Consider the following 99,561-nt stretch of genomic DNA (forward strand, 5'->3'; position numbering starts at 1 on the left):
GTCACCGGTTGAATACCGGATCAATTCCTCCCAGAAAATAGCATAACCATCTTCCAATTTTAGGGGTTCAGGTCACAGTCCTTTTTATTTATTTAGTAGTGTTGGTATTATTAGTTGTTTGGCTTGTGTTAGTAGTTGTGTTTTGCTTTGGTGTAAATGTTTGGCGGAAAATCCAACCGTTTAGTGCTGGTGCGTAGTCGTAAACCTTGTAGTTGCCAAGTTTTGGATTGTATTCGTACCATATTAACCGCAAATTAGATGTTTTTCTACTTCTTCATGAAAATGTCATTTTTTTAATTTTTCGGGTTACATTTGTAGACAAAGGTGAACAGTTTTGATATATTTTATATCAAGCAAGATTAATTAATGTAAAACACATTTTATAAGGGGTGCCAACAATGAAGAAAAGAAACATTATTACTTCTCTTTCTGTAGCTGCATTATCACTATCATTATTATCTGGTGTAGCAGCTAATGCTGATTCAATGAGTAACATGCACGACATGTCATCAATGAAGATGGCGAAGAAGTCTACCAAGAAAACTACTAAGAAGAGTTCAAAGAAGTCTTCAATGAAAATGACTAAGAAGTCATCAAAGAAGAAGGCTGCAAGCAAGAAGTCAACTATGAAGATGAGCAAAAAATCTTCAAAGAAAATGAGCATGAAACACTCAATGAAGAGTGGCATGATGATGGACGGCTTAGAAATGAACATGAATTCTAAGCTACCAAAGGGCTTGAAGAAAGCTACACATACTAAATTCCATGTCGGCCAAAAAGTTACACTTAAGGCTAAGCATATGGAAGGTATGTACAATGCTAAGGCTACTGTAGCTGGTGTATACAAGACTAACTTATACGAAATTGATTTCATGCCAACTAATGGTGGCAAGATGGTTAAGAACCACAAATGGGTAGTATCAAGCGAATTAAAAGCTAAGGGTGCCCTAAAAGCTGGTAAAAAAGTAACTGTTTTAGCAGATCACATGTACGACATGAAGGGTGCTAAGGGTAAAATTGTTAAGGTTCACAAAGGACCTGCTTACGTAGTTACTTTCAAGGATACTAAGACTCACATGGTTATGAAGAACCACAAGTGGTTAACTCAACAAGAACTAAAAGCAATTAAGTAATAACAAAAAGGCCTGACGAATGTCAGGTCTTTTTGTTTTATAGTAATGATTTAATTCCAAGTAGAAGTGCTAGTAGTCCAATGAATGGTTTTATATACTTACTAGCTGAGCTTTTAGCAAGACTACCGGATAGCATGGTTGCGATGATTGCCCCAATAATGGCCCCAATCGTTAGTGGTAATCCAGCAGCCCAATCAATTGAACCACCAGCTAAATGAAGCAACATACCAATTGTTGACATGAATGCTAGTACATAAGTTGATGTAGCTGTAGCGTTGAAAGTTTCCAATCCTAAAATAAATAATCCGGTGGTGATTGCTGCCCCACCGCTCATTCCAGCGACTCCAACTAAAAGGCCGGCTAAACATCCATATAGGGATGCTTTTAAGCGATCATTGTTATTGTTATCAATTTGGATTTCAGATTTTGGTTTACTCTTTGTGAACATTTTGGCTCCTAAAGCAATCATAATTAATCCAATAATCCATTTGTAGAAAGAATCGGGGATGAAACGTGATATAATTGAACCAACAATCACTGAGGGAATGGCAGCGAACAACATTTGATTCCCAATTTTGACATCAATTTTCCCCTGACGGTAGTAGGTGATTGCCCCAATGATTAGTGGTGGTAAACTGATGACAAGAGATGTTGAAGCAGCGCTGGCAGCGTTGATGCCGATTACTCCGGTTAAAATACCTAGGTAAATGGCACCACCTCCTCCGCCTAGTAGGATGGTTATGATTCCAACGATAATTCCAAATATGGCTAATAAAATAATAGTAGACATGTTCATAATCCTTTCTAATTTTAGTTGTTTGATTTTTCTTTTTTTATTAATTACAATATGTAATTATATCATTCAATATGTAACTATCAATTTTTATGCTCGGAGGCATTCATATGAGAACAGCCACAATTTCAAAACAAGAAATAATTAAAACCGCAATTATAATGATCGAAAATGGCGATAAACTAACCTTTTCAACAATTTCTCGAAAAATGAAGATTACATCTCAATCTTTATATAACTACTTTAAAAATCAAGAGGAATTAGAGTATGTCATTGTAGGAACGGTCGTTTCTTTAGCTTGTAAAATGGCATTCACTAAAAATTTTGGCAAGAGTGGACGTGAAGGAGTCATCTCGTTATCCCTTACGTTTAGAAAAATGGGAGTAAGACATATCAATTTAGCTCAATTTGTTATCTCACATCATCGTACGAATCAATATCAAATAGTCACGGATGCATTTAATGAATTAAAGAGCTTGCTAGAGAGAATGCTCGAAAATTATTTGGATAATGAGAAGATAATCAAAGCCAGTCGTTTAATTAGAAATTTAGTCGTTGGCGATATTTTAAACGTAGGAACTGGATGGTTTAAGAGTCCAGAGGTAACAGCAGAATCGAGTTTTATTGAAATGCTTGATCTTAGCCTAACGGCTTTAAGAAATTCATAAATCGCTTATTTTATTTAAAAAATCAATTTATTTTTTAAGTAATTTGGATTATATTTGTTATTATATATTCAGAGTGTTTTTTAGAAAGGATACATAATAATGAAAAAATTTACCGCTTGGGTAAAACATTGGTACAGATACAAGACTGATGAACCATATATCATTGCTGCAGCAATCATTGGTGCGCTTAGTCTATTGGGATCAATTGCTTTAGACCACAAAAAGAGATTTTACGTGTACGTTTTAATTCTAATTTTAATTGCTATTTGGGCACTATTCAGAAGTGTTACCTTTAAGAAGAACTATGTTCGTCAATTTGTTGATGAAAATAAGTTTGAGGGCAAGAACAAGGGATTAGATGTAGGTACTGGTACAGGATACGCTTTAATTAAGCTAGCCCGTGACACTAAACTAAATAGAGTTTACGGTGTTGAAGACAAGTACCAATACACTATCAATCGCCTTGAAAAGAATGCTTACTTGGAAAACGTTAAAGATCGTATTGAAATCACTACTGCTGATATCGAGAACTTACCATTTGATGACAAGGAATTTGATGTTATCACTGCTGTTTCAGCCAACGGTAACCAATTAAGTACTCCTAAAAAGTCAGTATATGCAGATATCGCTTTCGAGATTGCTCGTGTAATTTCTGACAACGGAACAATCTTTATGGTGAACACTCCTCGTATGACCAAGAAATATGCTATTGAATTTGAAAATAGAGGATTGAAAGTTGAATACATGCACAGAAGATTCGAACGTTTCTTCTTCCTACGTGCAATTAAAGTAACCAACAAATAAAAAAAGCCGACCTAGTTAAGGTCGACTTTTTATTTTGTTTAGAAATGGTGAACACGGTTGAAGAAGTCAACGAATAGTTGGTTTTCTTCATCGTATTGATCCCACATGTTTTCTGGGTGCCATTGGACACATTGAATGGATTGGTCATCATTTTCTAGACCTTCAATCATTCCATCATCTGCACGAGCAACGACGTGTAGTCCTTCGGCAACATCCTTAGCAGCTTCATGGTGGAATGAGTTAACGAAAGCTCGCTTACCAAAAGTCTTTGCTAATAATGAATCTTCATCAATGTTGATGTGGTGCACTGGTGAATATCCAATCGCTTTTTGTTCGTGTTGTAATTGAGGTAATCCGTTTTGTGGGGTGAATTGAGCGCCAATGTCTTGGTATAAGCTTCCACCCATTGCAACGTTTACGATTTGTAATCCACGGCAAATTGCTAAGATTGGCTTGTGCATTCTAATTGCTTGTTTTACTAATGCTAGTTCAAATTCATCTCTGGCTTCAAATGTACGACCAATTTGAGCAATTGGTTCTTCGCCATAATACTTAGGCAATACATCTGGACCACCGGTGAAGATAACTCCATCGACAGTTTCTAATAATTCGGCAGCCATGCTTGGCTTTCCAACTGGAAAGATAACTGGAGTGATGTTGTTTTCTAGTAAACAGTTCATCAAAGTCCTTTGGGCAAAATGACCTTCTCTTTGACGGAAGGGTTCATCTTGGCTAAAGATGATGTCTGATGTAACTCCAATACGCATATGAATCATTCCCTTTTTAAAATATAGTGATAATATAGCTATTCTATCATTTTATTTTATAATTGCCACTTATAATCATTAGTGCACGATATTTTCAATTGCGTTGGCTTTTTAGATGTGCTATGTTTGATAACATATTGTGGAAAATTATGTTGGATAGTTTTCAAACGAGGGGATGAATTTTTATGAAGTTCAAGTCAATTGTAAAACTAGGTGTAGTCGCTTTTGCTGCGACAATGGTGCTTGCCGCTTGCGGTAAAACATCAGATAAGACATCTAGAACAGATTCATTGAATTGGATGAGTAATACAACATTAACCACCTTGGATCCATCTAAGGCCGTTGATGTTACAAGTGATCAAGTTTTATATAACGCAATGCGTGGTCTAGTAACTCCTGACAAGGGAAATAAGATTGACCTAGCAATTGCTAAGGACTACAAGATTACTAATGGTGGAAAGACTTACACTTTCACCTTAAGAAACACTAAGTGGAGCAATGGTAAGAAGGTTACTGCCGGTGATTTTGAATACGGAATCAAACGTAGTGCTGATCCTAAGACTGCTTCACAAATGGCATACTACATGGCCAATATTATGAACTACGATAAGGTGAAGACTGGTGCAATGTCAGCTGATAAGTTGGGTGTTAAGGCAATTGGCGACAACAAGTTGCAAATTACGTTGACTAAGCCCCAAGCTGATTTTCTAAATGTCTTAGCATTACCTGTCTTTTACCCACAACAAAAGTCATTCGTTGAAAAGTATGGTACTGCCTACGGAACAACTTCTGACAAGATGGTATACGACGGACCATTTGCCGTTACCAACTGGAAAGGTAGTAATGACGCTTGGACTCTATCTAAGAACAAAGATTACTACGACAATAAAAATGTGAAATTAAAGACAATTAACTATTCAGTGATTAAGGACCCACAAACAGCATTGGATGAATACCAATCAGGCAAGTTGGATCAAACACTATTAGCTGGCAAACAACAAGTTAACAGTTACAAGAACAACAAAGACTTTGTGAACCACAAGCAATTCATGGTTCAATACCTTTCAATTAACCAAAAGAATGTTCCAGCTCTAAAGAACAAGAACCTAAGAAAGGCATTATCATTAGCAATTAATAGAGAAGAACTAACTCAAAACGTCCTAGGTGACGGTTCATTTGCTGCTAGGGGATTGGTTCCAGATACTTTAGCATACATGAACGGTAAAGACTTCAACGACTATGCGACTGTTAAGGATGCTACCACTGGTGACATGGCCAAAGCTAAGCAACTATGGGCTAAGGGACTAAAGGAAATTGGCAAGAGTTCAGTATCAATTTCAATCATGAACAACAACGACCAAACTAGTCGTGCTGTAACTGAATTTTTACAAACTGAATTAGATAAACTTCCAGGATTGAAGGTAAGCGCACAAATCTTACCTAACAACGTTGCTTCTGGTCGTTCACTAAAATCAGACTATGAACTTTCAGTTTCAGGTTGGGATCCATCAATTAGTGACCCAATCTCACCACTACAAACTAAGGTATCAACTAGTCCAATTAACACTTCTAAATGGGGGAACTCAATGTATGATATGTACATTGATCGTTCCAACAACGAAGATGCTAATAACAAGGACAAACGTTTCTTTGATTTAGTTAACGCGCAAAGAGTAATTCTAAATGATCAAGGTATTATTCCATTGATTCAAAAGGCTCAACCAGAATTAATGAAGACCAATATTCATGGTGTTAAGTACCTAGGAAATGGACCAGTTTGGGACTTTTCTCACGCTTACATCAAATAAATCACGAAAACCACCAATTTTTTTGGTGGTTTTTATTTTGGCTAAAATCCCGGCGTGACTTACTTTTTGATAGTTTTTAAAACTAAAGTACGGGTTTGAAATAAAAAATCCTGAGTATTTGGGGTTGCTAAAAATTTCATTCGGATGTATTATTCTTATAAATTATAAGGAGGGGTTCATGATGAAGATGTTTAACAAAGAACAAATGTGTTGTTGTCATTATCGAAGCATGAACTCTATTCTTATTTTCTAATCAAGAAAACGTTTTTTAATTAGATTATAACAGGGTGTCATGGTTCGGCTTTTTAGCGTAGAATCATGACACCCTTTTTCTTTTTTTAGATGGCCATCTATATAAAGAGTACTTATTAAATAAAGGAGTATGGATATGAAGAAGTCACGGATATTATCAATTGTTTTAACCACAGCGTTATTAGGTTTGGTATTAACCGCTTGTGGTAAGAGTCAATCAAGCAACAAGAAAAATCTAAACTGGACTACAAACGCTTCAATTGCTTCACTTGATCCATCAAAGGCTGTTGATACTAACACTCAACAAGCCGTTTATAATGCTTTTTCTGGTTTAGTATCACCAGATGGTAGCAACAAGGTTCGTCTAGCAACTGCCAAGAGTTACCACGTTTCAAAGGATGGAAAGACATACACATTTGAATTGAAACACACTAAATGGAGTAACGGACAAGAATTAACCGCTAAGGATTTTGAATACGGAATCAAGCGTAGTGCTGATCCAAAGACTGCCTCACAACAAGCTTACTACATGGCTAATATTGAAAACTATACTGCCATTTCTAAATCACAACTATCACCAGATAAGTTAGGGGTAAAGGCAATTGGTAAGTACAAACTACAAATCAAGTTAATTAAGCCACAACCATACTTCTTGAACTTATTAGTATTACCAATATTCTACCCACAATCAGAAAGTACTGTTAAGAAATACGGTAAGAGCTACGGAACTACAAGTAGCAAAATGCTATACAACGGTGCATTCAAGATTACCAACTGGACCGGTACTAATGATTCGTGGACTTTAACTAAGAACAAGGAATACTACAATGCTGACAAGACAAAATTAGACAGCATCAAGTACACGGTTATTAAGGACCCACAAACTGCTTTGAATGAATACCAAAGTGGTAAGTTAGATCAAACTACTTTAGTTGGTAAACAACAATACAACAGCTACAAGAACTCAAAGGACTTCCATTTGAGAAAGATTTACAGTGTAAGATACCTATCACTAAGTGATAAAAATGAACCAGCATTTAGAAATGTTAACATCAGAAAAGCTCTATCATTAATCATCGATAGAAAAGAACTATTAAACGATGTTTTAGGTAACGGTTCAACTCAAGCGCGTGGAATTGTGCCAGATACTTTGGCATCACGTAACGGTAAGGACTTTAATGACTACGCTAGCGTTTCTGATGCAGTTAACGGTAACGTTGAACAAGCTAAGAAGCTATGGAAGAAGGGGCTAAGTGAAATCGGCAAGAAGAACTTAACCATCTCCATCAACAGTAACAATGGTGAAGATGCTAAGCCAATCGTTGAATTCATTCAAAACCGATTCTCCAAGCTACCAGGCCTAAAGGTTAACCTAACATTACTTCCAAACACAGTTGCGACTGCTCGTTTCCTAAGCGGTCAATATCAAATTGCTGTGACAGGTTGGAGCCCATCAATCAGTGATCCAATCTCACCTCTAAACATTAGATACTCAAATAATGCTATGAACACAGCTAAGTGGAGTAACTCTGAATACGACAAGTTAATTGATAAATCCAACGATGATGACGCTTTGAATCCAGCAAAACGTTGGAATGATTTAGTAGATGCACAAAAGGTGTTACTAAATGATCAAGGTTTAATTCCGCTATTCCAACCAGCACAAGCTGAATTAATTAAGAGCGACATCCACGGTGTTCGTTTCTACGGAAATGGTCCAATTTGGGACTTCTCTGAAACATACGTAAAATAAAAACTAAAAAAGAGACATCCAAAATGGATGTCTTTTTTGTTTAAAAAAATTTTTATTAATAATGGTATAATTATTAAGATTAAAGAACGATTAGGGGAATTAAATTATAATGAGTACGAAGAATAAACTGCATGACTTCTACCGTAATCATGCGATCTACATATTAATATTTTTGATTATGTCATTACTTAGCGTAGCGGTTATGTGGCATTCTCATTTCATCACTGTCGGATATGATATTCATTTCCACTGGCAACGAATTTGGGATATGCGAGAATCACTTGTACATCGAAATCTTTTTCCATTGGTTGCGCTAAACCAATTTAACCAGACTGGTTCAGCCGTAATGGCGTTATACCCACAATTAGGGATGATGCCAATAGTGCTATTATCTTTAGTAATTAAATCGTTTATACCATTAGTATATATCGTGATATTATTACGTAATTTTTTTGCACTATTAGTCGCTTACTTCGCCAGTTACAGCTATAACAAAAACCGTAAAATTAGTTTTATCTTCGCGTCAGGATATACATTAGCGGCAACAATGTTATTTCACGAGGTACTAAGCTATGATATCGGTAGATCATCATCAATGATTTATCTACCAATGATTATGTTTGGCTTTTTGAATCTGATAGAGAAAAATGATTGGATCGAGTTAACACTTGGAATGAGTGCGATTATCATGTGCCACGTTGTTAATACCGCTATTGCTATTTTATTTTTAGCGATTATGTTCTTAATCAACATTAATAAGTTTTTTGATAAGAATAAAATCTTTGCACTTGGAAAAGCAATTGTACTAACGGTACTATTAACAACGCTATACTGGATTCCATTTGTTATCATTGTTGGTAATAATGCGATTGATTTTCCACCTCCTTATTGGAAGGTGGCGGGAACTGACCTTAATACTTGGTATACTGCAATTATTCAAAACAGCGTCGGACCTTATTTTAACTTCATTAATTTATTGGGATTGGTATTGGGAATTGTCTTCTTTATGAAACTTTCTAAATACTCAAAGCAACTAGTGTTGGTGGGAATAGCATTTCTATTCCTATGTAGTAATTTATTTCCATGGAACTTGTTAGCCAATACCGGGATTAACGACTCGCTTCAATTCACATGGCGTTTAAATATAATTCCACAAGTTATTTTTTGTTATATCTTTGCCGAAGTGATTGTTAAACTATTTAAGAAACCAGTTATGGCAGTCGTATCAATTGCGGTATCAACTATTGTTATTGTGCTTCTACAGTTAAATGCGCAGCAATCTTTGGTACAAAGTACTAAGAATAACCTGGAATTGACTCATGCTTTTTCAAAAGATCGGAAAGAATATCGTTTAAATAATAATGATGATTTTAGACATTTGATATTTACTAGCGCCGGAGAAATTGATTACTACCCAAGTGCGGCTGTGAAACAATATGGTAATACCAATAGGCATATCGCCACATATGATGGCCATAAAAAGTTAAAGGTGAAGTTGTTGGGCAACGGACAATTTACTTTTAAGAACTCTGTTCATATTAATAAAATGGCGCTACCATTCTTGCACTATAAAGGGATTGCATATGAAGTTAAGTTGGATGGTAAGACTGTTAAGACAACTCACAATAAGTATGCTTTGATTACTTTGAAGAATGTTTCGGCTGGAAAACATCGTGTTCAAATCATCGTTCATAGAACTAAAAAAGAATTATTGTCATACTTTGCAACTTTGATAGGGTTAATTGTATTAGGATGGGCATTAATTAAGAAATATGGAACGAAAACAAAAAATGAACCCAAAAAATAATTAAGAAGAGCTTAAAAAAGCAGCCAATAATGGCTGCTTTTATTTTGTTTGAACTTAGTGTGATAGAATGAACCTATAATTAATTTAATGGATGTGATGAAATGTTAAACCAAAAGATTAAGGATAATTGGAAATGGATATTAATTCCAATCATCTTGATTGCTGAATTATTAATTGACGATTATGTAATGCCACACGTTTATAAATTTGTGTTTCATTTAGTCGCCTTTAACCCAGTCGAACATTTTTATACCTACTTAAACATATACAAGATTGTTTCAATCATAGTTATTTGTTTGTTGAACTATTGGATTATCAAGCAAAAGATATTCTTTAAACCAAGTGAAACTAAAATGGGATGGTTAGTATTCCTAGTCGTTTGCTTTACCATCGTGATGGCAACTATTGAGCACAAAAACTTCTTCATAGCTTTGGATGTTGGCGCAATTGCCGCTTTACCTGAAGAAATCATGTTTAGGGGAATCATCTTAGCGTTTGTCTTAAAACTAATGACGAGAAAATCCACTGATCAATGGCGAATTATCTTGAGCCTAGTTATCTCGGCATTGATTTTCGGGGGATTTCACTACATCAATCTTTCAAGTCAGTCGTTTAGTTTTACCTCACTCCAAGTGGTGAATGCGGCTGCGTTAGGAATGATCCTGGGGGCTGTGTACATTAAGAGTGGAACAATCATTGTTCCCATGGCATTACATTTTATCTATGATTTCTTGGTGACATTAGTAAAAGGGATGTCGGCCACTAATTATACAAGTGTCCAAAGCATGCAATGGGTTGGACTATCTGTATATGTAGTAATATATTCTGCTGTGGCCTTGTCGATCATTAACTACAAGCCATCGGACAACAAAATTTTACCAAAACTTAAGAATTTATAGCGCCTTTCAATGATAAAATACATCTTGAGTATTATATAAGAGTATAAAAAATATTTTACATTGATAACATCTAGAAAGAAGGATGAACGGTGCGTAATAGTGACACTTGGAGATCGGACCACCTCTTAAAACGTGGTTTCGTTGGTTTTTGCCTAATCTGCATGGTTGCTAGTTCGATTCAGTTTATTCCCGTTCAATATATTAAATCTAACCAGTTCAGCATTAATAATGTGGCGATGACAATTGAGTTCTTTGGTGCCTACATAATTATGTTAAATTTCGCTGTCTATGCGTACAGAAGATATGGTAACGGGAACCTATTTAAGGTGCTAAGTCTAAAGGATTATCAACTAACAGCTTTCGCAACTGTAATGGCATTTTTAATTGCCCAAGCCTATATATTCATGTTTGATATTTTCTTCCAAAACCGATTTCAGATTGAAGCAATCCATTTCTCAAAAGACCTGTACAATAATACGTGGTCATTGTCATTATTGATAATTGGGTTCGTCTTCTTGTCGCCAATCCTTGAAGAATTGGTATTTCGAGCCTACATCCTAGACGTAGCGTTCTCCGACAAGTGGCGATGGGTAGGCGAAATTATTTCTGCTTTCTTCTATGGATTATTCCATATGAGATATCATAATTTATTTTCGTTTATCTTCTTTGCCCAATATGGTTTTTGGATGGCCTGGTTATATAACCAAACTAGAAACGTTAGGGCCGCTATTTTGATGCACATGGTATTGAATGCAGTGACAATATCAATTGTTGGTTATTATTATTATCACTAAAAAAGCAATGTCTGATTCAGACATTGCTTTTTGAGTATTTAGAGCTATTTATTTGGATGGGTCATATTTTGAACGTTTACCCATTTATTGAAATCCGATTCTGAAATATCGAAATGTTTTGCAGATTCTTTTAGTGTGGTGTTGTTTTGTTCTGCCCATTGCGCGATTTTCGCACTCTTTTCATAACCAATATGAGGGCTTAACGCTGTTACTAACATTAATGAATTGTTTAAAAGCTCATTGATACGATCAACGTTAACAGTTAAACCATCAACAAGCTTTTCGGTAAATGATTTGATGGATTCGTTTAGCAATTCAGTACTTTCAAGAAAACTGTCGATGATGATAGGCTTGTAGACATTCATTTCGAAGTTCCCTTGACTGTTAGCAAATGTAATTGTTGCATCGTTTCCAAACACCTTAGCGGAAACCATAGTTAAAGCTTCGATTTGAGTAGGGTTGACCTTACCAGGCATGATTGATGACCCTGGTTCGTTGCTTGGAATTGATAGTTCATTGTATCCAGCACGTGGTCCAGATGAAAGAAAACGAATATCGTTTCCAATTTTGATTAAATCAGATGCCAATGTTTTAAAAATACCATGAACTGACGTGATTTCAGAATGGTCTGCTAGACCATGGAATTTGTTTTCGGCCACTTTATAGTTGGTGTGTTCATTTTGATTAATTGTGTTGACCACGTCTTGATCGAAACCGCTCTTTGTATTTAATCCGGTTCCTACAGCGGTTCCACCAATTGGTAATTCAAGTAGGGATTGCTTGATGGCGTTTAGAGTAACCACGTCATGTTCAAGCGTTGACTTCCATCCGCTGATTTCTTGGCCAACAGTGATTGGTGTTGCATCTTGTAAATGAGTACGACCAATCTTAATGATTGATGCGAATTCGTTTTCTTTTTTATCGAAAGATGCGATTAAACTTTCCACAGTTTCAATGACACTGTTTGTGGCTTGATATGCTGCCATCATCATAGCAGTAGGGAAAGTGTCGTTTGAGCTTTGTGATTGATTGACGTGATCATTTGGGTGAACCTGGGCGTTTGGATATAGCTTGTTAGCTAGGTTGGCAACCACTTCATTTACGTTCATGTTGGTTTGGGTTCCACTACCGGTTTGATATACATGAAGTGGGAAGGCATCCTTATAGTCGCCAGCCATTAATTTATCAATGGCTTCATTAATTGCTTTATATTTGTCGTCATCTAGTGTTTTGTTATTGTGATTAACGAAAGCAACGGCTTTTTTAATCTTTAAAAGAGCATAGATGACTTCCATTGGCATAGTTCTGCCAATGTTAAAGTTATGTAGACTACGTTGAGTTTGAGGGCCAAATAAGGCATCTTTTGGCACCTTGACCGCACCTAATGAATCGTGTTCAATGCGAAATTCCATCATATCAAGTCCTTTTATTAGAATATAATTTAATTATAGCCATTTTAATTACCTCTTACTACCGAAAACATTGGCCAAATGATACAATAGAACATACATATCTTGTAGGAGTGGCAATATATTATGCATATTGACTTAAAATTTTTTATCGCAGAACTACTTGTCTTATGGGTGCCACTATCCCTTGTAGTTTTGATATCAGAAATACTGAACTTTAACTGGTTGCTAACGGGATTATTACTATTGATTGTTTACTTATTGTTAGTCCTATTTAACAGGACTAACGAGGTAATTTACTTTCTTTTCCATGTTGAAAAGAGATCTAATAACCAATTGTTAGAGTCACTTGTTTTCTTCTTAGTACTGTTAGTTTCAGTGATTTTGTCAGTTAAACTGTTTGATGATTCAGCAGTTGGAATTATTGTATTTATGCTAATTAGCATTTTAGCTGGTTCTGTCGTAATTGACGAAAAATAACCACAGATAGTTTCGAAAATAAAAAAATTGAATATTTAATTATTACCGTAATTTCGGTAATTAGACCCTTATCTCTAGTTTTGAGACCCTTGCAAAAAATATTGAACATGGTAGTATATATAGTGTTGTTTTTAAGAAAGAACACTATATATTGTATGCATACATATTTTAGGTTCCAAATATAGAGATAGGGGTTTTTCATTTTGTCAGCTTATTTTAAATTTTTGGCCCACCAACTAAAGGGTTGGCCACAACAAAATTACTACTTATTCTTCTTTAGTTTAGGTGCTCAAGTTATGACATTGGTAAATGCACCAATTACATGGCTTTCAATCCTAACATTCATCGGTACAACCTTAGGTGTACTATGTGTTCTAGCTATTAACGCTGCTAAGTCAGTTAATGGTGTATTAGGGATTCTATCTGCAATCTGTTTCATTATTGTAGGTTTCTCAGCAAAGAACTACTTAAGTATCGGTGAACAATTAGCATACGTTATTACACTAGATATTCCAGTTCTACTAAGTACTGACTGGAACGTTAACATGGTTTCAAAGATCAGAAAGTTTACTGCTAAGAGTTGGGCAATTTCAATTATCTTCACTCTTGCTGTTTACCTAATTTCTGGTTTCGCAATCAAAGCACTTACAAACGAACCACGTCCATTCTACGACGCATTTAGTTTTGCCGTTTGTTTAACTGCCGGAATCATTTGTTTCCTACGTTACAACAACCAATACTTCTGGTGGTTAGCTTCTGGACTAGCCCAAGTTGTTCTATGGTTCATTACTTTCAGAGAAGGTTCAGCAACCCTTGCTATGTTCGTTAACTCAGCAATCTACGTTGCCAATGATATCTTAGCATTCACTGTTTCACCATGGTTCAACGAACGTGAAAAGAAACGTTTAATGAAGGAAGAACAAGCTTACGCTGATAAGGTGGAAAGTTAAATGAAAAAGCACTTTTGATGAAAATCAAGAGTGCTTTTTTAATATATATTTTAATTATTTCTCATTTTTAGGATAGAAAATACTATTATTACTAATCCTATGAATGATAATAAGTATGATACTATTTCAAACTTATTTTTCTTAACTTTAATTTTAATTTTGTGATGCCCTTTAGAAATGTGTTTAATTGACATTAGGGAGTTTGAATCGTGGAAGAATTTTACCTTTTTATTATCTAAATATACTTGATAATATATTCCATTGTAATATACAAATGGCAATGAAAGATCATCAATCATTCTATTAGAAGTAAAGGTGAAAGATCCATTTCCTTTTAAATTAAATTTTACTTTTTTATTGTTTCTATAAACTCCTTCATGATTTTGAATGTTGTTTATAACATCTAATGATTCATTTGGATAATAATCTTTATAAATAGTTTTATCTGTCATCATTTTTTGGAAATCATTATTATTTTTTAATGTAGTATTTAAACTGCTTGTGAACGTTGATCCTATTTCTTGTTGATTCGAATAGCTGTTTAGTAATGCTTTTTGCGAGTCGAATTGTAGTAAGACTATGAAAATAATTAGTAATGACATAATAATAGAAGACTTTTTATGTTTATTTATAAATTGAGTTGCAATTATCGCGAAAAGGTAGCACAAGATCATTTGAGGAATTACGTTCAATCTGTATGGATATTGTAAGTGTGTCATAAATGTTTTGCTTAAAATATTCCAAGGGAACAAACTTGAACTCATGAATAAAAAGAAAATAGATACAAAGAATAGTTGTTTTAATCTCCGTGTGAGTGTTTTATATTTTATTGTACATAAAATGATGCCTACAAAGCTTATTAGTGTAATCGAAGTATTAATAACACTATTATCCAAGATCAAAAATATATTTTGAAAACCATCGCCATATAAATTAGATGATGGTGGGATAAATAATTTGTTTTTTAAGCTAATGTTAATGAAAGGAATCCAAAATATACTAGTTAATAGTATGCTAGTAACAACAGATTTAATGAAGGCGGCGACCGTGTAACTATTTTTAAATTTATCGGTATTCAACAATATCATTATAAATATGAATATTAAAGTAACTCCAAAACTAATGATGTGAGAAAAAAGTAACAATGACATTCCTATAGACAATTCAATCCACTTATTTTTATCTAATAATTCTAAGATACCAAAAAGAATAAGCGGTAATATCATAATTGAAAATATTGTTCCAATGCTGTAAGCAAAACCATAATAATAGCACAAAGCTCTTGTATTAATGATATATGAAATAGCAAAAAGAAAGCTGATTTTTTTATTCTTATTATGAAAGTAACTAGAAAAATAGCTGATGTTTAACCCTAGAAATATTAGTAACATAAAAACTATATGAAATAAATTAACTGATGATTTTATTAAGAACGTTAAAATAACTATGAAAATCAACATATATTGTGGATACATGCTCATTACAGCATTTCCGGATTGGTTGAAGCTGTTTAACGATATGCTACTGGGAAAATAACCATTGGATATGGAATCCCTAATTTCTGATATTCTTTCATAATGAAAAAACATATCGAGATTCACTGACACAAAATGTGAACGGTACATAAGTATACCGCTTATAACTGATATAGTGAAAAAAAGGAATATAATAAATGCGTTGCTACGAAAAAAGTTATGCAATTTATTGTTTTTAATCATGTACAATCTCCTTAAGGTGTTATTAATAAAGTATAATTTTATCACAAATTTAAATTTAATAAAAAACTCAAAAAATGCTTAGATTTTTGAGCTTTTATTTGTATCGATTAAAATTCGAACACGTGAGTCTTTAATGTTAAATTCATCGTGGATTTCTAAAAGCTGGTTAAACGTTTCATCTTTAATCCCACTAATTGATTGGTTAGTGATGTTATCTGACGAAATATTATCGTTAAAGTAGTCCTTAGAAAGTGCTAGCGTAAACTTAATCATATTATCTGAATTAAAGAAAATTTTGTTTTTGTAGACATCGAATATATGAGTATCATATTCAAAATTGTCATCGTCACTTAATTGACGATCTTTTAATTCTAACGGACTTTTACCTGCCAGTAATAGATATGAGTAGCACTTAGTTGATTGATTGATTAGTTTATAGAACGTAAAAGTTAGTTGAGACTCGATATTTAAACCACAAACATCGTATATTTCTGCTCCCATGTCAATTAGAGTATATCCATCGCCTAGCATCAATGAAAGTTGATTATGTTCTTCAAATAATGGTAGATGAGCAGGTAAGAATTCTTCAAAAGAGGATTGTTCAAAACCGTGATTTGAATTAAACTCACGAATGCGATTTAATTTTTCAGTAGTTGCATCAGTTGGAAACATTTGAACATTGTCATCGTACTTGTTTTCAATCTTATCGAAACTCATTTTCTTAAATGTCCCAATTGGACTATCGATTATGGCGTGTGACATTGATTGTCCGATTAAGTAGTCAATCGCAAAGATAGGATCCTTGCTATCAGTCATTGTTGTCATTTCTTCGATGGCTTTTTGAGATGGGCCGTAGAAACGATCACCTTCAACGCTGTTGTGCAAGGCGCGTTCCATTAGTTCATTTGCTTCAGCGATATTTTCGTTATTCATTAGGATTTTACCTAAGTAATAGTTAGCTGCGACGCACTTTTGATCGTATAAAATTGCTTGTTCAAATAGATGTACTCCGATTGGGTCTAATGTTGATCCTGATTCAGTAAAAATAATTCCTAGCTTAATTAAAATTTCAGAACGACTGGGGACTTTCCCTTCGATTTCTTCAGTAGTCATAACGCCTGCTGGATATTGTGAAATAGCAGAGCTTAGTAAAGAAATGGCGTCGTCTCGTTTATTATCATCGATACATTTAGTTGCTAATTCGATGAATTTATTTAATTGTTGGGCTTTTTCTTTACCCAATTCAATAGCGTCCATTTAAAAACTCCTGACTTGAATTTATATATCTATTATAATCATTTTTGTGAAAATAAAAAACTTTACTATTAATATGGATTTATGTAATATTGTAGCTAATTAAAATGGGGAAGTGAGGAGATAGATTGAAAAGACTGAGATGGCTGGCTTCGATTGTCTTGCCGTTGGTTGCTTTGATGTGGTTTGTGCCAATTACAACCCATGCAGAAAGTACCAATCCAACACCTACTAAAGAGTACGTTGTTGATGATTATGCCAATATATTGACTGATAAGACAAAACAATTGGTAATTAATAAAGAAAAAGAATATCAAAAAACTAAAACACAACCTCAGATTGTAGTGATGACCGTTAAAAACACTGGTAATCAAGATATCGACGGTTATTCAGACAGCTTACTAGAAAATGCTAGATGGAAGTTTGGTAAGAAGGGATTGGACAATGGGGTATTAATCCTATTTTCCCAAAATGGTGGTAAAAATAACGTCCGTATCTCCACTGGATACGGTGTGGAAGACATCCTACCAGATGCTACCACCAACCAAATCCTACAAGCTAACAAGTCGTTATTGAAATCAAGCAACAACGACGAGATTAACCAAGGATTACAAAATACCTTTAACCAAGTAGCTACTATTCTAGATAAACGCTATGCCAACAAGTCACTAAATGATGCTAAGGCTGAAGCAGAGAAAAATAATAACAATTCATTTGCTGGTATTTTATTATTAATCGTTATTATCGTTATTGTTGGAACCGCGATTTGGGTTGTAAAAAGTAATGGTAACGACGATGATGATCACCGCGGAGGCGGGGGATCAGGTCGACGTGATGCCGGGGATGCGTTCTTATTAGGAGCATTACTTGGTGGACTAGGCGGTCCTAGAGGAGGTTCATTTGGTGGTGGCTCATCAGGTGGATTCACTTCTTCTGGAGGCGGTGGAAACTTTGGGGGCGGAGGGTCCTCAATTTAAATTAAGGAGATTAATTATGATTGAAAATAAACCATTTTACAAAAAAGGCTGGTTCATATCACTAGCAGTTGTTGTCGTTTTATTGTTTGCTTTAATTGGTGGATTCATTAAGTCATCTAACAGTATGGCTACTAGCGAACAAGGCGTTGAAGAACAATTGGGACAAGTTCAAACAGTTTTGCAACGTCGTGCTGATTTAATTCCTAACTTAGTTAACGCCGTTAAGGGTCAACAAAAACAAGAAAAATCAGTATACAGTGATATTACTAAGGCACGTACTCAATACTACAATGCTAAAAATCAATACAATAATGCTAGTTCAACTTCAGATAAAGTGAACGCCTTAAACACTCAAGAACGTTCATTGAACATCTTGGTTGGATCAATTAAGGAAGCATACCCAAATCTTGCATCAAATTCAAATATGCAAACATTGATGGTTCAACTAGAAGGTAGTGAAAACCGTATCAGTGTCGAAAGAAACCGTTACAACCAAGTTGCTAGATCTTACAATGACAAGATTGTTAAGTTCCCAGGTTTAATCGTTGCTAGCATGACTGGTCACAAAAAGGTTAATTACTTTACTGCTGACTCAAATGCGCAAAATGCACCATCTGTTAATTTTTAATATGTAAAAGTAAAACCAAAAGAGTTTAGATAATTAATCTAAACTCTTTTTATACTTTGCGTACAATATACGTGGAACTTATTAATGATTTTATGATAAAATTAATTAAAAATTATTATTTTAAGGGGTTAAAAATTTTGAACTTATTTATGCTAAATGATAATAAAAAATTACGTAATTTTTTAATTAATGTCATTATCATTTTATCATTTGCTGTTTTTTCTGCTTTAAGTGTTTTTCTTATCTTTCGGTCCCATTTTGTTCCAGGAGAGTGGGATTTGGATTTTCATTGGCAAAGGATATTTGAAATGAAAAAAGATATGATTGAACATGATTTTATGTCTACGATTGCATTGACTTATTTTCATCAGTCTGGAAGTGCTGTTATGTCAATGTATCCTAAAATAAACTTATTTCCAATGGTTTTAATTTCTTTTTTTGTAAAATCACAAGTTGTATTTTTTAATTTATTATTTGCTCTAGTTAATTTTTTCAGCTTACTTATTGCTTATTTTTCTAGCTATGGATTTAATAAAAATCGTAGAGTTAGTTTTATTTTCTCTATTTCTTATGTTTTATCTGGAATATTTATATCAAATTATGCGGGGCAGAGTTCATTAGGTACACTGTCAAGTCTATCGTATTTACCTTTGGTTTTATTTGGATTCCTGTCTCTTTTGAAGAAAGATAAATTTATAGAATTAACTTTAGGTATAAGTGCCATATTTTTATCTCACGTTCTAAGTTTTGGCATAGTGATTATGTTTTTGTCGTTTTTAATATTATTCAATTTTGACTATTTCAAAAATCGTAGCAAGTTAATCTCATTGATAAAATCTATCTTAGTTTCTATTCTGATTTCCAGTGTTTTTTGGATTCCTTTTATTATGATATCTTTTTATAATAAATTAATGATCCCTAGTGTATCTAATATACAAGGGGATGATGTTTTAAGATTTTTATCTGACGGATTTTCAGATAAAGTCTCTAATTATATTGGAATTATTGCCGTAATAGGCTTTATATTAAGCATTGTTTACTATAAAGCATTATCAAAAGATTTGAAAAAAATGCTCTGGATATCACTAATTTTCATGATAATTGCTAGTAACTTGTTTCCGTGGGAACTATTGGGTAGTACTTTCATTAATCATATACAGTATCCAAGTAGATTATATATAATTCCACAAATTATTTTTTGTTATATTTTTGCTCAAATTGTTATATATAAAACAAAAGATAGTTTCTTGAAAAATAAGATTGTAGTTATATTATCGTTAGTAGTAATTTTATTACAATTAAATTTGCAAAAATCAATAATCAATTCAAATATTAATAAGCCGGAAATATCTAATCCATATAGTTTTGATATTAATTTTGTTTTAAAAAACAATAGTGATTTTAATAATATATTAAATAGTAATTTGAGTAGTTCTGACTATTATCCTAATTCGGCTATTCCTAAATATGGAGATATCATGAATCATGTTGCTACTTTTAACAAAAAACATTCTATTAAGGTTAAAGCAATAGGATATGGAAAATTTGAATTTAATATCCCAAATAAAGCTTATAATTTTACTTTACCGTTTCTTTATTATAAAAACATAAACTATTCTATTAGTCTGGATGGTAAACATACTCATGGGTATCCGAATGAAAGTAATTTAATGACTATAAACAACGTATCAAGAGGTCAACATACGGTACAAGTAATTGTCCATAAGTCTTGGTATGATTATCTATCATATGTATTAAGCTCTTTAGGAATCGTTATTTTACTATATTCTTTGATTAAAGATTATTGTCTAAAACGAAAAAATGAATAATAAAAAACGTTGAGAGGTTATCTCAACGTTTTTTTATTACTTCACAATATCAGTTGCTTTATTCACTTTCTTAACATGAATTTGTGACAATGATAGTTTATTATGTTTTTGACTAATAACGGATTTCTTAGTGTAGTTATCTTGAGTTACTACTACTAGATTTTCGCTATTACCATTATCGATTAGAGGGAAAGCATCTGGGCTTGTTACGATAATAGTTTGGTGAGGACGAATAGGTTCGTTTTCCCAACTTTGTTCGTAACGATTTAGCTTAGCCTGTTCGTTTGCATTTTTGTTTGTGTATGCGGATGAGTATGCTAATGGCTGATCTAATTTCTTTGTTTTCCCATTTTCCTTAACAGTGGCGATTAATTTAGTGTTATGAACGATTTGACCAGCTGTTAACATCTTGCTTGTATTATTGGTAGCCTTAAAGCTATACATCACCATATCGAAACGTTTCTTACCATTATTGTCGTAACTAGTACCACGATAGGTCTTGTAAAAAGTGATTTTACCTTTTTTTGTAATTAGTTTAGTTTGATTATCTTCGTTAACTAATTTGACATATTTAGTGGCCTTATTAGATCGGTCAGCTTTTTGCTTAGTCTTTGAATTGGAACATGCGCTAAGTGTCACAATTGCTAGCAAAGTAAATCCAATAATTGATAATTTTTTCATACTGCGCCTCCACGTAATTAATACAATTTTATTTTAGCACTTTTTAGTACAAAAAACGGCTATCCATGGGGGATAGTCGTTAAGATTTTATTAAGTTTTTATTTATTACGTTTTGAAACTTTGTATATAATTAGTCCGATGATTGCACCGATAAGCGCTGGGATTACCCAGTCCATTCCAATTGATGCAAATGGTAATAGATTTTGTTCAAAGTTAATTAAAGTACGGATGAATGAAATGTTAGAGATTACTGGTGGAAAACTAGCTAACATGTCAAAGAAGGCAGGAACTAAGGTAAAGATGATGGTAAATAGATAAACGTTTCGATCCTTGTTAAACAATGGTGAGCATAACGCCAATATAATTAATACAATCGCAAATGGATATAGGAACATCAATACTGGTGTAGACCATGTGATGATAAGTGATAGTCCTTCGTTTGCGATAATAAACGATACGAAACAGTTAAATGCTAACCATTGGTGGTATGAAAAACGTGGGAAGTGTTCATGAAAATCTTGTGCGAATGCAGCAACTAAACCTACGGCAGTGGTAACACATGTTAGAGTCATCAATGTTGCTAGTAATGCGTGACCGGTAATCCCTAAGTAGTGACCCATGAATTGGTTAAAGGTAGTTCCACCGTCATCAGTACTAATCTTGAATAAGTTCAATGAAGTTGCACCAATCCAGATTAAGATGATGTAGATGATTCCAACCAATGCTTCTGAGATTAGACCAGCTCTGGCAGTTACCTTTGCGTTTGATTTAGGGGATGTCTTACCCAGTTGATTAACAGCGGAAACAACGGTAACCCCAAAGGCTAGTCCGGCCAATGCATCCATGGTGTTGTAACCTTGTAGGAAACCATTGAAGAATGATTGGTGTTGATAAGCTTGAGTAATTGGTTGTGCTGATGCAGCACCCATTGGATGTAAGAATGCCAATAGGAATGCTAGGAATAATAGTGCCAAGAATAATGGGTTTAAAATCTTACCTAGGTTATCGATAATACTTGAAGTTCGATATGAAAGGTAGAATGTAGCAATGAAGAATAATGCTGTGAAGATAAACATTGCTAATTTGATGTAGTGATCAGGGATAAATGGTTGAATCCCAACGGTAAAGTTAACACTAGCAGTTCTAGGTGTTGCAAATAATGGTCCTAATGTTGAATGAACTAGTACCAAGAAAATAATTGCAAATACTGGGCCAAGCGGTTTGGCGATGTCGTATACTCCCTTTGCACGAGAGATACTAATTGATAGAACTGATAGTAATGGTAACAATACTCCAGAAGCTAGAAAACCTAGCATCGCAGGTACCCAGTTAGCACCTGATAATTGACCTAAATGAATAGGGAAGATTAAATTACCTGCACCGAAGAATAGTGCGAATAGCATTGAACCGATGATTAGATATTGTTTGATCGACAATGGCTTTGTATTAATGTCTTTGATTTCGTCTTGCATAATAAGCTCTCCTTTAATAATTGTTTTTTTGATTTGTCATTAGTGCTAACTACTCACAACGTTTTTCATAACCATCATCTCCTTTTTTTAAAGCAATAAAAAAGCACCCTTAGCTCGTATTGAACCAAGGGTGCTTTGTGCACGGTACCACCTTTAATTGCTAGACAAATAGTCTAGCCACTTCACGTACTAACATACGCTAACACTGTAATGGGTGTACCCAATATACGTTACTCTCCAATGGATTTCGGTATATAGCTCCAAAGATACTTTCGCAATTTAGTAGTTATCCCGTTTCCAGAAAGTAGGGACTCTCTTGAACTAGCTGAATTGTTACTCTGCTTTTTCATCGCTTTTTTAAACTGATTTATTGAATATAAAAAATATATCAGCAAAATTTATGAAAGTCAAATCTTATTTTAGAGAATCTAATTCATCGGTAGAAATGAATTTCTTGTCTACCAATTCAGGATGACTTTGTTTAAAGACATATTCCTTAATTGGTTTTTTAGTTGGAACAGATGTGTAAATCTTAAAATCATTGAATTTATCAGCATTACTTGTGACCATGACGTTGTAACTTTCATCACCATTGACCTTTAGTGTGGCAGGCCAGTATGTGTTAATTTCGTATAATGATCGAATGTATACAGCGTTAGTTGTACGATATCTTTCCATTACTAATGGACCAGGACCAGAGACTGGATCGGTAGGATGATCGCCTCTAAAGATGTAGTCACCCACTTGAATCTTGACTTGATTTCCGTAGTACCAGTTACCATAAAAATCGTGGGTGATTGGTTTGTAGACTGGATTAGCAGGGATTGAAATAGTATATTGCTTTGGTTGTTCTTTTTGCTTAGCAGGCTGTTTTTGGCTGCTTGAACTAGACGACATAGAAGATGTTGTACTACTGCTACTATTGGTAGAAACAGTAGTGCTTGTTGCCTTTGAACTGCTTGATTGAGCAGACTTGTGGGTACTTTGGTTGCTGTTTTGGCTAACAGATGCAAAGGCCACTGATCCTAGAATGATAACAGCAACAATTGATATAACAGAAATGATTACTTTTTTACTTTTCAAAATAGCACTTCCTCTCTTACTTAAGTATGTTATCACTCTTGAATAATAAAAAAAGAGTTGAACATTTCGCTCAACTCTGATTGTTTGTTTAAACGTTATTCCGTAACGGTTTGCAAATATTTTTTATTTTTATACCAGTGACACATTAGGCCAAGTAGTAAACCAACGACTGCAAATGGAACCCAATCCATTCCGATTGATGCCAATGGAAGATAGCTTTGTTGGAAGTTGCCGACCATCTTGGCGAATGCACTTTGAGATACAACTGGTGGGAATGATGCTAGCATGTCCATTAATGCAGGGACTGTAGTTAGTAGCACTACCCAGAAGTAGACCATAGAGTCGCGTTTGAATAGTGGCGAGAATACTGATAGCAGGATTAATACCATTGCAAATGGGTATAAAAACATTAGCATTGGAGTTGACCATTGGATGATTGTGTCTAGACCAAAGTTAGCAGTTAGAAATGATGCAACACACATTAATCCTAACCATTGAACGTAGCTTAATGCTGGGAAATGTTTGTGGAAATCTTGTGCGAATGCAGCAACTAATCCCATGGCAGTAGTTAGACATGTAAGGGTTAGTAATGTTGCTAGTAGGGCATGTCCAGTTGCACCTAAGTAGTAGGTCATTAATTGGTTAAATGCGACACCACCATCTGCTGAGGCTTTGAATTGACCTAGAGTAGTGGCACCTAACCAGATTAGGACAACGTAGATTAATCCCACTAGGGATTCAGCAAGAAAACCGGCTTTTGCCGTTACCTTGGCGTTGCTAAATGGATTTGTTTTACCAAGTTGATTAACAGCGGTTACGACGGTAACACCGAACGCAAGACCAGCTAGGGCATCCATGGTGTTATAACCTTCCAAGAAACCGTTGAAGAATGATCCGTTTTGATAAGCGGCAGTGACTGGTTGGCTACCCGCTGAGCTCATTGGATGTAGGAATGCCAAGAAGAATACAACGAATAGTAATACTAAAAAGATGGGGTTCAATAGTTTACCAACGCTAGCCATGATTGATGATTCCTTGTATGAAAGAAGGAATGCGGCTAAAAAGAATAAGAATGAGAATACTAGCAAACCATAGTGCATAAAGTTACTTGGTAGTAATGGTTGAACACCGACTGCAAAAGGAACGGTACGGTACGAGGAGTTCCGAATAGTGGTCCGATGGTAGCGTGGATTAATACCATGAATACCAATGCGAATGTTGATCCCAGTGGAGTTCCGATGTCATAGACACCCTTTGAACGAGTCACACTGATGGCTAGAACTGATAGTAAGGGTAATACAACTCCTGTACATAAGAAACCAAGCATGGCGGTGAACCAATGAGCACCAGCTAGTTGGCCTAAGTGAAGTGGGAAAATTAAGTTACCAGCACCAAAGAATAGTGCGAATAACAGTGAACTGACGACTAGATATTGTTTGACTGATAATGGCTTTTTGTTTAAGTCTTCCATAATAAAACTCCTTTAAAAAATGTATGTGTTTGAATTGAATCGCTATGTGTAAAATATTAATCGGACTATCCATGTCATCATCTCCTTTTTTATGTAGTAATTAACCGATTGCGGGGCACAAAAAAACGCCCTTAATCTAACTTTACAATTAGACTAAGGGCGTCATTCGACACGGTACCACCTTACATTCGTAGCTAAAAAAGCTACCTTGACGTACTAACATACGCTGACGCTGTAAGGGGCGCTCCCCATGCACTTTACTTTTTGTTCAGTACATCGCTCGAAAGGGATTTTCGTAACCCAATCAATGCTTCCTTTCACCAGACGAAGCTCGCTTTGGTTGATGTCAGTTATTACTCAACTTTCTCATCGCAATCGTTTATTTGTCATTATATTAAAACTGGATTAGAAAAAAGTCAAATAAAATTGGTAAAGAAGTTTAACCAATTTTATACTTTTCTTAAGAAACCTCTTGAAACGTCAGTGATATAATATTAATATACTATAAACCAAAAAATAGCTGTCAATTTTTCAGTATGCATAGAGGAGATATATACAATGAAGATTGATAATTATGTTCCAAAAAATCAACGAAGAGAAGTTTCTGACAAACGAATTCGTAATCTAAAAATTATGAGTAAAGTGGCTATCTTTACTTCATCACTAATGTACATTGCTTACATTCCAGAAATTATGCAAAACTTTTCTGGTAACCCAGTTAGCCCAATTCAACCATTTGTTGCCACTATTAACGCTACCTTGTGGACACTATATGGTTGGTTTAAGACCTACAAAGATTGGCCTTTAATTATTTCAAATGTTCCGGGAGTTATTTTTGGTTTAATAACACTTGTTACAGTGTTTATTCATTAAAAAAGGCTTATGACGACAGATCGAAAAACGGTCTGTTTTTTTGTTTGCAAAAAAGAACATTTGTTCGTATAATATATTTTACTGAAAGGAGGAACCCAAAATGGATTATTCAAAAGAACCCAAAGGGGTCTTTATGGTCATTGATAATAAGTCGTTTTATGCCAGTGTTGAGTGTGTTCAATTAGGATTGAACCCTTTAACTGCAAGTCTTGTTGTGATGTCTGATCAAGACAATACGAACGGTGGATTGATCTTAGCATCTTCTCCAACAGCTAAGAAGAGATTCCACATTACGAACGTGACTAGAAAACGGGATTTGCCTTGGGATGATTCATTAATTGTGGTTCCTCCAAGGATGAATTTGTACATTCAAAAGAATTTGGCAATCAATAAAATTTTCCACGAGTTCGCAGATGAAGAACACTGTTTTCCATACTCGATTGATGAGACCATCTTAGACTTGACTCATACGTGGCAATTGTTTGGTGATAGTCCCGCCGAAGTTGCCAGAAAAATCCAAAAGACGGTCAGACAACGACTTGGCCTATACACGACCGTAGGAATTGGTGACAATCCCGTTCAAGCTAAGTTAGCGTTGGACCTTTTTGCTAAGCACAATAAGGATTTGGTAGGACAGCTAACTTATGACACCTTCGCTAAAAACGTTTGGCCAATCGAGCCCATTGATAAGATTTGGAGTATCGGTAAACATACCGCTGAAAACCTAGCTAAACTGGGTATTCATAACCTGGGAGACTTGGCGAGAACCGACCCATATCAATTAAAGGCTCACCTAGGAGTGATGGGGTATCAACTTTTCGCGATTGCGTGGGGGATTGACCGTGCTCAATTGGACCAAAAGGTGCCAATCAAAGATAAGGGATTGTCCAATTCCCAGGTGCTACCAAGGGACTACAAGGACAAGCATGAGCTAGAGGTTGTTATTACTGAAATTGCCGAACAGGTGGCATCTCGTTTGCGCCACAGAAAGAAACAAACCAGCTGCGTTCATCTTTACCTTGGTTTTTCATACGTAGAAAGTGAAGGTAGCGATAGGACCAGTATTTCTCATGAACAAAAAATTACCACGACTTCGGATAACCGTGAATTGGTCGGAGCAGTCATGGATTTATTTCATAAATATTGGCATGGGGAACGAATTAGAAATGTTGGTGTCTCATATACCAGACTAAGCAGCAGTAATGCCCAACAATTAGACATTTTCGATGATCCAGAAGTGCAAATTAAGAAATCAAAAATTGATAAAGTAGCAGATGAAATCAGGGACAAATTTGGTTCTACCGCCATTTTTAAAGGTCATAGTCTTGAAAAGGGCGGCACAATGTTAAAACGTTCAGGATTAGTAGGCGGTCACAATGGAGGAAATGCATATGACTAATCAACAAACAGCAAAGCTAATACTAGATAGAGCAAAAACATTATTTAAACGTGAATATAACGTTCAATACAGGATTAAGGTTGTATTTGATCATTACGACCATCAATTTAATTTCTACATGATTAGATATAAACCGGGGCACATCACTAGAGTGACACCACTTCATCACGTTGAAAGTACATGGATTGCTGACCTGGAAGAAATTCTAAACTTAATTGAACAGGACTTAAAGTTAACGATTGTATTTGCTGGATTTGAAGGAATCAAATGGGATAGTCGAAATTCATACATTCAGCGTCCCAAAAGAAAGGTTGGATAAACTTGTTAAATCATCACATTGACGATAAGACTGTTCAAAACTTCTTTGATTACTATTATCACGATAGAGGAATGCTTAAGTGGCAAGGTTTTATGCTTTCTGATCACGTCAGTGCCCTTAGAAAAGAGCACAAGGAAGCCTTCGATGATAGCTTTATGTATATGGATTTTCAAAGTGTTCACGAGGAATTAGAACACAAGGGTGAAAAACACGTAAAAACAGAGATTACCTATGTTAATGATGATGGAAATAAGAGCGTAATAAACGGGATTGTAATGAACTTACAACCCAATCAAGTCACAATTATGACCGAAGACGATGAAATGGTATTAGCCATTCAACAAATTTTGATTGTGCAATAATTATGTGGCAAAAAAAGACACACCTTCTAAGCTCTGATATAATTAGTAGTAATAAATAAAGAGGTGTGATCGTCTGATGAATAAGAAGGCCAAACTTACATTGTGTCTATTTTTAATATCAATTGCATATATGTTATTTTTCATGCACCCAACGATTTGGCGTGACGAAAGTTTCACGATGGCATTGGTAGGACATAACTACGGGGATATAATCAGACTGGATTCGATGGATGTACATCCACCTTTTTACTATATAGTATTAAAATTCTTCTTGAATATCACTGCTTTTTGGACGAATTCGTTATTCACGAAGGTCATTATTGCGCGATTATTTTCATACATATTAGCAATCTTAACGTTTTTAACACTGTCCAAGACGGTGAAAAACTTGGGCGTTCCGGGGGCCAACGCCATTCAATGGGCGGGCTTTTTTCTAGCGCCAAGTATTATGAGATACTCTACGCAGATTAGGATGTACGCCTTAGCTGCACTGTTCTTAGCGTTGGTATTGAACCAATTGCAGCACTACGATAACTCGCAAAAGATTGGCCACATTTTCCTAGCGATCATCTTTGCTTCATTTGCATCGTATATCCATTACTTTGCGGCCGTTGCAGCCGGATGGATGCTGTTCTTATACTTCGTTAAATTCCAATTTAATAGATACGACGGGAACGCCATCTTACGTGGAATTATCGTCTTTTTAGTAATGTTTGTTCCGTGGGGAGTTGTCGCATTTGCACAAGCCCAACAGGTATCATCCTCCTACTGGATTCCACCAGTAAACGTCGAAAATATTATCAATAATTTCGTGAACTTATTTGCGGATGTGTTTACCGATAATGGTGGTCAATACTATGCGATTGCCTTTATAGTATTGCTAATATATCCAACTATTTGGGCATATCTAAATATGCCCAAGAAGTTCAAATCGACATTAACCATTGTATTGTTGGTCTTTGTATTAACCACTTTGACTGGGATTGCAATTTCTGTAGCGGTAAGACCAATTTACATTGCTAGATATGCTTATCCAGCATACGCAGTGGTAATCTTCTTCATGATGACGATTGTTTCTCAAATGATGAAGAAGCCACTGAGTCGTTTGTCTAATTACTTTATGACATCGATATTGGCGGTGGGACTAACCATCATTATCGGAATGAACGTTGGATTCTTAGGCAGTAATCAATTCAATAATTACATCATGCCTAGCTACAATTTAGCTGATTCGGTGGAACAATATAAGGAAAATCCAAATAACGTAATACATCTAAATCCAAGCCAAAGTCCCAACACTATTATTGAAAAGGTTGTTTATATTAAGTCGATCAATAAACGAGTTCAAATTAAGAATTTTAATGTCGCAAGAATTCTAGGAAAAGATAATCAAAAACTGTTCTATCAATTATTTGATAACGTTGATAAAATTCCAAGTAAATAGACAAAGGGGTTGTTATGAAAAAATAACAACCCCTTTGTCTATTTAAAAAATTTTTTGTACAATTGAATACCCTGATTGTAGAGAGATAAATAAAATGAAAGGACATTTATTGATGAAAGAAAGAATTGATTCAGAAATTAATAACAAATCGGGTGATCGTTTTAAACGATTTTTCCAGGAGCTAAAAAATTGGCTAATTGTAATTGGCCCAGGGCTGATTGTTATGCTTGCTGACACTGATGCAGGATGCTTAATTACAGCAGCACAGTCTGGAGCTAGTTATGGTTATTCAATGATTTTGCCGCAGCTGTTGTTAATTCCAATTCTGTTTATGGTACAAGAAATGACAGTTCGTTTGGGAATTGTGACTAAAAAAGGACATGGTGAGCTAATTAGAGAATATTTTGGTAAGTTTTGGGCATATGTGTCAGCCATTACTTTAATGATTTCAACGATTGGTGCATTGCTAACCGAGTTTATTGGTATTGCAGGTGTTGGGGAACTTTTTGGTATCTCAAGATGGATTACTGTTCCACTAAGTACAATGGTTTTAATCTTGATTGCATTCTTAGGTAGTTATCGTCGTGTTGAAAAGATTGGAATTATTTTTGGATTATTTGAATTAACATTTATTATTGGAATCTTTATGGTTCATCCAAGCATGAACTCAATTATTGATGGCATTCAATCAATTCCGTTAAATGATTCATCTTATGTATATTTGGTAGCAGCAAATGTCGGAGCTGTAATAATGCCATGGATGATCTTTTATCAACAAAGCGCAGTTGTTGATAAAGGATTGGAACCTAAAATGATAAAAAAAGAGCAAACAGATACAATAGTCGGTACTTTTATAACTCAGGGAATTATGATTGGATTCATTGTTCTGTTTGCTGCAACAGTATTTAGTAGTCATTTACATGCAAATGAGGAAACTGTAGGAGATTTAGTAACTTCAATTGGTCAATATATCGGAATGACACCAGCAAAAGCAATTATGGGATCTAGTATTCTAGGTGGAGCATTAGTTGCCGCGATTGTGGTTGTGTTGGCAGGAACTTGGGGGATGACAGAGGTATTAGATTGGAAGCACAGTCTAAATGAACGGCTTAATCGTTCTAATCTTGGTTTCTATAGTATGTATGCGTTAGTTTTAATAGTCAGTGCAGCCCTCGTACTATGGAATGAGGATTTAGTATCAATCGCAATTACCGTTGAAGTAATAAATGCCTTAATGGTACCAATTGTCTTAGGGTTTTTATTGATGCTAGAGCATAAGGCATTACCAAAAAGTTACAGAATGCACGGAATGTATAAAAAAATTGTAATATTTTTGTCATTTATTGTAATGGCCTTTGGCATATATATGATTTTTCCTGTCTTGAATTTGTAATATAAGACGATTACAATAATTTTTAGGTGCCAATGAAAAATTTTGTTGTATAATGTTTCTAACGTTATACATAAAAATATTATATGGAAAGAGTGAGAAGTGTGAATAACGACGAAAACATGAGTAGAGTTAGTAGAAAAAAGTCTCCTAAGAAACGCATGAAAACATGGAAAAAAGTAACTTTATGGATTATTGCAATTATTGTAATTTTATTCGGTGTTGGAGCATTTGCTGCATATCGAAACGTATCAAATGTAGCAAATAAGATTTATCAATCATCAGGTGCGAAATCAATGAGAAATGCTGATGATGCCTTAAATAGTAACAAGCCTATTTCACTATTATTTATGGGTACTGATACTGATTTTGGCGGTAGAAGTTATAAAGGTCGTACCGATAGTATGATGGTTGTAACTTTAAACCCTAAAACAGAAACTACCACAATGGTAAGTATTCCTCGTGATATGAAGGTTAATTTACCTGACTTTCCACAATACTCACCATCAAAGATTAATGCTGCCTATACATATGGTGGAGTTAAAGAAGCAATTAATGCTGTAGAAAGCCACTTCAGTATTCCAATTGATTACTATGTAACTTTGAGTTTAGGTGGATTAAAGAAGGCTATTGATCAAGTTGGTGGGGTTGATGTTGTTTCTCCATTAACTTTCGATTATCAAGGAGAACATTATACTAAGGGTGTCGAGGAACACATGGATGGAACTAAGGCAATGTGGTTCTCTAATATGAGATATCAAGATCCACAAGGTGACTATGGACGTCAGGCTCGTCAAAGACTTGTGCTTACAGCTTTAATTAGAAAAGCAATATCATATAAAACGGTTGTAAATACAGGTTTTTTGGATTCTATTTCTAAGAATTTGAAAACTGATTTAACAATGGGTGACATGACAAAACTAGCACTTAATTATCGTGGAACAAATAAGAACGTCAAAAATGATTATGCTCATGGAACTAATGATAATGAGTATGGAGTCTCATTCCAAGATGTTTCAGGTGCAGAACAACAAAGAATATCAAAGGTAATAAATGATAGTTTGAGATAAAAAAAGACATGAGGATGCTGTTCTCATGTCTTTTTTTGTCTTTTGTTATATTTGTGCTAATGATATAATTAAAACATTACGTAAAGTTTTAGTTCTTTTTTCTAGGGGGATAATTAATTGGAAAAAGATAGTACAGAATATAATAAGTTAAATGATAAGTGTATATATCGTTTTTTTAAGAGGCTGACTGATATAATACTAAGTTTATTTGGAATTTTATTAATTTTGCTTTTTTCTTTATTTATTTTTGTTTATTATATTTTCGACAAAAGGGATAGAGGTCCAATATTCTTCAAACAAAGTAGAATGGGATTACATGGTGAAACATTTTATATGTATAAGTTCAGATCTATGGTTGTTAATGCAGATGAAAAGCTAAAGGAAAATCCAACGCTATATAAAAAATATTTAGAAAATAACTATAAATTAGAACCTAGAGATGATGTCAGAATGACAAGAATAGGTACAATTTTGCGGAATACTTCTATTGATGAATTACCACAATTTTTGAATGTACTTAAGGGTGACATGTCTTTAGTTGGACCAAGACCAGTTGTAGCAGTTGAATTAAGAGAATATGATGCAAAAAAACTATTATCTGTAAAACCAGGTATAATGGGCTTGTGGCAGGCTCAAGGTAGAAGCAATATTGGATATCCACAAAGAGCTGATATTGAGATGGATTATGTTGATAATGCATCCTATTGGTTTGATTTAAAAGTTTTACTTAAAAATATCATTATTGTTTTAAAAAAAGATGGAGCATATTAGAGGTTTGTTAATTATGAGGAAAAGAATTGTATTTATTGCTGAATCTCTTGGTGGAGGAGTGTTGAGTTATTTGATAACTCTTGCTAATGGAATATCTGACTATTCGGATGTTACCATTTTATATGGGGTTAGAGATCAAACCCCTGTAAACGTTAAAGATCTATTTAATAATGAAATAGAATTGATTGAAATCCATAATTTTCAAAGGTCTATAAATCCAACTTCGGATATTAAAGCGTATAAAGAAGTTAAGAGGCACCTGATAACTCTAAATCCAGATATAGTTCATCTTAATTCCTCAAAGGCAGGAGCCGTAGGTAGGATTCTCAAATTTTTAAACTTCAAAAAGTTTGAAAATGTGAATTTTTTTTATACACCTCATGGCTATGCCTTTTTAATGAAAAATACAAATAAATTGAAAAGAGTTGTGTATTATTTACTAGAATATGTTTTGGGTAAACTTAATACCAAAACTATCGCTTGCGGTAAAAGCGAATTTAAATATGCTAGAATGATTAACAAAAATTCAACATATGTAAATAATGCTGTAGATTCTTCTTACTTTAAAAAATATGCAAATAGGGATACTGATGAGTTAAAAAACGTTGTCTATACAGTCGGAAGAATTAGTTATCAGAAGAATCCAACAATGTTCAACGAAATCGCATTGCATAATCCTGATGTTACATTTGTTTGGATAGGCGATGGTCCAGACAAAACAGAATTAAATGCGGATAATATTAAAATAACTGGTTGGCTATCTAGAGAAGAAATGTGTGATTTGGTTCAAAAGTATAAGTTTTTTGTTCTGTGCTCTAGATGGGAGGGCCTTCCATTATCGTTGCTGGAGGCAATGGCTTTAGGGAAATGCTGTTTAGTGTCTAATGTGATAGGTAACAGAGATACAATCATAAACTATGACAACGGAATTGTTTTTAATGATTCTAATGATTTCAATAATGCTTTTAATAGTATTGATGACAATGTTGTAAAAAAAATATCTGAGAACGCCATTGTTGACGTAGAAGAAAATTATTCAGTAGATAATTTTTTGAATGGTTATAAAGAAATATATAACCTGTGAGGAGGATCAATTTTGATAAGCTTTATAATACCTTACTATAATGCTTCTAAAACATTATCCAGATGCCTTGATAGTATTTTACAAATCAAAAACATAGAGTATGAAATTATTTTGGTTGATGATGGATCTACTGACGAAACAGAGTCTATAGTTAAAAAGTATTCTTTAGATAATAAAAATATTAAATTAATATCTATAACTCATTCTGGTGTGAGTAAATCAAGAAATGTGGGCATAATTTCATCTAGAGGGGATTATATATGTTTTGTTGATTCTGATGATACTATTGATTATAAATTTTTTGAAAACAACATTGATATAATCAATGTTGGATATGACTTGATTGTAACTAACATGTCAATAAACGCTAAAGTTGAGAGTGTTAATTTTGAAGGAAAAACATGTGTTGAAGAATTCGTTAAAAGTTATTATCCTCTATACAGGGATAGAATGATACATTTACTTCATGGAAAAATCATAAAAAGAAAAAAATTATTGGAAGATAACATTCTTTTTAGAACCAACGTTTCTATTGGAGAAGATTTAATATTTAATCTAGATTTACTTATGAATATTGATAGTGTATTTTCTATTAATGATACATTTTATAATTATGCTGTCTCTGAAAATTCTGTAACTTTAAAATATAACGATAAAGCAATCGGAGATAGTCTTAGAATGTTTTTTTCGTTGAGAAGAATTTATAAATCCTTTAATTTAAATGAGAAATATTTAAATAATATAAAAGTTAAAATGACTTATTCTATTATAGTTAATTCATTACGTCGTAATTCAAGTAATGGGCAATATAATCAAATGAAAATTATTAAATCTTGTATATTGAATTCTAAATTTCTAAAAAACTGTGAGCATTGTAAAGGCCTATCTTGTAAATTTTTATGTTTTATGCTTTTTGTAACCCCTAATATAGTTTTTTATTTATTTATGAAGGCTATTTTTTATTTGAAATCAATTCAGAGGTGATTTTTTGAGACAGGTTATTATGGTAACTGGGAATGGCGATTTTAATATCTTACAACAAACAATAGAAATTTTAGACGATGTCGACATTGATTTTTTAGTATATGTTAGTGGTAAAAGTGAACTTCCAAAATTAAAATCAAAATTTTCAAAAGTACGATTGATTGAAGGCAGCATTATTAAGTGGGGGCAATTTTCTGAAATACAAGCAGAGCTTATATTAATAAGAAAAGCATTGCAATATAATTATGATTATTTTCATCTTATTAATTTAAACGATTTTCCATTAATGGATAAAAAACATTTTAAAAAATTTTTTAGCAATAAACCTATAAAAATTGGATTTTCAGAGTATTTGGAAAAATTTGAATTTTGGCAAATTCAACATAAATATCCATTTAAATTTATTGATTTACAAAAGAATGTAATACCGGGGATATATGTTAGGCTGGTCAATGTTATCGGTCGTTTATTCAATGTTAATAAAATTAAAGATCCCCAAAAAATTGAAAAAGGATTCAAGTATTTTTCTCTACCTAGAAAATATGTTGAAAAGATTAATAGCTTTTCTGAAGTTGAATTATTTAATAATACATTAGATGGTATGTCTTTCTTTAATCAAATGGTACTAAAAGAACTTAAACCTGATGATTTTTCTGTGAATAATAGTATATATTCGAGGAAAATGAGAATTATGAAATCCGCTCAAATGGCTTCAAGGCTTGTTAATTATTTAAGGGTAGATAATTTTAACTGGTTTTATTTTCCTGAATACAAATATTCTGAAAAGGATTTTGCTTTATTGAGAAACGAAGTGAATAAAAATATAGCTTTTGTACATTCCGTGAAATCAGGTGAAAGACCAATATCAATATTTCAAAGAAAGGGTTAGATCATTATGAAACACGCCATTATGGTAATGGGATATGGCAATGGGAATATTACACAAAGGACCATAGATGTTTTGGATGATAAAGATATCGATTTTTTCATACACTGGGATAAAAAATTCGATATTCCTCATTTTAATAGCAAAAATTCAAGCATATATTTCATAAAGGATAGAAAGAATGTTCATTGGGGAACGGACATGCAAACTATTGTCGAAAGAGAGTTATTAAAATCTGTATATGATACAAATAATTATGGGTATGTTCATTTAATCTCATCTAACGATATGCCTCTAATGACACCAAATTATTTCAAAAAATATTTTTACAATAAACCATATGCCATTGGATTTTTAGATTATCTTGATAAAGCAAGATATAGAAGGATGAGTGGCTTTTATCCAATAAGGCATCTTAATCTAAAAAGTGGAATTAGATTTTTTTTGTTTATAAAAAACATAGAATATCTAAATAGAATATTTCATGTTAATCGTGTAAAAAATAAACATATTGAAAAAGGATGTAATTGGTTTTCAATGAAAATAGACTATGTAAAGAAAGTATTAGACTTTAAAGATTTTGGAATGTTTAAACATACTTTCACTGGTGATGAGTTTTATATACAGACCATTTTGCATGATTTAAAGCCAAAGGATCTTAATAAAAAATATGACTATTATTCTGATGATTATAGAATGACCCAATCTAGTTTTATGGCCGCAAGATATATTGATTGGATTAAAGGCGTTGGGAAACCATACGTATTTAAAAAGGATGATGTTGATTATTTATCATCAATTGTAAATACAAAATACGCATTTGGACGAAAATTAGATGATTATGAAATAATAGAACAAGTGTTTAAAAAGTATAATAAGTCTCAAGGAGGAATAAAATGAGGATATTAAATCCAAGGAATATTACAAATAATGGTTTATATATATTTTCTTACTGTTTGTTAATGTTTATTGCGTCAATTTATACCTATAGTGAATTTAATTCTGTTAACATGGTTTCTAAACCGCATTATATAACAATTGTATGGTATTTTTCTTTACTACTATTTTTATCTATACAAGTTTTTTTAGCTTTTCGAAATATATCAATATCAAATAACCGAAACAAAAATTATTTTTATCTATTTATTATATTTTCGACGTTACTTATAGTTTTTTTTCATTTAAAAATAATGACGTTGACAATGATATTGTTATTTTTATTAGTATGTAATTCGAATATTATAAATTTTGATTTATTTTTAAAGTATGATCTAATAACTAGATTTATTTCCTTTTTAGTTATTGTACTAATGTTTTTCTTGAACATGTTTCCAGTGGCTAATAGTACTCAAACAATTAGACGCGGTGATGTTATTAGAAATTCTTTAGGATTTAATCACCCAAATACATTAGGTGGTTATTTTCTTATAATGTTGTTTGTGTTTTTATTGTATATAAATTCTAAAACTGATATCAGTCTTCTTAGTGTAGGTAAAAAAATATCATTGTTTATTTTTGTTTTGTTAACATCGGTTTACTTTGAAGTAATATTAGCTAATTCTAGAAGTTCTGAAATTGCAATGATTATTATTATCCCAGCATTATGTGCTTATATGATATATAAATTTAAAGTTCCAAAGCAATGGATAGGAATGGCAATATTAATAGTTACAATGGTTATAGCAATTTTGCTTTCTTATTTTTACGATCCTAGCAATGACATAATAAGTAAGATGAATGTTATTTCTTCTAATAGATTGTTTTTACAGCACACTGCTTTACATCAGTATGGTTTTGGGCTGTTAGGCAATCCATTATTTACTCAAGGAAAGCCGTTTTGGATTGATAATCAGTATGTATTTAATTTACTATGTATAGGTATTTTAGGGTCAGCTATATATTTAATTTTTATGTATGTGGTATTTAAAAATTCCTTTAAAGGAAATAATTACCTATTATTTGTTATTTTAATATCAATAGTGATAAAATCTGCTTTTGAATCAACTGCAACTGATTATTATTCTTTCTTACCTTTCATATATTCATTTAAGTACTTTTACTTTAAGGATTAGTGTTAAAGATAGTTTATGTTATTAAAAATAATAAAAAAGAAGGAATAAAATGAAAATAAGCGCGATAGTTGTTACTTATAATAGATTGAAATTATTGAAAGAGTGTATCGATAGTTTATCTAAACAATCTTATAATTTAAACAATATAATAGTGGTAAATAATAATAGTGATGATGGTACTAAGGAATATCTAGAGTCTATCAAAAATGAAAACATTATTCCTATTAATTTAAATGAAAACATTGGTGGGGCAGGTGGATTCTATGAAGGCATAAAATATGCTTTTGAAAATACAACATCTGATTATTTTTGGGTAATGGATGATGATACTATTCCATCAAACTCATCTGTGAATGAAATGGTAAAAGCAGCGAGATTATTAAATTATAAATTTGGATTTCTCAATAGTTATATAAAATGGTGGAAAAACAATTTACCTTGTAATGTTCCTGGTGATTTACCTTCTAGATGGAGTGATAAAGCGCAAAGTGGAATGATAAAGTTAACCAATTGTACTTTCGTATCAGTGTTAATTCCCAAATATGTAGTTAAAGAAGTAGGACTTCCAAAAAAAGAAATGTTCATTTGGGGGGATGATTTGGAATATACTCACAGAATAAGTGAAAAGTTTGAAGACTGTTATATGATTATTAATAGCAACGTTACTCATAAATCAAACGTAAGTGGTGAAGGTGAAAGAGCTATTTACGAAGAAAATAGTTTTAGATTGCGTATGAATCATTTATGGTATAGAAACTACATCTATATTGACAAACTTTACTATTCAAATTCTAGATTCTTAAAAGATATATTCCATTATATTATTGTTACGGTGCAAATTCCGTTTAAGTCTAAAGACAAAAAAATATTCAGAATGATATCTGTTTTAAAGGGTGTCTTTTCAGGAATATTCTTTAATCCTAAAATACATTATCCTAATTCTGATGAAAGGAAACAATAAAATGAATTATTTAGTAGTTGGATCTGGTCTGTTTGGAGCGACTTTTGCACATGAAGCAGCAAAGAAAGGTAATCACGTTACAGTAATTGAAAAAAGAAATCACGTCGCTGGAAATATTTATACAAAGGAAATTGATGGTATTAATGTTCATATGTATGGTGCTCATATCTTCCATACAAGCATGAAAAATATTTGGGAATATATTAATCAATTTGCTGAATTTAATAACTATATTAATAGCCCAATTGCAAATTACAATGGCGAAATTTATAACTTACCTTTTAACATGAATACCTTCAATAAGCTATGGGGGGTTAAGACTCCGGAAGAAGCTCAACAAAAAATTGAAGAGCAAAAAAATGAGTTAGATTTACCCGAAAAGCCAAATAATTTAGAAGAGCAAGCATTGTCACTTGCTGGAACTGATATTTATGAAAAGCTAATTAAGGGATACACAGAAAAACAGTGGGGTAGATCTGCTAAGGACCTTCCTTCTTTTATTATTAGAAGGTTACCATTTAGATTTACGTATGATAATAATTATTTTAATGATCGCTATCAAGGTATTCCACATGGTGGATACACAAAAATAATCGAAAAAATGTTGGACAGTGATTTAATCGACGTTGAATTAAATACAGATTTTTTTGATAAAAAAGAAGAATATCTAAATTCTAATTACGATAAAATAATTTTCACAGGAATGATTGATCAGTTCTTTAATTACGAATTAGGAGAATTGGAATATCGTAGTTTGAGATTTGAAACGGAAGAAAAACATGTAGATAATTACCAAGGTAATGCAGTTGTAAACTATACTGATGCTAAAACTCCATATACTAGAGTGATTGAACATAAGCACTTCGAATTTGGTAGGGGAGATAAAGGCAAGACGGTTATTACCCATGAATACCCTCAAAACTGGGATCGTGATAAAGAGCCATATTATCCAATTAACAACCAAAAGAACAAATCTCTTTACAAGAAATACGTTGAATTAGCAGAAAAAAATGCTAAAAATGTTATTTTTGGTGGAAGGTTAGGTCAATATAGATACTACAATATGGATCAAACTATAATGGCCGCACTTCAATTAGTGAAAAAAGAATTTGGTGAATAATTTTGAAAATAATAAAAAACTTTTTGTATAACGCTGCATATCAAATATTTTTATTAATGGTTCCTTTACTGACTACACCATATTTGGCAAGAGTTCTTGGCCCAAATGGTGTAGGAATTAATTCTTATACCAACTCTATAATGCAATATTTTGTTTTATTTGGTTGCTTAGGTACTAATTTATATGCAAATAGAAAAATTGCATTTGTGAGAGATAATGAGGATGAGTTGTCAAAAACATTTTGGGAAATATTTATATTAAGAATACTTATGTTGAGTATGTCATTCGTTATTTTTTTATTTTTTGTATTTTCTTCTAATTCACAATATGAAGCATATTATGTTGCCCAATCTATTACTTTGGTTGCAACAATGTTCGATGTTTCCTGGTTTTTCATGGGGATAGAAAATTTTAGCGTAACTGTTGTAAGAAACTTTATAGTGAAAATTATTACACTAATTTGCATCTTTGCATTTGTAAAATCATCGTCTGATTTATTTTTATATATATTAATTATCTCTTTATCATTATTATTTGGAAATTTAACAATGATTCCAAATTTAAATAAATACGTAAAAAAAATAGATGTTAAATCAATAAATATAAAAAATCATTTGTTACCTTCATTGTTATTATTCATACCTGAAGTAGCAACTCAAATCTATCTTGTATTAAATAAAACTATGCTTGGAATAATTATTTCAGTTCAAGCAAGTGGATTCTATGATCAGTCTGATAAAATTATCAAAATTGTTCTGGCAATAGTTACAGCAACAGGTACAGTGATGTTACCACATGTAGCAAACGCTTTTATAAATGGGGATAGATCTAAAACTAAGGAATATCTTTACGATTGCTTTTCTATAGTTACAATGATTTCAGTTCCACTATTTATGGGAATAGCATCTGTATCTAGTAAATTGGTACCGTTATTCTTTTCATCAAAATTTATATCAGTTGCTCCATTATTAAGAATAGAATCTATCGTTATATTATTAATAGCATGGAGTAACGCAATTGGTGTGCAATACTTACTACCTACTAATCAAACAAAAAAGTATACAACTTCCGTTATTTTAGGATCGATAGCGAACTTACTACTTAACGTTCCGTTTATTATCTTTTTTAATACATTGGGAGCAATATTTGCAACCGTTTTATCTGAATTGGTTGTTACAATATATCAATTGTACTCAATAAAAAAACAGATATCGTTCAAATCTTTGTTTAAAGGCATTTATAAATATATGCTATCAGGGATAGTAATGTTTGTTGTCACATCTTTTCTAAATGATTTGTGGCCACTAACATGGGGATATCTTTTTATGGAAATCTTTGTTGGAGCCTTTGTTTATATTCTATTGACTATTATTTTAAAAGCCAACGTTTATGGAATTATCAATAAAATGAAGAAAGATTATTAATATTTTTTATAACAAAATCCATTTTTAGATTTTGTTATTTTTTTGTCTAAAATAATGTAATATTTAAGTATAGATGTTTTAAAGAAAGGAGATTTATCTTGGACACTAATTCATATTGGAAAAAGAATTTATGGATTTTACTTTTTGGTACTTTTTTGACAGGAATTGCCTTTAGTGAAGTAATTCCTTTTCAACCATTGTACATTTCTGAGCTTGGTGACTTTAGTAAGAGTCAATTGGCCTTATGGAGTGGAATAGTATATTCTTCCTCATTCGTTGTAGTTATTTTCACTTCAGCTATGTGGGGAAGATTTGCTGATCGTCATGGTAGAAAACGGATGGTTTTACAAACTGCATTTGGCTCAGCTATTACACTTTTTTTAATGGCTTTTTGTACAAATGTGTGGGAATTATTACTTCTAAAATGTTTACAAGGATTTTTTGATGGAGTAATTCCTAATTCTATTGCATTAGTTGCAACAAGTACACCGAGAAGCAAGACAGGGTATGCTCTTAGCTGGCTCTCTACAGGTTATACCAGTGGATTTTTAGTAGGACCTATTTTTGGTGGATTTTTGGTTAAGATTTTAAGTATTCGTGTTTCATTTATGGTCACAGGAATGTTGTTATTCTCATTCTTTTTGTTAACATATTTCTTTGTAGAAGAACATTTTAAACCAGATTCAGCTAAAGCAAAAGAAAAGAAGGAATCATTTGTTAAAATTCTACAGAGCTTTCCGAATACGCATTTTATTGTATGGATGCTAATTATTTCGATAGCTCTTCAAATTATGAATAATTCAATTAATCCTTTGATTACTTTGTATGTGAAGGAACTAATGGGTAATTCTGGCAATGTGTCTGTAGTATCTGGTATTGTGGCAGCAATGCCAGGAATTGGAATGGTTCTTGTTTCACCATGGTTTGGAAGATTTGGTGATAAATATGGGACCAATAAGATTCTTACTATAGGATTCGTTTTAGCAATTGTATTTATTTTCCCTCAAGGATTCGCACCCACAGTGTTATTCTTTGGTATATTTAGATTTTTAACAGGTGTATCTAACGCTGCTATTTTTCCATCAGTTCAGACTTTATTAGCCAAGGGAACACCTTCAGAATCAACAGGAATGGCTTTTAGTCTAAATCAAGGCGCTCAAGCAGTTGGTATATGTATTGGATCTTTGATGGGGAGTATTATCTCATCTATCTGGGATTACAATATAGTTTTCTATGTAAGTGCTTTGATAGTACTAGTAACTTTTATATTAGTAAGATTGAAGGTACCAGAACTTCGTTCTAGATAATAATTTTATAGTTGAGGTGTATATTATGATTGTGTTAAAAATAATTTTTCATGTAATTGCTGACGTTAAAAAATTATTTTTTAAAATTATTTACGGAAAGTCATTAAGTATTGGAAAAAAAGTGTCGTGGAGAAAATCATTTAGCTTGATGATTGAAAATAAAGCAACAGTAACGATTGGAGATAATTGTTTTTTTAATAATTATTGTTCGATAAATGCTAAAAACAATATCGAAATTGGAAATAATACAATTTTTGGTGAAGGTGTCAAAGTATATGATCATAATCACAGATTTAATAATAAGAATGATCCTATTTATAAACAAGGATTTAGTGAAGGTAGTGTAATAATAGGAAAAAATTGTTGGATTGGAAGTAATGTGGTCATATTAAAAAACTCAAAAATTGGTAATAATGTTGTAATAGGTGCCGGAACAATCATATCTGAAGATGTTCCTGATAATAGAATTATTACTTCTGATAGAAATAACATAATTAACAAAATTATTTACAAAAAGTAAAATATTCTAATAAAATAAAAAGACCTCTCGAGGTCTTTTTTTATTGTATCTCAACATCACTAGATAATACGTATGTGTTGTTGTTAATCTTGTAGAAATTAGTTTGTTCATCTTGAACTAACTTAGTAGAGGTTAATTTAGTTCCCTTTTCATAGGTAGAGTTCTTTTCTGCATCTAAGCGAGGAAAACTATACTGTTTAATTTGATCCTTTTTAACTACTAGTTCGTATTTACCATTGTGCTTCTTCTTTGAAACAGCAACTGTTTGATTAACTGCTTTCAATGTTGAATCTACATTACTATTTTTGGTAGCGATACTGATAGCAGCGATAACTGCGACAAATAGTAATACGATGACGATTATTACTTTTGAAAATGTACTTTTCATTTTTTTCATTCCTTCTCATGTTTACTTTGTTAATTATAGTATACGACTTTTGCTTATAGAGCAATGAAAAAGCAGAGCATCTTTTTAAATATTAAAAAATAATTAGAAAAGTGTTGACTTTTCTAATTATGGTCTTATAATGGGGTCAATTAGATAAATAAATAGCGATAATAAGAACAACTTATCAGAATCATTTCAAGAGAGTGTTGGTTTGATGTGACAGCATAATGAGCCTGATTGAAAGTTATCATTCTTTAGTTAGCCCACTGAAATTATAGTAAGTGGCGCCGGTAGCAACCGTTAAGTTGACAGCGTATCGATTTTTATCCGTACGTAGAGGATAGTCTTTTTAGGCTATTAAATTAAAGGTGGTAACACGCGGGAGCGTCCTTAAACCCATATTAAGTATGGGCTTGAGGACGCTTTTTATTTATCAATTTGAATTAGGAAAGGATGTGGTGACAATGCAATTACCGATTAGTGAATTAGATGATGGACAGATTAATATTTTATTTAGGATTGCAGCGTCACCATTGAAGGTACGCTGCTAGAAAAGGAGCGTATTATTATGACAACTACAGAATTAGAATTAACCGCAACAGAAGAAAGATTAGCCAATGCTTTATTTGAAGCCTACAAGACAAAACAACCACTTCAAATGGATGAATGGGAAGATATGGTATCTAATGAAGAGGCATCATACCGTGTTCAACGTAGATTGATGGAATTAAAGGTAGAAGATCTTGGTGGCTACAAAGTCAGTTTGACCAGTAAGCAAACTCAAGATATGTTTGACTCAAATGAACCATTATATGGTGCCCAAGTTAAATCACACTTTGTCCAATCACCAGTAACGTTATCGTTAGATACTGAATTGATGGATCCACTGGCAGAAGTGGAACTAGTCTTCAAGGCGAAAGAGAAACTTTTACCAACTGACTCTCTAGAGGACTTAGCTAATAAGACCACCGTGGCATCAGGAGTAGAGGTTCCAGACTCACGTTTCTCAGATTGGTTCCCATCACTGTCTAAATACATGGTCATGTCCGACGCCGCTGTTGGCGGATATGTAGTATATGGAGAGGAATTTGATACCAACAGTTTTTCACTGACTGATTTAGAGAATGTCACAACTAGTCTTACTCATAATGGTGAGGAAGTTGCAACAGGCGCTTCATCAGAAGTGCTAAGTAACCCATTGAATGCTTTACATTGGTTGGTGCAAAAATTAGATGAACAAGATTTGAGTCTTGATGCAGGACAACGAGTATCATCAGGAACATTCCTACTTCCTCCACATCTAACTAAGGGTGAATGGAAAGCGACATTTAACCAAGGCTTTAGTGATGTTAATCTAAACGTGAAATAGAAATGCTTCTAAAATGATTAAGTATTATATAAAAAAGGAGTGCCAGTTTGGCATTCCTTTTTTATATGTTATGATGTTTTCATCAATTAAAGCGAGGAAATAATATGAAGTTAAGAAAGATGTGGGCAATAACTTTTTGGGTATTGCTAGTCGATTTTATTGCGTTGAATCTTGTTGGTATGACATCTATGAACGTTAACATTTATACCACTGCTCATAAGGTTATAGGTCAAATGGACCCCGGAATCCTAAGAGCAGTATTCGCGATTGCTCTATTGATATATGCCAAGCGTGAGTGGAAGATTGACGTCATGCATCAAAAGGGTGGCTACATGCACATGTTTAAGGATGGATGGCTAATGATCGTGCTAACCATCATGAATATCACAGTGGCTAGTGACACAATCGTGTGGAAGAGCCTCTTATACCATATGAATACGTTCAACATTGCTCTAGCGTTTGCAATCGGACTAATTGAAGCACTATTTGTAGGGATGTTTGAAGAAATCTCCATTCGTGGTGTCATGATGGGTGCGATGTTGAAGGGCTTCAAGAAGTATCCAGTCATGAAGAGTATCTTCTTTTCAAGCATTGTTTTCGGTTCTCTTCACATGTTGAATTACTTCGTAGCACCGTTTTGGGATACTACCAACCAAGTGATATACGCAGCCGGATTAGGTTTTGTATTAGCAACGGTCTACTATATAAGTAAAAACATCTGGGTATCTATAGCCCTTCATGCTGCAATGGACTACTCTTCATTCGTATTTTCAATGAACTCAATTTATGTAAATACCGGAAGTTCCAACTCGATTGATCTATTATCAGTAGCAATTTTTGTTGTTGGACTTCTATCATCATATCTATCATTAGTTGTCTATAACCGAAAGCAAGGTAATAAAGATTTACTATTTTAAACGATTAAGCAACGGAATTATTCCGCTGCTTTTTTTATACTTTCGTGAAAATCAGTGAGATGTTACACAAAGTATAAGGACGCTATAACTACTGTTAATATATCAAATGTTAAATTTATCTTAAGGGCAAATAAAATTATTGTGTTTTTATTCACAATACATATAATTAGAGTTGTAGAGAAAATATAAATGAAATTTACAGAATAGAGAAGGTATTACAATATGAAAGTTATTGTTATTGGTTGTACACATGCAGGTACATTCGCTGTTAAACAAATTCTAAAAGAACACCCAGATGCAGAAGTTACTGTATACGAAAGAAATGACAACATTTCTTTCTTATCATGTGGTATTGCTTTATACCTAGATGGTAAGGTTAAGGATCCTCAAGGTTTGTTCTACTCCAATCCAAAGGAACTAGCCGATTTAGGTGCAAACGTTAAAATGCTACACAGTGTTAAGTCTGTAGATACTGATGCTAAGACAATTGAAGTTGAAAACTTAGACTCACACGACGTGTTTACTGATAAGTACGACAAGCTAGTTATGACAACAGGTTCACGTCCTGTTCTTCCTCCAATCGAAGGTCGCGATAACAAGAACGTATTCTTCTGCAAGAACTGGCACGATGCTCAAATTCTATTTGAAAAGGCTAAGGACCACAAACGTATCGCTGTTGTTGGTGCTGGTTACATTGGCGCTGAATTAGCAGAAGCATTCTCAAACCATGGTCACGAAACAACTTTAATCAACAGTGACAGCCATGTACTATCAAAGTACTTCGACAAGAAGTTCACTGACAAGATTGAAGAACTATACGCTGACCACAACGTTAAGCTAGAATTAGGCGTTCGTGTTCAAAAGTTCTCAGGTGAAGACGAATTAACATTATCAACTGGTGATCACGATATTAAGGCTGACATGGCTATCCTATGTGTCGGTTTCCAACCAAACACCGAACTATTAACTGGTAAGGTTGATATGATGGACAATGGTGCTATTATCACTAACGAATACATGCAATCATCAAACCCAGATATCTTTGCTGCCGGTGACAGTGCTGCAGTGCACTTTAACCCAAGTGAAACTAACGAATACATTCCACTAGCAACTAATGCTGTTCGTCAAGGTATTCTAGTTGGTCAAAATATTGAAAAACCAACAACTAAGTACATGGGTACTCAATCATCATCTGGTCTACAACTATATGATTACTCATTAGTTTCTACTGGTATGACAGTTGGTATGGCCGAAAGAAAGGGTATGAAAGCAAGCTCAGTAGTTGTAGAAGATAACTACCGTCCAGAATTCATGCCAACAACTGAAAAAGTATTAATGGAACTAGTATACGATCCAAGTACTCGTCGTATCTTAGGTGGATCATTGATGAGTCGTTACGACATTTCTCAATCAGCTAATACATTATCAGTTCTTATTCAAAACAAGAACACTATTGATGATTTAGCAATGGTGGACATGCTATTCCAACCAAATTTTGACCGTCCATTCCATTACTTAAATATTTTAGGTCAAGCTGCACAAGCACAAGAAGAAAAGTAATAATTCATTAAAAGTTAAAAAATCCCTAAAATTTTTATTTTTAGGGATTTTTTTATGGCTATTTTAATTTTAGAGGATTATTATTACAAGTTGAGGTGAGAAAATGAAAACTATTATGAATAGGTTAACCGCCAAGAACATCTTAATGCTGGTGATTAGCTTTGTTTGTATGTTCTTTTTAACAACAGCATCGCCATTCTATGAATTTAACAGATCCGTAGATGCAAATACGATGTATACGGTTGGAAAGGGATTATTACACGGATTATTACCCTATAAAGATTTATTTGATAATAGAGGACCCTTAATCTACTTAATTCATTCTTTGAATGCTGTCTTTTCATACCATTCATTTACATTTATTTATGTAATTGAATCATTGTTGTTATTTCTAGATATCGCATATATTAATAGAATTTTATCAATGAAATTAAGCGCTAGAACAGCAATGCTTTGTAGTTTATTATTCATTCCGCTAGCATTTACTAGTCGAATTTTTTACTACGGAGATTTACCAGAAGAATACGCAATGACATTTGTATTGATTCTGACTTACTCATGTATTCAATATAATTGGTTTGAAATGCCAAGACGTTATTACATAGTTAATGGATGTTTTGTTGCCATTTTATTCTGGATCAAGTATTCATTAGTAATTCCTTGGATTGTCTTCTTTGTTTATATTGGAATTGCATGTCTACTTACAAAACGATTTAAACAATTATTTATGATTATTTTAGATGCTTTAATCGGATTCTTATCCGTTACTTTACCAATAATCATTTTATACTGGTCCACAGGAGCCTTAAAATTCCTGTTTAACGATTATTTCTATCTAAACTTGACTCATTACCATGTTCAAAACGCATCGTTGTCATACACGCTATTTAAGATGGAATATCCAACATTTGGTTTTTCACATCACTTAGTAATTATTCGAACTATTTACTACCTAATGATTGCACTATTCATTTGTGCGATTGTTAGATACATGCGTGAAGCAAAGATGCACGATAGTAACAAGGTCTTACTTGTTCTAATCGTCTTCATCGATATCCTAGCAACTTATGAAGTTGGTGGCGCTAGTTTCTCATATTACTTATTTGCCTGTGAACCATTCCTACTGTTCTACCTATTTGAGTTAGGATTAGTGGTTGATAAGTACCTATACAATAAAAAATATGTTATATGGGGATTATCAGTAATCGCCTTATTGGGTATTTTTGTTACTAATAGAAACTACCGTACAAGCATGTATGTCACCAAACCAAGTCATTCATATCAATACGAATATTCAAAGATTATTAATAAATCTAAGGATAAGTCATTATTGAACTATCGTTTCCTAGATGTTGGTTTATATACTTACACTGGAACATATGCCAAGGATCGTTTCTTTATCAGAAATAATATTAGCTACAAGAAGATGGATGAATCTCAGCGTGAATACTTACATTCAATGAAATATAAGTTTGTAGTTGCCAAATACAGAAAAGGTTGGAAACTATTTAAGAAAGATCGAGAATTCCTAGCTAAACACTACAAGCGATTACGTCATATGAGATTTGATTATAAAGATCATAGCCAAGGCTGGATTGATTTATACGTAAGAAAATAACATAAAAAAAGAGGACTCAAACGAGTCCTCTTTTTATTTGTTTTAATTATTCATCATCATTTGATTTAACTTCGGCTTGGTGGTTTCTAGTTTTATGGTTCATACCATAAACAAAGTAGATAACCATACCGATGATGAACCATACAAGAGCATAAATCTTAGCGTCGTTGTCTAGTCCCCAGAATACTGCTAGTGAGGCTAGGAAACCTAAAGCAGGCATAACAGGGAAGAATGGTTCTTTGAAGCCAGGCATGTTGATATCTTTTCCTTCACGCTTTCTAAGTGGGTAAATACCAATTGAAACGAACATGAAGGCAATCAATGTACCGGCTGAAATTAGTTGTGATAGGAAAGTAAATGTTAAGAAGGCACCGATAACAACTGAGATAACAGTCATAGTGATGATTGCATTTAGTGGAAGGTGACTCTTCTTGTTAACCTTACCTAAGAATTTAGGTAGCATTCCGTCTCTACCGAATGAGTAGATCAAGCGTGAACCTGCCATCATCATTCCGATTAGGGCAGTGAACATACCAACAACAGCAATAATTTGAACTACTGAAGCAACGATTGGGTGACCGGCTTGACGTAGGGCCCAACCAACTGGTTCTGCATTACCAGCGTAGTTAGTGTATTTGAACATACCAACTAGAACTAGTGATACAGCAACGAATAGTGTAACGGCAATTACTAGAGAACCAATGATACCTCTAGGCATTGTCTTTTGAGGGTTCTTTGCTTCTGCAGAGTTTGCAGCAATTGAATCAAAACCAATGTATGATAGGAAAATTACTGAAACACCAGCGTAGATTCCGCTAAAGCCACCAAAGTTTGTGCCATCGGCATTAACATGGTGAGCAGGAATAAATGGAACGTAGTTGGCGAAGTGAATTGCAGTAGCACCGACAACGATAAATACTAATACGGCAGCTACCTTTAAAATTACTAATACATTTTCAACACGAGAAGTTTGTTTGTCACCACGTGTAATCAAGAACATAACGATTAAGATTACAACAACGGTACAAATATCAACTAATCCACCCTTGGCGCTAACGGGATTAGCTAAATATGTAGGGAAGTTAATTCCAAGTGGTGCAACTAGGCCTCGGAAGTTAGCCGATAATCCTGCTGCAACAAATGAAACAGCGATGAAGTATTCTGCTAGAAGTGCCCAACCGGCAACCCAGCCCCAGAATTCTCCGAAAACAACGTTAATCCATGAATATGCGGAACCGGCGAACGGCATGGCTGAAGCCATTTCTGCGTAAGATAAAGCAACCAACCCAGCAACAATCGCTGCAAGTAAGAAAGAAATAGTTACCGCAGGACCTGCATTGTTAGCAGCCACGATACCAGGAAGGGTGAAGATAGCAGTAGAAACAATTGTTCCAACTCCTAAAGCAAGGAAATCCTTGGTGGTCAATGATCTGACCAAGTTAGAATCCTTTTGCTCATAGACACTAGGGTCTTCTTTTCGATTCATTCGTTTGAATAGATTCGCCATAAAAATTACCTCTTTTCGTATGTATAAACGAGATGGCATCTCGTTTATTAAAAAATGATTAGAAATTGATTATATTTTAACCGTTTTTATTAATTTGTCAAATTCTGTTTGTAAATAATAAACAAACGTAACTAATATTTTAACATGAAAATAGCCACCCTTGAATAGCAAAAGGGTGGCTAAATTAGTTTTAATATGAATTATTTTGCCTTCTTATTAAATCTAACAAAGTATAGGATTGTCATTAATGCTAAGAAGACAATTCCTACAATCAATGGAATTCTTGTATCATCATTGAAGAACATGAATACTAAAGTAACAAATAGTACTAGTAATGTTAGATAGTTTGAGAAAGGAGCTAGTGGCATCTTGAAAGGATGTCCCACTAATTTTTCAGGATGTTGCTTTCTAAACTTAAGTTCTGACATGATAATTACGAACCATGGAACCATACCTGGAAGAACAGATGAACTGTATACGTATACGAATACTTGGTTTGCTCCCTTGTAGAATAGAGGAAGAATTACATTTAGAATAACTCCCAATAAAATACCGGTAGCAATTGAGATAACAGAGATGTATGGAACACCATGCTTGTTGATCTTGTTGTATCTGTCAGGTAGTTGACCTTGTTGTGCTAATAGGTATGACATACGGCTTGAACTGTAAATTGCTGAGTTAGAACCTGATAGAGCTGCTGTTAATACAACAAAGTTAATGATTGAAGCTGCAGCTGTAATACCTACTTGTGAGAATGTTTCTACGAAAGGTGAACCAATGTTTGCAATCTTGTCCCATGGATAGATTGATAACATTACGAAGATTGATCCAATGTAGAAGATTAGGATACGACCAATAGTGTCTTGGATAGCCTTAACTAGAGTCTTCTTAGGATTTTCAGCTTCACCCGCAGTAACACCAATTAATTCGATTCCTTGGTAAGAAGCAAATACGATTGATAGTGCGAAGAAGAATCCTTTAAAACCACCGGTGAAGAATCCGTGTGACCATAGGTTAGAAATACCAGTAGGTCCAACACCATTGAAACCTAAAACAATAATTACTAAACCAACAATAATCATTGCGATGATAGTAACAACCTTAATCAAAGCAAACCAGTATTCCAATTCACCAAAGGCACTAACTGAGATTAAGTTGGCAATACATAAGAATACTACCGCGATAATACCAGGTACCCAAGATGGAATTGATGGCCACCAGAATTGCATGTAAGTACCAATAGCAATCATTTCTGAAATACCAACAACAACCCATTGGAAAATGTTAGACCAAGCGGTCAAGTAACCAAAAACGGGGTGCATGTATTCAGAAGCGAAATGTGAGAATGAACCACTAATAGGGTTATCGTATAACATTTCACCTAAAGCTCTCATAATTAAATATAAGAACACACCAGCAATTGCATATGCTAGTAATACAGAAGGACCAGTCCATTCAATTGTGGACTTGGCACCCATAAATAGACCAACCCCGATTGTTCCCCCAAGGGCGATCATTTGCATCTGTCTAGAACTTAATTTACGTTCTAGCTTCTTTTCTTGCTTTTCTTCTGCCAATATATTTCACCATCCTGTAAGAAATTATGTAATAAAAAACCTAGTACTACGATATCTATTGTACTAGGGTTTTTATAAAAATGCATAACCAATACAATATATTTAAATAATCTTTAAATAATCGTTAAAATTGCTGAGATATTGTACGGGTCTGATAGCATGACGATCTTGCTGACAATCGATAAAAGGTTCCCCAGTAAGATTTTTTACTTACATAATTCTAATGTTTATTATTTAAGAAATGTTATTACATATTAAAATTAATGTCAAGGAATTTGACAATTGATGAATTTTATTCAACAAACGTCGCACTTCCTATTTGTTGTTTTGATTGAATTTCACGAAATATAGAAGTGTCATGATTAATAGGAAGAAGATTCCGATAATCAAAGGAATTCTAGTAGAAGAGTTAATGAACATGAACACCAAGGTAATTGCTAAGAAGATTAGTGTAATGTAATTACTGATTGGTGATAGTGGCATCTTGAATGGATGGTTCACTAATTCTTCTGGATGTTGCTTTCTAAATCTAATTTGTGATACCAAGATAACAACCCAAGGAACCATACCTGGTAGCACAGATGAACTGTAGACGTACACGAAGATTTGGTTTGCTGATGGGAAGAAGATTGGTAGTAGGACGTTTAAGAATAGTCCAATTAGGATACCAGCTGAGATACTGATTACTGATACATATGGGACACCGTGACGGTTTAGCTTCTTGAATACCTTTGGAAGTTGACCTTCTTCAGATAGTAAAAATTCCATACGACTAGCGCTGTAAATACCTGAGTTAGATCCAGATAGCGCAGCAGTTACCACAACGAAGTTAATGATAGAGGCAGCTGCGGTGATTCCTACTTGTGAGAATGTTTCTACGAAAGGTGATCCAATTTGGCTAATCTTGTCCCAAGGGTAAATGCTTAGGATAACGAAAATGGCACCGATGTAGAAGATTAGGATACGGCCAATGGTATCTTGGATGGCCTTCACTAGTGTTTGTTTAGGATTTTCAGCTTCACCGGCAGTCACACCAATTAATTCAATTCCTTGGTATGATGCAATTACGATTGCTAAAGCAAAGAAGAAACCTTTGAATCCGTTTGCGAAGAAACCATGACTCCAAATGTTTGAAATACCTGTAGGGTGAATACCATTAAAACCAAAGACAATGACAACTAAACCAATGATAATCATGGCGATGATGGTAACTACTTTCACTAGGGCAAACCAGTATTCTAGTTCACCAAAGGCACTGACTGATACTAAGTTGGCGATACATAGGAAGACAATGGCGATGATTCCAGGAAGCCAAGTTGGTAAATTAGGCCACCAGAATTGCATGTATGTACCAATCGCAATTACTTCTGAGATTCCAACAACGATGTATTGGAAAACATTACTCCAAGCGGTTAAATAACCGAAAACGGGGTGTAAATATTCTGAGGCGAACTGTGAAAAAGATCCAGTAACTGGATGTACATACAACATTTCACCTAGCGCACGCATGATTAGGTATAAGAATAATCCTGCGATTGCGTAGTCTAGTAATACGGAAGGACCAGTCCAACCGATTGTGGACTTGGCACCCATGAATAGACCAACCCCGATGGTTCCACCTAGCGCAATCATTTTCATATGACGAGCGCTAAGCTTTCTTTCTAACTTATCATTATTTTCTGACAATACTTCCACCTTCTTGAATTTATTTGAGGTGGGGAAACAAAAAAACGCCTCTGACACTTATGTGTCAGGGACGTTTGTATTAACGTGGTTCCACCCATCTTTAGCACTACGGTTAAGTCCATAATGCCCTCATATTAGTCATTAAAATAATATCGATTTAATAGAATAGAAAAGTGGTAACTATTTGGATGCAATAGATTACTTACAGAAAAATGTAATCCTCTCTGGAAAGCACCATCAAATAGACATGTCTTTTCTTAACAACTAATATTGTATACTGATGAAAGACAGGTGTCAATTAAATGGTGACAAATTATTTGTCGTTTTCGTTAGTTTTTTCTAGACGGTGTTGTAGGTCAATGATGGTGTCCATTGCGTCAGCAAATTCATCATCGTTGTAGTTTAGACGGTTTAGACAGCCTTGTACTGATTCCAAAATTGGTTCTTTGTTGTCCTTACCTAATTGTGTTAAGTGAATTAGGACACGACGTTCGTCAGTTTTATCACGGTTTCTGGTGATCCAGCCAGCTTTTTCAAGACGTTTTAATAGCGGAGTCAAAGTACCGTTAGAAAGACCTAGCTTTTGGCTTAGGTAATTAACAGTTACTCCATCGTTTTCCCATAATGATAGTAGGGTAATGTATTGAACGTAAGTTAAGTTGAATTTTTCTAGAGGTTCTTGATAGAACTTGTTGAATAGTTGGTGTGCACGAGAAATTTGAAAACAAATTTGATCGTTTAGAGTTACTTCTTTTGGCATAATGCAAAACTCCTTTCATTCGTTCGGTGGATTTTGTCTAGCAAGTGATTATATTGTATACAATATTAAAGAATATCACTAAATTGAAATTGGTCAACAAAATAGGCACTGTGATTTTACTCACGGTGCCTATTTGAGTGCTATATATAAGTAATATTATGCAGTTTGTAATTTTTGCTTTTTATTTTTCTTAGCTTGACGTTTTGCTACTAATTCTTCGTCAGTAGGGAACTTTCTTACGAAAACAAAGATTAAGAAAGCGATGATGAAGAATACTACAGCGTAAACAACTGAACCGGCAATGATTTGGTTCAATGTCAGTCTAGTCATCATGTGCTTCATACCATCTTGGATTTGCTTTTCAACGAAGAAGAAGTTGAATGGGTTCCAAATTAATTGACGGTTGTTGTAGATGAAGATCATGAAGATACCAGCGATTACTTCGGTGATGTAGTTTAGGGCAACACCAAAGGCAATTGCACTGTACCATGTCTTACAGAAACCAATGGTCATAATTACAAATGATTCAAAGATGAATACATAAGCAATGTTAGCTAAAGTTGACCATTGAAGTTCAAGAGCTAACTTACCAGCAAAAGTACTTTCAGGGAATACTAGGTACTTCATGAAAATGATGGTTATAACTGAAAGAGCAAGTAGGATGAAGTATCCGATCATGCAAGTAAAAATCTTCGAGAAGAAAATAGCAACTTTATTGTGCTTTTCCATGTTTTCACGAACTTGTTTATTGCTATCAACACCAGCAAATCTAGTTGCAGTAATAATAGTAGCAAGTAGTTCAATTACAGGTGTAATTCCACCAAATGTGTTCATTAGTTTGTAACCATCTAATGTTCTCGTATCTTTACCAATGACAGCCATTAAAATAGTAACAATTACTAAGAAAACTGCCATCGCAAGAAAAATAAGGCGGTTTTTCTTGTTCATTTCTTGTTTTAATAAATCAACCAATATGTTGGCCTCCAAATCTTTATTCGAAATTAATCAATAACAAGAGTTTATCACTTTTATGGTCTTCATTCCAATAAAAAAAGCGACTATACAATAATTAAGTCGCTTTTTTCTACTATATTATTAAACGTTACGACGGTTGTAAATAACGTAAGTAATTAATAGGAAGATAATTCCCCAGATGATACTACCAACTTCGATTTGAGTAAGAGTAAGTTTAGTAGTTTCCTTGATAATGCTTCCATAATAAAGTTGGTTATTAACGTTTAGGAAGTTTAATGGGTTAAATTTAATCCATGAATGGTTACCAGTGAATTGAGCAATAAGTGCATTGATTGTTCTTAGAACCAATACGAATACAATACCAACAGCTGTAGCTACAGCACTGTTCTTGAAAATATTACTAATCAAAAGAACCATTGATAAAAGCAAGAATAGGTATAGTGATGTTGCCCCGATAAGTAGGAAAGCATCATTAAAATGCCAGTGTCCCTTTACTGAGAACACTAGTGCAGAAACTTCGGTTGACACGAAGGTTACACAGATAAAGTAAATGTACATAACGGCAATTGTTACTAGTTTTGAAATTAAAATTTTACCACGTGAAAATTGACGGGCAAAAAGATATTTAACAGTGTCTTGAGAGAAATCAACAGTCAATATTGAACTAGCAAATACTACTAATGCAAGTGTAGCAAATGTAATACCATTGCTAAAAATTGTACTGATTGGATCTAAGCTATCACTATTAGATGAGTATCCATAAAGTAGACTTAACGCTAAAATGAAAATACCCCATCCAATGTAAAACTTACCGTGTAATTGTTTGTATAGTTCTTGTCTAATTAAAGTTAACATTATTTAGCCTCCTTGTTGTTATCACTTGATAGAAGCTTCAATAGTGATTCTTCTAAGTCGGTTTGGTTTCTTGAAACGTTGATGATTTCGATTCCAGCTTGGTTCAATGCTGATAGACCAGCGTTCATTGCAGTTGAATCGTCGTTGTCTTCAATTTCGACAGTCTTGTCATAAATTGTGGCAGTGAAACCGGCAGATTCAAGGGCACTCTTAGCTGCATCAGTGTCTTGAACTTCGAACTTAATAGTCTTAGGACCTTCTGATAGGAATGACTTAGCATCTGACTTCTTGATTACCTTACCGTGGTTAATGACTACATAGTAATCTGCGATACGTGATAATTCATCAAGCAAGTGACTTGAGATAAGGATACTAATGCCACGTTTTGATAATTTTACAAGTAAATCACGTAAATCATGAGTTGATTGAGGGTCTAGACCATTCATAGGTTCGTCTAGGATAAGTAGCTTAGGGTGGTTAAGCAATGAGATGGCAATTCCTAAACGTTGTTTCATACCTAATGAATACTTCTTAGCTTTACGATCGGCAAATTCAGTGATTTGAGTTTCTTCCATAATTTGTTGCATTTCTTCAGCGGTGGTAGAACCGTCATTGAAAAGCTTTAGGTTTTGACGACCAGTTAGGTTCAAGTATGGAGCAGGTGATTCAATCATTGAACCAACGTTTGCTAGACTGCTACGCTTGTTTTTAGTTAATTCTTTTCCATCAATTTTAATGCTACCTGAGTTGTAGTCGGTTAGACCAACGATACTCTTCATAATAGTAGACTTACCAGCACCGTTTGGTCCGATTAGGCCCAAAATAGTACCAGGTTCGATATCAAATGAAACATCGAATAGAGCTTGTTTTCTTCCGAAGAACTTGTTTAAACTTTGAACTTCAAGAGTTTTCATAGTGCATCTCCTTATAATAATAGTTAATTACTTATGTAACTAACTGTATACATTTTCCCTGTAAAAGTCAATTGTTTTTCATAAATCTTAAGAAAGTCTTAAGACCTTTCAGAACGGCTTTGTAATCAGTTTTATTTCATGCCTGAAATAAAATGTAACATTCCTGTAACATAACTCTAACAAGATAGTAAAACTGGTTAGTTACATTATTCAAGTAATTTTAAGGAGGGAAAACATTATATGCATTCGAATAATAAGATGATTACCTTTGCTGTATTGGTATCATTATTGATTGCGACATTGTTTTTAATACCACAAACCGCAAAAGCTGATTCAGTTGCTACACCAACTACACCAGCTCAAACAAAAACCGTTCACGGAACCGCTAAGAAAAAAGCTGCTAAACATGTAAAAAAGGTACGCAAACACAAGAAGGTATCTAAAAAAGCCAAAAAGGCTAAGAAAGTAGCAAGAACTCACAAAAGAGCTGCAAAGAAGCACACAGTAAAACGTGTTAAGAAACATGCCGCTAAAAGGATTGTTAGTTCAACTAGAATTAAGAAACACGTAACTTACAAAGTAAGAAAACATTTATCAAGAGCAAACGCTGCTGCTAGAGCATGGATTGCTAATCATGAATCAGGTGGATCATACACCGCATCAAACGGTTCATGTTACGGTAAATACCAATTATTAATTAGTTACTACAGTGGTAACTTATCTCATAAGAATCAAGAACGTACTGCTAACAACTATGTTAAGACTCGTTATGGTTCATGGGTAAAAGCCAAAGCATTTTGGTTATCACATAACTGGTACTAAAAAAGAATCCTAAAAAGAGGGTTCTTTTTTTATTGTCTTTTCCATCTAGTATTGAAAACTAGATTACATAGTTATATAATTAAATAAACATTAATTGAGGTACTTTATTTATGAACAACAACTTAAAACAAAAGACTACCGATTCAGTTAAGCAAAAGTTTAACTGGATCAAGGATAAAACATACTACCTATTAAACGAAATTTTTAGTGCAATCACCCATGGAATTGGGGAACTACTTGCAATCATCGGTGCGGTTGCTTTGATTATTCACGGTGTCCACCTTGGTGGTGCAATGAGAATCACTAGTTTTGTGATTTATTCAATTACATTAGTAACTTTCTACATTGCTTCTACCATGTTTCACAGCCTATATTTCACCCGTGTCGAAAAGTTATTCCAAATCTTTGATCACTCAGCAATCTACCTACTAATTGCTGGAAGCTACACACCATACTGCCTAATTGCAATTGGTGGCTGGCTAGGTTGGGTCATCTTAACTGTTATCTGGATTATGACTGTTCTAGGAATTATCTACAAGGCATTGTGGATGGGGAAATTAAAGACACTTTCTACTATTATTTACGTGGTAATGGGATGGATGTGTTTACTAGGTATCGTCAAACTATATGACTACTTAGGCATTCACGGATTCCTATTACTACTATTCGGTGGAATCGCATTTACTGTCGGAGCATTAATCTACAGTTTCCCAAGAATTCCATTCGGACATGTCATTTGGCATATCTTTGTAATGATTGGGACTATCTTAATGTACTTCTCAATTTATTTCTATGTATAAAAAATAACGCTAGGTTAGATATTCTAACTTAGCGTTTTTATTTTGCACTGAATAGGTTTAACAAAACGACGCCGATGATGATAAAGACGATGCCAATCATGCTCATAACGTTAATTTGTTCCTTGTACACCAAAGATGCGATTGCGGTGGTGGCAAGGATTCCCAGTGCACTCCAATTAGCGTATGCAATGTTAAGTGGAATTTTAACCATCGCAATTGATAAAAAGTAAAAACATAGTGCGAATGAAATTAGCGATCCAATTGTTGGCAGTATCTTAGTAAAACCCATCGACATCTTTAATAGGTTTGTACCGATGAGTTCACCAATAATAGCGAGCGCTAAAAATAAGTAATAAAACATATTAATTTACCTCATCGAAAAATAATATTATGCTGATACTTAAATAATATCACTTAACTTTTTATTTGTTCATTAAAAAAATTTGAGAAAAAGGTTTACTAACTAAAAGTAAGTGATATAATATAAATTAATCAATCAGATATGACAAAAGGAGAGATTTAACATGAAAACAGAACTACTAGATTTACAAAAGAACCGTCGTACTATTTACGCTTTAGGCCGTAACGTTGAACAGAGCCAAGATGAATTAGCAAATTTCATCAAAGCTTCAATCAAGGAAGCCCCATCAGCTTTCAACAGTCAATCAACTCGTGCCGTTATCCTATTTAACGACAACCAAGACAAGGTATGGGACATTACTTTAGACAACTTAAAGCCACACTTAAAGGATGAAGATGCTCTAAAGGCAACTACTGACAAGATTAACGGTTTCAAGAATGGTTACGCTACTATCCTATTCTTCACTGACATGGATGTTGTTCATGGTCTAGAAAAGAACTTCCCAGCATACGCTGATAACTTCTATGACTGGTCAGAACAAGCTCAAGGTAACGCTCAATACGCTGTATGGACTGGTTTAGCTGAAAATGGTCTAGGTGCTAACCTACAACATTACAACCCACTAATCGACGAAGATGTTGCTAAGAAATTCGACATTCCTGCTAGCTGGAGATTACGTGGTGAAATGGTATTCGGTTCAATCGAAGCACCAGCTCAATCAAAGGATTACATGGACGACGAAGATCGTTTCAAGGTATTCAAATAATAACAAACCCAATAAATAAAAATACAAATAAAAAAGATAGGTCGTTTGACCTATCTTTTTTTATTATTGTTTCGTTCCCTTTGTACCACGTTGGTTAGTAGGTTTCTTGTCTTCTTTATTTGATTTAGAACCTAAATGACGCTTCTTTGAAAGTTCCTTAAGTTGTTGTAATGCCTTAGCATTCTTAATGCTTTCAGGTGTTAGCTTGTGGTTGTGAGAGAAGTTTTCAACACGTTCACCCAATTCATAGTACCAAGGACGATACTTGTGAGTAGGATATGGGATGATTACCAAATGATCCTCAACATATTGACCTAGGTAGATTTGAGCAATTTCTTTGTGTGAATCTTTAGCTAATTGTTCAATCCAGTCCATGTCGTGGCCCATCTTTTCTAGGACTTCAGCATTAACTGTCCCATCAGTAATGATAGGGTAGCTTAGTGATTCATCACCAAAGGTAGTAACGGTAAGTTGTCCATTTTGTTCTAGGACAGCTGATTTAACATCTTGGAAGTTACTGATGCCTTTAGTTCTTAGTTTAAATGCCAAATCGGCAGCAGACATACCATTCTTTAGTGCGGTATCAACATTAACAATTCCATTAGTGATGATGTTTTGTGGTTCACCATTGAATATTCGATGGAACAACGAGAACTGACGACTAAGGATACGGCTAGTAAAGATAACCAATGACCAAATTAACAATACGATGAAGAATTGTAGAGTGCTAATTTGTTGGTTATAAATCATACCCCCGATGATACCCCCGAGAACGTAGTTTTGAATTTGATCAACTGCGTTAGAAGGTGCCAAGTTTCCTTTCCCAGAAATATTAATTTGAATTACCAATACAACGAACCCGATTAAGAACTTAAATAGAATTACCAAATATTCCTTGTTTAAGTCACCAATTTGAAGTGATGGTTTGTCGTGATAAGTAATATTAGTAGGAATTAACTGAATTGGTTGAAGTTGATAACTGTTAAAACTGGAGTTGAAAGTTGCTTGGTAGAACTTATCGCCAACTTTAACGGTCATACCATTAGTTAATTGAGGGGAGCTAACGTAAATCTTTGATGTTGAAATATGTTTGCTTCTACTAATTGCTTTAACCATTTCAGTGGTTTGAGAATTTTGCGACGAAGAGTTGCGTTGTTGCAAAATATTACTAAAGCCAATACTAATTGATAGTATGGCAATTAAAATCATGGTGATAAATATATCGCGGTATTTTAAGTTGGTTCTATCGCGCATGTATTTAAAACCATTAAAAATAATCATTAATCCAACCACTACTGCTAATGCCAATAGTAAATATGTAACAATAGTATTTGGGTGGATTAAGTAGTCATATGAATATAAATCCATAAAATCACCCTATTCTTAAAAGTTAGTAAGTATATGTCTAATTATAGGACGATTTTTATTATAAAACCATTGGGATGTAACACTTAAGTAATATTTTTTTATGTTTTTGAAATAGTTTTGTTCCTGTTATGTAGCATTTTGTAGCTATACTTAAGACATAAATTAAGAAAGTATAAAATTTTTAAAAGCAGGGGTAATAAGTGCTATGAACAAAACAAAAACGAAAAAAACAATCATGTTAATTATGTTAACTGTTTTGGCGATGGTAACGTTGTTTGCATCTGATGCTACCAACGCAAGCGCTAGTAAAGTTCATCATAAGAGAACTCACAAGGTTTACAAAAAGAAGGCTAAAAAGCGTCATGTAGCCAAAAAGCCTAAGCATAAGAAAAAAGCTAGAAGAGCTTCTTATAAGAGACCCGTTGCTAAGAAGAAAGCACGCAAAATTGTTAAAAAGGTTACACACAAAAAAGCTAGCAAGTTTAGATTCGCAAGTCTATATAGATCAGCTTCAAGTAAGTTAGGTCACCCATATAGATTGGGAGCTTCAGGTCCATATATTTTTGATTGCTCATCATTTACTCAATACGCATACCGTCATGGTGCACACAAATATTTAGCTAGAACAGCTCAAATGCAATACAACACCAACAAACATGTAAGTAGAAAACATGTTAAGAAGGGTGATTTAGTATTCTTTGGTACTAATCGCAGCAACATTTCCCACGTTGGTATTTACATTGGTCATGACAGAATGATTGATGCACAACTCCGTGGAGTTGTAACAGAAAAAATCCATACAAATTGGTGGCATGCAGTGGGCTATGCTCGAGTAGCCTAATACTTTAAAAGACACGACATTATGTCGTGTCTTTTTTGTCTAGAAGGCAATCTTAATTATGTTAATATAGTAATAATATAAGAAATAGGAAGGATACAAATGGAAACATTACACTGGGATCAAGTCGAATACCAAAAGCAAAAAATCTATTTTACCTGTACCAGAAAGGGAATTAATTTTATTAACAACCCCAATACAGGAATTTCCAATATTTATAACTTTTACCCTAAATTAGATGCAGAATTTGTGTTTAATCGAAAGGTAACTGAAGAATATAAGATTCAGCTTCGCGAATATATTGACGGGACTAGAAAATACTTTGAAGTACCTGTCGATTTATCAACTAGCGAATTAAATAAACAAATCTATCAAAAGATTAGTGATATCGATTATGGCGACACCATGGATATCAAAGAGTTCTGTGATACATATGACTTTAAGGAGTTAGACGTAAGGGATGCAGTGGTTACTAATCCATTAATTTTGATTATTCCAACTCACCGTATTGTAAACGTTGACTATTCTGAAGGCTACCGTAAGTTAGCCGACTTCAACAACTTGTTACTAGATTTAGAGAGAAAATAAAATAGCAACATTGAGGAGAGAGTATAAATGAAGAAACTACCTGAGAGCGTCAAAACAGTATGGCTATATTCAGCCATTATTACCATTATTGTCGAAATTATCATCTTTACTGCCGCCACAATTGGTGTGAAGTATTTAGATTGGAAATATGTATCATATATCCCACCTGTTTTAGGAACTCTATTAGTGTTGGTAGCACTATTTGACATGATTTCAATTCCATACCGTTATGCTTTTCATCAATATGCTATCCATGAAGATCGCGTTGAAATTAAAAATGGCTTTATTTTTAGAGAACAAGCCACTGTTCCGATTGCCCGTATACAAAACGTTGATATCGAACAAGGCCCAATTCTAAGACATAAGAATCTATATAAGATTAGCATTTATACTTCTGCTGATAGCCATGAAATTGCTGCCGTAACCAAGGAAGAATCAGAAAACATTAAGACCCAAGTGATGAGATTAGCGATGGAGGCCAGAAATGCAAGATAAACACCTAAGTCCACTATCTTTTCTACCTCATTATGCCGATATTCCTGTAGCGATGTTTTTGGCATCTTTTATCGCCGATCCTATACATCTTAATGGATATCAATTGGGGACAGTATTTGTAATCATTACCGTGATTTGGGACATCCTAGCATATCGTTGTTTTACCTACTCAATTGAAGATAAACAAATCTTAATTAAAAAGGGTGTTATCTTTAAAAAGGTCATCCACATTCCATACGCTAGAATTCAATCGATTGAACACAGTCAGTTCTTTTTATTTAAACCATTTGACGTTGAAAAATTACAAATTAACAATGCAAGCAAGAGTGGTTCTCACAATCAAGTCGTGTTGAGTGCGGTTAAGACGTACGTTGGTGCGATTTTAGAGGAAAAGCACAAAAAATACCAAAACCAAGCCGTTGTTGAAGAAGTAGTAGAACACCCTGAGGTTGAAAAGATTAATGATAAGGCCGAAGAGGAAGCGATTAAAGACAATGACTATGCTCAATACAAGATTTCAACCAAGGATATTGCACTATATACCTTTACTAGTTTTAGGGTCTTCATTAAAATGCTTTTGATTGTCCACATTACCAATGGGGCAGTCTTAGACTTCGCTATTAGCATCTACCAAAAGGCTTTTGGCTCTAACATGGTGAGCTTGATTGCCTTCTCAATCATGGTAATTATAATTGCGTTATTACTATCATTTATCTACACGATGTTTCAATTCTATGATTTTACCTTGGTAAAAGAGGGTAAGTATCTTGAATACGAAAAGGGACTATTTACCAGAAATAAGGTTCGACTATCTACCGACAGAATCCAAAGTGTTTTGGTAGAGCAAAATTTGATGGGAAAGCTGCTAAAGATTATGACCGTTAAGATTATCATGGCTTCAGACGGCAATGATGAAGAATCATCACAAGCGGTGGTCTTACCAATCCTAAATTCACATAAGTACACTGAAATGATGAATGATTTCTTCGAATGGATACCATTAAAGACGGTCGAAAAATTCAATTCACGTAAACGATCAATCTGGTTGTTCTTCAGGAATTTTGATTGGATATTGTTAATCATACCAATTGTGATTTATTTTGTTGGGTGGACAACATTATCAGATTCGTTAGTTGTTATCGGTGTTTTTACTTTCTTTTACACTCTTGGTAATGCATACTTTAAGTGCAGGGTTACTTCAATTGGATTAACGGGTGATACTAAAGATGATTACTTGGTTGTATCCAATGGATTCCTATTTAAACAAAGAACTTACTATGTTGGATGGCACGAAATTCAAAGTATGCGCTTTGAATCTAGCGTGTTCATGAAGAAAAATAACCTAGCTCACATCGTTATCCGGATTAGAAAGGGCGATTCTGCGCAAACTGCCGCGGTTCATTATATTGATTATAACGGTGCTCAAAAGATTTATGATTGGTATCGCCAATAAAAAATAGCGTAAAATTTAATTAAATCGTGTACAAACTATTGACACAAGATTTTATTCGAGTATTATAGATACTTGTAATATAAATGAAGGGGGTTCATTTTTATGAAACTAACTATTACAGATGCAGCAAAAGAAAAGATTCAAAACAAAGTTCAAGGCAACGCAAAGTTCTTCTTGAGCTTAGATGATGGTGTTGGAAACTACTCTGACGCAGGTTCATGTGCGATTGATACATCTTTTGACTTGATTGCAGTTGACCCTGATTTAGAAGACAAAGACTTTAACGCAAGTATGGATTCAGATTTAGGACCTATCTACTATAAAGACTACAGTGGATCATTCCTAGAACAAAACTTGAAATTCGACGTTATGTACAATGCATTAATCTTATCTGGTGACTCAGGTATGATTGATGGTAACGTTCCAGTTATTGACAAGAGAAAATAAAAACAATTAATTAAAGACAAAAACGCTTAATAAAAGACAATTATGGTAAAAAGACGACTATCTTAGATGGTCGTCTTTTTTTGAGCAAATCGTTTTATGAGTATTACCATTCTTGATAGAATTACTAGTAATAAGTAAGTATGGAAAGGATGAATATAATGAGTAACGTTTTAGTAATCGGGGCCCATGGTCACGTAGGTATTCATATGGTAGAAAAGTTAGGCAAAACAGGGGATAACGTTTTTGCCGGAGTTAGAAGTGACAAGCAATTTGCTGAATATAAGGATATGGAAAATGTTTCACCAGTTATCTTTGATTTAAACGGCACAATTGAAGGCATGGCTAAGGTTTACACTGACAACGCCATTGATAAGATTGTCTTCTCAGCTGGTTCAGGTGGTGCTACCGGAGATGATCAAACATTGATTATCGATTTAGACGGTGCAATCAAGTCAATGCTAGCCGCTAATCAAGCTGGCATTACTCGTTATGTCATGGTTAGCGCCATGGGTGCTGACGACAGAAGCTTCTGGGCTGATTCTGGTTTGCATGGCTACTACATCGCCAAGCACTATGCAGATGTTGAGCTAAGAAACAGTGGGCTAGAGTACACTATTGTTAGACCATCAGCTCTAACCAACGATGAAGAAACAGGTAAGGTCGATGTAATTCAACAACGAGTAGCTGGAATGAACATTCCTCGAAAAGATGTTGCTAACTTCGTTGTTGCCGTTTTACACGATGATAAGACAATTAACCACATTTATGAAATCACAAAAGGAAGTAGCGACATTAACGCCGTTCTATAATAATTAACTTGTCTAAGTAGTTTTCATATGATATGGTTATCTGAGTTATTAATAGAATCAATAAATAAAAACGCCCTTGATTCAATTGAGAAACAAGGGCCCTTTTTATCTTAATTGATTGGATGGAGGTATGAAATGATAACTGTAACTAATATGGGATTACATTTTTCAGGTAAAAAACTATATGAAGATGTAAACCTAAAATTCACACCTGGTAACTGTTATGGTGTTATCGGGGCCAATGGTGCTGGTAAATCAACTTTTCTAAAAATGCTAGAAGGAAAGATTGAACCCACTAGTGGTAGTATCTCAATCGGTAAGAATGAACGAATTTCTAGTTTAAACCAAGATCACTATGGCTTTGAAGATTGCGAAGTTCTAGATACTGTAATTCAAGGACACGAAAAGCTATACAAAATCATGAAGGAAAAAGATGCCTTATACGCTAAGGAAGACTTTTCTGATGAAGATGGTGTTAAGGCTGCTGAATTAGAAGGTGAATTCGCCGAAATGGACGGATGGAACGCCGAAGCCGATGCATCACAATTGCTACAAAGTGTGGGAATTGATGAATCACTACATTACGAAAAGATGAGTGAACTTTCCGAAGGACAAAAGGTGAAGGTCTTATTAGCTCAAGCTTTATTCGGTAACCCAGATATCCTACTTCTTGACGAACCTACCAATGGTTTGGATAACCATACCATTGAATGGCTACAAGATTTCTTGGCTGATTACGAAAACATTGCAATCGTTGTATCCCATGATAGATACTTCTTAAACCAAGTATGTACTATGATGTGTGACGTCGACTTCAAGAAGATTTCACTATACGTTGGTAACTACGACTTCTGGTTGAAATCAAGTCAACTAGCAGCTAAGATGCGCCAAGACGCTAACGCTAAGAAGGAAGACCAAATCAAAGAATTGAAAGAATTTATCGCTCGATTCTCTGCTAACGCTTCTAAGTCAAAACAAGCTACATCAAGAAAGAAACAATTAGACAAGATTACATTAGATGATATTCAACCATCATCACGTAAATACCCATTCATCAAGTTCGAAAAGGAACGTGATTTAGGAAATGACTTAGTTTCTGTTAAGGGTGTTTCAAAGACAATTGATGGTAAGAAGATCCTAGACAACATCACATTTACACTACGTCCGGGTGAAAAGACTGCTATCATCAGTAGAAGTGACGTTGCTACTACTGTTTTAATGCAAATTCTTGCTGGTAAGATGGAACCTGATGAAGGTGAAGTAGTATGGGGTCAAACTACTCGTACTAGTTACATGCCAAAGAACATTAACTCTGATTTCGAAGACGATTCATTGACTATCATTGATTGGTTAAGACAATTCGCTTCTAAAGAAGAAAGTGATGATCCATTCCTACGTAGTTTCCTAGGTAGAATGTTATTCTCTGGTGATAATATCCAAAAACAAATTAAGGTATTATCTGGGGGAGAAAAGGTTCGTTGTATGCTATCTAAGATGATGTTACAAAAGGGTAACGTATTGATGCTAGATGACCCTACTAACCATTTGGACATGGAATCAATCACAGCATTAAATGATGCTTTAATTCCTTTCGATGGATCACTTATCTTTACTTCTCACGATAGAGAATTTGTTCAAACTATCGCTGATCACATTATTGAAGTATCTGATAAAGGGATGGTTCAAAGAGCTGATACCCACTATGATGACTTCGTAAATCATCCAGATGTACAAAAACAAGTTGAAGAATTATACTAATATACTAAAAAAGACATGGTTATTTTACTAATCATGTCTTTTTTTAATAAAATATCAAAAATGTTACCAAAATGTTAAAACTTATTTACAGAACAGCTTATTCTAAGTATTTAAATTTTGTTTGTATTATATTATTAATATAAATAATATTAATTTATGGATGGGGTGGACACATAATGAAGAAAATATTATCTGCACTTGGTGTAGTAATGTTTTTAGGTGTAGTTATCGTCGCTTTGGGCGTAGCTCATTCTGATACATCAAACGCAGAAAGTCAAAGCTATACAATTAGCTCAGCGCGGAAACAAAATGCAAGAATCGTTAATAAAAATAACGTAGATACCTACGTTGCCCCTTACAAAGAAGGGGTTAAGGTTAAGAAGAAGATTAACCTTCAAAACCAACTTGTTCAATTAACTGAAGTAGCTAAATTAAATAAGTCAGTCTACTACAAGATTAGTTACCAAGGAATTAACCAAGGATGGGTTAGCTCAAGAGATTTGAGTAAAACTAGTGTCTACGAAATTCCATTCGTATATACCAGTCAACACTTTCCATTCGATGCTCCAAATGGATGTGAAGGGACTGCCTTAAAGATGGCACTTTCAACTAGAAGCATTGGCCTAGACAAAGGAATCAAGTACTTCTTAGATAGAATGCCAAGATCTACTAACCAAAACTATGGATTCGTTGGTAATCCATTCGCTAAGAACTATACTAGTCAAGACTGGACAATTTTCCCAAGAGCCTTAGCTAAGTACGGTCGAACTTACAGAAAGACTGTTTACAATATCAGTGGTTATTCAAAGAACCGAATCATTAATGAAATTAAACATGGTAACCCAGTGATTGCATATACTGGATACCGTATGAAGAAACCTACTGGACACACTCTAGTAGTTGTTGGATACAAGAACGGTTTCTTCAAGATGGCAGATCCATCATCATGGAGATACCAATTCAAACCTGGTAAGAGTAACCCTGTATTTTGGGTTTCTACTTCACAATTCATGGGTCTATACAACTACGAAGGTAAAATGGCCGTTGTAGTTCGTTAATAAAAAAGAAGCACTCGTTATGAGCGCTTCTTTTTTTATACATATTTTTCAGTTAGTTTGATGAATTCATCAACGTCTTTTTCGATTAATTTAACTCCTGCTTCCCAGAAATCTGGTTTGGTCAAATCAACACCTAGGTGTTTGCTTGCTAACTCTTCTGTAGTCATGTTAGCAGTATCTCTTAGTAATGAGATGTATTGATCTTCGAAGTCATCGGTAGTTTGTGCTTTGGCATAGATTCCTAGACTGAATAGGTAACCGAATGTGTATGGAAAGTTGTAGAAAGGAATGTCGTCGATGTAGAAATGCATCTTGCTTGCCCAGAAGTGAGGTGAGTAGGTAGATATCGACTCGCCGTAAGCATCCTTTTGAGCTTGTAACATTAATTCATTAATTTCGTTAGCAGTTAGAATGCCTTCTTGTCTTTTTTCATAGAAACGAGTTTCAAATAAGAATCGAGCGCGAATGTTTAAAAACATTGCGACAGGGTTGTCCATCTTAGCATTTAGTAAGCTGATTTTTTCTTCGTCGGTCTTTGCTTCTTTGACGTTAGCATCTGAAACGATTAGCTCACCGAATGTTGATGCGGTTTCTGCAACGTTCATTGCGTAGTCTTGGCGGAAGTATGGTAGATCGTTCATCACGCTACTGTGGAAGGCATGACCTAGTTCGTGGGCGATGGTTGATGCATCGTTTGGTGAACCTGTGAAGGTTAAGAAAATTCTTGCTTCGCCAGTTTCTGGTAGGTCTTGCATGTATCCGCCTGGTTCTTTACCTGGACGGTTTTCAGCTTCAATCCATCTATTTTCAAATGCCTTTTGGGCTAGGTTAGCCATCTTGGGTGAGAAACTGTTGAATTGTTTAATGATGAATTCGGCAGCTTCGTCATATGTGAATGTCTTTGATTTTTCGTTGCCGATGTTGATTGGGGCAGCGACATCTTCCCAACCAATCTTATCCTTACCAATCAGTTGAGCCTTGCGGTTTAAGAACTTTATCAAGACATCCTTATTGTCATCAACGACCTTCCACATGGTATCAAGAGTTTCTTTTGACATGCGGTTAAGTTCTAATGGGTACTTCAAGAAATCGTTAGTACCATGGAACTTGTAGTCTAGAAGACGACTACCTGATAGGTGATTTAGGGTGTCGGCAAATAGGTTTTGTTGGTCTTCAAAGGCAGCTTCCCATTTTGGCATCAAGTCTTGGCGATACTTGGCATCTGCATTTCCCAAGATTTCGTTATCAGCTTGACCGGCTGATAATGTTTTAGGATTACCATCTTTGTCTCTAAACGCGACGTTAACACCAGCAATTAATGTGCTGTAATGATTTGACCATGAGCTTAGACCTTCTAAGTTCATTTCTGAAATGATGGTTTCTTGAGTGTCGTCTAATAGCTCTTTTCCAAAATGTCTGTTTTCTTTTAAAGAAAACGCAATGGTATCTAGACCAGGTTGTTTGATTAGTTTACTAAAACGATCATCTGATAAATCGGCCAACTTCTTTTGAAGCAGTTGGGCAATTTGGGCAGCTTTAACGTCTAGTGATTGAACCTTATCAATCATTGGTGGCACTTCTTCATTATTAACGTCGTCGGAATGCTTACCATTTATGTACATTGAAGCTTGAATAATTCCGGCCTGAATTTTTTGTAAGAAGTCGGTTAGTTCTGAAAATCTAGAAAATTGAGCGTCATCATTATCGAATTCGTAGTCGTTAATAGCTTGGCGAAAAGTTTCGATTGATTCGCTGATGACAGCTAATTTATCAGTTAATTCTTTACCATGTAATCCCCCGGCAAAGATTGAATCTAAATCCCAGTTAAGCGAGTATTTCATATTTTCCCCTCCAAAAAACTTAATTGAAACAATTATATCAGTTTATTAAAAAAAGCCACCTAGAAATGTTTATCTGGGTGGCATTTTTTATAATTTTTTGTAGTCGTCTAAGAGACGTTGACGTAAATCTTGGTTATGAACAAAGATGTATAAACCTTTGACACCACGTTTTAGTAAGACATTGGCTGAGTTTAATACGAGTTGTTCCTTAATCTTTTCAAATTCGACAGGATTATCCATATCCTTACGTTTCTTGAGTGATTCAACATCGGTGAACTTACTCATTTCAACGTGGACGTCGTCACCATCTAGATAGATAGGTGGTCCTAAGATGACTCCAACGTAGTTTAAGTCAAATCCTTGGCATGTAAACATAGAACCGACTTCGTTAACGGTTTCTGGAATTTCTGCCCATGGAGTTTGTGTATAGTTGTATTGATCCCATGGCATCTTGAAGTCTGGTTCTGTTACGTAGTGTTTGCCACCATCTAGTGTTGATGGATATCCAGAAGTTGAAACGATTCTAGAAAGACCCACTTCTTTGTTTCTAGCAAAGATGGCCTTACGCATTTCCTCAGCATTATCAAAGATACGAAAATCGTAGTCTTTCTTTGCGTCATCGGGAAGAGGGGTTAGCTTACCATCTGTAAAGGTGTTAATCCATTTTACTAATGAGTCACTGGCAGTCATTCTGAATTGATGAGTTAGGTGATATTCTCCATTAGTGTATGGATCAATGATGTGGTGTAATCTTTCCAAATTCCAGAATGATTTGGTTCTAAGAACCTGGCGATGGTCAAATACCAGGATGGTAATTTGAGAACGTTTGATGATTTCTGATAGTTGATTATCGTAATAGAAATTATTGTAGTGATCCCCACGTGATAGTAATAGGTGGGCTTCATCAATAATTGTGATATCTACATCTTGATGGTTCTTATCGTTTTGGTTAATGAAGGAAGTGGGGCGATTAAAGTTCTTCTTCAATACATTATCCTGACTTCCAGCCATCTTTTTATAAACCTTTAGGATTTCAGGATGGTTAACCAGAAAATAATTATTAGTTTGATATAACGGACTGCTTTTTTCATGCGCCATTTGTTGGATGTCGTAGAATAGCTTACTTAAAATGACGGACTTACCAGTTCCGGCATCACCATAAATGGTGAAGACAGCATGGGTATCGTCATTTAAGTGATCGATTGCAAATTGTTTGATTTGTTCGACTAGGCGAGATTGTTCGTCAGTAAGTTGCTTGGTTGGTGCAAGCTTGTTGTCAGCAGCATTACTGTTGTCCATTGGATGATGCTCCTTTATAGGTTTTGCTTAATGTTTTCAAATACTTGATCGGATACCATCCAATCATTGTGAGTATATAGATGAATACCGTTAACGTTGTGTTCATACAAGTCATTGATTTGGTTAACGGCATAGTTGATTCCATCTTCAAGAAGATTGTCATCTCCTTTGGAAAATTCGGGCATTGTTACATCATTATGTGCTAGGTAATGTTTCTTAAACGGATCGGTAATTGGCATAATCCCAATGCGAATAGGGACATTAATACCATATTCACGTGATTTATCAAGAAATTTATAAATTCTATCATTATCAAAGCACATTAAAGATATTAGACTGTCAACTCCAGAATTTACTTTTTGCTTTAGGTACTCGATGTCTTCTGTAAGTGAGTCAGCGAGCACGTGAATGTCTGGATAACATCCGGCAACTACATTTATTTTTGAATCCTTATCTAGTTGATTTACGTATTGAATCAAATCACTAGCATAATTGAAATCATCTTCGATATGCATATTGTGATGGATGTTTCCACGAACTAATAAGAAGTTACGGATGTTTAAACCCATCAATTGATTAAAAGCTTTTTTTACTTGTTCTTTTGTATGCGTTAATCCAGTTAAGTGGATGACAACAGGGATTTTTAAATCCGTCTGAATGTATCTGGCACATTGGACCATTTCTTCATATGAGTAGCGACTAAGATTGCTAATTGAAACAAAATCTGGTTGCCATTTATGCAAATAGTGCTTCATTTGTAGCAAATCGCCTGGATTGGCCTCAATTTCAACAGAGAATGTTTGCTTTCTCATGGAAATTTCCTTTCAACTTGAATTTATATTAACATTCTATCACGAAACATAAAAAAAGCGTTATTAACATTATGTTAATAACGCTTTTGATTTAGATAAGTTGTTCAATTAATTGATCAACTGCATCTTCATATGTTTTTAGTTTGTTGTTAACAGCTTCAGCTGAATCATCAACAGTACCTAAGTAGAACTTAATCTTTGGTTCTGTTCCTGAAGGACGAATTGCAAACCATGTGCCATCATCTAGCCAGTATTTTAATACGTTAGCTTCAGGTAATGCGATTGTTTCAGTTGAACCGTCAGCATTTGTTTTAGTAGATGTTTGGAAGTCTTCAAGTGATTCGACTTTTTGATTATTGAATTCGTTTAATGGGTTTGAACGTAGTTCGTTCATGATATTTGCCATTTTTGTCTTACCTTCGATACCGCTGAAGGTCTTTGAAATGGTCTTTTCTTCATGATAACCATATTTCTTGTAAATGGATTGAAGACCATCGTATAGGGTTTGGCCTTTTTGCTTGTAGTAAGCGGCAACTTCAGCAAGTAAAACAGTTGATTGGATAGCATCTTTATCACGAACGAAAGGCTTGATTAGGTAACCAAAACTTTCTTCGAAACCAAATAGGAAGGTGTGATTCTTGTTTTCTTCGAAGTCTTTAATCTTTTCAGCAATGTACTTGAATCCAGTAAGAACGTTTTGCATTTCAACACCGTAGTTGTTGGCAATCTTAGTAGCTAGTTCGGTAGATACGATGGATTTAACAACAGTTCCGTTTGATGGTAAGTCGTTAGCGTTCTTTTTAGCAGTTAGGATGTAGTCTAATAGCACTGATGCAATTTGGTTACCAGTCATTAATTCGTATGAACCATCTGGTTGTCTTACAGCTGCACCCAAACGATCAGCATCAGGGTCGGTTGCGATTAAGACATCAGCGTTTTCTTCGTTACCAAGCTTGATTGCATAGTTAAATGCTTCAGGAAATTCTGGATTAGGGAAGTCCACGGTTGGAAATTCTGGATCGGCAATTGCTTGTTCTTTTACTAATGAGTAGTTTTGGAAACCAACATTATCTAAAGCACGACGACAGATAATCTTACCAGTACCATGAAGTGGGGTGTAGACGAATTTTAATTCTTTACCTACTTCCTTGATAAGGTCATGGTTTACGTTAACGGTCTTAACGTTTGCTAGGTAGGCATCGTCAACATCTTCACCAATAACAGAGAGTAGCTTTTTGTCTCTTAAGTCCTTTACGTCAGCAACGTCAATTGCGAAGACATCGTCAGCCTTTCTGACGTAATCAGTGATCATATCAGAAGCCTTTGGTGGCATTTGACCACCATCTTCACCATAAATTTTGTATCCATTGTATTGCATTGGATTATGACTGGCAGTAATCATAACACCAGCAAAAGTATGTAGGTGTCTAATTGCAAATGATAATTCAGGGGTAGGGCGAATATCATCAAATACGAAGGATTTAATGTTATGTTGTCCTAATACTCTGGCAGTTTCATATGCGAATTCTTTTGAGTGATATCTTGAATCGAAACTAATTGCAACACCACGGTTCTTTGATTCTTCATCTAAAGTGTCCATGTAAGATGCTAGTCCTTCGGTAGCTTGTCTAACTGTGTAGATATTCATACGGTTAATACCAGCACCGATTAATCCGCGCATTCCGGCAGTACCAAATGACATGTTAGTACCAAAAGCATCGTTAATTTCTTCATTATTATTAACGATTTTTGCTAGGTCATGTTTTACAGATTCATTTAGATTGGGATGATTAACCCATTTTTGATATAAGTCTTGTGCGTTCATAATAAAGTCTCCAATAAACTTATTTAAATTACATTATAAGTATAGTGAAATCACTATACCGCGTCAATTTTATTATGCTTAAGTTGAGTGTATATTGTTGAACTTAAATAATTCTTTATGTTAAGTTACATCTATTATATACGTGAAAGAGGTAGATTAATAATGGATAAAAACGAAGAAATTATTAAAACTGCTCACCGTCGTTACGCTACCAAAAAGTTCGACGCTGACAAGAAAATTTCTGACAAGGACTGGGAAACAATTATGGAAGTCGGCAGACTTTCACCTAGTGCCTTTGGTTTTTCACCATGGAAGTTTCTTTTAATTGAAAACGAAAACGTTAAAAAAGACATCTATGAAGATGCTTGGGGTGCTCAAAATAGTCTAAACGGTGCAAGTCACTTCCTAATTATTTTGGCTAAGAAGGGAATCACAGCAACTAGTAAGTATGTTCAACACATTACTGAAGATGTTAGTGGCCATCATTTTGCACCAGATTCACCATTCTCAAAGAAGTTTGATGATTTCCAAAAGACTCAATTTGATTTAACTGATGACAGAAAGCAATTCGACTGGGCATGCAAGCAAACTTACATTGCATTAGCTAACATGATGACCGCTGCCGCTGAATTAGATATTGATAGTTGTGCAATTGAAGGATTTAACCGTTCAAAAATTGAAGATATCTTAACTGAAAAAGGTATTTTAGATCCTAAAGAATGGGGTGTTTCAGTAATGGCTGGTTTCGGTTACCGTGACCAAGACATTACTCCAAAGAAGCGCCAACCAATGGATGAAGTATACAAAGTAATCAAATAATAAATAACAAAAAGCCACCTATTATAGGTGGCTTTTTAATTTTATAAGAAACACCAACATTTAATGAGTTACATAATATATAATGCGTAACTTTTAAAAATATGGATAAAAAGTATAGATGAACCGTTGATATATCAATGTTTCTGCATTAACAAGGCGTTGATATGAGTTATTATCAGTTGAAAAAAAGGGGAAATTAATTAAAAATAAATGAGTGGTATTTTATAGATACTATCGAGAAAGTAAACTAAATTCAGTTTAGAGGAGATATCATGAGCAGTTTTTCAATTTTAGCTACTGCTAAAGCTGTTCCTGAAAAGATAGTTACCAATGACGATTTAGCTAAAATCATGGATACTTCTGATGAATGGATCAGTAAAAGAACCGGGATTAAGCAACGCAGAATCGCCACTAAGGAAACTAACACTTCTTTAAGTGCTGAGGTTGCTTCACAATTACTTAAGAACGGAAACGTTGATGCGAATGATATTGATTTTATCATTGTAGCTACGATGTCTGGAGACTACCACATGCCATCAACTGCTTCTGCAGTTCAAGGTATTGTTGGTGCTAAGAATGCTGTTGCATTTGATATCAGCGCTGCGTGCTCTGGATTTGTTTTCGCTACTCATGTTATGCACTCATTATTTGAACTAAAGCCTAATGCTTTAGGGATGGTAATCGGTTCAGAAAAGATGAGTAACTTGATTAACTGGGAAGACCGAACCACTGCCGTATTATTCGGTGATGGCGCTGGTGGGATGTTAGTCTCAAACCAAGGCGATGGAGAAGTCCTATCCAGTAACTTGAAGAATTATGGAGATAGAAGAGAAGCTCTTCTTGCTGGTCATATATTGGGAAATGAAACATTTGGACCACGAGATGATGACGACACAGATCGTTATTTGCATATGGATGGTAGAGAAGTATTTAACTTTGCAACCAAGAATGTTCCATTATCAATTAAAGAAGCAGCAGAAAAAGCTGGGATTGAGTTAAGTGACATAAATCACTTTGTGTTACATCAAGCTAACGCTCGAATTATTAAATCAGTAGCCCGTAAATTAGGCGTTAGTAAGGACAAATTCCCTATCAATATTAATCTTTATGGGAACACCTCTGCAGCTAGTGAACCTATTTTGTTGTCAGAAATGATGGAAAATGGTTTAATAGCTAAGGGAGATATTATCGCCCTTTCTGGTTTCGGTGGTGGCCTAACCACAGGAACTATTATTTTAAGGTATTAATTTATTATTTTAATTTTTTATATGGAGTGAATTATATTATGGCAGACAAGAACGCAATTTTTGACAAGGTAAAAGAAATCGTTGTAGATCAATCAGACGTTAAGGCTGAAGACATCAAGATGGACACTAACTTCAAAGAAGAACTAGACCTAGACAGTTTAGACTTATTTGAAATCATCGATGCTCTAGAAGACGAATACGACATCGAAATTGACAGTGACAACGACATCGCAACTGTACAACAATTAGTTGACTACGTTGCTGGTAAAGTTGAAGAATAATAATTAGTTTTAATTAACTAGGAGTGTTTAAGTTTGAATATTTGTTATCTATTTAGTGGCCAAGGTAGTCAATTTAAGGAAATGGGACAGGATTTGTACAAGTCAAACCCTGTGTACAAACGTACAATTGACGAGGCTTCAGAAACATTGAATTTAAACTTAGCTGATCCGGAAATTTTTGATAATCCTAATAATACTCAAATCGCTATTTTGACGATGAGTGTAGCTATTCATCGTATTTTAGAAGACAAAATAGAGAAACCTGTTGCAATGATGGGATTGAGTTTAGGCGAGTATAGTGCTTTAGTTGCTGCTAAAGCACTATCTTTTAAATCAGGGCTAAAGCTAGTACACGATCGCTCACATTACATGGATGAAGCAGGTAAGCAAAATCCAGGTTCTATGGCAGCTGTATTGGGTCTTAGCCCTGATTTTGTGAAGAGCGTTTGTGATGAAATTGATGACGTTTACCCAGCCAACTACAATAACAAGTCACAAGTTGTTATTGGTGGTACTAAAGAAGGGGTACAAAACGCCATGGAAGTATTGAAGGAAAAGGGCGCAAAACGTGTAGTTCCACTACAAGTTGCCGTAGCTTCCCATACTCCATTGATGCAACCTGCATCAGACCAATTAGCAAAACGTCTTGAAAGTGTTGAATTTGATGAACCTCAAGTAGATGTAATCAGTAATACTACCGTAAAACCATTTGCTAAGGACACCATCAAGGAAACATTAGTTAACCAACTAATCAATCCAACACACTTCATGCAAGATGTTGCTTCATTAGAAGACAAAAACATTGACGCTTTTATCGAAATCGGTCCAGGAAATACGCTAAGTAAGCTTGCTAAAAAGACATTAAAGGCTGATACATACAATGTAGAAAGTGTTGAAACTCTAGATGCCTTATTAGATAAGTTAGGAGAATAATTATGGAAAATAACGAAAAACAAGTAATTCTAATCACTGGTGCTACAAAGGGATTAGGTTTAGCTGACGCAGTTCGTCTAGCTAAGGATGAAAACAATATCGTAATCGCTAACTCACACCGTCAATTGAATGAAGAAGAATTGAAAGCTTTCCAAGCTAACTTCGATTCAGAAATTGATGTATTGGTTGGAGACGTTGCTTCAGAAGATGACGCTAAAGCAATGATTGACAGTGTTATTGAAAAATACGGCAAACTAGACGTATTGGTTAACAATGCCGGTATCACCCAAGACACTCTATTAACTAGAATGAAGGGTGATTCATTCAAACAAGTATTAGACACTAACTTGTTTGGTGTATTTAACATGACTAAGTTTGCTATGAAGAAGATGCAAAAAGCTCGTGAGGGTTGCATTATCAACCTTTCAAGTATTGCAGGTCTACACGGTAACTTAGGTCAAGCTAACTATTCATCTACTAAGGCCGGTATCGTAGGTTTAACTAAGACTACAGCCCAAGAAGGTGCTCTACGTGGAATCCGTTGTAATGCGGTTGCTCCAGGTATGATTAAGACTGCTATGACAGCTAAACTAGGCGACAGTTACATCGCTGATTGGGAAGGAAAAATCCCAGCAAAACGTTTTGGTACTCCAGACGAAGTTGCTCAAGTTGTTGAATTCTTAATCAAGAATGAATACATGAATGGACAAGTAATCACCGTTGACGGTGGATTAACTATGTAATCAAAGTTAAGTAAGAACATTCTTAATTAACAGGAGATATAAAAACATGGAACAAAAAGACATTGAAAAGTTAATGGACAAGTTCGATAAGTCCAGCATGAAAGAATTTAAGATCACTGCCGATGATGGTACTGACTTATACTTTAGTAAGTTAGAACACGCTGCAGTACAAAATGTTGCTCAACCAGCACCAGCTGCTGGCGCAACTGCAAGTGAACAACCTGCTGCTAAACCAGCAGCTTCAGGTGCAAAGATTAAGGCTCCACTTGTTGGAATCGTATACTTTGCTCCAAGTCCTGAAAAGCCAGTCTACAAAAAAGTGGGCGATCACGTTAAGAAGGGCGACACTGTTTGTGTAATTGAAGCCATGAAGGTTATCAACGAAGTTAAGAGTCCCGTTTCTGGAACTATTACTAAGAAGGTTGCTGAAAATGGTGACATGGTTGAATATGATCAACCAATTTTTGAAATTGAGGAGGACTAATTTTGGACTATAACGTACAAGATTTCATTCCTCAAAGATTCCCATTCCAAATGTTAGACAAGATTATTGAAGTAAGACCAGGTGAAGGTGCAAAGGCTGAAAAGCTTTTAACTGTTAACGAATGGTTCTTCTCAAAACAACATCTTGAATTTGGAATGCCAAGACCAATCGCGATGGAAATGCTAGCTCAAACTGGAGTTTGTGCATTACTATCAATGCCTGAATACAAAGGACATAATGTTTTCTTTGGTGGTATCAAGGAAGCTACTTACAAAGACAGCTTTAGACCAGGCGACAAGTTGGAACTAGCTGTTGAAATGACAAAGCTAAAGAGAAACATTGGTGAAGGTCATGGAACAGTTACTAGAGATGGCGAAGTTATTTGTGAAGGTACTTTAATCTTTGCAATTGAATAAGTTCATAAAGGATGAGTGAAATGTTTAAAAAGGTATTAATTGCTAACCGTGGTGAAATCGCGGTGCAAATCATAAGAGCACTTCATGAGATGGACATTAAAGCTGTTGCCGTTTATTCAACTGCCGACAAGGATAGCATGTTCGTTAAATTAGCCGATGAATCAGTATGTATTGGTGGTCCACAACCAAACGAATCATACTTGAACATGGCTGCAGTAATCGATGCTGCAATTTTAACTGGATCAGAAGCTATTCACCCCGGTTACGGATTTTTATCTGAAAACGCTGAATTTGCTGAACTTTGCGAAAAATGTTCAATTAAGTTCATTGGACCAAGTTCAAAAGTAATTGATTTAATGGGAAATAAATCTCATGCCAAGGCAGCGATGAAAAACAGTGGAGTACCTACCATTCCTGGTTCAGATGGCTCCATTGATAGTCTAGACGATGCTTTAAAGCTAGCGGATGAAATTGGTTATCCAGTTATGCTTAAAGCTGCTGCCGGTGGTGGTGGTAAAGGTATTCGTGAATGTGACGATGAAGAAGCATTAAAGGAAATATTTAACACTACTAAGCGTGAAGCAAGAATTTCATACAATGACGATTCATTGTACATGGAAAAAGATTTAAGTGATGCAAAGCATATTGAAATGCAAGTTATCGCTGATCAAAAGGGAAATGTTGTTTACTTCCCTGAACGTGACTGCTCTCTACAAAGAGGTCACCAAAAGATTATTGAAGAAACTCCATGTATGGAAGTTTCTCAATCTCAACGTGATTATCTAGGTAAGCTAGTTGCCAAAGCAACTAAGGAAATTGGTTACGAAAACACTGGTACTTTCGAATTTCTATTGGACGAAAAGACCAACAATTTCTACTTCATGGAAATGAACACTAGATTACAAGTTGAACACACAGTTTCTGAAGAAGTTGCTGGAGTTCAATTAATCAAAGCTCAAATCCAAGTTGCTGCCGGTGAAGCATTACCATTCACACAAGATGACATCAAGGTAGATAGTTACGCAATCGAATGCCGTATTAACGCCGAAGATCCTGCACATGGTTTCTTACCAGCTCCAGGTACTCTTCGTAAGGTTAACTTCCCATTCGGAACTAAGGGTGTTCGTATTGACTCAGGTGTTGAACAAGGTGACACCATTTCTCCTTTCTATGATTCAATGATTGCTAAAATCATTGTACATATGCCTGACAAGCCTCAGGCTGTCGTAAAAATGAGAAGAGTAATTAATGAATTTAAGGTTGATGGAGTTAAGACTAACCGTCAATTCCTAAACGATTTGTTACAAGACAAACATTTCAATGATTCAGATTTCAATAATCTATACATTGAAAAATCATTCTTGAAAGAGTGGTTGAAAAACGTTGAAGAATAATAAATCAGAAGAAAACAAAGATTTACAAACTTTAATGGATAAAGTTCCAGACCATTTGTTTATCAAATGTCCAGTTTGTGAAGAAAACTTTTACAACAAGAAGTTAGGGGAATACAAGTTATGTCCTAACTGTGGTTATGGTTTTAGACTTGGCGCTCAAGAAAGAATCAACATGACTGTGGATGAATTCACACCAATTGATTCTGAAATTAGTGCTCCAAAGCGTTTTCTAAGCGACGAAAAATACGCTGGAAAGCTTGAAAAGTCAAAGAAGACCACTGACCTAAACGAAAGTGTTCAAACCGGTTTTGCCAAGATTGGTGATACTGAATTTGCCCTAGGTGTAATGGATTCCCGTTTCATTATGGGTAGTTTAGGTACTGCCACTGGTGAAAAGCTTGCTAGATTGTTCGAACAAGCAACCGAAAAGAACTTACCAGTAGTTGTCTTCTCATGTTCTGGTGGTGCCAGAATGCAAGAAGGAATCCACTCATTAATGCAAATGGCTAAGGTATCACAAGCGGTATCTGATCACGCTGAAAAAGGATTACTATACATTTCTGTATTAACTGATCCTACTACCGGTGGGGTTACTGCTAGTTATGCCATGGAAGGAGACATCAACATCTCTGAACCACATACATTAATCGGTTTTGCTGGTCGTCGAGTTATCGAAAAGACAATTCAACAACGTCCACCAAAGGATTTCCAACGTGCAGAAACTCTACTTAAGAATGGTTTTTTAGATGCCATTGTTAAAAGAGATGAAATGAAATCAGTATTAGCCAAGTTATTGGCTTGGAATTAGGGGGATATTAGTATTATGGGAAAAGCATATGATCGTGTTTTAGCGGCTAGAAGTGCTGATAAGATTAGTATCCAAGACCTAGTTGCTGGAATTACTGATGACTTTATGGAACTACACGGGGACCGTGCTTACAGCGATGATCCAGCAGTTTATGCTGGTATCGGAACTATCGCAGGTCAACCAGTTACCATTACAAGTATCCAAAAGGGTAACGACACTGACGAAAATATCGAAAGACATTTTGGTTCAGCCGAACCTTCTGGATACAGAAAAGCTTTACGTTTGATGAAGCAAGCGGAAAAGTTTAACCGTCCAATCATTAACTTGATTAATACACCTGGTGCATATCCTGGTATGGACGCCGAATACAAGGGTCAAGGTTACATGATTGCTCAATCAATCATGCAAGGACTTAAGTTAAAAGTGCCATACATCAGTGTCATCATTGGTGAAGGAGGGAGCGGTGGAGCCTTAGCTCTTGCTGTCGGTGACACCGTTTGGGCTTTAGAAGATAGTATCTACTCAGTGCTATCACCTGAAGGCTATGCCACAATCTTGTGGAAAGATTCAAGTAAAGCAGCAGAAGCTGCTGAACAAATGCAACTTACACCAAAGGAACTATTAGACAATGAAATCATTGATAAGATTATTCCCGAAGTCAAAGATGCAAAATCAATGCAAAACTTCAAAGAAGCTTTAATTGAAAAAATTAATGAACTTAACAAATTACCTAAAGAAGAATTATTGGCCCAACGTCATGAACGTTACCGTAAATTCAACTAATGTAATTTAATTGATTTGTATATTTTAGGAGGCCAAATCATAATGTCAAACTTATTAGATGGAAAAACAATTGTTGTTATGGGTGTTGCTAACAAGCGTAGTATTGCCTGGGGTTGTGCTAAGTCACTAATGGATAACGGTGCTAAAGTTATCATTACTTACCAAAACGAAAGATTAAAGCGTCAATTAGACAAGCTTGTTCCAGAAGGAACTGAAATGATTGAATGTGATGTTGCTGAAGATGAAAACGTTGAAAAGACTTTCCAAGACATTCAAGCTAAATTTGGTAACATCGATGGTGTTATTCATGCCATTGCTTACGCTGACAAGGAAACTCTTGAAGGTGGTGTTATTGATGTTAAGAAAGATGGTTACAACTTAGCTCAAGACGTTTCAGCTTACTCACTAATTTCAGTATCACGTTATGCAAGTCGTGTTATGAACCCACAAGGTAGTATTGCTACTCTAACTTACATGGGTTCAACTCGTGCTATCCCTTCATACAACATGATGGGTGTTGCCAAGGCTGCTCTAGAAGCTAACGTTAGATACCTAGCTTCAGACTTAGGTCCTAAGAAGATTCGTGTTAACGCTATCTCAGCTGGTGCCATCAAGACTCTAGCTGTTACTGGTATCAAGAACCACGGTGACCTATTGAAGGAATCAGAAGCAAGAACTGTTGACGGTGAAGCTGTTGACATTCACCAAGTTGGTGACGTTGCTACATTCCTAATGAGTAACTTATCATCAGGTGTTACTGGTGACTTGATTTACGCTGATAAGGGTGTTCACTTACTTGCTTAATAATACAGAAATTTTTATCGATTCTATTCAAAATCCAAAGTATCAAGAAATCTTCAAGAAGGCTGATGTTGATTTTACAAAGTATAATAAACGTCAAGCAATTGTTGGTAACTTGATGCTGGCAGATTACATGGGAATTAGTATTGATGAATTATTGCATGGTGACCTTTTCTACTACGGTGATCATGGCAAACCATTTCTAAAGTCAAAGCAATTTCAATATAATATTTCAAACTCATATGATTTAGTAATCCTAGCGGTTTCTAATGAAGAGGTTGGAATAGATATTGAGAAATTGCGTCCATTTACTTACAAACGAATTACTCGCGCGTTTACTGACAACGAATTAAATTACCTAAGTAGTTTAGACGAATCAGTAGAAGGGGATGAAACCCTTAAGTTATGGACAATCAAGGAAGCAGCATTGAAATTAGTCGGTACTGGTTTATCCGGTAAGGTTAAGAGTGTCGACATTGATGTTGATACCAAGAAATCTGCTAAACGATTAGATCGTAAAATTAAATTAACCGATATTGAGGTAGCTGATGGTTACGTTGGAACCCTTGCTACATATGACGATTAATATCTGCTGTTAAATGATTTTCCGGGGTAATGGGATGTTCAAACATTAAACGAATCAAATCATGATAATTAGATAAACTCTAATAAAAAACAGCAAAATAGATATACATTCAACCATGTGTCACATAAGGAAAAACACGTAAAACACTGCTATGACAACGTTTTATTTATTTTAAGTAATAAAAAGAGTCTTGTACGTTGTAACTTAGTATGGTAATTGTTAAACTTATTTATGTTGATTAGTTCATCTAGATATTAAAACTAGATGAAGAGGTAATCAATATTCCTATTGGATTAGGACCATAAATTAGATTAATAAAAGACGTTTAATTGTTAAAATTTTGAATTATATATGAGGAGTGCTTATTGTGAGTGTTTTAAATACAACAGAAATTATGGATTTAATTCCAAACAGATACCCAATTCTATACATCGATAAGGTTGATGAATTAATCCCTGGTGAAAAGGTAGTTGCTACCAAGAACGTTACTATCAACGAAAACTATTTCCAAGGTCACTTCCCTGGAAACCCAGTTATGCCGGGTGTTTTAATCATCGAAACTATGGCTCAAACTGCTTCAATTCTTATTTTGAAGAGTGAACAATACAAGGATAAGACTGCTTACCTTGGCGAAATTAAGGGTGCTAAGTTTAGAAAGATGGTTAAACCTGGTGACGTTGTACGTTTCGAAGTTACTATGGGTAAACAAAAGAAGAACATGGGACAAGTTGACTGTACTGCTTACGTTGGCGACAAGAAGGCTTGTTCAGCTCAACTAACATTTATCGTTCCAGACGTAAAACGTAAATAAGGAGGATAACTCTATGGAAAAGCGTGTTGTAATTACAGGTATTGGTGCCGTTAGTCCTTTGGGTAACGACGCTAACACATTCTTAGACAATATTTTTGCTTCAAAGACAGGTATTGCTCCAATTTCAAAGTTTGATGCTTCAGAAACTGGTGTTACTCTAGCTGCCGAAGTTAAAGATTTTGATCCACTAAAACGTATCGACAAGAAGATCTCAAAACGTATGGATGACTTCTCACGTTACGCTTTATACTCAGCTTACGAAGCTATGGAACAAGCTGGCCTAAAAGAAGGCGAATTTGATCCAGATGAATTAGGTGTTATCTATGGTTCAGGTATTGGTGGTTTAACAACTATCCAAGAACAAGCTATTAAGATGTCAAAGAAGGGTCCAGGTCGTGTATCACCATTCTTCGTTCCTAACTCAATCATTAACATGGCTGCTGGTAACATTTCAATTAACTTAAATGCTAGAAACACTTCTCAAGCTATCGTTACTGCTTGTTCATCAGGTACTAACGCTATCGGTGATGCATTTGACTACATCCGTTTTGGTAAAGCCAAGATGATGATTACTGGTGGTTCAGAAGCCTCAGTTAACGAATTAGGTATTGCAGGTTTCGCTGCTCTATCAGCTCTTTCAACTTCAGAAACTGTTGAAGGTGGTTCAATTCCATTCGATAAGGATAGAAATGGATTCGTTATGGGTGAAGGTGCCGGTACTTTAGTTCTTGAAGAACTAGAACATGCCAAGGCTCGTGGTGCTAACATCTTAGCTGAAGTTGTTGGTTACGGTACAAACTCAGATGCTTACCACTTAACTGCTCCAAGACCTGACGGTTCAGGTGCTGTTGATGCTATGAAGTTAGCTCTTAAGGATGCTAACGTTGATCCTAAGGACGTTGACTACGTTAACGCTCACGGAACAAGTACTCACGCTAACGATTCAGCTGAATCACAGGCTATCAAGAAAGTATTTGCTGACAACGACCACATCAAGGTAAGTAGTACAAAGGGTATGACTGGTCATGCTCTAGGTGCTGCAGGTTCACTAGAAGCTGTTATCATGGTTGGTGCATTGCAACGTCAACAAATGCCAGTAAACTACGGTGTTAAGAACATCGATCCAGAAGTTGAAGTAGAACTAGTAAACGAAGACAACAAGAAGTCACCAGTAAACTACGAAATTTCAAACTCATTTGGTTTTGGTGGTCACAACGCAGTTCTTGTATTCAAGAAGTACGAAAACGACTAATAAAACAATTAAAAGACGTGGTTTTAAACCACGTCTTTTTTTATAGATTTTATTGAATTTTTAAGCTTTCTAGTTGATAATGATATTATAAGTAAATTTCAAGGGGAGTATTCTTTTATGGCAATTTTAGTACCAGGTGGAGCCGGATACATTGGTTCCCACACCGTAGATCGTTTAATTGAAAAAGGCTACGATGTTGTCGTTGCTGATAACTTAGCAACAGGACACTTAGATAGTGTCAACAAAAATGCAAAGTTCTATGAGGGAGACATTCGAGATGCTGACTTCCTAGACAAAATTTTTGATAACGAAAAAATTGATGGAGTTATCCATTTTGCGGCTAACTCTATCGTGCCAGAATCAATGGAAAAACCATTGAAGTACTTTGACAACAACACTGGCGGAATGATTACACTACTAGAAGCAATGCAAAGACATAACGTTAACAACATTATCTTCTCATCTACTGCTGCTACTTACGGAGAACCTGAAAGTATTCCTGTTAAGGAAAGTGATTCCCAAGTACCTACCAATCCTTATGGTGAAAGTAAGTTAATGATGGAAAAGATGATGAAGTGGGCTGATGTTGCCTATGGTATTAAGTACACTGCACTTCGTTACTTTAATGTTGGTGGTGCCAAGATGGATGGTTCAATTGGTGAAGACCATGGTCCAGAAACTCACTTAATTCCAATCATTTTACAGGTTGCTCAAGGCACTCGTGATAAACTACAAATCTTTGGTACTGACTACCCAACTAAAGATGGTACCAATGTTCGTGATTATGTCCACGTTGTTGACTTAGCAGATGCGCACATCCTTGCTTTAGACAGATTGATGAAGGGTGGAGACTCACAAGCATTTAACCTAGGCTCATCAACTGGTTTCTCAAATAAAGAAATGCTAGAAACAGCCCGTAAAGTGACTGGGAAAGAAATTCCATCCGAAGATGCACCAAGAAGACCAGGTGACCCAAGTACTTTAGTTGCAGACTCTACCAAAGCACGCGAGGTATTAGGATGGAAACCACAACATGATAATGTTGAAGACATCATCGCTAGCGCTTGGACTTGGACACAAAAGCATCCTCACGGTTATGAAGATTAATATTTAATTATATTTCATTATAATCACATCTTTTTTCTTGAAAATAAATCATATGAGTTTTACCATGAGATTGAACTTAAGAAATAGGAGGCTGAATTTTCTATGAACAGATTAGAAGGACTTGAAGAAACAACCACTCTAAATAACGGCGTTGAAATGCCACGTCTTGGTTTAGGTGTTTGGAAAACAGATAATACAAGTGCTAAAGAATCAGTTAAAGAATCAATCATCAAGGGTTACCATTTAATTGATACTGCAAAGCAATATGGTAACGAAACTGGTGTTGGTGAAGGAATTAAAGAAGGTTTAGCTGCAACCGGACAAAACCGTAAAGATTTATTTATCACTACTAAGTTATTTAATGGTGATCAAGGTTATGAAAGTACAATTAATGCCTTAAATGGAACACTAAAACGTCTAGACTTGACTTACATCGACCTTTACTTAATGCACTGGCCAGTTGATGGCAAGTACATTGATACTTGGAAGGCAATGGAAGAACTTTACCGTCAAGGTAAGATTAGAGCTATCGGAATTTCTAACTTCGATAACGAAAGATTACAAAATCTACTAGACCACAGTGATATCGTTCCTGCTGTTAACCAAATGGAATTTAATCCAGTTAACCAAGAAAAGGATATTCTAGAATTTAATAACCATGCTGGTATTCAATTAGAAGCATGGTCACCACTTGGCGGTGGGGAAGCCTTATCTAACGAAGAAATTAAGAAGATTGCTGACAAGTACAACAAGTCAGTCGCTCAAGTAATTCTTCGTTGGGACTGGCAAAAAGGTGTAGTAACTATTCCTAAGTCATCACATGAAGAAAGAATTATTCAAAACTCAGATATCTTTGACTTCAAGTTATCAGAAGATGACATGAAGACTATTGAAGGTATCGACAAGCAAAAGCGTAGTTTATGGTACCCTGATTTTGAATGGCATACTACCGGTAAAATGACAGATACTGTTGATAAGTGGGACGATTCTCCTGCAAACTACAAAGATTAGTTATACTAACTATTTAGAAAAAAGCGTTGTCTTTAATGACAACGCTTTTTCTTTTGTCCTATAATGGTATTAAACAAAAAAGAGAAATGGAGAATCGGATTGGAAAATAAGACGCAAGCGCAAAAAAGACTAATTGGTGGAATACTAGCTGTGACTGGAGCAATTCTTTGGGGGATTCAAGGGCCAGTATCACAATTCTTATTCCAAGATAATCACTTGTCACCTGAATGGCTAATGGGGATCAAGATGGGGATTTCTGGAATTGTTATTTTGTTATTTACCAATTTCATTAAGAAAGAACCAGTGATGGAGCTTTGGAAAAAGCCAAAGAATCTAGGGGTGTTCGCTGCTTATGCCGTCTTTGGTCTAGCCGCAGTTCAATATCTATACCTAGTAACAGTTAATCTAAGTAATGCTGGAACAGCGACAGTTCTTCAAAGCTTAGGGACTGTGTTAATTGTTATCTTCACCGCTATTTTTTATCACCAATTGCCAAACAAGTACGAAGCAACAGCGGTGTTGGTAGCATTAATCGGAACATGGTTATTGGTAACTAAGGGTCATTTAACACAGTTAGCTATTTCAACTCCTGCATTAACAGCAGGGCTATTATTAGCTTTAGCTGGCGCAATCCAAACAATGTTACCAGTGAACTTATTAAAACGATTTTCAACATTAGTCGTAGTCGGATGGGCAATGTTAGTAGGTGGAATTATATTTACCATCGTTCATCCATTCTGGGTCGATGTGCCTAGACTAACACTTGGAACAGTTTTAGGAGTTGGCTTTATTGTCTTCTTCGGAACAATGATGTCATTTATTTGTTTTATCAATAGTTTGAAATTTATTTCCCCAACTGTTGCAGGGATGTTGGATACTTTTGAACCATTATCAGCGACTGTAGGAGCCGTGGTATTCCTTAATACATCATTTAATGGTGCAGAAGTTATTGGTGGAATTTTAGTCTTAAGTACTGTATTTATCCTGGCTTTAGGAAATAAAAAAGAATAAAAATAAAAAAAGATAATGAACAACGTGTTGACTTTCTCAGCACGTTGTTTTTATAATGTAATTGAATTATTAGATAAGTGATTTTTGAGGGGAGACGTAGGTATGGTTAAACAAGATCGCAGAACGATCCAAACCAAGTCCCAAATTACTGATGCCTTAATTGAGTTAATTCATACAAAGGGATTCAATAATTTAAATGTTACTGACTTAACCAGAACAGCCGGAATTGGTCGTGGAACGTTTTACATTCATTATTTAGATAAGTTTGATTTATTGTCAAAGACAGAAACACGTTTATTAGGTGAAATTCAGGATATTTTAAATGCTATTGTTCCAGAAGAATTAAAGGCGTTTTCTGAAAATAGTGAAAATACTCCATCAGAATTAGTAATCAAGACTCTTGATTACTTTTACCAGAATTCAAAATTACTGTCTGCATTACTATGTCCAGATGGTGATCCGTATTTAATCGGGAAGATTAAGAAGATGTTTAAAGAAGTGATTGTTGAATCATTCCATGCAGCACCTTCCGAAATCGAATTTCATCCAGGAATTCCTAAAGATTATGTAATGGAAATTATTTTGGATAGGTTGATGAGTATTGTGGTTTACTGGATGAGCAAAGAACATCCAGAGTCTCCTAGTCAAATCGCTGAAATTATCAAGACGACGCAAAGAACAGCGCCTCAAGATTTAATTAACATCAAAAAATAAGGGGGAGAATTTCAATGCCAAAGTTTATTAAGAAATATACTGGTAGCTTGATTGCATGGCTGGTTGTTGTGATTCTAAGTGTAGTCTTTTTACCAAACATGTCTAACTTAGTAGCACAAAAAGGGCAAACAAAGATTCCAGCAACTTCACAAAGTCAAGTCGCTGAAACTATTCAAAAGCATTGGGGACATGGTATTAGTAATACCATGGATACAGTTGTTGTTTTCAACAACGGTAATAGTAAAATCACTTCAAGTGACCAAAAGAAAATCGATGCTACAATTCAAAAATTAAAGGACAATAAGTCCAAGTACGGTATCAAGGGTGTAACTGCACCATTTGATAACGACGCAACTAAGAAGCAATTAATTTCAAAGGATAAGACCACTGAAATTGTGCAATTAAACGTAACTAAGAAACGTTCAATCCAAAGTGTTAACAACCAACTTAAGGATGCTGTTAAGACTTCTGGAGTGAAGACTTACGTTACAGGTGGAGATATCCTAAACGATGACTTTAGAGTTTCTACACAAGAAGGAATTCAAAAAACTGAAGTTATCGCCGCAGTATTTATTTTAATCGTATTGATTATTGTGTTTAGATCACCAATCGTGCCATTAGTATCACTATTGACTGTGGGTGTTTCATTCATCGTTTCATTGAGCATTGTTATGAACCTTGTTCAATACTTCGGTTTCCCACTTTCCAACTTCACTCGTGTATTCATGGTGGTTGTATTATTCGGTATTGGTACTGATTACAACATCTTGTTATACAACCAATTTAAGGAAGAATTGAGTAGGGGTAAGGATCAAATCCAAGCAACTATCGATGCTAGAAAAGTTGCCGGAAAGACAATCCTATACTCTGGGACATCAGTATTGATTGGTTTTGCAACCTTAGCACTAGCTAAGTTCTCAATTTACCAATCAGCCGTTGGTGTAGCTGTTGGTGTTGCCGTATTGCTACTTGTATTGGTAACATTGAACCCATTCTTCATGTCAGTTCTAGGTAAGAACATCTTCTGGCCATCAAAGAACTTCGATGGAGAAGGCGAAAACAAGTTATGGAGATTCTTATCAAGTAAATCAACTAAATGGGCAATTCCAGCTATCGTATTAGTATTAGTTGTAACTGTTCCATTCATGGCAACTTACAAGAACAATCTAAACTATGACAACAGTGTGGAACTACAAAATAACGTTCCTGCTAAACAAGGACTATTGACTGTTCAAAAGCACTTCTCAAAGGGAACTGCTGAACCTTCAACCATTTACATTAAGTCCGACCACAAGCTAAATAACGAAAAAGACTTGAATGAAATTGATCGACTAACCCAACAATTGGGTAAACAATCTGGCGTAAAGACTGTGGCATCTGTAACTCAACCAAGTGGTATGCCAATTAACCAACTTTACGTAAACGACCAACTAGAAACACTAAATTCCAAGATGAAGACAGCCAAGAAGGGGATTAGTACCATCAAACAAGGTACTAAGAACTCATCATTCAATGCTACTCCATTGGAAAATATTGGTGCATCAGCAATGACAATTGGCCAATACCTAAAGAACATTCAATCAATGAGTGGTCAAACAGGTAGCGCAAATGGTCAACAAATCTTAGCACAATTGCAACAAAAGATGGCTTCAGTGGGTCAACCACTTAGTCAAGTCCAACTACAAATAGTTGGGTCATTGTTACAACAAAGTGCAACTAAACAACAAACACTAATGAGTGGTTTACAATCACAATTACAAGGAATTGCTTCCAACACACAAGGCATTGGTGATAATGCCAAAGCCTTGGCCGCTCAATTGAAAGATACTCAATCTAAGCTAAAGAAAGCCGGAAATGGTTTAGATAAAATCGAAAAGGGAATGGGTAGCGCTAACGATTACCTAAATTCTCTATCTAACTCACAAGCTTCTGATTCATTTAACATTCCAGAAAGTGTCTTGAAGAGTGATACCTTTAAGCGTTCAGTAAATACTTATCTATCAGAAGATAAGAAGACTGCTAAAATCACTGTTGTATTAGATAAGGACCCTAACTCTGAAAGTGCAATGAACCAAGTTGATAATCTACAAACTAAGGTTTACAACAATATCTCAGGTACCTCATTAGATCACAGTGTGGTTGCAATTGGTGGTCAAACTGCAACTACTTCTGATACTCATCACATCGCAAGTTCTGACTTCTTAAGAACTGCAATTATCATGGTTATCGGAATTATGATTGCATTAATGGTTATTACCAGATCAATTCTTCAACCATTCTACATTCTAGGTACTCTAATCATTGCTTACGTTTCATCATTAAGCATTACTAAATTAATTAGTTCTGCTGTATTAGGTGAAAAGTTCCTAACTTGGAATACACCATTCTTCACATTTGTAATGTTAATTGCATTAGGTGTTGATTACAGTATCTTCTTAATGATGAAATACCGTGAATTCGGTAGCGTTGATGCTACACCTGAAAAACAAATTCAACATGCCTGTGCCGTTATTGGTACGGTAGTTATCTCAGCAGCTATCATTTTAGGTGGTACTTTTGCGGCATTAATGCCTTCAGGAGTATTAACTCTAATTCAAGTTGCTATTGGGGTAATTGTTGGATTAATCATCCTAGTATTTATCATTCCAATGCTAATCTCAGCATTAATTAAATTGACTTATGGCCAATCTAAAGATGATAAAGAATAGATGAAAATAATACGAATGAGAGACGATGGATTTTCCATCGTCTCTTTTTCGTAGTATAAATTATTTCGTTTAAAACCATAAAAGAGTTATAATGAAAGCGCAATCATAATTGAAATAATAAACATAAGAAGGTATAAAAATTATGGAAAACATTTCATACGATAACTCAAAAAACGTGATTAATAAGCCGTTAGACTTCTTGTTACGTGCAATTATGTCATTAGTAGGGGTTACCTTAATTGCTTTAGGTGCCGCCTTTATGCGTTCAGGACATGTCGGAATTGACCCATTTACTGCGATGAATGCAGGGATGGCTAACAAGTTAGGAACTTCATTGGGAACATTTCAATTGTTTGCTAACTTGGTATTATTCATTATCGTTTTGATTTTTGATCGTAAACAAATTGGATTAGGTACTATCTTCAACATGGTCCTAGTGGGATATGAAATTGAATACTTCAGTACTTTTTACTCAATGATTTTCCCGGGTAAGATTAGAATTCCAATGATGGTTTTCGATGCGATTGTCGGTATTTTAGTGTTTACATTAGGTACTTCTATTTACATGGCTACCAAATTAGGGGTATCACCTTATGATGCATTAGCACCAATTATTTCAGAAAAGACCCACATTGAATACAGAAAAGTAAGAAGTGCTCAAGATATCATTTTCATGATTGTGGCCGTTGTAGTGTCCGGACCATTTGGAATTATGACAATCTTCACAGCATTCTTCGCAGGTTCATTAATCAGCTTCTGGAATAACACAATTAGTCGAGAATTAATGACTCACATTGATCACTTCAGCCAAAGACCAAGTCTACACGATGCAGCTGGTGGATTGGTTAGTTTAGGTAAACGTGGTTATGATATCGTAAGCAGTGCTTATCAAGACACCTACATTATGCAAAAACAAATGTCTGGTTACACAAACACCGAGATTGAAGAACTAATTAAGAAAACTAACGATAATATGAGAAGAAATCAACAAGTCCAATTAATTCTTAATAAGCGTCTGGAATCACTAAACGCTGAATTAAAGGAAAGAAAAGATAAAGATAAATAAAAAAACTTGCATTATCCATATATTTTCGGTAAGATTATTACAAATAAATGAACGAATAAAAATTGGAGGTTCAATCATGGCTGCTTGTTGTATTCTGACAATAAAACAAGATAATAATAATTTCTTCTTTAATCTGAACTAGTCGTTTAGTATAGTACGTAGAAGAGATTATTTCGCTATGAAAACTTCGGAAGCACTAGAAAAATGACTGGTAAGCAGTTATTCTTTCTAGTGCTTTTTTTACCGCACTAGTTAAGAGAACTAGTGCGGTTTTTATTTATTCATGTAAAAAAGGGGGATTTTTATGAATATTCTGTCTAAGGTGAATCGTAAGACATCATTGGCTAAGTTCATCGATAGGGATCAAAATTTACAAAGAACTATCGGCACTAAAGATTTAATCATGATGGGAATCGGTGCGGTTATTGGTGCAGGAATTTTCGTAATACCAGGAACGGTTGCAGCTACAACTGCTGGACCAGGAATCATCCTCTCATTCGTAATTGCGACAATTGTATGTTCACTTTGTGCAATGTGTTATGCTGAGTTTTCATCAGCATTACCGGTTGCAGGGAGCGCATACACATTCGGTAACGTTATCTTCGGAGAAATTACTGGATGGATTATCGGATGGGGATTAATTCTTGAATACATGCTTTCAGTAGCAACTGTTGCATCAAGTTGGTCAGCATACTTGCAATCATTACTGGCTAATTTCGGAATTCATATGCCAAAAGCCTTATCAGCTAACTATGATCCGAATCACGGCACATATGTTAACCTGATCGCGGTTCTAGTAGTGTTATTGATTTCATGGATTTTAACTAGGGGTGTTAAATCATCCACACGTTTAAACGACATAATGGTTTTAGTAAAAATTGCGATCATTATTGTCTTTGTAGTTGCCGGGGCATTCTTTGTTAAGCCAACCAACTGGAACCCATTCATGCCATTCGGTGTTAGTGGGGTTTTCACAGGGGCTTCATTAGTATTCTTTGCTTACCTAGGTTTTGATGTTATTGCTGCCTCTGCAGGTGAAGTAAAGAACCCTAAAAAAACGATGCCAATCGGAATTATTGGGACATTAATCATTTGTACAATCTTGTACATATTAGTTTCAATTGTTCTTACAGGAATTGTACCTTACACAAAATTAAACGTTTCAGATCCAGTAACATTTGCACTACAAATGATTCACTTGGACAAACTTGGAATTTTAATTTCATTGGGTGCGCTAGCAGGTATGTTTACAATGATGGTAAACATGGTATTTAGTAGTTCACGTCTAATTTACTCCATCGGTCGTGATGGACTTTTACCAAAGAATTTGAGTAAAATAGACACTAAGAAGAATGTTCCAATTCACAGTGTTATCTTCGTAACAATTGTGATTGCCCTAATGGGTGGTATCTTCTCACTAGATAAGCTAGCAAGCTTAGTTAATATTGGGACATTAATTGCCTTTACATTCATGTCAATTGGGATTTTATTCCTAAGAAGACGTAAAGACATTAAAAATGATGGATTCAAAGTTCCATTATATCCAGTCTTACCAATTGTATCTGCGGTAGCATGTATTTACTTATTAACACAACTACCACTTGATACATGGATTTTAGCAATCATCTGGTTTGCTGGAGGATTATGTATTTACTTCGGTTATGGAATTAAACATAGCCGTTCAAACAAATCATAATGACAATTTCGTTATTATGAACAAACGGGGAGTTTTAAAAATGGAAAAACAACATACAACGACTGAAAACGTCATGAAAGGTATTTTCTGGTCTGCGATGGCTTCAACCCTATGGGGTTTCTCAGGAGTTATCATGCAATTCGTTGCTAAAAACGAAGCAGTTCCTACTCAATGGTTCATTTCAGTTCGTACTTTATTTGCAGGTGTTTTATTATTAGCTATTGGTTCAATTCACGTTGGTAAACATGTTTTTGATGTTTGGAAATCAAAAGAATCAATCATTAGATTATTTATCTATGCAATTTTTGGTTTAGCAGTTAACATGTCAACTTTCTACGTAAGTATTCAAGAAGGTAACGCTGCTACTGCCACAATCCTACAATACTTAGCGCCAATCTTTATTGTTCTATATGGTTTAATCTTCATGAAGAAGAAGCCTCTAAAGGCTGATGTTATCTCATTCTTATTAGCACTAGTAGGGGTATTTTTGATCATCACTAACGGTCACATTGGTCAACTATCAGTGCCATTGGTTGCCGTTATCTTTGGTTTACTTTCAGCTGTTTCAGCTGCCATATACTACTCAGTTCCAAAGCCACTATCAAAGGAAAACTCACCATTCGTTGTTCTAGGTTGGGGTACTTTGATTGCAGGTATCGGTTTTAACGCATACCACCCATTCTGGATTGATGCTCCTAAGATTACACCAGGTATCGTATTAGGTATCGGTGGAGTTATCTTAGTTGGTACTATCTTTGCTTTCTCAGCTGTTCTATACAGTTTGAAGTTTGCTCCATCAGAAGTTTCAAGTATCGTTGATGCCGTTGAACCAGTGGTTACTATCATCTTAAGTATGATTGTATTCCACTTGATTCCAACACCAATCGAAGCACTTGGTGCAATCATCATTATCGTATCTATCTACTTCCTACAAAGATCTCACCAAAAGAGAGACAAGGAAGATCCAGATATTAGATAGTTTGTATAAAAAAGCTATTAAAAAGACCATTTTTACGTATTATTTCGTGGAAATGGTCTTTTTCTATTTTCAAGTATTCTCACTTGTGATATCTTTTTAATATAGGTTTCAAGTAAGAAGACTTAACATCTACTGGAATTATAGCTTTATATGGGGTGAAAATATGGAAAACGAAACAGGCCTTTTAGAGACTAATGTCATGAAAGGTATCTTCTGGGCTTTTTTAGCTTCAGCACTTTGGGGTGTTTCAGGTACAATTCTACAATTCGTATCTCAAACAGAACATTTGGAAGCTAATTGGTTCTTATCAACTAGAACCATGATCTCTGGAATTGTGTTATTAGTTATTTCAGCAATTATTTATAAAGGACACATTTTCAATGTCTTTAAGTCATGGAAATCATTTATTTGCATCGTGGCTTACGGGGTATTTGGTCTAGGTGCCAACTTATACACTTTCTACATGAGTGTGCAAACTGGTAACGCCAATGCTTCAACTATTTTGCAATACTTAGCACCGTTATTTATTCTATTGGGATCAATCGTATTCCAACACAGAAAACCATTACCAATTGATATCATGGTTTTCGTAATTGCTTTGGCAGGGGTTGTATTATCTCTAACCAAGGGTGATTTCTCATCACTTTCAATCACCCCTGCATCATTAATCTGGGGAATTTTATCTGGTGTAACTGCAGCGCTATACGTTGTGTTACCACGTCCAATCGTTGGTCAAAGTTCACCAATGGTAATTCTAGGTTGGGGTACTCTAATCGCCGGAATTATCTTTAACTTAAAACAACCAATCTGGGTGCATATGCCACATCTAACTACTGGTATCGTGTTCGGAGTGGGTGGAATTATCCTATTCGGAACAATTCTTCCGTTCATGTTATTGCTACATGCTTTGAATTTTGCACCATCAGAAGTTGTTAGTCTAGTGGACGCAACTCAACCAGTGGTTACTTTTATTTTAAGTATTATTTTCTTCCAAATTTCAATTAGCTTTATTGAAATTATCGGGGCTGTACTAGTTATTCTAGCAATCTTTATTTTACAAAAGTCACATCGTAAGTTAACGATTGATAAACATAGCGAAGCTTAAAAATATTGATATTACACAAAGAAGCGGCCTTTTTTTAAGGTTCGCTTCTTTTTTCTGTGTTAATATTGAAATTGTAAATTATAGTTTAAGGAAGAATATCGATGAAAAAAGCGATTAAGTTTTGGCCATACATGGCAATCTTCTTGGTTTCCGTGTTAATTATGTTGCCACAAATAGTTACTGGATCGTATATTTTAGGTGTTGATTCAATATTTCATATGAATCGATTCTACGATGCAGCGATGCAACTAAAAACAGGCCATTTAAGTTACTTTATATCCATTTATGGATACCAACAGTCAGGACGAATTATTAATGCGTTATACGGCCCATTAGCGGCTTATTTCAGTGGTTTAATTCTGCTGATTACCGGAACTTGGGTTCGATTCCAGATTATCACATCATTGCTAACATTATGCGTTAGTGGAATCACGATGTATAACCTAGCGATTAGAACTCATATTAAAAAAATATATGCACTTTTTGTTGGGATTGCATATATGTCATCCTATTTGATTATGGGATGGGTTGTAGGAATGCAGTTTACCGGATGGGGAGCCGCTTTATTACCTTGGCTACTAGCGGCAGGTTTTGACATGATTGACTATAAGTCCATCAATATATTGAAACTAGCGATTCCGATGTCAATTCTTTTACAAACCCATTTATTAAGTAGTTTGACCGGTGCGTTAGCACTTGTGCCAATGTTTATCTATGGTGTTATACACAGTGATGAAAAACTAAAAATGTGGCGTAATGCCATTTTGTCAGTTTTATTAACCTTATGCTTAACTGCTAATGTTTGGTATGGGATGATGCAAATTTCATTTACTAACCATGCTTTAGGTGTGGCACCTCAACTTGATATGTACGAGGATTCAGTTGCTTTATTTGGTAATAATGTCTATGTATTACCACCAATTTATTCAATTGGATTTATCATTGTCACCATCTACTTCATAATTAATTTTAAAAAGATTAGTTCTTCTCGAAAAATCATTTTTATTACAGGGCTATTCTTCATGTGGATATCATCTGTTCTATTCCCATGGGGACCATTAGACAAGCAATTTCCAAGTATTTCATATTTAATTCAAATGCCACGTCGATTCGTGGTGATTCCATTTATTCTATTATTAATTTGTATTGGAATCATGATTAATGACACTTCTAAGAGACAGTGGGTTAATTCATTTAAAAAATATGCACTACTATTGCTGGCATTTTTAATCATTTACGATGCTGGAGGGTCTGTGAGAAAAGGTGTTCATCACTTCTTCTCTCCTAAGGTAGTTCAAAATGATTACAACCTCCATTATCAAACAACTGATACCAACGCCGTCAGAGATAGTTTGTCATCTCATGACACTGGGGCAGTCCTTAAGATGTTAACTAAAGCCACTCCGGATTATTTGCCAGTTCAATACAAGATGACTGCATACAATTATTTTGACTATCATCCATATGGTAATTATGGTGATCAAATCATCAACTATAAGGGTGAAGTAACCAAGACAATCAAACGCAATGGACATTTGTTATTAACTTGGGATAATGATTCGGATGATAACAAATCAATGCAATTGCCAATCTTTAAGTATGACGATACAAAATTGATTTTAAACGGTAAACATATAAGCAATGTTAAACAAACCCAAATTGGGAGTGTTATCGTTAAATCAAAGCCTGGTCATAACAGACTAGAAGTTTACTATCACGCAACTCCAATGCTATTAACTTTACTATGGGTTACCGTATTTAGTTGGATGGGATTGATTGCAGGAATTATGATTTATTTAATTCTAAGATGGAAAAAGCATATAAAAAGAAGCGTTTCTTAGTGAAACGTGACCTGAACCCCTAAAATTGGAAGATGGTTATGCTATTTTCTGGGAGGAATTGATCCGGTATTCAACCGGTGACA

93 protein-coding genes, 1 pseudogene and 2 other annotated features are annotated in these 99,561 nt (G+C 34.8%); of the genes and pseudogenes, 70 read left to right on the top strand and 24 right to left on the bottom strand.

Translation table 11 applies throughout. The annotated features are described in order from the left end of the window. Window positions 1-88 precede the first annotated feature (88 nt). The gene (locus tag JUD45_RS02000) at window positions 89-253 is read right to left on the bottom strand and encodes a hypothetical protein (RefSeq protein ID WP_203619549.1); all 165 of its coding nucleotides are present in this window, start codon (window positions 251-253) and stop codon (window positions 89-91) included. A 145-nt stretch (window positions 254-398) separates the two neighbouring features. Between JUD45_RS02000 and JUD45_RS02005 the strand changes: the two genes are divergently transcribed. Further along, entirely contained in the window at window positions 399-1,133 is a 735-nt protein-coding gene (locus JUD45_RS02005; RefSeq protein WP_225879381.1) for a YdhK family protein, read from the top strand. Between the two features lie 37 nt (window positions 1,134-1,170). Here the strand turns inward: JUD45_RS02005 and JUD45_RS02010 are convergent, their stop codons facing one another. Further along, window positions 1,171-1,923 carry a sulfite exporter TauE/SafE family protein gene (locus JUD45_RS02010; RefSeq protein ID WP_203619550.1) on the bottom strand — a complete coding sequence of 251 codons (753 nt, stop codon included), beginning with the start codon at window positions 1,921-1,923 and terminating at the stop codon, window positions 1,171-1,173. 113 nt (window positions 1,924-2,036) lie between these two features. On the opposite strand from JUD45_RS02010, the gene JUD45_RS02015 reads away from it, so the two are divergent. Next, entirely contained in the window at window positions 2,037-2,594 is a 558-nt protein-coding gene (locus tag JUD45_RS02015; protein ID WP_203619551.1) for a TetR/AcrR family transcriptional regulator, read from the top strand. A 99-nt stretch (window positions 2,595-2,693) separates the two neighbouring features. Further along, window positions 2,694-3,398, top strand: a complete 705-nt coding sequence (locus JUD45_RS02020) for a class I SAM-dependent methyltransferase (RefSeq protein ID WP_203619552.1) — start codon at window positions 2,694-2,696, stop codon at window positions 3,396-3,398. Between the two features lie 38 nt (window positions 3,399-3,436). Here the strand turns inward: JUD45_RS02020 and JUD45_RS02025 are convergent, their stop codons facing one another. Next, window positions 3,437-4,165: a gamma-glutamyl-gamma-aminobutyrate hydrolase family protein gene (locus JUD45_RS02025; protein ID WP_203619553.1), complete on the bottom strand. Its 729-nt coding sequence runs from the start codon at window positions 4,163-4,165 to the stop codon at window positions 3,437-3,439. Window positions 4,166-4,350: 185 nt separating this feature from the next. Here JUD45_RS02025 and JUD45_RS02030 point away from each other — a divergent pair, with 185 nt between their 5' ends. From JUD45_RS02030 to JUD45_RS02050, 5 genes are all read left to right on the top strand, one after another. After that, complete coding sequence (locus tag JUD45_RS02030) at window positions 4,351-5,973, top strand: peptide ABC transporter substrate-binding protein (protein ID WP_203619554.1); 1,623 nt, start codon at window positions 4,351-4,353, stop codon at window positions 5,971-5,973. 388 nt (window positions 5,974-6,361) lie between these two features. Next, window positions 6,362-7,978 (top strand): peptide ABC transporter substrate-binding protein, encoded by a 1,617-nt coding sequence (locus JUD45_RS02035; protein ID WP_203619555.1) that lies wholly within the window; start codon window positions 6,362-6,364, stop codon window positions 7,976-7,978. 109 nt (window positions 7,979-8,087) lie between these two features. Further along, on the top strand, window positions 8,088-9,785 hold the full coding sequence (locus tag JUD45_RS02040) for a putative glycosyltransferase family protein (RefSeq protein ID WP_203619556.1): 1,698 nt from the start codon (window positions 8,088-8,090) through the stop codon (window positions 9,783-9,785). Window positions 9,786-9,886: 101 nt separating this feature from the next. Continuing rightward, window positions 9,887-10,684, top strand: coding sequence for a CPBP family intramembrane glutamic endopeptidase (locus JUD45_RS02045; protein ID WP_203619557.1), 798 nt, complete (start codon window positions 9,887-9,889; stop codon window positions 10,682-10,684). An 89-nt stretch (window positions 10,685-10,773) separates the two neighbouring features. Further along, the gene (locus JUD45_RS02050) at window positions 10,774-11,478 is read left to right on the top strand and encodes a CPBP family intramembrane glutamic endopeptidase (protein ID WP_203619558.1); all 705 of its coding nucleotides are present in this window, start codon (window positions 10,774-10,776) and stop codon (window positions 11,476-11,478) included. Window positions 11,479-11,522: 44 nt separating this feature from the next. Here the strand turns inward: JUD45_RS02050 and JUD45_RS02055 are convergent, their stop codons facing one another. Further along, complete coding sequence (locus JUD45_RS02055) at window positions 11,523-12,893, bottom strand: class II fumarate hydratase (RefSeq protein WP_203619559.1); 1,371 nt, start codon at window positions 12,891-12,893, stop codon at window positions 11,523-11,525. A gap of 120 nt (window positions 12,894-13,013) precedes the next feature. Here JUD45_RS02055 and JUD45_RS02060 point away from each other — a divergent pair, with 120 nt between their 5' ends. Together JUD45_RS02060 and pnuC are read left to right on the top strand one after the other, a co-directional pair. After that, window positions 13,014-13,367, top strand: coding sequence for a hypothetical protein (locus JUD45_RS02060; protein WP_187155570.1), 354 nt, complete (start codon window positions 13,014-13,016; stop codon window positions 13,365-13,367). Between the two features lie 203 nt (window positions 13,368-13,570). Then, on the top strand, window positions 13,571-14,317 hold the full coding sequence (gene pnuC / locus JUD45_RS02065; protein WP_203619560.1) for a nicotinamide riboside transporter PnuC: 747 nt from the start codon (window positions 13,571-13,573) through the stop codon (window positions 14,315-14,317). Between the two features lie 50 nt (window positions 14,318-14,367). Here the strand turns inward: pnuC and JUD45_RS02070 are convergent, their stop codons facing one another. Together JUD45_RS02070 and JUD45_RS02075 are read right to left on the bottom strand one after the other, a co-directional pair. Then, on the bottom strand, window positions 14,368-14,772 hold the full coding sequence (locus JUD45_RS02070; protein WP_203619561.1) for a hypothetical protein: 405 nt from the start codon (window positions 14,770-14,772) through the stop codon (window positions 14,368-14,370). 1,341 nt (window positions 14,773-16,113) lie between these two features. After that, window positions 16,114-17,292 (bottom strand): tetratricopeptide repeat protein, encoded by a 1,179-nt coding sequence (locus JUD45_RS02075; protein ID WP_203619562.1) that lies wholly within the window; start codon window positions 17,290-17,292, stop codon window positions 16,114-16,116. Window positions 17,293-17,417: 125 nt separating this feature from the next. On the opposite strand from JUD45_RS02075, the gene JUD45_RS02080 reads away from it, so the two are divergent. The 3 genes from JUD45_RS02080 to JUD45_RS02090 all read left to right on the top strand — a co-directional run bounded on the left by JUD45_RS02080 (window position 17,418) and on the right by JUD45_RS02090 (window position 20,723). Beyond that, window positions 17,418-18,266 carry a TPM domain-containing protein gene (locus JUD45_RS02080; RefSeq protein WP_203619563.1) on the top strand — a complete coding sequence of 283 codons (849 nt, stop codon included), beginning with the start codon at window positions 17,418-17,420 and terminating at the stop codon, window positions 18,264-18,266. Window positions 18,267-18,282: 16 nt separating this feature from the next. After that, window positions 18,283-18,894 (top strand): LemA family protein, encoded by a 612-nt coding sequence (locus JUD45_RS02085; protein WP_203619564.1) that lies wholly within the window; start codon window positions 18,283-18,285, stop codon window positions 18,892-18,894. 137 nt (window positions 18,895-19,031) lie between these two features. Next, a complete protein-coding gene (locus JUD45_RS02090; RefSeq protein ID WP_203619565.1) occupies window positions 19,032-20,723 on the top strand; it encodes a putative glycosyltransferase family protein in 1,692 nt (563 codons plus the stop codon). Between the two features lie 36 nt (window positions 20,724-20,759). Here the strand turns inward: JUD45_RS02090 and JUD45_RS02095 are convergent, their stop codons facing one another. From JUD45_RS02095 to brnQ (JUD45_RS02110), 4 genes and pseudogenes are all read right to left on the bottom strand, one after another. Then, window positions 20,760-21,404: a hypothetical protein gene (locus JUD45_RS02095; protein WP_203619566.1), complete on the bottom strand. Its 645-nt coding sequence runs from the start codon at window positions 21,402-21,404 to the stop codon at window positions 20,760-20,762. 98 nt (window positions 21,405-21,502) lie between these two features. Then, complete coding sequence (gene brnQ, locus JUD45_RS02100; RefSeq protein WP_203619567.1) at window positions 21,503-22,876, bottom strand: branched-chain amino acid transport system II carrier protein; 1,374 nt, start codon at window positions 22,874-22,876, stop codon at window positions 21,503-21,505. A 123-nt stretch (window positions 22,877-22,999) separates the two neighbouring features. Continuing rightward, window positions 23,000-23,235, bottom strand: a binding site (T-box leader). A 55-nt stretch (window positions 23,236-23,290) separates the two neighbouring features. After that, the gene (locus JUD45_RS02105) at window positions 23,291-23,959 is read right to left on the bottom strand and encodes a hypothetical protein (protein WP_187155562.1); all 669 of its coding nucleotides are present in this window, start codon (window positions 23,957-23,959) and stop codon (window positions 23,291-23,293) included. A 95-nt stretch (window positions 23,960-24,054) separates the two neighbouring features. Beyond that, a pseudogene (brnQ, locus tag JUD45_RS02110) lies at window positions 24,055-25,430 on the bottom strand (branched-chain amino acid transport system II carrier protein). 152 nt (window positions 25,431-25,582) lie between these two features. Next, window positions 25,583-25,809, bottom strand: a binding site (T-box leader). A 254-nt stretch (window positions 25,810-26,063) separates the two neighbouring features. Here brnQ (JUD45_RS02110) and JUD45_RS02115 point away from each other — a divergent pair. From JUD45_RS02115 to JUD45_RS02200, 18 genes are all read left to right on the top strand, one after another. Next, window positions 26,064-26,303, top strand: coding sequence for a SemiSWEET family transporter (locus JUD45_RS02115; protein WP_250232887.1), 240 nt, complete (start codon window positions 26,064-26,066; stop codon window positions 26,301-26,303). Window positions 26,304-26,403: 100 nt separating this feature from the next. Beyond that, window positions 26,404-27,702: a Y-family DNA polymerase gene (locus JUD45_RS02120; protein ID WP_203619568.1), complete on the top strand. Its 1,299-nt coding sequence runs from the start codon at window positions 26,404-26,406 to the stop codon at window positions 27,700-27,702. Then, window positions 27,695-28,021 (top strand): hypothetical protein, encoded by a 327-nt coding sequence (locus JUD45_RS02125; RefSeq protein ID WP_203619569.1) that lies wholly within the window; start codon window positions 27,695-27,697, stop codon window positions 28,019-28,021. The genes JUD45_RS02120 and JUD45_RS02125 overlap by 8 nt, the downstream gene beginning before the upstream one ends. Before the next feature lie 2 nt (window positions 28,022-28,023). Beyond that, on the top strand, window positions 28,024-28,383 hold the full coding sequence (locus JUD45_RS02130; protein WP_187155557.1) for a hypothetical protein: 360 nt from the start codon (window positions 28,024-28,026) through the stop codon (window positions 28,381-28,383). 448 nt (window positions 28,384-28,831) lie between these two features. Continuing rightward, window positions 28,832-29,827, top strand: a complete 996-nt coding sequence (locus JUD45_RS02135; RefSeq protein WP_203619570.1) for a hypothetical protein — start codon at window positions 28,832-28,834, stop codon at window positions 29,825-29,827. Window positions 29,828-29,939: 112 nt separating this feature from the next. Beyond that, window positions 29,940-31,220 (top strand): NRAMP family divalent metal transporter, encoded by a 1,281-nt coding sequence (locus tag JUD45_RS02140; protein WP_236018471.1) that lies wholly within the window; start codon window positions 29,940-29,942, stop codon window positions 31,218-31,220. 83 nt (window positions 31,221-31,303) lie between these two features. After that, window positions 31,304-32,287, top strand: a complete 984-nt coding sequence (locus JUD45_RS02145) for an LCP family protein (protein ID WP_438800467.1) — start codon at window positions 31,304-31,306, stop codon at window positions 32,285-32,287. 117 nt (window positions 32,288-32,404) lie between these two features. Further along, entirely contained in the window at window positions 32,405-33,058 is a 654-nt protein-coding gene (locus JUD45_RS02150; protein WP_236018473.1) for a sugar transferase, read from the top strand. A 13-nt stretch (window positions 33,059-33,071) separates the two neighbouring features. Further along, on the top strand, window positions 33,072-34,142 hold the full coding sequence (locus JUD45_RS02155; protein WP_203619571.1) for a glycosyltransferase: 1,071 nt from the start codon (window positions 33,072-33,074) through the stop codon (window positions 34,140-34,142). Window positions 34,143-34,154: 12 nt separating this feature from the next. Further along, window positions 34,155-35,126 carry a glycosyltransferase family 2 protein gene (locus tag JUD45_RS02160; protein WP_203619572.1) on the top strand — a complete coding sequence of 324 codons (972 nt, stop codon included), beginning with the start codon at window positions 34,155-34,157 and terminating at the stop codon, window positions 35,124-35,126. A gap of 4 nt (window positions 35,127-35,130) precedes the next feature. Then, the gene (locus JUD45_RS02165; RefSeq protein ID WP_203619573.1) at window positions 35,131-36,015 is read left to right on the top strand and encodes a beta-1,6-N-acetylglucosaminyltransferase; all 885 of its coding nucleotides are present in this window, start codon (window positions 35,131-35,133) and stop codon (window positions 36,013-36,015) included. Between the two features lie 6 nt (window positions 36,016-36,021). Beyond that, a complete protein-coding gene (locus tag JUD45_RS02170; RefSeq protein WP_203619574.1) occupies window positions 36,022-36,912 on the top strand; it encodes a beta-1,6-N-acetylglucosaminyltransferase in 891 nt (296 codons plus the stop codon). 434 nt (window positions 36,913-37,346) lie between these two features. Further along, window positions 37,347-38,084 (top strand): O-antigen ligase family protein, encoded by a 738-nt coding sequence (locus tag JUD45_RS02175; protein WP_203619575.1) that lies wholly within the window; start codon window positions 37,347-37,349, stop codon window positions 38,082-38,084. A gap of 49 nt (window positions 38,085-38,133) precedes the next feature. Next, the gene (locus JUD45_RS02180; RefSeq protein WP_203619576.1) at window positions 38,134-39,045 is read left to right on the top strand and encodes a glycosyltransferase; all 912 of its coding nucleotides are present in this window, start codon (window positions 38,134-38,136) and stop codon (window positions 39,043-39,045) included. A 1-nt stretch (window position 39,046) separates the two neighbouring features. Continuing rightward, window positions 39,047-40,165 (top strand): UDP-galactopyranose mutase, encoded by a 1,119-nt coding sequence (glf, locus tag JUD45_RS02185; RefSeq protein WP_203619577.1) that lies wholly within the window; start codon window positions 39,047-39,049, stop codon window positions 40,163-40,165. 2 nt (window positions 40,166-40,167) lie between these two features. Next, complete coding sequence (locus tag JUD45_RS02190) at window positions 40,168-41,589, top strand: oligosaccharide flippase family protein (RefSeq protein WP_203619578.1); 1,422 nt, start codon at window positions 40,168-40,170, stop codon at window positions 41,587-41,589. A gap of 98 nt (window positions 41,590-41,687) precedes the next feature. Continuing rightward, window positions 41,688-42,896, top strand: a complete 1,209-nt coding sequence (locus JUD45_RS02195) for an MFS transporter (protein WP_203619579.1) — start codon at window positions 41,688-41,690, stop codon at window positions 42,894-42,896. 25 nt (window positions 42,897-42,921) lie between these two features. Continuing rightward, entirely contained in the window at window positions 42,922-43,416 is a 495-nt protein-coding gene (locus JUD45_RS02200; protein ID WP_203619580.1) for an acyltransferase, read from the top strand. A gap of 40 nt (window positions 43,417-43,456) precedes the next feature. Here the strand turns inward: JUD45_RS02200 and JUD45_RS02205 are convergent, their stop codons facing one another. Then, window positions 43,457-43,804, bottom strand: a complete 348-nt coding sequence (locus JUD45_RS02205) for a hypothetical protein (protein ID WP_203619581.1) — start codon at window positions 43,802-43,804, stop codon at window positions 43,457-43,459. Between the two features lie 568 nt (window positions 43,805-44,372). Between JUD45_RS02205 and JUD45_RS02210 the strand changes: the two genes are divergently transcribed. From JUD45_RS02210 to JUD45_RS02225, 4 genes are all read left to right on the top strand, one after another. Beyond that, entirely contained in the window at window positions 44,373-45,173 is an 801-nt protein-coding gene (locus JUD45_RS02210) for a 2-keto-4-pentenoate hydratase (protein ID WP_203619582.1), read from the top strand. Window positions 45,174-45,277: 104 nt separating this feature from the next. Next, window positions 45,278-46,090, top strand: coding sequence for a CPBP family intramembrane glutamic endopeptidase (locus JUD45_RS02215; RefSeq protein ID WP_203619583.1), 813 nt, complete (start codon window positions 45,278-45,280; stop codon window positions 46,088-46,090). Window positions 46,091-46,312: 222 nt separating this feature from the next. Beyond that, on the top strand, window positions 46,313-47,650 hold the full coding sequence (locus tag JUD45_RS02220; RefSeq protein ID WP_203619584.1) for an FAD-dependent oxidoreductase: 1,338 nt from the start codon (window positions 46,313-46,315) through the stop codon (window positions 47,648-47,650). Window positions 47,651-47,753: 103 nt separating this feature from the next. Beyond that, window positions 47,754-49,268 (top strand): hypothetical protein, encoded by a 1,515-nt coding sequence (locus JUD45_RS02225; protein ID WP_203619585.1) that lies wholly within the window; start codon window positions 47,754-47,756, stop codon window positions 49,266-49,268. A 46-nt stretch (window positions 49,269-49,314) separates the two neighbouring features. Here the strand turns inward: JUD45_RS02225 and JUD45_RS02230 are convergent, their stop codons facing one another. The 7 genes from JUD45_RS02230 to JUD45_RS02260 all read right to left on the bottom strand — a co-directional run bounded on the left by JUD45_RS02230 (window position 49,315) and on the right by JUD45_RS02260 (window position 57,542). Then, window positions 49,315-50,775, bottom strand: a complete 1,461-nt coding sequence (locus JUD45_RS02230) for an APC family permease (protein ID WP_203619586.1) — start codon at window positions 50,773-50,775, stop codon at window positions 49,315-49,317. 200 nt (window positions 50,776-50,975) lie between these two features. After that, entirely contained in the window at window positions 50,976-52,298 is a 1,323-nt protein-coding gene (locus JUD45_RS02235; RefSeq protein ID WP_057198436.1) for an amino acid permease, read from the bottom strand. 369 nt (window positions 52,299-52,667) lie between these two features. Then, a complete protein-coding gene (locus JUD45_RS02240; protein ID WP_203619603.1) occupies window positions 52,668-53,990 on the bottom strand; it encodes an amino acid permease in 1,323 nt (440 codons plus the stop codon). 361 nt (window positions 53,991-54,351) lie between these two features. Then, window positions 54,352-54,798 carry a MarR family winged helix-turn-helix transcriptional regulator gene (locus tag JUD45_RS02245; RefSeq protein ID WP_203619587.1) on the bottom strand — a complete coding sequence of 149 codons (447 nt, stop codon included), beginning with the start codon at window positions 54,796-54,798 and terminating at the stop codon, window positions 54,352-54,354. A 156-nt stretch (window positions 54,799-54,954) separates the two neighbouring features. Next, window positions 54,955-55,770 carry a hypothetical protein gene (locus JUD45_RS02250; RefSeq protein WP_203619588.1) on the bottom strand — a complete coding sequence of 272 codons (816 nt, stop codon included), beginning with the start codon at window positions 55,768-55,770 and terminating at the stop codon, window positions 54,955-54,957. 123 nt (window positions 55,771-55,893) lie between these two features. Continuing rightward, window positions 55,894-56,628 (bottom strand): DUF2705 family protein, encoded by a 735-nt coding sequence (locus JUD45_RS02255; protein ID WP_203619589.1) that lies wholly within the window; start codon window positions 56,626-56,628, stop codon window positions 55,894-55,896. After that, window positions 56,628-57,542, bottom strand: coding sequence for an ABC transporter ATP-binding protein (locus tag JUD45_RS02260; protein ID WP_192043333.1), 915 nt, complete (start codon window positions 57,540-57,542; stop codon window positions 56,628-56,630). Before JUD45_RS02260 ends, JUD45_RS02255 begins: the two co-directional genes overlap by 1 nt. A gap of 240 nt (window positions 57,543-57,782) precedes the next feature. Between JUD45_RS02260 and JUD45_RS02265 the strand changes: the two genes are divergently transcribed. Further along, window positions 57,783-58,364, top strand: coding sequence for an aggregation-promoting factor C-terminal-like domain-containing protein (locus tag JUD45_RS02265; RefSeq protein WP_187155540.1), 582 nt, complete (start codon window positions 57,783-57,785; stop codon window positions 58,362-58,364). Window positions 58,365-58,474: 110 nt separating this feature from the next. Continuing rightward, on the top strand, window positions 58,475-59,164 hold the full coding sequence (gene trhA, locus JUD45_RS02270) for a PAQR family membrane homeostasis protein TrhA (RefSeq protein WP_203619590.1): 690 nt from the start codon (window positions 58,475-58,477) through the stop codon (window positions 59,162-59,164). Window positions 59,165-59,201: 37 nt separating this feature from the next. Here trhA and JUD45_RS02275 read toward each other — a convergent pair whose 3' ends face one another. Further along, window positions 59,202-59,525, bottom strand: a complete 324-nt coding sequence (locus JUD45_RS02275) for a DMT family transporter (protein WP_041153081.1) — start codon at window positions 59,523-59,525, stop codon at window positions 59,202-59,204. Between the two features lie 163 nt (window positions 59,526-59,688). Between JUD45_RS02275 and JUD45_RS02280 the strand changes: the two genes are divergently transcribed. Beyond that, entirely contained in the window at window positions 59,689-60,291 is a 603-nt protein-coding gene (locus JUD45_RS02280) for a nitroreductase family protein (RefSeq protein WP_203619591.1), read from the top strand. Window positions 60,292-60,354: 63 nt separating this feature from the next. Here JUD45_RS02280 and JUD45_RS02285 read toward each other — a convergent pair whose 3' ends face one another. Further along, window positions 60,355-61,659, bottom strand: a complete 1,305-nt coding sequence (locus JUD45_RS02285) for a DUF3290 family protein (RefSeq protein ID WP_236018474.1) — start codon at window positions 61,657-61,659, stop codon at window positions 60,355-60,357. Between the two features lie 205 nt (window positions 61,660-61,864). Here JUD45_RS02285 and JUD45_RS02290 point away from each other — a divergent pair, with 205 nt between their 5' ends. The 8 genes from JUD45_RS02290 (at window position 61,865) to JUD45_RS02325 (ending at window position 69,105) form a co-directional block, all read left to right on the top strand. Beyond that, window positions 61,865-62,500 (top strand): C40 family peptidase, encoded by a 636-nt coding sequence (locus tag JUD45_RS02290; RefSeq protein WP_225879377.1) that lies wholly within the window; start codon window positions 61,865-61,867, stop codon window positions 62,498-62,500. 99 nt (window positions 62,501-62,599) lie between these two features. After that, window positions 62,600-63,085 carry an MGMT family protein gene (locus tag JUD45_RS02295; protein WP_138726738.1) on the top strand — a complete coding sequence of 162 codons (486 nt, stop codon included), beginning with the start codon at window positions 62,600-62,602 and terminating at the stop codon, window positions 63,083-63,085. A 27-nt stretch (window positions 63,086-63,112) separates the two neighbouring features. Continuing rightward, window positions 63,113-63,580 carry a PH domain-containing protein gene (locus tag JUD45_RS02300; RefSeq protein WP_138726737.1) on the top strand — a complete coding sequence of 156 codons (468 nt, stop codon included), beginning with the start codon at window positions 63,113-63,115 and terminating at the stop codon, window positions 63,578-63,580. Next, window positions 63,570-65,033 (top strand): PH domain-containing protein, encoded by a 1,464-nt coding sequence (locus JUD45_RS02305; protein ID WP_203619592.1) that lies wholly within the window; start codon window positions 63,570-63,572, stop codon window positions 65,031-65,033. Before JUD45_RS02300 ends, JUD45_RS02305 begins: the two co-directional genes overlap by 11 nt. A 102-nt stretch (window positions 65,034-65,135) precedes the next feature. Further along, window positions 65,136-65,480, top strand: coding sequence for an iron-sulfur cluster biosynthesis family protein (locus JUD45_RS02310; RefSeq protein ID WP_187155535.1), 345 nt, complete (start codon window positions 65,136-65,138; stop codon window positions 65,478-65,480). Window positions 65,481-65,638: 158 nt separating this feature from the next. Further along, on the top strand, window positions 65,639-66,289 hold the full coding sequence (locus tag JUD45_RS02315) for an SDR family oxidoreductase (protein ID WP_187155534.1): 651 nt from the start codon (window positions 65,639-65,641) through the stop codon (window positions 66,287-66,289). Between the two features lie 135 nt (window positions 66,290-66,424). After that, on the top strand, window positions 66,425-68,047 hold the full coding sequence (locus tag JUD45_RS02320; RefSeq protein ID WP_034532404.1) for an ABC-F family ATP-binding cassette domain-containing protein: 1,623 nt from the start codon (window positions 66,425-66,427) through the stop codon (window positions 68,045-68,047). Between the two features lie 176 nt (window positions 68,048-68,223). Beyond that, complete coding sequence (locus JUD45_RS02325) at window positions 68,224-69,105, top strand: C39 family peptidase (RefSeq protein ID WP_187155533.1); 882 nt, start codon at window positions 68,224-68,226, stop codon at window positions 69,103-69,105. 35 nt (window positions 69,106-69,140) lie between these two features. Here JUD45_RS02325 and JUD45_RS02330 read toward each other — a convergent pair whose 3' ends face one another. The 4 genes from JUD45_RS02330 to JUD45_RS02345 all read right to left on the bottom strand — a co-directional run bounded on the left by JUD45_RS02330 (window position 69,141) and on the right by JUD45_RS02345 (window position 74,882). Next, entirely contained in the window at window positions 69,141-70,946 is a 1,806-nt protein-coding gene (locus JUD45_RS02330; protein ID WP_187155532.1) for a M3 family oligoendopeptidase, read from the bottom strand. Between the two features lie 87 nt (window positions 70,947-71,033). Beyond that, the gene (locus JUD45_RS02335; RefSeq protein ID WP_138726732.1) at window positions 71,034-72,245 is read right to left on the bottom strand and encodes a DUF2075 domain-containing protein; all 1,212 of its coding nucleotides are present in this window, start codon (window positions 72,243-72,245) and stop codon (window positions 71,034-71,036) included. 14 nt (window positions 72,246-72,259) lie between these two features. Continuing rightward, window positions 72,260-73,057 carry a methylenetetrahydrofolate reductase gene (locus JUD45_RS02340; RefSeq protein WP_203619593.1) on the bottom strand — a complete coding sequence of 266 codons (798 nt, stop codon included), beginning with the start codon at window positions 73,055-73,057 and terminating at the stop codon, window positions 72,260-72,262. A gap of 91 nt (window positions 73,058-73,148) precedes the next feature. After that, entirely contained in the window at window positions 73,149-74,882 is a 1,734-nt protein-coding gene (locus JUD45_RS02345) for a phospho-sugar mutase (RefSeq protein ID WP_203619594.1), read from the bottom strand. 162 nt (window positions 74,883-75,044) lie between these two features. Here JUD45_RS02345 and JUD45_RS02350 point away from each other — a divergent pair, with 162 nt between their 5' ends. From JUD45_RS02350 to JUD45_RS02465, 24 genes are all read left to right on the top strand, one after another. After that, window positions 75,045-75,701: an NAD(P)H-dependent oxidoreductase gene (locus tag JUD45_RS02350; protein ID WP_138726729.1), complete on the top strand. Its 657-nt coding sequence runs from the start codon at window positions 75,045-75,047 to the stop codon at window positions 75,699-75,701. A 272-nt stretch (window positions 75,702-75,973) separates the two neighbouring features. Continuing rightward, window positions 75,974-76,948, top strand: coding sequence for a beta-ketoacyl-ACP synthase III (locus JUD45_RS02355; RefSeq protein WP_054606926.1), 975 nt, complete (start codon window positions 75,974-75,976; stop codon window positions 76,946-76,948). A 38-nt stretch (window positions 76,949-76,986) separates the two neighbouring features. Beyond that, window positions 76,987-77,229 carry an acyl carrier protein gene (locus tag JUD45_RS02360; protein WP_034532415.1) on the top strand — a complete coding sequence of 81 codons (243 nt, stop codon included), beginning with the start codon at window positions 76,987-76,989 and terminating at the stop codon, window positions 77,227-77,229. 33 nt (window positions 77,230-77,262) lie between these two features. Beyond that, window positions 77,263-78,162, top strand: coding sequence for an ACP S-malonyltransferase (gene fabD, locus JUD45_RS02365; protein WP_034534262.1), 900 nt, complete (start codon window positions 77,263-77,265; stop codon window positions 78,160-78,162). Window positions 78,163-78,164: 2 nt separating this feature from the next. Further along, a complete protein-coding gene (locus JUD45_RS02370; protein WP_203619595.1) occupies window positions 78,165-78,905 on the top strand; it encodes an SDR family oxidoreductase in 741 nt (246 codons plus the stop codon). A gap of 46 nt (window positions 78,906-78,951) precedes the next feature. Next, a complete protein-coding gene (locus JUD45_RS02375; RefSeq protein WP_034532418.1) occupies window positions 78,952-79,389 on the top strand; it encodes an acetyl-CoA carboxylase biotin carboxyl carrier protein in 438 nt (145 codons plus the stop codon). A 50-nt stretch (window positions 79,390-79,439) separates the two neighbouring features. Then, window positions 79,440-79,805 carry a 3-hydroxyacyl-ACP dehydratase FabZ family protein gene (locus JUD45_RS02380; RefSeq protein WP_051592197.1) on the top strand — a complete coding sequence of 122 codons (366 nt, stop codon included), beginning with the start codon at window positions 79,440-79,442 and terminating at the stop codon, window positions 79,803-79,805. 20 nt (window positions 79,806-79,825) lie between these two features. Then, complete coding sequence (locus JUD45_RS02385) at window positions 79,826-81,199, top strand: acetyl-CoA carboxylase biotin carboxylase subunit (RefSeq protein WP_041153068.1); 1,374 nt, start codon at window positions 79,826-79,828, stop codon at window positions 81,197-81,199. After that, entirely contained in the window at window positions 81,189-82,007 is an 819-nt protein-coding gene (locus JUD45_RS02390) for an acetyl-CoA carboxylase carboxyltransferase subunit beta (RefSeq protein WP_373301462.1), read from the top strand. Before JUD45_RS02385 ends, JUD45_RS02390 begins: the two co-directional genes overlap by 11 nt. A 15-nt stretch (window positions 82,008-82,022) precedes the next feature. Further along, on the top strand, window positions 82,023-82,790 hold the full coding sequence (gene accA / locus JUD45_RS02395) for a carboxyltransferase subunit alpha (protein WP_054605815.1): 768 nt from the start codon (window positions 82,023-82,025) through the stop codon (window positions 82,788-82,790). A 42-nt stretch (window positions 82,791-82,832) separates the two neighbouring features. Continuing rightward, window positions 82,833-83,594, top strand: a complete 762-nt coding sequence (gene fabI, locus JUD45_RS02400) for an enoyl-ACP reductase FabI (RefSeq protein WP_203619596.1) — start codon at window positions 82,833-82,835, stop codon at window positions 83,592-83,594. Continuing rightward, on the top strand, window positions 83,587-84,177 hold the full coding sequence (locus JUD45_RS02405) for a 4'-phosphopantetheinyl transferase family protein (RefSeq protein ID WP_138726726.1): 591 nt from the start codon (window positions 83,587-83,589) through the stop codon (window positions 84,175-84,177). Before fabI ends, JUD45_RS02405 begins: the two co-directional genes overlap by 8 nt. A gap of 367 nt (window positions 84,178-84,544) precedes the next feature. Next, window positions 84,545-84,988 carry a 3-hydroxyacyl-ACP dehydratase FabZ gene (fabZ, locus tag JUD45_RS02410; protein WP_034532426.1) on the top strand — a complete coding sequence of 148 codons (444 nt, stop codon included), beginning with the start codon at window positions 84,545-84,547 and terminating at the stop codon, window positions 84,986-84,988. A 13-nt stretch (window positions 84,989-85,001) separates the two neighbouring features. Further along, a complete protein-coding gene (fabF, locus tag JUD45_RS02415; protein ID WP_053792048.1) occupies window positions 85,002-86,240 on the top strand; it encodes a beta-ketoacyl-ACP synthase II in 1,239 nt (412 codons plus the stop codon). Between the two features lie 117 nt (window positions 86,241-86,357). Beyond that, window positions 86,358-87,347, top strand: coding sequence for a UDP-glucose 4-epimerase GalE (galE, locus tag JUD45_RS02420; protein ID WP_138726725.1), 990 nt, complete (start codon window positions 86,358-86,360; stop codon window positions 87,345-87,347). A gap of 102 nt (window positions 87,348-87,449) precedes the next feature. Then, window positions 87,450-88,358 (top strand): aldo/keto reductase, encoded by a 909-nt coding sequence (locus JUD45_RS02425; protein WP_053792963.1) that lies wholly within the window; start codon window positions 87,450-87,452, stop codon window positions 88,356-88,358. Window positions 88,359-88,457: 99 nt separating this feature from the next. After that, window positions 88,458-89,369 (top strand): DMT family transporter, encoded by a 912-nt coding sequence (locus tag JUD45_RS02430; protein WP_225424279.1) that lies wholly within the window; start codon window positions 88,458-88,460, stop codon window positions 89,367-89,369. A 102-nt stretch (window positions 89,370-89,471) separates the two neighbouring features. Next, window positions 89,472-90,083 (top strand): TetR/AcrR family transcriptional regulator, encoded by a 612-nt coding sequence (locus JUD45_RS02435; protein WP_138726723.1) that lies wholly within the window; start codon window positions 89,472-89,474, stop codon window positions 90,081-90,083. 14 nt (window positions 90,084-90,097) lie between these two features. After that, entirely contained in the window at window positions 90,098-92,791 is a 2,694-nt protein-coding gene (locus tag JUD45_RS02440) for an MMPL family transporter (protein WP_203619597.1), read from the top strand. Between the two features lie 142 nt (window positions 92,792-92,933). Beyond that, complete coding sequence (locus tag JUD45_RS02445; protein WP_138726721.1) at window positions 92,934-93,857, top strand: YczE/YyaS/YitT family protein; 924 nt, start codon at window positions 92,934-92,936, stop codon at window positions 93,855-93,857. A gap of 304 nt (window positions 93,858-94,161) precedes the next feature. Further along, window positions 94,162-95,553 carry an amino acid permease gene (locus JUD45_RS02450; protein WP_138726720.1) on the top strand — a complete coding sequence of 464 codons (1,392 nt, stop codon included), beginning with the start codon at window positions 94,162-94,164 and terminating at the stop codon, window positions 95,551-95,553. Between the two features lie 40 nt (window positions 95,554-95,593). Beyond that, the gene (locus JUD45_RS02455; protein ID WP_138726719.1) at window positions 95,594-96,532 is read left to right on the top strand and encodes a DMT family transporter; all 939 of its coding nucleotides are present in this window, start codon (window positions 95,594-95,596) and stop codon (window positions 96,530-96,532) included. 163 nt (window positions 96,533-96,695) lie between these two features. Beyond that, entirely contained in the window at window positions 96,696-97,637 is a 942-nt protein-coding gene (locus JUD45_RS02460) for a DMT family transporter (RefSeq protein WP_138726718.1), read from the top strand. A gap of 101 nt (window positions 97,638-97,738) precedes the next feature. After that, complete coding sequence (locus tag JUD45_RS02465) at window positions 97,739-99,478, top strand: putative glycosyltransferase family protein (RefSeq protein ID WP_203619598.1); 1,740 nt, start codon at window positions 97,739-97,741, stop codon at window positions 99,476-99,478. Window positions 99,479-99,561 lie beyond the last annotated feature (83 nt).

Origin of the sequence: Apilactobacillus nanyangensis (assembly GCF_016861915.1) — a bacterium.
Lineage (GTDB): Bacteria > Bacillota > Bacilli > Lactobacillales > Lactobacillaceae > Apilactobacillus > Apilactobacillus nanyangensis.

Coding starts and splice junctions, on each gene's coding strand:
- JUD45_RS02450 (WP_138726720.1), top strand. CDS start 94,162: ATGAATATTCTGTCTAAGGTGAATCGTAAGACATCATTGGCTAAGTTC.
- fabF (WP_053792048.1), top strand. CDS start 85,002: ATGGAAAAGCGTGTTGTAATTACAGGTATTGGTGCCGTTAGTCCTTTG.
- JUD45_RS02245 (WP_203619587.1), bottom strand. CDS start 54,798: ATGCCAAAAGAAGTAACTCTAAACGATCAAATTTGTTTTCAAATTTCT.
- JUD45_RS02125 (WP_203619569.1), top strand. CDS start 27,695: ATGACTAATCAACAAACAGCAAAGCTAATACTAGATAGAGCAAAAACA.
- JUD45_RS02145 (WP_438800467.1), top strand. CDS start 31,304: ATGGAAAGAGTGAGAAGTGTGAATAACGACGAAAACATGAGTAGAGTT.
- JUD45_RS02040 (WP_203619556.1), top strand. CDS start 8,088: ATGAGTACGAAGAATAAACTGCATGACTTCTACCGTAATCATGCGATC.
- JUD45_RS02385 (WP_041153068.1), top strand. CDS start 79,826: ATGTTTAAAAAGGTATTAATTGCTAACCGTGGTGAAATCGCGGTGCAA.
- JUD45_RS02380 (WP_051592197.1), top strand. CDS start 79,440: ATGTTAGACAAGATTATTGAAGTAAGACCAGGTGAAGGTGCAAAGGCT.
- JUD45_RS02120 (WP_203619568.1), top strand. CDS start 26,404: ATGGATTATTCAAAAGAACCCAAAGGGGTCTTTATGGTCATTGATAAT.
- JUD45_RS02225 (WP_203619585.1), top strand. CDS start 47,754: ATGAAAACTATTATGAATAGGTTAACCGCCAAGAACATCTTAATGCTG.
- JUD45_RS02265 (WP_187155540.1), top strand. CDS start 57,783: ATGCATTCGAATAATAAGATGATTACCTTTGCTGTATTGGTATCATTA.
- JUD45_RS02020 (WP_203619552.1), top strand. CDS start 2,694: ATGAAAAAATTTACCGCTTGGGTAAAACATTGGTACAGATACAAGACT.
- JUD45_RS02155 (WP_203619571.1), top strand. CDS start 33,072: ATGAGGAAAAGAATTGTATTTATTGCTGAATCTCTTGGTGGAGGAGTG.
- JUD45_RS02280 (WP_203619591.1), top strand. CDS start 59,689: ATGAAAACAGAACTACTAGATTTACAAAAGAACCGTCGTACTATTTAC.
- JUD45_RS02015 (WP_203619551.1), top strand. CDS start 2,037: ATGAGAACAGCCACAATTTCAAAACAAGAAATAATTAAAACCGCAATT.
- JUD45_RS02360 (WP_034532415.1), top strand. CDS start 76,987: ATGGCAGACAAGAACGCAATTTTTGACAAGGTAAAAGAAATCGTTGTA.
- JUD45_RS02205 (WP_203619581.1), bottom strand. CDS start 43,804: ATGAAAAGTACATTTTCAAAAGTAATAATCGTCATCGTATTACTATTT.
- JUD45_RS02030 (WP_203619554.1), top strand. CDS start 4,351: ATGAAGTTCAAGTCAATTGTAAAACTAGGTGTAGTCGCTTTTGCTGCG.
- JUD45_RS02010 (WP_203619550.1), bottom strand. CDS start 1,923: ATGTCTACTATTATTTTATTAGCCATATTTGGAATTATCGTTGGAATC.
- JUD45_RS02045 (WP_203619557.1), top strand. CDS start 9,887: ATGTTAAACCAAAAGATTAAGGATAATTGGAAATGGATATTAATTCCA.
- JUD45_RS02330 (WP_187155532.1), bottom strand. CDS start 70,946: ATGAAATACTCGCTTAACTGGGATTTAGATTCAATCTTTGCCGGGGGA.
- JUD45_RS02435 (WP_138726723.1), top strand. CDS start 89,472: ATGGTTAAACAAGATCGCAGAACGATCCAAACCAAGTCCCAAATTACT.
- JUD45_RS02060 (WP_187155570.1), top strand. CDS start 13,014: ATGCATATTGACTTAAAATTTTTTATCGCAGAACTACTTGTCTTATGG.
- JUD45_RS02275 (WP_041153081.1), bottom strand. CDS start 59,525: ATGTTTTATTACTTATTTTTAGCGCTCGCTATTATTGGTGAACTCATC.
- JUD45_RS02300 (WP_138726737.1), top strand. CDS start 63,113: ATGAAGAAACTACCTGAGAGCGTCAAAACAGTATGGCTATATTCAGCC.
- JUD45_RS02340 (WP_203619593.1), bottom strand. CDS start 73,057: ATGAGAAAGCAAACATTCTCTGTTGAAATTGAGGCCAATCCAGGCGAT.
- brnQ (WP_203619567.1), bottom strand. CDS start 22,876: ATGCAAGACGAAATCAAAGACATTAATACAAAGCCATTGTCGATCAAA.
- JUD45_RS02200 (WP_203619580.1), top strand. CDS start 42,922: ATGATTGTGTTAAAAATAATTTTTCATGTAATTGCTGACGTTAAAAAA.
- JUD45_RS02180 (WP_203619576.1), top strand. CDS start 38,134: ATGAAAATAAGCGCGATAGTTGTTACTTATAATAGATTGAAATTATTG.
- JUD45_RS02095 (WP_203619566.1), bottom strand. CDS start 21,404: ATGAAAAAATTATCAATTATTGGATTTACTTTGCTAGCAATTGTGACA.
- JUD45_RS02215 (WP_203619583.1), top strand. CDS start 45,278: ATGAAGTTAAGAAAGATGTGGGCAATAACTTTTTGGGTATTGCTAGTC.
- JUD45_RS02255 (WP_203619589.1), bottom strand. CDS start 56,628: ATGTTAACTTTAATTAGACAAGAACTATACAAACAATTACACGGTAAG.
- JUD45_RS02355 (WP_054606926.1), top strand. CDS start 75,974: ATGAGCAGTTTTTCAATTTTAGCTACTGCTAAAGCTGTTCCTGAAAAG.
- accA (WP_054605815.1), top strand. CDS start 82,023: ATGGGAAAAGCATATGATCGTGTTTTAGCGGCTAGAAGTGCTGATAAG.
- JUD45_RS02315 (WP_187155534.1), top strand. CDS start 65,639: ATGAGTAACGTTTTAGTAATCGGGGCCCATGGTCACGTAGGTATTCAT.
- JUD45_RS02290 (WP_225879377.1), top strand. CDS start 61,865: ATGAACAAAACAAAAACGAAAAAAACAATCATGTTAATTATGTTAACT.
- JUD45_RS02260 (WP_192043333.1), bottom strand. CDS start 57,542: ATGAAAACTCTTGAAGTTCAAAGTTTAAACAAGTTCTTCGGAAGAAAA.
- JUD45_RS02425 (WP_053792963.1), top strand. CDS start 87,450: ATGAACAGATTAGAAGGACTTGAAGAAACAACCACTCTAAATAACGGC.
- JUD45_RS02440 (WP_203619597.1), top strand. CDS start 90,098: ATGCCAAAGTTTATTAAGAAATATACTGGTAGCTTGATTGCATGGCTG.
- JUD45_RS02055 (WP_203619559.1), bottom strand. CDS start 12,893: ATGATGGAATTTCGCATTGAACACGATTCATTAGGTGCGGTCAAGGTG.
- JUD45_RS02240 (WP_203619603.1), bottom strand. CDS start 53,990: ATGAAAATGATTGCGCTAGGTGGAACCATCGGGGTTGGTCTATTCATG.
- fabI (WP_203619596.1), top strand. CDS start 82,833: ATGTCAAACTTATTAGATGGAAAAACAATTGTTGTTATGGGTGTTGCT.
- JUD45_RS02210 (WP_203619582.1), top strand. CDS start 44,373: ATGACAACTACAGAATTAGAATTAACCGCAACAGAAGAAAGATTAGCC.
- JUD45_RS02460 (WP_138726718.1), top strand. CDS start 96,696: ATGGAAAACGAAACAGGCCTTTTAGAGACTAATGTCATGAAAGGTATC.
- JUD45_RS02455 (WP_138726719.1), top strand. CDS start 95,594: ATGGAAAAACAACATACAACGACTGAAAACGTCATGAAAGGTATTTTC.
- JUD45_RS02350 (WP_138726729.1), top strand. CDS start 75,045: ATGGATAAAAACGAAGAAATTATTAAAACTGCTCACCGTCGTTACGCT.
- glf (WP_203619577.1), top strand. CDS start 39,047: ATGAATTATTTAGTAGTTGGATCTGGTCTGTTTGGAGCGACTTTTGCA.
- JUD45_RS02085 (WP_203619564.1), top strand. CDS start 18,283: ATGATTGAAAATAAACCATTTTACAAAAAAGGCTGGTTCATATCACTA.
- JUD45_RS02375 (WP_034532418.1), top strand. CDS start 78,952: ATGGAACAAAAAGACATTGAAAAGTTAATGGACAAGTTCGATAAGTCC.
- JUD45_RS02140 (WP_236018471.1), top strand. CDS start 29,940: ATGAAAGAAAGAATTGATTCAGAAATTAATAACAAATCGGGTGATCGT.
- JUD45_RS02025 (WP_203619553.1), bottom strand. CDS start 4,165: ATGCGTATTGGAGTTACATCAGACATCATCTTTAGCCAAGATGAACCC.
- galE (WP_138726725.1), top strand. CDS start 86,358: ATGGCAATTTTAGTACCAGGTGGAGCCGGATACATTGGTTCCCACACC.
- JUD45_RS02305 (WP_203619592.1), top strand. CDS start 63,570: ATGCAAGATAAACACCTAAGTCCACTATCTTTTCTACCTCATTATGCC.
- JUD45_RS02070 (WP_203619561.1), bottom strand. CDS start 14,772: ATGATGACAGATAAAACTATTTATAAAGATTATTATCCAAATGAATCA.
- JUD45_RS02075 (WP_203619562.1), bottom strand. CDS start 17,292: ATGGACGCTATTGAATTGGGTAAAGAAAAAGCCCAACAATTAAATAAA.
- JUD45_RS02310 (WP_187155535.1), top strand. CDS start 65,136: ATGAAACTAACTATTACAGATGCAGCAAAAGAAAAGATTCAAAACAAA.
- JUD45_RS02335 (WP_138726732.1), bottom strand. CDS start 72,245: ATGGACAACAGTAATGCTGCTGACAACAAGCTTGCACCAACCAAGCAA.
- JUD45_RS02235 (WP_057198436.1), bottom strand. CDS start 52,298: ATGCAAATGATCGCCCTTGGGGGAACAATCGGGGTTGGTCTATTTATG.
- JUD45_RS02035 (WP_203619555.1), top strand. CDS start 6,362: ATGAAGAAGTCACGGATATTATCAATTGTTTTAACCACAGCGTTATTA.
- JUD45_RS02465 (WP_203619598.1), top strand. CDS start 97,739: ATGAAAAAAGCGATTAAGTTTTGGCCATACATGGCAATCTTCTTGGTT.
- JUD45_RS02285 (WP_236018474.1), bottom strand. CDS start 61,659: ATGGATTTATATTCATATGACTACTTAATCCACCCAAATACTATTGTT.
- JUD45_RS02220 (WP_203619584.1), top strand. CDS start 46,313: ATGAAAGTTATTGTTATTGGTTGTACACATGCAGGTACATTCGCTGTT.
- JUD45_RS02445 (WP_138726721.1), top strand. CDS start 92,934: ATGGAAAACATTTCATACGATAACTCAAAAAACGTGATTAATAAGCCG.
- JUD45_RS02230 (WP_203619586.1), bottom strand. CDS start 50,775: ATGGCGAATCTATTCAAACGAATGAATCGAAAAGAAGACCCTAGTGTC.
- JUD45_RS02325 (WP_187155533.1), top strand. CDS start 68,224: ATGAAGAAAATATTATCTGCACTTGGTGTAGTAATGTTTTTAGGTGTA.
- JUD45_RS02295 (WP_138726738.1), top strand. CDS start 62,600: ATGGAAACATTACACTGGGATCAAGTCGAATACCAAAAGCAAAAAATC.
- JUD45_RS02370 (WP_203619595.1), top strand. CDS start 78,165: ATGGAAAATAACGAAAAACAAGTAATTCTAATCACTGGTGCTACAAAG.
- JUD45_RS02320 (WP_034532404.1), top strand. CDS start 66,425: ATGATAACTGTAACTAATATGGGATTACATTTTTCAGGTAAAAAACTA.
- trhA (WP_203619590.1), top strand. CDS start 58,475: ATGAACAACAACTTAAAACAAAAGACTACCGATTCAGTTAAGCAAAAG.
- JUD45_RS02345 (WP_203619594.1), bottom strand. CDS start 74,882: ATGAACGCACAAGACTTATATCAAAAATGGGTTAATCATCCCAATCTA.
- JUD45_RS02170 (WP_203619574.1), top strand. CDS start 36,022: ATGAAACACGCCATTATGGTAATGGGATATGGCAATGGGAATATTACA.
- JUD45_RS02135 (WP_203619570.1), top strand. CDS start 28,832: ATGAGATACTCTACGCAGATTAGGATGTACGCCTTAGCTGCACTGTTC.
- JUD45_RS02005 (WP_225879381.1), top strand. CDS start 399: ATGAAGAAAAGAAACATTATTACTTCTCTTTCTGTAGCTGCATTATCA.
- JUD45_RS02115 (WP_250232887.1), top strand. CDS start 26,064: ATGAGTAAAGTGGCTATCTTTACTTCATCACTAATGTACATTGCTTAC.